Source organism: Sphingomonas sp. PP-CE-3A-406, assembly GCF_003688625.1.
In the GTDB taxonomy this organism is placed as follows: Bacteria; Pseudomonadota; Alphaproteobacteria; order Sphingomonadales; family Sphingomonadaceae; genus Sphingomonas.
Genome location: NZ_RCWY01000004.1, coordinates 56,596 through 152,148, shown reverse-complemented (window position 1 = coordinate 152,148; position 95,553 = coordinate 56,596). Strand labels below are relative to the sequence as shown.

Annotated in this window: 99 protein-coding genes, 3 pseudogenes and 1 riboswitch (1 of these 103 only partly in view); of the genes and pseudogenes, 61 read left to right on the top strand and 41 right to left on the bottom strand. The window is 63.1% G+C overall.

Going from position 1 to position 95,553, the window contains the following annotated elements:
- From C8J44_RS18050 to arsH (C8J44_RS18000), 11 genes are all read left to right on the top strand, one after another.
- On the top strand, nt 1-497 hold a 497-nt coding region (locus tag C8J44_RS18050; RefSeq protein WP_147453231.1), incomplete at its 5' end, for an SRPBCC family protein.
- Nucleotides 494-874, top strand: coding sequence for a hypothetical protein (locus C8J44_RS18045; protein WP_121905643.1), 381 nt, complete (start codon nt 494-496; stop codon nt 872-874). The genes C8J44_RS18050 and C8J44_RS18045, both read left to right, overlap by 4 nt.
- 31 nt (nt 875-905) lie before the next feature.
- On the top strand, nt 906-1,589 hold the full coding sequence (locus tag C8J44_RS18040; RefSeq protein WP_121905642.1) for a ZIP family metal transporter: 684 nt from the start codon (nt 906-908) through the stop codon (nt 1,587-1,589).
- Nucleotides 1,586-2,023, top strand: a complete 438-nt coding sequence (locus C8J44_RS18035; RefSeq protein WP_259466945.1) for a DUF305 domain-containing protein — start codon at nt 1,586-1,588, stop codon at nt 2,021-2,023. The genes C8J44_RS18040 and C8J44_RS18035 overlap by 4 nt, the downstream gene beginning before the upstream one ends.
- Nucleotides 2,023-2,940 carry a cation diffusion facilitator family transporter gene (locus C8J44_RS18030; protein WP_121905640.1) on the top strand — a complete coding sequence of 306 codons (918 nt, stop codon included), beginning with the start codon at nt 2,023-2,025 and terminating at the stop codon, nt 2,938-2,940. The genes C8J44_RS18035 and C8J44_RS18030 overlap by 1 nt, the downstream gene beginning before the upstream one ends.
- Before the next feature lie 32 nt (nt 2,941-2,972).
- Nucleotides 2,973-3,323 carry a DUF3147 family protein gene (locus tag C8J44_RS18025; RefSeq protein WP_121905639.1) on the top strand — a complete coding sequence of 117 codons (351 nt, stop codon included), beginning with the start codon at nt 2,973-2,975 and terminating at the stop codon, nt 3,321-3,323.
- A 193-nt stretch (nt 3,324-3,516) separates the two neighbouring features.
- Nucleotides 3,517-3,849 carry a helix-turn-helix transcriptional regulator gene (locus tag C8J44_RS18020; protein ID WP_121905638.1) on the top strand — a complete coding sequence of 111 codons (333 nt, stop codon included), beginning with the start codon at nt 3,517-3,519 and terminating at the stop codon, nt 3,847-3,849.
- 11 nt (nt 3,850-3,860) lie between these two features.
- Nucleotides 3,861-4,289, top strand: coding sequence for an arsenate reductase (glutaredoxin) (gene arsC, locus C8J44_RS18015; protein ID WP_121905637.1), 429 nt, complete (start codon nt 3,861-3,863; stop codon nt 4,287-4,289).
- Complete coding sequence (locus C8J44_RS18010) at nt 4,289-5,575, top strand: arsenic transporter (RefSeq protein WP_121905636.1); 1,287 nt, start codon at nt 4,289-4,291, stop codon at nt 5,573-5,575. The genes arsC (C8J44_RS18015) and C8J44_RS18010 overlap by 1 nt, the downstream gene beginning before the upstream one ends.
- Nucleotides 5,572-5,895 (top strand): YnfA family protein, encoded by a 324-nt coding sequence (locus C8J44_RS18005; RefSeq protein WP_121905635.1) that lies wholly within the window; start codon nt 5,572-5,574, stop codon nt 5,893-5,895. Before C8J44_RS18010 ends, C8J44_RS18005 begins: the two co-directional genes overlap by 4 nt.
- Nucleotides 5,895-6,641, top strand: a complete 747-nt coding sequence (gene arsH / locus C8J44_RS18000) for an arsenical resistance protein ArsH (protein WP_121905634.1) — start codon at nt 5,895-5,897, stop codon at nt 6,639-6,641. The genes C8J44_RS18005 and arsH (C8J44_RS18000) overlap by 1 nt, the downstream gene beginning before the upstream one ends.
- Nucleotides 6,642-6,824: 183 nt before the next feature.
- On the opposite strand, the gene C8J44_RS17995 is transcribed toward arsH (C8J44_RS18000), so the two are convergent.
- On the bottom strand, nt 6,825-7,364 hold the full coding sequence (locus tag C8J44_RS17995) for an Abi family protein (protein ID WP_259466947.1): 540 nt from the start codon (nt 7,362-7,364) through the stop codon (nt 6,825-6,827).
- 521 nt (nt 7,365-7,885) lie between these two features.
- Here C8J44_RS17995 and C8J44_RS17990 point away from each other — a divergent pair.
- Nucleotides 7,886-8,194: a hypothetical protein gene (locus C8J44_RS17990; RefSeq protein ID WP_121905632.1), complete on the top strand. Its 309-nt coding sequence runs from the start codon at nt 7,886-7,888 to the stop codon at nt 8,192-8,194.
- 294 nt (nt 8,195-8,488) lie between these two features.
- Here the strand turns inward: C8J44_RS17990 and C8J44_RS18885 are convergent, their stop codons facing one another.
- The 3 genes from C8J44_RS18885 to C8J44_RS17975 are packed head-to-tail and all read right to left on the bottom strand — an operon-like array spanning nt 8,489 to nt 9,401.
- On the bottom strand, nt 8,489-8,737 hold the full coding sequence (locus C8J44_RS18885; protein ID WP_310886175.1) for a GDCCVxC domain-containing (seleno)protein: 249 nt from the start codon (nt 8,735-8,737) through the stop codon (nt 8,489-8,491).
- Nucleotides 8,734-9,018, bottom strand: a complete 285-nt coding sequence (locus C8J44_RS17980; protein ID WP_121905631.1) for a cation transporter — start codon at nt 9,016-9,018, stop codon at nt 8,734-8,736. The genes C8J44_RS18885 and C8J44_RS17980 overlap by 4 nt, the downstream gene beginning before the upstream one ends.
- Nucleotides 9,019-9,026: 8 nt before the next feature.
- A complete protein-coding gene (locus C8J44_RS17975) occupies nt 9,027-9,401 on the bottom strand; it encodes a mercuric transporter MerT family protein (protein ID WP_121905630.1) in 375 nt (124 codons plus the stop codon).
- Between the two features lie 69 nt (nt 9,402-9,470).
- Here C8J44_RS17975 and C8J44_RS17970 point away from each other — a divergent pair, with 69 nt between their 5' ends.
- Nucleotides 9,471-9,896 carry a MerR family DNA-binding protein gene (locus C8J44_RS17970; RefSeq protein WP_259466944.1) on the top strand — a complete coding sequence of 142 codons (426 nt, stop codon included), beginning with the start codon at nt 9,471-9,473 and terminating at the stop codon, nt 9,894-9,896.
- A gap of 228 nt (nt 9,897-10,124) precedes the next feature.
- Here C8J44_RS17970 and C8J44_RS18350 read toward each other — a convergent pair whose 3' ends face one another.
- Both C8J44_RS18350 and C8J44_RS17965 read right to left on the bottom strand, forming a co-directional pair.
- Complete coding sequence (locus C8J44_RS18350) at nt 10,125-10,319, bottom strand: hypothetical protein (protein ID WP_147453230.1); 195 nt, start codon at nt 10,317-10,319, stop codon at nt 10,125-10,127.
- A 715-nt stretch (nt 10,320-11,034) separates the two neighbouring features.
- Nucleotides 11,035-11,283 (bottom strand): hypothetical protein, encoded by a 249-nt coding sequence (locus tag C8J44_RS17965; RefSeq protein ID WP_121905628.1) that lies wholly within the window; start codon nt 11,281-11,283, stop codon nt 11,035-11,037.
- A 277-nt stretch (nt 11,284-11,560) separates the two neighbouring features.
- On the opposite strand from C8J44_RS17965, the gene C8J44_RS17960 reads away from it, so the two are divergent.
- The gene (locus C8J44_RS17960; protein ID WP_121905627.1) at nt 11,561-12,679 is read left to right on the top strand and encodes a tyrosine-type recombinase/integrase; all 1,119 of its coding nucleotides are present in this window, start codon (nt 11,561-11,563) and stop codon (nt 12,677-12,679) included.
- Between the two features lie 21 nt (nt 12,680-12,700).
- Here C8J44_RS17960 and C8J44_RS17955 read toward each other — a convergent pair whose 3' ends face one another.
- Nucleotides 12,701-13,474, bottom strand: coding sequence for a hypothetical protein (locus C8J44_RS17955; protein ID WP_147453229.1), 774 nt, complete (start codon nt 13,472-13,474; stop codon nt 12,701-12,703).
- A gap of 220 nt (nt 13,475-13,694) precedes the next feature.
- On the opposite strand from C8J44_RS17955, the gene C8J44_RS17950 reads away from it, so the two are divergent.
- The 7 genes from C8J44_RS17950 to C8J44_RS17920 all read left to right on the top strand — a co-directional run bounded on the left by C8J44_RS17950 (nt 13,695) and on the right by C8J44_RS17920 (nt 28,276).
- Nucleotides 13,695-14,795 carry a hypothetical protein gene (locus C8J44_RS17950; protein WP_121905625.1) on the top strand — a complete coding sequence of 367 codons (1,101 nt, stop codon included), beginning with the start codon at nt 13,695-13,697 and terminating at the stop codon, nt 14,793-14,795.
- Between the two features lie 241 nt (nt 14,796-15,036).
- A complete protein-coding gene (locus C8J44_RS17945) occupies nt 15,037-15,297 on the top strand; it encodes a hypothetical protein (protein ID WP_121905624.1) in 261 nt (86 codons plus the stop codon).
- 21 nt (nt 15,298-15,318) lie between these two features.
- The gene (locus C8J44_RS17940; protein WP_147453228.1) at nt 15,319-16,422 is read left to right on the top strand and encodes a hypothetical protein; all 1,104 of its coding nucleotides are present in this window, start codon (nt 15,319-15,321) and stop codon (nt 16,420-16,422) included.
- Between the two features lie 381 nt (nt 16,423-16,803).
- The gene (locus tag C8J44_RS17935; RefSeq protein WP_121905622.1) at nt 16,804-19,611 is read left to right on the top strand and encodes a hypothetical protein; all 2,808 of its coding nucleotides are present in this window, start codon (nt 16,804-16,806) and stop codon (nt 19,609-19,611) included.
- Nucleotides 19,608-20,696, top strand: a complete 1,089-nt coding sequence (locus tag C8J44_RS17930; RefSeq protein ID WP_121905621.1) for a hypothetical protein — start codon at nt 19,608-19,610, stop codon at nt 20,694-20,696. The genes C8J44_RS17935 and C8J44_RS17930 overlap by 4 nt, the downstream gene beginning before the upstream one ends.
- 1 nt (nt 20,697) lies before the next feature.
- The gene (locus C8J44_RS17925) at nt 20,698-26,244 is read left to right on the top strand and encodes a DEAD/DEAH box helicase (protein WP_121905657.1); all 5,547 of its coding nucleotides are present in this window, start codon (nt 20,698-20,700) and stop codon (nt 26,242-26,244) included.
- A 40-nt stretch (nt 26,245-26,284) separates the two neighbouring features.
- Nucleotides 26,285-28,276: a DNA/RNA helicase domain-containing protein gene (locus tag C8J44_RS17920; RefSeq protein ID WP_121905656.1), complete on the top strand. Its 1,992-nt coding sequence runs from the start codon at nt 26,285-26,287 to the stop codon at nt 28,274-28,276.
- Here the strand turns inward: C8J44_RS17920 and C8J44_RS17915 are convergent.
- Genes C8J44_RS17915 through C8J44_RS17900 form a run of 4 tightly spaced genes read right to left on the bottom strand, consistent with a single transcriptional unit; the run spans nt 28,273 to nt 33,581 of the window.
- The gene (locus tag C8J44_RS17915) at nt 28,273-30,291 is read right to left on the bottom strand and encodes a Druantia anti-phage system protein DruA (protein WP_121905620.1); all 2,019 of its coding nucleotides are present in this window, start codon (nt 30,289-30,291) and stop codon (nt 28,273-28,275) included. The two genes, C8J44_RS17920 and C8J44_RS17915, sit on opposite strands and share 4 nt — an antisense overlap.
- Entirely contained in the window at nt 30,278-31,921 is a 1,644-nt protein-coding gene (locus tag C8J44_RS17910) for an ATP-binding protein (protein WP_121905619.1), read from the bottom strand. Before C8J44_RS17910 ends, C8J44_RS17915 begins: the two co-directional genes overlap by 14 nt.
- Nucleotides 31,922-31,965: 44 nt before the next feature.
- On the bottom strand, nt 31,966-33,201 hold the full coding sequence (locus tag C8J44_RS17905) for a type II toxin-antitoxin system HipA family toxin (protein WP_259466943.1): 1,236 nt from the start codon (nt 33,199-33,201) through the stop codon (nt 31,966-31,968).
- Nucleotides 33,202-33,248: 47 nt separating this feature from the next.
- Nucleotides 33,249-33,581, bottom strand: coding sequence for a helix-turn-helix domain-containing protein (locus C8J44_RS17900; RefSeq protein ID WP_121905617.1), 333 nt, complete (start codon nt 33,579-33,581; stop codon nt 33,249-33,251).
- A 286-nt stretch (nt 33,582-33,867) separates the two neighbouring features.
- On the opposite strand from C8J44_RS17900, the gene C8J44_RS17895 reads away from it, so the two are divergent.
- From C8J44_RS17895 to C8J44_RS17885, 3 genes are all read left to right on the top strand, one after another.
- Complete coding sequence (locus C8J44_RS17895; RefSeq protein ID WP_121905616.1) at nt 33,868-34,074, top strand: hypothetical protein; 207 nt, start codon at nt 33,868-33,870, stop codon at nt 34,072-34,074.
- Nucleotides 34,075-34,170: 96 nt separating this feature from the next.
- A complete protein-coding gene (locus C8J44_RS17890; RefSeq protein WP_121905615.1) occupies nt 34,171-34,458 on the top strand; it encodes a hypothetical protein in 288 nt (95 codons plus the stop codon).
- Nucleotides 34,459-34,464: 6 nt separating this feature from the next.
- Nucleotides 34,465-34,755, top strand: a complete 291-nt coding sequence (locus C8J44_RS17885) for a DUF1488 family protein (RefSeq protein WP_121905614.1) — start codon at nt 34,465-34,467, stop codon at nt 34,753-34,755.
- Between the two features lie 98 nt (nt 34,756-34,853).
- On the opposite strand, the gene C8J44_RS17880 is transcribed toward C8J44_RS17885, so the two are convergent.
- Genes C8J44_RS17880 through C8J44_RS17865 form a run of 4 tightly spaced genes read right to left on the bottom strand, consistent with a single transcriptional unit; the run spans nt 34,854 to nt 40,868 of the window.
- On the bottom strand, nt 34,854-35,141 hold the full coding sequence (locus C8J44_RS17880; RefSeq protein WP_037533385.1) for a hypothetical protein: 288 nt from the start codon (nt 35,139-35,141) through the stop codon (nt 34,854-34,856).
- Nucleotides 35,142-35,144: 3 nt separating this feature from the next.
- The gene (locus C8J44_RS17875; RefSeq protein ID WP_121905613.1) at nt 35,145-38,411 is read right to left on the bottom strand and encodes an error-prone DNA polymerase; all 3,267 of its coding nucleotides are present in this window, start codon (nt 38,409-38,411) and stop codon (nt 35,145-35,147) included.
- Nucleotides 38,408-40,192 carry a DNA polymerase Y family protein gene (locus tag C8J44_RS17870; RefSeq protein ID WP_259466942.1) on the bottom strand — a complete coding sequence of 595 codons (1,785 nt, stop codon included), beginning with the start codon at nt 40,190-40,192 and terminating at the stop codon, nt 38,408-38,410. The genes C8J44_RS17875 and C8J44_RS17870 overlap by 4 nt, the downstream gene beginning before the upstream one ends.
- Complete coding sequence (locus tag C8J44_RS17865) at nt 40,107-40,868, bottom strand: ImuA family protein (RefSeq protein WP_259466941.1); 762 nt, start codon at nt 40,866-40,868, stop codon at nt 40,107-40,109. The genes C8J44_RS17870 and C8J44_RS17865 overlap by 86 nt, the downstream gene beginning before the upstream one ends.
- A gap of 304 nt (nt 40,869-41,172) precedes the next feature.
- Between C8J44_RS17865 and C8J44_RS17860 the strand changes: the two genes are divergently transcribed.
- Nucleotides 41,173-41,616, top strand: a complete 444-nt coding sequence (locus C8J44_RS17860; RefSeq protein WP_037533379.1) for a hypothetical protein — start codon at nt 41,173-41,175, stop codon at nt 41,614-41,616.
- On the opposite strand, the gene C8J44_RS18570 is transcribed toward C8J44_RS17860, so the two are convergent.
- Nucleotides 41,613-41,771: a hypothetical protein gene (locus C8J44_RS18570; RefSeq protein WP_183128846.1), complete on the bottom strand. Its 159-nt coding sequence runs from the start codon at nt 41,769-41,771 to the stop codon at nt 41,613-41,615. The genes C8J44_RS17860 and C8J44_RS18570 overlap by 4 nt on opposite strands.
- Nucleotides 41,772-41,829: 58 nt before the next feature.
- On the opposite strand from C8J44_RS18570, the gene C8J44_RS17855 reads away from it, so the two are divergent.
- Nucleotides 41,830-42,099, top strand: coding sequence for an HU family DNA-binding protein (locus C8J44_RS17855; protein WP_121905611.1), 270 nt, complete (start codon nt 41,830-41,832; stop codon nt 42,097-42,099).
- Nucleotides 42,100-42,150: 51 nt separating this feature from the next.
- Nucleotides 42,151-42,774 carry an SOS response-associated peptidase gene (locus C8J44_RS17850; protein ID WP_121905610.1) on the top strand — a complete coding sequence of 208 codons (624 nt, stop codon included), beginning with the start codon at nt 42,151-42,153 and terminating at the stop codon, nt 42,772-42,774.
- Nucleotides 42,775-42,816: 42 nt separating this feature from the next.
- Here C8J44_RS17850 and C8J44_RS17845 read toward each other — a convergent pair whose 3' ends face one another.
- From C8J44_RS17845 to C8J44_RS17835, 3 genes are all read right to left on the bottom strand, one after another.
- Nucleotides 42,817-43,686, bottom strand: coding sequence for a toprim domain-containing protein (locus C8J44_RS17845; RefSeq protein WP_121905654.1), 870 nt, complete (start codon nt 43,684-43,686; stop codon nt 42,817-42,819).
- Nucleotides 43,687-43,937: 251 nt separating this feature from the next.
- The gene (locus C8J44_RS17840) at nt 43,938-44,261 is read right to left on the bottom strand and encodes a single-stranded DNA-binding protein (protein WP_121905609.1); all 324 of its coding nucleotides are present in this window, start codon (nt 44,259-44,261) and stop codon (nt 43,938-43,940) included.
- 63 nt (nt 44,262-44,324) lie between these two features.
- A complete protein-coding gene (locus tag C8J44_RS17835; protein ID WP_259466940.1) occupies nt 44,325-44,927 on the bottom strand; it encodes a hypothetical protein in 603 nt (200 codons plus the stop codon).
- A 492-nt stretch (nt 44,928-45,419) separates the two neighbouring features.
- On the opposite strand from C8J44_RS17835, the gene C8J44_RS17830 reads away from it, so the two are divergent.
- The 19 genes from C8J44_RS17830 (at nt 45,420) to C8J44_RS17745 (ending at nt 65,610) form a co-directional block, all read left to right on the top strand.
- Entirely contained in the window at nt 45,420-46,076 is a 657-nt protein-coding gene (locus tag C8J44_RS17830) for a muramidase (protein WP_259466939.1), read from the top strand.
- Nucleotides 46,073-46,426, top strand: coding sequence for a hypothetical protein (locus tag C8J44_RS17825; RefSeq protein WP_121905607.1), 354 nt, complete (start codon nt 46,073-46,075; stop codon nt 46,424-46,426). Before C8J44_RS17830 ends, C8J44_RS17825 begins: the two co-directional genes overlap by 4 nt.
- Complete coding sequence (locus C8J44_RS17820; protein ID WP_121905606.1) at nt 46,423-47,022, top strand: lytic transglycosylase domain-containing protein; 600 nt, start codon at nt 46,423-46,425, stop codon at nt 47,020-47,022. The genes C8J44_RS17825 and C8J44_RS17820 overlap by 4 nt, the downstream gene beginning before the upstream one ends.
- Nucleotides 47,019-48,347 (top strand): LPD7 domain-containing protein, encoded by a 1,329-nt coding sequence (locus C8J44_RS17815; protein WP_121905605.1) that lies wholly within the window; start codon nt 47,019-47,021, stop codon nt 48,345-48,347. The genes C8J44_RS17820 and C8J44_RS17815 overlap by 4 nt, the downstream gene beginning before the upstream one ends.
- A 10-nt stretch (nt 48,348-48,357) precedes the next feature.
- Complete coding sequence (locus C8J44_RS17810; RefSeq protein WP_229839537.1) at nt 48,358-48,693, top strand: TrbC/VirB2 family protein; 336 nt, start codon at nt 48,358-48,360, stop codon at nt 48,691-48,693.
- Nucleotides 48,686-49,027 carry a type IV secretion system protein VirB3 gene (locus C8J44_RS17805; protein ID WP_121905603.1) on the top strand — a complete coding sequence of 114 codons (342 nt, stop codon included), beginning with the start codon at nt 48,686-48,688 and terminating at the stop codon, nt 49,025-49,027. Before C8J44_RS17810 ends, C8J44_RS17805 begins: the two co-directional genes overlap by 8 nt.
- Nucleotides 49,020-51,386 carry a VirB4 family type IV secretion/conjugal transfer ATPase gene (locus C8J44_RS17800; RefSeq protein ID WP_121905602.1) on the top strand — a complete coding sequence of 789 codons (2,367 nt, stop codon included), beginning with the start codon at nt 49,020-49,022 and terminating at the stop codon, nt 51,384-51,386. The genes C8J44_RS17805 and C8J44_RS17800 overlap by 8 nt, the downstream gene beginning before the upstream one ends.
- Before the next feature lies 1 nt (nt 51,387).
- The gene (locus C8J44_RS17795; RefSeq protein ID WP_121905601.1) at nt 51,388-52,113 is read left to right on the top strand and encodes a type IV secretion system protein; all 726 of its coding nucleotides are present in this window, start codon (nt 51,388-51,390) and stop codon (nt 52,111-52,113) included.
- A 2-nt stretch (nt 52,114-52,115) separates the two neighbouring features.
- Nucleotides 52,116-52,388, top strand: a complete 273-nt coding sequence (locus C8J44_RS17790; RefSeq protein WP_121905600.1) for a hypothetical protein — start codon at nt 52,116-52,118, stop codon at nt 52,386-52,388.
- A 69-nt stretch (nt 52,389-52,457) separates the two neighbouring features.
- Entirely contained in the window at nt 52,458-53,498 is a 1,041-nt protein-coding gene (locus tag C8J44_RS17785) for a type IV secretion system protein (protein ID WP_121905652.1), read from the top strand.
- Nucleotides 53,499-53,916: 418 nt separating this feature from the next.
- Nucleotides 53,917-54,594, top strand: a complete 678-nt coding sequence (locus tag C8J44_RS17780) for a virB8 family protein (protein WP_121905599.1) — start codon at nt 53,917-53,919, stop codon at nt 54,592-54,594.
- 1 nt (nt 54,595) lies between these two features.
- The gene (locus tag C8J44_RS17775; protein ID WP_121905598.1) at nt 54,596-55,603 is read left to right on the top strand and encodes a TrbG/VirB9 family P-type conjugative transfer protein; all 1,008 of its coding nucleotides are present in this window, start codon (nt 54,596-54,598) and stop codon (nt 55,601-55,603) included.
- A gap of 1 nt (nt 55,604) precedes the next feature.
- The gene (gene virB10 / locus C8J44_RS17770; RefSeq protein ID WP_121905597.1) at nt 55,605-56,915 is read left to right on the top strand and encodes a type IV secretion system protein VirB10; all 1,311 of its coding nucleotides are present in this window, start codon (nt 55,605-55,607) and stop codon (nt 56,913-56,915) included.
- 4 nt (nt 56,916-56,919) lie between these two features.
- Nucleotides 56,920-57,942 (top strand): P-type DNA transfer ATPase VirB11, encoded by a 1,023-nt coding sequence (virB11, locus tag C8J44_RS17765; RefSeq protein WP_121905596.1) that lies wholly within the window; start codon nt 56,920-56,922, stop codon nt 57,940-57,942.
- A 166-nt stretch (nt 57,943-58,108) separates the two neighbouring features.
- Complete coding sequence (locus tag C8J44_RS17760) at nt 58,109-59,872, top strand: type IV secretory system conjugative DNA transfer family protein (protein WP_259466938.1); 1,764 nt, start codon at nt 58,109-58,111, stop codon at nt 59,870-59,872.
- 1,400 nt (nt 59,873-61,272) lie between these two features.
- Nucleotides 61,273-61,710 (top strand): DUF202 domain-containing protein, encoded by a 438-nt coding sequence (locus C8J44_RS17755; RefSeq protein WP_056019268.1) that lies wholly within the window; start codon nt 61,273-61,275, stop codon nt 61,708-61,710.
- Between the two features lie 37 nt (nt 61,711-61,747).
- Nucleotides 61,748-63,523, top strand: coding sequence for an SLC13 family permease (locus C8J44_RS17750; RefSeq protein ID WP_056019265.1), 1,776 nt, complete (start codon nt 61,748-61,750; stop codon nt 63,521-63,523).
- Between the two features lie 25 nt (nt 63,524-63,548).
- Nucleotides 63,549-63,830: a hypothetical protein gene (locus C8J44_RS18345; protein WP_132833781.1), complete on the top strand. Its 282-nt coding sequence runs from the start codon at nt 63,549-63,551 to the stop codon at nt 63,828-63,830.
- 1 nt (nt 63,831) lies between these two features.
- Nucleotides 63,832-65,610 (top strand): chloride channel protein, encoded by a 1,779-nt coding sequence (locus C8J44_RS17745; protein ID WP_082445489.1) that lies wholly within the window; start codon nt 63,832-63,834, stop codon nt 65,608-65,610.
- A gap of 28 nt (nt 65,611-65,638) precedes the next feature.
- On the opposite strand, the gene C8J44_RS17740 is transcribed toward C8J44_RS17745, so the two are convergent.
- From C8J44_RS17740 to C8J44_RS17730, 3 genes are all read right to left on the bottom strand, one after another.
- Complete coding sequence (locus tag C8J44_RS17740; RefSeq protein ID WP_056019259.1) at nt 65,639-65,860, bottom strand: hypothetical protein; 222 nt, start codon at nt 65,858-65,860, stop codon at nt 65,639-65,641.
- 299 nt (nt 65,861-66,159) lie between these two features.
- Entirely contained in the window at nt 66,160-67,578 is a 1,419-nt protein-coding gene (locus tag C8J44_RS17735) for a YncE family protein (RefSeq protein WP_056056390.1), read from the bottom strand.
- On the bottom strand, nt 67,575-68,072 hold the full coding sequence (locus C8J44_RS17730; RefSeq protein ID WP_259466937.1) for a DUF305 domain-containing protein: 498 nt from the start codon (nt 68,070-68,072) through the stop codon (nt 67,575-67,577). The genes C8J44_RS17735 and C8J44_RS17730 overlap by 4 nt, the downstream gene beginning before the upstream one ends.
- Before the next feature lie 144 nt (nt 68,073-68,216).
- Between C8J44_RS17730 and C8J44_RS17725 the strand changes: the two genes are divergently transcribed.
- From C8J44_RS17725 to arsH (C8J44_RS17675), 11 genes are all read left to right on the top strand, one after another.
- Nucleotides 68,217-69,386, top strand: a complete 1,170-nt coding sequence (locus C8J44_RS17725; protein WP_121905594.1) for a YncE family protein — start codon at nt 68,217-68,219, stop codon at nt 69,384-69,386.
- A gap of 46 nt (nt 69,387-69,432) precedes the next feature.
- The gene (locus C8J44_RS17720) at nt 69,433-70,416 is read left to right on the top strand and encodes a malate dehydrogenase (protein ID WP_056056386.1); all 984 of its coding nucleotides are present in this window, start codon (nt 69,433-69,435) and stop codon (nt 70,414-70,416) included.
- An 88-nt stretch (nt 70,417-70,504) separates the two neighbouring features.
- Complete coding sequence (locus C8J44_RS17715) at nt 70,505-71,377, top strand: LysR family transcriptional regulator (RefSeq protein WP_056056384.1); 873 nt, start codon at nt 70,505-70,507, stop codon at nt 71,375-71,377.
- Nucleotides 71,374-72,525, top strand: a complete 1,152-nt coding sequence (locus C8J44_RS17710) for a TDT family transporter (RefSeq protein WP_121905593.1) — start codon at nt 71,374-71,376, stop codon at nt 72,523-72,525. The genes C8J44_RS17715 and C8J44_RS17710 overlap by 4 nt, the downstream gene beginning before the upstream one ends.
- A gap of 106 nt (nt 72,526-72,631) precedes the next feature.
- Entirely contained in the window at nt 72,632-73,876 is a 1,245-nt protein-coding gene (locus tag C8J44_RS17705; RefSeq protein ID WP_197983136.1) for a molybdopterin-dependent oxidoreductase, read from the top strand.
- Nucleotides 73,877-73,889: 13 nt separating this feature from the next.
- Nucleotides 73,890-74,366, top strand: coding sequence for a hypothetical protein (locus tag C8J44_RS17700; protein WP_031439129.1), 477 nt, complete (start codon nt 73,890-73,892; stop codon nt 74,364-74,366).
- A 331-nt stretch (nt 74,367-74,697) separates the two neighbouring features.
- Entirely contained in the window at nt 74,698-75,030 is a 333-nt protein-coding gene (locus tag C8J44_RS17695; RefSeq protein WP_056056382.1) for a helix-turn-helix transcriptional regulator, read from the top strand.
- Between the two features lie 10 nt (nt 75,031-75,040).
- Nucleotides 75,041-75,469 carry an arsenate reductase (glutaredoxin) gene (arsC, locus tag C8J44_RS17690; RefSeq protein WP_056056381.1) on the top strand — a complete coding sequence of 143 codons (429 nt, stop codon included), beginning with the start codon at nt 75,041-75,043 and terminating at the stop codon, nt 75,467-75,469.
- The gene (locus C8J44_RS17685) at nt 75,469-76,755 is read left to right on the top strand and encodes an arsenic transporter (RefSeq protein WP_056056380.1); all 1,287 of its coding nucleotides are present in this window, start codon (nt 75,469-75,471) and stop codon (nt 76,753-76,755) included. Before arsC (C8J44_RS17690) ends, C8J44_RS17685 begins: the two co-directional genes overlap by 1 nt.
- Nucleotides 76,752-77,075 (top strand): YnfA family protein, encoded by a 324-nt coding sequence (locus C8J44_RS17680; protein WP_056056378.1) that lies wholly within the window; start codon nt 76,752-76,754, stop codon nt 77,073-77,075. The genes C8J44_RS17685 and C8J44_RS17680 overlap by 4 nt, the downstream gene beginning before the upstream one ends.
- Nucleotides 77,075-77,830, top strand: a complete 756-nt coding sequence (arsH, locus tag C8J44_RS17675) for an arsenical resistance protein ArsH (RefSeq protein ID WP_056056376.1) — start codon at nt 77,075-77,077, stop codon at nt 77,828-77,830. The genes C8J44_RS17680 and arsH (C8J44_RS17675) overlap by 1 nt, the downstream gene beginning before the upstream one ends.
- Before the next feature lie 100 nt (nt 77,831-77,930).
- Here the strand turns inward: arsH (C8J44_RS17675) and C8J44_RS18565 are convergent, their stop codons facing one another.
- The 12 genes and pseudogenes from C8J44_RS18565 to C8J44_RS17620 all read right to left on the bottom strand — a co-directional run bounded on the left by C8J44_RS18565 (nt 77,931) and on the right by C8J44_RS17620 (nt 86,927).
- Nucleotides 77,931-78,083, bottom strand: coding sequence for a hypothetical protein (locus tag C8J44_RS18565; protein ID WP_156364448.1), 153 nt, complete (start codon nt 78,081-78,083; stop codon nt 77,931-77,933).
- Between the two features lie 69 nt (nt 78,084-78,152).
- On the bottom strand, nt 78,153-78,419 hold the full coding sequence (locus C8J44_RS17670) for a PepSY domain-containing protein (protein WP_056056375.1): 267 nt from the start codon (nt 78,417-78,419) through the stop codon (nt 78,153-78,155).
- Between the two features lie 72 nt (nt 78,420-78,491).
- Nucleotides 78,492-78,878, bottom strand: coding sequence for a fluoride efflux transporter CrcB (gene crcB / locus C8J44_RS17665; protein ID WP_056056373.1), 387 nt, complete (start codon nt 78,876-78,878; stop codon nt 78,492-78,494).
- A gap of 3 nt (nt 78,879-78,881) precedes the next feature.
- Nucleotides 78,882-79,283, bottom strand: a complete 402-nt coding sequence (locus C8J44_RS17660) for an undecaprenyl-diphosphate phosphatase (RefSeq protein WP_056056372.1) — start codon at nt 79,281-79,283, stop codon at nt 78,882-78,884.
- The gene (eno, locus tag C8J44_RS17655; RefSeq protein WP_121883984.1) at nt 79,280-80,581 is read right to left on the bottom strand and encodes a phosphopyruvate hydratase; all 1,302 of its coding nucleotides are present in this window, start codon (nt 80,579-80,581) and stop codon (nt 79,280-79,282) included. The genes C8J44_RS17660 and eno overlap by 4 nt, the downstream gene beginning before the upstream one ends.
- A 14-nt stretch (nt 80,582-80,595) precedes the next feature.
- The gene (locus C8J44_RS17650; protein ID WP_056056401.1) at nt 80,596-81,219 is read right to left on the bottom strand and encodes a 2,3-bisphosphoglycerate-dependent phosphoglycerate mutase; all 624 of its coding nucleotides are present in this window, start codon (nt 81,217-81,219) and stop codon (nt 80,596-80,598) included.
- Nucleotides 81,220-81,228: 9 nt separating this feature from the next.
- On the bottom strand, nt 81,229-82,044 hold the full coding sequence (locus tag C8J44_RS17645; RefSeq protein ID WP_121905592.1) for a universal stress protein: 816 nt from the start codon (nt 82,042-82,044) through the stop codon (nt 81,229-81,231).
- A 160-nt stretch (nt 82,045-82,204) separates the two neighbouring features.
- Complete coding sequence (locus C8J44_RS17640) at nt 82,205-82,783, bottom strand: histidine phosphatase family protein (RefSeq protein WP_056056368.1); 579 nt, start codon at nt 82,781-82,783, stop codon at nt 82,205-82,207.
- On the bottom strand, nt 82,780-84,636 hold the full coding sequence (locus tag C8J44_RS17635; RefSeq protein WP_107963383.1) for an alkaline phosphatase family protein: 1,857 nt from the start codon (nt 84,634-84,636) through the stop codon (nt 82,780-82,782). The genes C8J44_RS17640 and C8J44_RS17635 overlap by 4 nt, the downstream gene beginning before the upstream one ends.
- Before the next feature lie 22 nt (nt 84,637-84,658).
- A pseudogene (locus C8J44_RS17630) lies at nt 84,659-85,096 on the bottom strand (EamA family transporter); the annotation flags it as partial.
- An 8-nt stretch (nt 85,097-85,104) separates the two neighbouring features.
- Nucleotides 85,105-85,488: a DUF190 domain-containing protein gene (locus C8J44_RS17625; protein ID WP_236698802.1), complete on the bottom strand. Its 384-nt coding sequence runs from the start codon at nt 85,486-85,488 to the stop codon at nt 85,105-85,107.
- Nucleotides 85,489-85,526: 38 nt separating this feature from the next.
- Complete coding sequence (locus C8J44_RS17620; RefSeq protein ID WP_056056360.1) at nt 85,527-86,927, bottom strand: voltage-gated chloride channel family protein; 1,401 nt, start codon at nt 86,925-86,927, stop codon at nt 85,527-85,529.
- Between the two features lie 23 nt (nt 86,928-86,950).
- Nucleotides 86,951-87,028: riboswitch (Fluoride riboswitch) on the bottom strand.
- A 161-nt stretch (nt 87,029-87,189) separates the two neighbouring features.
- Between C8J44_RS17620 and C8J44_RS17615 the strand changes: the two are divergent.
- The 3 genes and pseudogenes from C8J44_RS17615 to C8J44_RS17605 all read left to right on the top strand — a co-directional run.
- Nucleotides 87,190-87,522, top strand: a pseudogene (locus tag C8J44_RS17615) (chloride channel protein); the annotation flags it as partial.
- Nucleotides 87,523-87,626: 104 nt separating this feature from the next.
- Entirely contained in the window at nt 87,627-87,989 is a 363-nt protein-coding gene (locus C8J44_RS17610; RefSeq protein WP_082471096.1) for a DUF190 domain-containing protein, read from the top strand.
- Nucleotides 87,990-87,992: 3 nt separating this feature from the next.
- Entirely contained in the window at nt 87,993-88,265 is a 273-nt protein-coding gene (locus C8J44_RS17605; protein ID WP_201780755.1) for a CrcB family protein, read from the top strand.
- A 125-nt stretch (nt 88,266-88,390) separates the two neighbouring features.
- Here C8J44_RS17605 and C8J44_RS18855 read toward each other — a convergent pair whose 3' ends face one another.
- The 4 genes from C8J44_RS18855 to C8J44_RS17590 are packed head-to-tail and all read right to left on the bottom strand — an operon-like array spanning nt 88,391 to nt 91,245.
- Entirely contained in the window at nt 88,391-88,516 is a 126-nt protein-coding gene (locus C8J44_RS18855) for a hypothetical protein (protein ID WP_258191424.1), read from the bottom strand.
- Between the two features lie 52 nt (nt 88,517-88,568).
- Nucleotides 88,569-89,081, bottom strand: a complete 513-nt coding sequence (locus C8J44_RS17600) for an MgtC/SapB family protein (RefSeq protein WP_107963382.1) — start codon at nt 89,079-89,081, stop codon at nt 88,569-88,571.
- Complete coding sequence (locus C8J44_RS17595; protein ID WP_121905591.1) at nt 89,078-90,148, bottom strand: sulfite oxidase; 1,071 nt, start codon at nt 90,146-90,148, stop codon at nt 89,078-89,080. The genes C8J44_RS17600 and C8J44_RS17595 overlap by 4 nt, the downstream gene beginning before the upstream one ends.
- Before the next feature lie 59 nt (nt 90,149-90,207).
- Nucleotides 90,208-91,245, bottom strand: coding sequence for a YeiH family protein (locus tag C8J44_RS17590; protein WP_051583497.1), 1,038 nt, complete (start codon nt 91,243-91,245; stop codon nt 90,208-90,210).
- 164 nt (nt 91,246-91,409) lie between these two features.
- Between C8J44_RS17590 and C8J44_RS17585 the strand changes: the two are divergent.
- Nucleotides 91,410-92,287: pseudogene (locus C8J44_RS17585) on the top strand (LysR substrate-binding domain-containing protein).
- Nucleotides 92,288-92,719: 432 nt separating this feature from the next.
- Here the strand turns inward: C8J44_RS17585 and C8J44_RS17580 are convergent.
- The 3 genes in view from C8J44_RS17580 to C8J44_RS17570 are tightly spaced (each overlapping or abutting the next) and all read right to left on the bottom strand, a layout consistent with a single transcriptional unit that may run on beyond the window.
- A complete protein-coding gene (locus C8J44_RS17580; protein ID WP_121905590.1) occupies nt 92,720-93,598 on the bottom strand; it encodes a hypothetical protein in 879 nt (292 codons plus the stop codon).
- Nucleotides 93,595-95,028: a relaxase/mobilization nuclease domain-containing protein gene (locus tag C8J44_RS17575; protein WP_259466936.1), complete on the bottom strand. Its 1,434-nt coding sequence runs from the start codon at nt 95,026-95,028 to the stop codon at nt 93,595-93,597. The genes C8J44_RS17580 and C8J44_RS17575 overlap by 4 nt, the downstream gene beginning before the upstream one ends.
- Nucleotides 95,025-95,553: the 3' portion of a hypothetical protein gene (locus C8J44_RS17570; protein WP_310886174.1), read on the bottom strand. It continues 125 nt past the right edge of the window; 529 of the gene's 654 nt are visible here — the last part of the coding sequence; the start codon falls outside the window, past its right edge; it ends in the stop codon at nt 95,025-95,027. Before C8J44_RS17570 ends, C8J44_RS17575 begins: the two co-directional genes overlap by 4 nt.

The following is a 95,553-nucleotide window of genomic DNA, read 5'->3' as shown; positions in this document are numbered from 1 at the left end:
GCGCCGCGATCGAGAATGTCGTGATTCTGACGGCATCTCCGCTGCGCGTGTGGTCGGTCCTCACGGACTTCGCCGCGCATTCGCAATGGAAGCCGTTCACCCAACTCGCGGGTGAAGCGGTCGAGGGTGGCGAGGCAACGTACAGCTTCCTCATCGGAGGGCTTGGGAAGCCTGTAACGACGGCGGCCGACATCACCCGTGTCGAAAAGCCGGTCGCGTTCGCCTGGACCGCGGGGGTGGCGAAGCTTCTGCAGTTCGAAGAAATTTATGAGCTGGAGCGCGATCCTGTCGGCACCCGCTTGCGACATAGCTTGTGCTTTCACGGCTTCCTTAGCGGGATGTGGACAGCGCTGCTGCGCCGGAAACTACAGGCCGGACTCGTGCAGTCCGATCTGTGTCTGGACCGCCAATTGCGGCGGTTGGCAGTGCAACCCGGTGTGAAGCCGCGTCCTGCGTCGCCACGTCATGGCGGTCGGAAAACCCGGGGGCACAGATGATACCCTTTCGAACCGGATTTGGCCGTGCCGGTGTCTGTCTCGCGCTGGCGCTCGCCGCCTGTTCCGAGCAACCCCAGAAGGGGCCGCCAACCGAGCAGGAAATTCACGCCGGCGACAGCGGCGTGGCGAGTGGGGCGCCTGGCCGCCATCTCTACCGATGCGACGACGATCAGACGCTCATCGTTGATTACAAGGATCAGGGCCTCACGGTCGAGTTCCGGCGCGACGCGCGCGCGGCGCCGACCGTCCTGACCGCGCCGATGCAGGGCCTCCAATATGTCGGCGACGTGGAAAGCGCCACCTTCGCCGGCAATCAGATCAAGATCGAGGCACCGGGCAAGCGCCCGATCCTCTGCACGAAGGAAAACGCGTCATGATGGCAACGCTCTATGGCTGGGAGCGCTGACGATGGCAGCGCTCAAGTTCTCCCTGATCCCTATGGTGGCGATCATTATCGGCGCGCTCATTGCGGGTTGGCGCACGCCTGGCGAGAAGCTGGTAGCGGCGATGCAGCATCTCGCGGCTGGCGTGGTGTTCGCCGCGGCAGCGACCGAGATCCTGCCGCTGGTGATGCACGGCGGATCGCCAACCGCGACGCTAATCGGCGGCGCGATCGGTGTCGCGGTGATGCTCGGCCTCAAGGCGGCGGAAAGCCGATTTGAAGGCCCCGTGGCGCTGCTCGCCGCGATCGGGCTTGATCTGGCGATCGATGGCCTGGTCCTCGGCCTCGCTTTCATTGCCGGCGAGAAGGCGGGCACCCTGCTGGCGGTCGCATTGACGCTCGAAGTGCTGTTCCTGGCCCTGACGCTGACCAACGACCTGACGTCCCGGTATCGCAAGATTAAGGCGATCAGCCTGACTTGCGCACTGGCACTGCTGATGCCGGTCGGCGCGCTCGTCGCGCAACCGGTGGCGCTCCTGTCACCGGCGTGGATCACCGGTTTCCTGAGCTTCGGCCTCATGGCGCTGCTCTACCTCGTCACCGAAGAGCTGCTGGTCGAGGCGCACGAGAAGCCGGACTCACCACTCATCAGCGCCATGTTTTTCGTCGGCTTCCTCGCGCTGCTGCTGATCGAAGAGATCGCGATGTGACCGGCCTTATCGTGGGCGTCGTCCATAGGCGCTGCAACAAACCCCGTCAGGAGAAGAGAATGTCGATCGTCACGGCGCGGTGCGCGCTTCTGGCCGCCATGGTTGCCCTGTCCGCATGTTCCGGCGGCAAACCAGCAGGGCAGTTCGCATCGAACGAAGCGGGTGCGACCGATGCCATCCACGGATCGAACGCTGCCCACGGACAGGCCGGGATGGCGATGCAGTCGACCGGCGATCCCGATGCCGACTTCCTGCGCGGGATGATCCCGCATTATCAAGGTACGGTGAAAATGGCGCGCGCCGAGATAGCCAACGGAACTGATCCGAAGATCCGTGCGATGGCGCAGGAGGTGATCCGGACGCAGCAAGCCGAAATCCAGACAATGCAGACATGGCTCGCCGAGCGGCAGGCCGCGAAGAAGGAAGCCCGATAATGGCCCACGACCACGGCGAAGCCGGACATAGCCACGACCATACGGCCGGTGCCAACGCGAAGATGCTCAGATGGGCGCTAGCGCTTACCGCGACCTATTTGGTTGCGGAAGTGGTCGGCGCCTTTGTGTTCAACAGTCTCGCGCTGCTGTCCGACGCGGCGCACATGATGACCGATGTCGCCGGTCTCGTTATCGCGTTGATGGCGATCCATCTTGGCAAGAAGGCTGCCGACGACAAGCGGACGTTCGGTTACAAGCGATTGGAGATCCTCGCCGCGACCTTCAACGCGATGCTGCTGTTCGTCGTCGCCATGTATATCCTCTACGAAGCGATCCAGCGCTTCCGCGAGCCGCAAGCGATCCAGTCGACCGGCATGTTGATCGTCGCGGTCATCGGCCTGATCGTAAACTTCGCCTCGATGCGGCTGCTGACCGCTGGCAAGGACGAGAGTTTCAACGTCAAGGGGGCGTATTTGGAGGTCTGGGCCGACATGATCGGCTCGGTCGGCGTGATCCTGGGCGCGCTTGCGATCCGGTTTACGGGCTGGACCTGGGTCGATCCTATCATCGCCGTCGGCATCGGGCTTTGGGTGCTGCCGCGAACCTGGGTGCTACTCAAGGGCACGATCAACGTGTTGTTGGAAGGCGTGCCTGGCGGGCTGAAGCTGCCGGAAATCCGGTCTGCGATCGCCGCCATTCCGGGTGTTGCTGGCGTTCACGACCTGCACGTCTGGTCGATGGCTACCGACGAGATCAACTGCACCGCGCACGTGACGCTCGGCGAGGGTGTTGATCCCGATGGCGTCAGGGTTGCGGTCACGACGACGCTCGATGAAAGGTTCGGGATCGAACATTCGACGATCCAGACCGAAGCGCCTTCGCAAGCGTGCGAGGACGATCAACACCTTCACCGCTAGTCAGCGAGACGATTAGAAGTCACAACCGGCGGATGCTCTATGTCGTCATCAAGGCACTGATCTCCGGTGCGATCATCGCGGCCGTGTCGGAAATCGCCAAGCGAAGTCCCGGCATCGGCGCGTTGGTTGCATCGTTGCCGCTCGTCTCGGTGCTGGGCATGATATGGTTGTGGCGCGACACGCAAGATCGGGCTTTGATGGCCTCACACGCCGGCGCGACGTTCTGGTTCGTGTTACCGTCGCTGCCGATGTTTCTGCTGATCCCGGCGTTGCTTGATCGCCATGTGCCGTTTTGGCTGTCGCTTAGCGCAGGATGCCTGCTGACAATGCTGCTTTATCTTGGGCTAGTTTTTATCGCGCCGCGCCTCGGTGTGCGCCTCTAACGTCATTGTCGCCGCATGCCGGTTTGCGGGACGATCCGCCCCGCATCTTTGTTACTTCATGGTCGGCACGGCGTGTGATCGACACCGTCGACGCGATCCTGGACGACGGACGTACATCCAAACGCAGCTGCTTGTTGAGCATAAGGCCAAGAACAAAAATGGATTTAATTCAGATATCTGTTAATCTGGATATATGGAAAATGACTCGGCAATTTCAGCACTAGGTGCGCTCGCACAAGGAACGCGGCTCGACGTGTTTCGCCTGTTGGTGCGGCACGAACCGGATGGCCTAGCGGCGGGCGAAATCGCCCGCCAGCTCGACGTGCCGCAAAACACCATGTCAGCACACCTCGGTATTCTGGCCCGCGGCGGACTGGTGCGATCCGAACGACATAGCCGCTCGATCATCTATCGTGCCGATCTGGACGGCCTGCGCGCGCTGACGCTGTTCCTCGTCAAGGATTGCTGCGCCGGGAATGCGGAGCTGTGCGCCCCGCTGATCGCCGAACTCACCCCCTGCTGCTGAAAGGACGCGCCATGGCCGTCGATATTGTCATCTATCACAACCCCGAATGCGGCACGTCGCGCAACACGCTCGGCCTGATCCGCAATGCCGGCATTGAGCCGCATGTCGTAGAGTACCTTAAAACCCCGCCCTCGCGCGCGCTGCTGGTCGAGCTGATCGACCGCGCCAGCATGAGGCCTCGCGATCTGCTGCGCGAGAAGGGGACACCCTATGCGGAGTTGGGCCTAAGCGACACGTCACTGTCCAACGATGCGTTGGTGGACGCGATGATGGCGCATCCGGACCTCATCAACCGACCGCTGGTCGTTTCGCCGCTCGGCGTGAAGCTCTGCCGGCCGTCCGAAGCCGTGCTTGATCTGCTGCCGGACGATCAGCTCGGCGCGTTCGCGAAGGAAGACGGACAACAGGTGGTCGATGCCTCGGGTCAGCGCGTCGCCTGATGCTTCTTGCCGGCCTGATCTTCGTTACCACGATTGCGCTCGTCATCTGGCAACCCAAAGGCCTCGGGATCGGGTGGAGCGCGATGGGCGGAGCCGTCGTGGCGCTGCTCGCGGGCGTCGTCACGTTGTCCGACGTCCCCGTCGTTTGGGGCATCGTCTGGAACGCGACAGCCGCGTTCGTCGCTATCATCGTCATAAGCCTGCTGCTCGATGAAGCCGGTTTCTTCGAATGGGCGGCGCTGCACGTCGCCCGCTGGGGCAGGGGACATGGTCGCCGGCTGTTCGTCCTGATCGTGCTGCTCGGCGCGGCGGTGTCCGCGCTGTTCGCCAACGATGGCGCGGCGCTGATCCTGACGCCGATCGTCATCGCCATGCTGCGGGCACTAGGTTTCAAGGACAAGGCGACGCTCGCGTTCGTCATGGCGGCCGGGTTCATTGCCGACACGGCCAGCCTGCCGCTGGTCGTGTCGAATCTCGTCAACATCGTGTCGGCCGACTTCTTCAAAATCGGGTTCGGCACATATGCGTCCGTGATGGTGCCGGTCGATCTGGTGTCGATCGTCGCCACGCTCGGCGCGCTGCTGCTGTTCTTCCGGCGCGACTTACCGGAAGACTATGACGTGGGCGCGCTGCGTGCGCCCCGCGAAGCGATCCGCGACGTCGCGACTTTCCGCGCCGGATGGATCGTGTTGGCGTTGTTGCTCGCAGGGTTCTTCCTGCTCGAACCCCTCGGCGTGCCGGTCAGCGCCGTCGCCGCTGCCGGCGCGATCCTCCTGCTGGTGATCGCGGGGCGGGGCCATGTGATCCAGACCGGCAAGGTGCTGCGCGGCGCGCCGTGGCAGGTCGTGATCTTCTCTCTCGGCATGTACCTGGTCGTCTACGGCTTGCGGAACGCGGGCCTGACCGACCATCTGGCCGCGCTGCTCGATCGCACCGCTCAGGGAGGCGTGTGGGGCGCCGCGTTCGGAACCGGCGTGATCGCGGCCGTCCTGTCGTCGGTGATGAACAACATGCCGACCGTGCTGGTGGGCGCACTGTCGATCGACGCGGCTCATACCACGGGCGCGGTGAAGGAAGCGATGATCTATGCCAACGTCATCGGCTGCGATCTCGGTCCCAAGCTCACGCCGATCGGCTCGCTCGCGACGCTGTTATGGCTTCACGTCCTCGGCCAGAAAGGCGTGCGGATCGGGTGGGGCTATTACTTCCGGGTCGGCGTGACGCTCACCGTGCCGGTGCTGCTGGTCACGCTTGCCGCCTTGGCATTGAGGATCACGATCGGATGACAGCCCTGATCTACATCGGCGCGGCGCTTGCCGAGATCGGCGGGTGCTTTGCCTTCTGGGCATGGCTTCGCATGGGAAAGTCGCCCTTGTGGCTTGCTCCCGGCGTCATCTCACTGATCCTGTTCGCATGGCTCCTGACCCGCGTGGACAGCGATGCCGCAGGACGGGCGTATGCCGCTTACGGCGGCATTTACATCTGCGCATCGCTTGCCTGGCTCTGGACTGTCGAGGGCGTGCGGCCCGATCGCTGGGATGTCGGCGGAGCGGCGCTCTGTCTGATCGGCACCTGCATCATCCTCTTGGGACCACGAACTGCCTGATGCCTGTACGAACACTCTCCGACCCCGACCATCTGCCCGCGCTTGATCGGCGCTACGCGATCGATCGGCCTGCTCTTGGCTTCGGCGCTGGTGATCCACCGCCACGGATTCTTCTTCTCTACGGTTCCTTGCGCGAGCGGTCATTCTCGCGGCTGTGTGTCGAGGAAGCGTCTCGACTGCTGCAATTCTTCGGATGCGAAACGCGCATTTACGATCCCTCGGCGTTGCCGTTGCCCGATCAGGTCACCGGCGACGACCATCCGGCCGTCCACGAGCTGCGTGAACTGTCGCTGTGGTCGGAAGGTCAGGTGTGGTGCAGCCCCGAACGGCACGGCCAGATTACCGGCATCATGAAGCTGCAAATCGATCATCTGCCGCTGTCGATGGGCGGGATGCGCCCGACGCAGGGGCGCACGCTGGCGGTCATGCAGGTGTCGGCGGGATCGCAGTCGTTCAACAGCGTCAACACGCTGCGGGTGCTGGGCCGCTGGATGCGGATGGTCACGATCCCGAACCAGTCGAGCGTCGCCAAGGCGTTCAACGAGTTCGACGATGCCGGGCGTATGAAGCCGTCCAGCTACTATGACCGGATTGTCGACGTAATGGAGGAACTGGTGCGGTTCACGGTGCTGCTGCGCCCTCATGCGGTCCAGCTCGTCGATCGCTACTCGGAACGGAAGGAAGCTGGCGTGCCGATCGACACGGCGACGGATCTGTCGAGCATTGCGACCGCCCGCCAAGGATAGCCTGACAGATTTTAGCGCTAGTCGACGTGAATGCTGACGACGCTCGGCGAGCAGCCACTTGGTGGTCCCTGCGCTGGCGGGCCTCCGGGGGAGGGCTGCGGCGGTTGACGGGCTCAGTGCCGCGCATGGGCGCGGGGCCATAGGTGTGCCACGTGGCACACCTCACGGGAGGATCGTAACCCGTCAGGGCTGAGACGCCGGCACGGTGGCTCGGTTGGCAGAAATGTGCCGATAAAGCCGGCTCCGGCAGAGTCGTGCCGCAAACCCCTTGGATCGGGCCCAGATCGCTTCTGCGTCCCAGCCGGCCAAGAAATCGCCTTGGATTGGACTTCCGAACGGCATCGCCGGAAAGGCTTGCCAGTGTGCTTTCATGCGGGACGGCCAGGATGTCCCGGGATTGATCCGCACGACGAAGTAGCTGGCTACGGCCGCGGCACCACAGACACGCGTGCGCCGCTCCAGATCGCTACCAATATGTACGAGCTGCGGTGCCTCGAACGGCTTGGGCACCAACGGCTGATTGATGATGCCTGCGTTCCACAGACGGGCATGATGCGCGCTGATGTTGCGCACGAACGCCAGCGTCTTGATCCAGCTCACCAGCGTGTTGGGAAGAAGGCCGTAGCGTTTAGCGATGGCGGCACGATCGTTGGCATGCGCCATCTTGAGCAACCAGGACAAGGTGCCAAAATCCCATGCCTCGACTGCCGTCCAGATCGGCACGACCAAGCCGCGCGGCTTGAGAAGCGCGAACTGATCGGCGAAACTAAAGACAGGGCGTCGTACAGGGCGCAAGCATCCGGCCCAGATACGGAGAAGGCCGCCCCTTGATGCCAGCGGCAACAGAGGGGACGGCCATGTTGCGTCCGATATAGGCGGCGGTGCATGAGGGTTCAAATAAGATTCGAAAGCCGGTCAGGGAGGCAGTTATGCAGCTTCCCCCGGGAATGTCCGCACTCCTTCAACTCAACGTTGCCGGAACCGCCTTGAACATCGCGCCCCGAAGATGCGCTGCTGATCGGCCATTTGGTCGCATTGATGAACGTGCGGCGTATCGCCAGAGAGGCGTGACCGAGGAGAGTGTGTGCCACGTGGCACACCTGCAACGTCTGCTGGGTGCCATTCGGCGGCGATTGTGGGAAAGTGCTTTGATACCGACGTCGATCAAGCGACCTGCTGTAGCGAGAAAGGCCACAGGCGTTATCTTGAGATGATGATTTAACCTAACCGCGGGAGGGTATGATATGGCGACCGATGCGATCATTAAGCTCGGCAATCGCAAGGTAACAAGGCGCAAGACCCGCTTCGGAAGCGTGACGGTGACTGCACCCGCGCCTTCCAAGGCGGTGGTCCAGCACAACGTGAAGGTCAGCACGCAAGCGCTCGAGCGGGTAACGGGACGTTTGGCAAAAGCCGGTGTCCGACTTTACGCCAAGAAGGACGTGCCGCTCTATTCGCTCGACAGCGACAATCCCGACGTGATGATCCGCAAGCTCAACGGTAAGGTCGAGCGAGGCAGCTTCGTCAATGGTGCCTTCAAGGCGGTGGGTTGACACCGGCGATCAAAGCGATCCACCAAGTTCGCGAGACCTAAAAGAAGCACAAAGGCCCTCGCGATCAGTCTCGCCGGACCCTTGGGCCGTAAGGCAGGTATCGAGCTTGTTCTTCTCCGCTGCCCCTATATAATAAATTGAACCTGCGGTCGCTTATCGGGCGTGTCCGTTTCCCGAGAGGGTACTAACAGGCCGGGGCTGCCCGAAACGGGCGGCCCTTGGTTTATCTGCTCTCAAGGAGTGCCACTCAGCGGCTGCTAATTCCCGGCGCTTGATGATTGCATTTCCGCAACTCTAGCCGCAGCAACTCGCCGCGCCCCCGGTCAGCCGCGCTTCCTGAATGGGCGGGCATGGGACGTCGGCGAACGAGCAGTAGACGCAGCAATCACCAGCGTTCGGCCGGAGCACCGCGGCACAACCCTTGCAATCGTAGAAAAATTGGCACGCATTGGTCGGCATCGTCTCGGTTTCGACGTGTCCGCACTTCGGACAGGTAATCGTCGATCTTGGTTCGATCGCCGTCGCGTAAGCCCCCCGGCTCATCGGGTCGCAATCCGTGCGGGATAGCCGACCTTGGTCGCGGCCGCCGCGATCCCTGCAGGCGTCGCGCGCGCCGGGTCGTAATTCACTGTCGCGACCTTGGTCGAGAAGTCCACGGTAACGTGGCTGACGCCGGGTACGCGTCCCATCGCCGCCTTCACCGCGATCGGGCAGGTCGGGCATGTGAGATTGCTGACCGCAAACATGGCGCTGCGTTCAGGGGCGGCGACGGCCGCTGAGGGCAGGCAGAACGCAGCGAGCGTGAGCACGAGATGTCGATTCATTGAGATTCCTAGTAGAAGAAGGGTGCCCACCAACGGGTGGTAAGCGCGAGAATGACCAGCACGGCACCAAGCCAGAGCACTGTCCGGGTGAGCGTCCGGCGACGGGTGCTGGCGCAGGCCCCTTCGGCGCATCTGGTTGGCGGCGCATGAAAGGAGTGCCACAGACCGACTGCGATCAGCCCCAACGTCACGACCGCGAACAGCGGGGTGTAGGGCTCGAGCACAGCAAGATTGCCGATCCACGCACCGCTGACGCCGATCAGGACGAGAATGAGAGGAAGCAGGCAGCAGGACGACGCAAGCAGCGCGCCTGCGATGCCGCCTGCGGCGAGCCAGCCGGCACGGCGATCACCGGGGCTGCCGGGTACTGAAGGTCGATCCATTCTAGGTTCCGATTCTCGTATGAAGAGATTATAGGGTCTGTAGTAACTACAGGTTCAAGAGGTATTTCGATGGCGGTTGCAGGACGGTCCAGGAAGCGCGGGGACGTTGCCCGGCGGTTCAGATGCAACATCGAGACGGTGCGTCATTACGAGAAAATCGGCCTGCTCAACGCGCCGGATCGAACAGAGTCTGGGCACCGCCTCTATTCGGCCGACGACGAGGCGCAACTCGCGTTTATACTACGCGGTCGTCAACTCGGCTTCTCGATTGACGAACTGCGAGGGCTTCTCAGTCTAGGCGGATCTGGATCCGAGGCCTGCGGCGAAGCCAATGCGCTCACTCAGCGTCACCTAGCCGACGTGCGCGCCAAGCTGCGCGACCTGGCGCGATTGGAGAAGACGTTGGTCGCGATCTCTGCGCGGTGTGAGCACGGCGGGGGCGGTTTGGGCTGCCCTATCCTTGAGGCGTTACAGGCCGGACCGGAGGGTCAATGACCTGTTCTGATAATGCCAAGCCGTGCCTTACGCCCGCCCGGCCAGGGCAGCCCGCATCAGCCTAGCGATCGTCACCAGCGAAGGCGGCAACCAATCCGAGATCCGGGGCGCCGGCACGGAGCGGCGTAAAGCGCAGGCCCCGACTGCTAATTGATTATTCCGACCGCGCGTTCGTTTGGCATTATCGCCAGGCCGGCAAGCGTGTGACTTATTCTCGACGAGGCGTCTCTACAGGTTCGGAGATGCATTCTTGCGGGGTCTGCCGCCCTTCATCACCTGGGACGCGATCGGTTTGGTAAGATCGACGCCCTTTTCAATTATAAGGCGGCCGTTGAGCGCACCAACGCCGCGAACCATCTGAAAACGACCCGTTTTCGGGTCACGAACCGAAGTGCTGGTTGAGGTAAGCTGCGCCTTTGCCATAGCTCGAATATCCCTTCTCGCTCCCGCGGAAGATAGGTGTGCCACGTGGCACACCTCCTCTACCCCAATTTCAATTTATCGGCACCGGCGCGGCAGACACGCTTTTTTCCTTACAGCATCTAGATACGCCATACCTGCGGCGGCTTAGTGGACCTGTCCGCTTCCCCAGTGGTACTCGCAGATCTGAGCTATCGTCTGGGCTGTAGCGATCCCTCAACAATCTTTGCGCGACGTCGCACATCCGCGCGGGCGGCAACGTTGTGCTGACGGAGCCGCCGTCGTGATCGGTCGTCAAAAGCACGAATCGGGAAGCTCATACGCGAGATGCAACTCAAGGATGGTCAGGCGAAAGGCCGCGAGTTCGTGCTTTCGACGACCATTCGTGACTGACCAGCATCGCGAATAAGGCTATATCGCGCCGCCAGAACGAGCACGTATGTCAGCGCCCCTCTATCCTTTACGCACGCGATCTTGGCTTCTTGATCGAGCAGTGCGCGACACGACGGACTTATTTAGCGGCGCGATCAGCCGGCCTTGAACGTAACCGCCAAAAGGCGCCAAATGGCAGTCACGGGCAGAAGCAGCGGTCTGACAGCGATCGCAGGCGAGTTGGATAGAAATGGGCGTTAAGTAAATGCAACTCAGTCGCCCGTTGTAGACGCCTAGAAGGTTTAACCAAAGCTGACTTCATTCTTGCGTCCGATAACGCAAGATTTCAGCCGCGACCGTCCTGCCGGTAAAGCTGAAGTATAAGGGTTGGCATCAATCGTGGTGGAACGCCCTCTTCAAGCATCATTGCGAACATCTCATCATCATCTGATGTCGGTGCAAGCCCCTCGATGACGAGGTTCGCGCGCGCTTCGGCCAGATCGTCGCGCCAAAGTGCGATTTGATCCGGCGTGCCGCGTTCAAACTTCATGGAGCGGATCTGCCTTTGCATCTCTGTTAGCTCGACATTGCCCATTGTGGATCCGCCTACGCTTGAGGGTGTCCTTGAACCTATACGACGGATGCAGTTCGAAAAAGGAACGCGTCGGCGTTTGCGGCGCACCGTGTCGCAAAACTCATTCTCCGGGTTAGGCTCTCCACGTCACCTACCACGCCGTTGTAATTAGCAATAACGCTGATTCCCGCTAATTACATGCTGGCGCAGGTTCCGGTGATCGGTTAGCCCGTTTTCCAGATTCCGAGCGGTCTCACACGCCGGCCGGTTAGATGAACGAGCGGCGCAGGAGGTCGGCTTGGCCGATGATGACATCAATGATGCGGCTCGCGTCGACCGCGCGGACTTAGACGCAATCGTGGCTGACGCGCTGGTCGTCGTTGATCAGGTCCAGTCGCTTGAACCCTATCTCCCGCAACTCGCCCCCCAAGATCGCGAGCGCGTCGAAGACTATGTCAGCCGGGCGTCTGCCGACGCGACTCTGCGCGCCTACAAGTCGGACTGGCGACTGTTTTGCGCGTGGTGCCAGGAGAGCGGCTATCGCCCGCTTCCCGCGACGCCGGCGACGGTCGCCGCGTTCCTGACATTGCTCGCCGAGAGCGGGTTCAGTCCCCAGGAACCTCGCCGAACGAAGCGCGGCACGGTGCTACCGCGCAAGGAACCGGTGGCGCTCGGCCGCGCAACGATCGGCCGGCGGCTCGCTGCAATCGTGTTCGCACACCGGGCCGCTGACGTCGAACCGCCGACTTCGCAGCCCGACGCATCCCGCCTCGAGCGCGCTATGCGCGGCATCCGCAAGGACAAGCGTGGCGAAATGCCCGGCAAGAAACGACCCGCCGACGGCGACGTGCTGCGCGATATGGTGCGCGCGATCGTCGGGGAGGATCTGCGCAGCTACCGCGACCGTGCACTTCTCGCGATCGGGATGGCGGGCGCGTTCCGGCGTTCCGAGCTCGTGGCGATCACGGTCGGGCGCGTCAGCGAGGACAGCCGCGGGCTGCTGATCCGCATCGCGACCTCGAAAACCGACCAGGAGGGCAAGGGCCACACCGTCGCTATCCCCGACGGCCGCAGGCTCGAGCCGGTGAGGCATTACCGCGCCTGGCTGGGGCAGGCAGGCATCACAAGCGGGCCGGTGTTCCGCAAACTGACTCCACAGGGCCGGCTAACCGACAAGCCGATGAGCGCCCAAGGCGTGGCTTTGGTGGTAAAGGCGGCTGCGGTCACCGCGGGCTACGCGCCTGAGCTGTTTTCAGGCCACTCGCTCCGCGCTGGCTTCTTAACCGAAGCCGGTCGCCAGAATGCCAATTTGTTCAAGATGAAGGAGCACAGCCGACATTCCTCGCTGGAGATGGTGGCGGAATATGTGCGGGATCATGAACGGTTTCGGGAGCATGCCGGCGAAGGATTTTTATAGACCGACGGCCAACTTTGCCGGTCAGTCGCCTGCAAGCGACGGAGCTTGGGGGACGGTCTCACCCGCGCCACCTGTAGGTGGATCCCCAATCGATGGTTTAGCGGGAAATTCTGCGAGCGCGTGCCCAACGTAGATCGTAAAGCAGACTACCAGCAGAATCACTCCACAGGCGACCTCATAACCAGTTAGCGCCTGCAACCTCCAGTCGGTCGCAGTATAGCCGCCGCCGCCGCTTGTCGTGATTGTTGTAGCACTATATGAAATAACGTCGGTGACTTTTTTTACGGCGTAGCCGCATTGCCACCCAGAACTTGGCACAAGGGCGTAGATAATGGCAAAGTCTATCACGAGCTCCAGGTAACTCCGAAGCGCAAGTGCGACCCGACCTCTCCAACTTAGCAGACTTCGACTCCGCCTAGCTGGATCCAATTTGTGGGTCGCATCTCTTAGAAAAGCAACGAACACCTCTGTGCAGCGTGAGAATGGATACCATGCGAGGAGGAGGAAACGCCCGTTCCAATCTGTCGACTGTAAATCGGACAGGCCCAACGGCCACAACAGAATAACCAGCATCAGCGTCATCGCAAATGTTAGGTAGACGCCGTTCATGAGACGGATGAAGACGGTTGCCCAGTCATCATCCAACTGTCGCTTGACCAACTCAGCGAGGCCCCACGTTGGCGACAGCAGTCCAAGGGCAAACGCCCCCAACCCGCGGACTGGACCACGCAAAGCCGCGCGTCGACGAGCGACCGACGCGCGGCTTTTGACGGCCATCAAGACCAGATTCTTCATAGTCATTTCGCCAGTGGTCGCCCTCAATGCCCGCCCTGATGTCGACATCAACCACACAACCGGTCAAGCGTGGCTCCAGGCGGAACGTAGAACGCTTTTTAAAGGTGAGCTTATGGCCATTCTACCGAAAAAGTTCACTGTAGGAACGGTACCATCGACGTGGCCGAATAATAAGCTCCCGCCACGCTTTCCGACTCTTCCGCGGGTCTACGAGGCTGACATGGCAGAAGTGCTGCTGATGATTGGCCGGCTGACCATACCTGTTCTGGCATCCGGTGCATCGCTAGCGGAGTTCTGGGCATACGCTCGATACATATTCGCTTGGCAGGGTGACGAGCGGCTAACCTTGACCCCGGAATTCTCAGAGCTTGACGCACATCAGAAAACGATACTGAGCGACGACGTGGGAATGGGATTGCCGCTACATTGGTTGAGCCGTCGCATGAGCCTCATCGGCATCTGCGACGGTCGTTATTTCATAGAGCGCTATTTGGCGACGTATGGCGGAACCTACACCGGCAAAGCGGCCAAACGCGGGCCGGGCAAAGCACCTGATTTCGTGTGCGTCAGCCGCAATGGTAGATTCCATGTTGTGGAGTGCAAGGGGACGCAGACATCGACCGCGTATCGAGACGAACAACTCGGATTGCCACTGAGTAAAGGCTCCCGCGGCGGAAACGCGCAAAAACGAACGGTCTCTTTTCCCGCCAATATCGCAGGAGAACGGCTGGCCTGTGGGACCTTTATATCTAGCGACTTAGAGCAGCGGTCTTCGCTAAAAATCATTGATCCCGAGGAACCGCCACTGCTTGAAGTTGGTGAGGAAAACGGCCCGATGGCCTTCGATCCAATCGCGCGTGGAACGCTTGCTCAGATGCTCCGAGCCTCGGGCTTCCCACAAGCGGCGAACTTGGCAGCTTTCCCTGAGGGCCGACCAAGGGGGATTGAAGGTGAACGCTATGTCTTTGCACCGATCGAGGAACGCGCAGAGCGCTTCCGAGAGGCGCGCGTAGAGCTAGCCGAGCGGCCAAGGGCAGAGGACCTAACGAGTGATCGCGGTCCGCTGATCGGACGACGGTCCGTCATTGAGTTGCCGGCTCCCCTGATTCTGAACGACAAGATTGTACGTCGAATTGAACTGCAGCAAGGGGTGAACCCTGAGTTAATAGAAGACGATTCGGCCTATCTTTTGGAAGAGAGTATTTTAGAACGGAAGCAGGACCCCGGCGTTTTGGGTGTTGCCGAATTTGAAAGCGATAAGAACGAGGTGGTTATGAGTATCGGAAAGTTGTTTCGAAGCGAGTTAAGGCTTCTTTATTAGACAGGGTCACGCCTGTTGTCCCATCGAGACGCAGGCGGGTATCATCACCGCGATCGGCACTGACCGTTCTCAGCGTTTGACTGGATGCGACGACGAGAAGCGTCTGCATCGCCGCCTAAGCCCCGCCGCGAACCGATCGAGGGCCTTGAGCTCGGCGTTTGGCGGGACCGGAGCCGCTAGGTCGAAAAGGGATTCAATTGATGCGCGATGGTGCTATGAGAGGACTGCATAGGAGTAAACCATGGCCACCGCGCTTGCCGACGCATCTGAGTTCAACAATGCGTCTGGCCTTGAATTCACTGATATCTCCAGCGAGCAGTGGCGTGAGTATCAATTCTTGAACGGTCAGGCGATCAGAATTAATTCCCCCCTAAAGCTTAATGTCAGCGCAAGCGGCGGCCACCGAATATTCGACGCAGAGGGTATTTCGCATTACGTTCCCGCGGGGTGGATCCATCTGAAATGGACAGTCAAGGACGGCGCTCCGAATTTCGTAAAGTGACGCCTTAAAGGCCTCAAACGCGTGCTACTTTTGCTCTCCTCGAATAGCGCACGTCGGTATGGCGACGATATCGTTCGCGCGCTTGCCCATCCACGCGGAAGCGATTTTCAGTTCCGCTATGACCTCAAATATTTTGATCCCGCGCTGCTGGCCCGAGCCAAATCAGATAGCCTTGCCAGCCAAAAAGCGATCATCGCTTTCCTAAACGGGGACAAATCAGCTCGGACGGTATCTCTGGTACTATGCCGCGCCGTTACGGTACGCCGCAGCGCACTTGTCGGCTCATCCTGCATCCTTACTCTCACCGCTGGGGACTATCTTCAGCCGCTGACCGACCATGATCTGCGGGGCAAGCTTGACGCTCGAGAGCAGGCGTTGATCCCCGCCTGGAGCACGGATCCCAACTATCCGCTCGGCAAATATGTGATCGAAGTCGATGCTGCGATCGATAGCCAACAGGCCGCCAAACTCAGCCAAGAGATGGGGGCGTTTGAGGCGGCGGCGACCGCTCTCAGTGCGTTCGAACGGTTTGGCAAAGGCACGAAGATCGCGTTTTTTGCAGTGCGCGACTTGGTGACCGCCGACGACTGGCGGCCGCTACGTTGGAACCGAGGGCGGCGCGGTGCTACCTACGCCGACCGCCGCTACGCGCTCCAGTCGGGCTATCGCTACGATATCGAAATCTACACTTACTCGCCAACCGGTGGTCAAACCGATAAGGGCGTGACAAAGCTGGTCATCGGATGCGACGAAAAGGCCGTGCGCTTTACGACGGCAAAGGAGCTGGCGCTAGACTCGCGCTATGACCTTAACCGCTTCACTTTCACCACCGACGAGCAGCTTGATGCGGTCGCAGCGGGCCTACGGCTAGCTTTGTCGATCCCCGACGATGCTCATCCCGAGACGCGCGAAACGCGCTGCGACATCGTGCTGGAAGCGCGCTTCAACGGCTGGTGGCCACGCCTGCTTTTGCGCATTCTCCTGATCGCCAGCGGTACGGCGGCACCGGCGATAATCGGCGTCCTTTATAAGGATAAGATGAACTGGGGGATTGGCGCTATCATGTTTGCCGGAGCCCTTGTCGCAGGTTGGGGCGCGGTTTTTCCGTCTCTCAGGAAAAGCTGAAGTGTGAAACGATTGATCGTCGCTTGAACGTCGATGCCTGCTCTGCGTTAGCGCGAGCTGAAATTCAGCCTTGGATAACCCTGCGACGCGACACGCAGGCTGTTTCACAACGCCTACCTGCCAATCGTGCCATTATGTAAACTGAGGCCGCCGAGTTCTTGAGGTCTCATCCTCGAACTAGGAGGTCACAGCGCTTTTCCGGCTTTCAAGTAGCGCGAACCGTTTGTTCATGTAAGCTGCCCATCCATTGGTAACGGCGGCCTGATAAGGGCGCGTTGCTACGGGGGAGTGGGAATGAGAAATCTGAGCGGGGTAGCAGCACTCAAGTGAACATGGGTGCCGCTCTTTGTGATAGCTAATTTAAACGCCCTTCAAGCACGCTTGGAGGTCCATTTCGCGACGCTCGCAAGCGCGCGAAAGGACCGATCGCTCGCTGTTTTTGCGTTCGAGCATGGCCTCGATTCCGATGAGTTATCTAAGCTCCCCGGGTTTTTGAAGGCTGCTCTGGGCACCGGGGGCTACCAGCTATCGAAGCATTGGCTGGTATGGATCGTATACGCGACCGAGCAGGGGTACGATTACGACGGCGACGAATATTGGCACACGTTTGAGCGACGCATGCCAATGTGGGATCGTGGATGGCGTCCCAGTTTGCGCGCGTGGTTTGGCAAGTTTCACAAGACGTACTGCGGATTGCTTCCGATGGGTCGGTGGGCAAATTTTTTCTCGATCATAGCGTGGCCGATCACCCATGCGCTGTTGCCGAAGGACCTTCAGGGCCAATTGGCCCGGGCTCTTTACGGCTTGCGGTACCAGTTGGTCTCGCGCCTCGATCAGTCACCGTTGGAAGTCGGACGCTACGTGGCCCGTATGACCCGTGGCGGAAGCTCGCGCTTCGACAACTTCCTTGAGCAGGAGGAACTGGTCGGTCGGATCGTGCTCGGGCTTCTGGATCAGCGAACGGCGGAGGCCGACGGCGCGATCCTGCCGCAGGCTTTGGCCAGGATCGTCCGGGATCTCGAGAAGGCGCGGAACGCCCGTCAGTGGTTGCACGACACGCGCAAGGCAGTGGAAGTCGCGAGGATGCGCGGCGCGGCGCGCCCGGCGCATGCCGACGCGTCCGTGGTGCGTCGCGCCGACGCGACACCGCAACTGCGGCGGCCCACCATTCGGCCAGCGCTGTCGCTGCGCCGGACCGGTGCGGACGAATGGACGCCTGTCGTCGAGCTTCCAAGTTTCCACGCCGTGGCGGACCTATCGCCTGAACTCGGCGAGTTCCTGAAACGCACCCGATGCTCGGTGGCGGGATCGCCAGGCGTCCGCCCTCCCGGCTGGTTGCTGAACGGTTCGCAGATGCGGGTGCTAGATACCTGGCCACCTGCGGACGCCCCGGTGCTGTCTTTCGCCACCGCCAATGCGGCCATGGATCATCTCCTTTCCAGTGAAGGCCGGATCTCGTCGGGGCCGTACTGGCTGTTCCGGACAGGATCGGACGGACGCGCCGTGGAGGTCCTAGGCCGGTTGGTTCGGCCTGGGCAGTCCTACGTCCTCGTGGCACGAGCCGATCTTCCGTCTCTTTCGACCGCGAGCCCAACGCGGATCCTTTGCAAGGGGGCCGCCGCGATCCGTATCGAGATCCCAGCGGCTCTAACCGTGGCGCACGCGGAGGAACTCAAGAAGGCGGGACTTTCGGTCGCACAGACGATCCGCGTCTGGCCCGTGGGCCTCGCAGCGAGAGGGTGGGACGGCGAGGGTGCCACCGAGTGGCTTGAGACAGAGTGTCCCTGCTTCGCGATCCAGCACGACCATCCGGTTGCCGAATACGAGCTCCGGCTCGGAGCAGGACCGGCGCTGAAGGTGGCGGCCCAAGCCATCGGGATTCCCACTTTCGTCCGGCTACAGCCAATGCCCGCCGGCAATCACGTTCTATCGATCAGCGTGGCCAAGGATGCGGCTGCGGACGCGGCGGGCACGCCAGTGGAGGGGGTGATCTCACTGGCTGTGCGTCCACCCGCACCGTGGGTCAGCGGCTCCATAGGGCATTCGGGCCTCATCGCGACCTCGGAGCCGGCGGAGCCTACGTTGGACGAGTTCTGGGAAGGTCTCGCGCAGGTAAGTGTCTTGGGACCTGCGGGGCGGCAGGTAACGGTATGCGTCGAGCTTCTCGACGGCTCGGGCGGGCGGATTGCAGTGGAGCAGGTCGGGCAGTTGACCCTTCCCCTGGGGCAAGGCGCGTGGCGGACGGCATTCGAGACCTTCGAGCGCAGGGAGAAGGAACCGTGGGGCTACCTCGGGGCAAGTTCGGGCAGAATACTGGTCGACGGCGAGGAACTGGGGACCGTTCTCATCCCGCTGCACCGCGACGTCTCCCCGGTGCGGTGGATATGGCGCGCGACCAACAAGACCACCCTCCTTCGCCTCATAGACGACCACGACGGTGACGCTCCGGTACGGGTGTCGTTCCACTCGTTCGCGAAGCCATTGGAGGAGGAGCACCTCGACGCCGAGGCGATCGGTACCGGGGTCGAGCCCTTGGCGCCAGGCGGCCTGTTTGTCGCGCGCTTCGGCGACCACCGTGTCTCCCTTGTCGTTGGAATGAGGAAGGTAGACGGTTTCGGGGGGCTGTTGGTTGAACCACATTTCGCGAGAGTGCCCCGCTCCAAGGAGCTTGCGCTCGCCATAGTACACGCGATCTTCTCTTGGTCCGACGCGCGAGTGGCCGGCGCCCTGGCAACGGAACGTCGAGCCCGGGTCGTGGCGCGCCTCAAAGAGCATTTCTTCGAGGTGATGTGCGGTCCGAACTGGGCGAACGCCGAGCGGGGCCTGAGAATGGGCCTGCCGGTGGAAGCAGCCGTAGAGGCACTGCTCCAGTGCTTTGAGAAGAAGCGAGTGTTCGCATTGGTGTTGGCGCGCGACGCAGGCAAGTTCGCACGCCTTGCGGACCACGTGCGCCAGCGAGAGTTCGCCTCGCTAGCGCATCGCTACTCCGTAGCCCCGGGTGTAGCGTCGAAGCCCGCGCTCGATCTGTTGGCAGTTTTGGACGGTGAATCGCGGCCGGCGGAAGCCGAGCTCATCGCCATAATAGACCACCTTTGGGATCATCAGGCGCTAACTGCGGGAGCACGCATCATCCAGTTGCTCGGGCGAGCAGATGTCGGTCACCAGGGGACTACGGGGGGCAGCACGTGATCGAGGTGATCGAGCCGGGAACAGTCGTCGCAACGACTGTCTCCCTTTTCGGGATGGACCGGGAGGAGACTGGCGTGCTTGCGCCATCTTATCTCGCGGCGGTCCTCCGGAGGTTGGCGGGCTTCCTCTGTCCTTGCTCGCCTCGCACGCTTGTCCGCACCATGATCGACAGCCATCGCGGACTGGTTGTCGACGAGGACTCGTTCGAGGAACTGGTGGAACGGTCGATCGAGGCATTGGTGGCAATCGGCGACTTGCTCGAGTTAAGCGACGTAGCGCTAGTCGGCGAGCAGGTGCGGAGCACCTGGCTGGTCGCTGCGCCCCCGGCGTTCGTTGCCAGGCCGAGTGGAAGCGCCTTTATTCTCGGCCTATCGGCCGACGAGCAAACGCCTCTACCAACGGAGATGCGCACGCGCGTCGTCAACCGTTTTGGTGTCCGATATATCGAACCGTTGCCGGGCGAGGACCTGGCGACGGCGCTTCGCGAACTCGGTTTGCGGGAACTGTCGAACGCCGCCTGGATGAAGTGTCCAAAGACGCTCCCGGCTACCGACCTGCTAGCTTCATACAATGCCAAGCTCTCCGCCTGCCTGCCCTCCGGCGGGATCCCCGACCTGCTTGTGCTTGACGGGTCACGCGATACACGAAGCTACAGAAGGCGCTGGGGTCTACCGGGATTGCTGACCGGCAATTTTGTCGTTCGACGCTCGCAAACCTTCGGATCGGACCTCTGGGGCTACGCGCAGCTTCGCGACGGTATTCCGCTCACGCTCCTGGACCTTCCGCTGCATGGGGATCGATTTCGCGGTTGCGACGCGGCCTGGCGGCTGCAGATGGCGATCGACGCCGTGGCGCTCCGTTCTCAGGGATACCGATTGCGGAGCGACGAGCATGGCGCGACAATCGATTTGTTCTCCCCCATCCCGAAGTGGGCGCGACGGCGCCTAGCCGTGGTCGGGAGCGAGGTCGATCCCGATGGCTGCCTGATGTCGTTTCGCGTGGCCGCCGGCGAACTCGCGACGGAAGAGAAGTTTCTGAAAGATATGCTGTACCTGAACCGGACGGCGAATGAGGAGGGTCACTAGCATGTCCGCAACGATCCAGGAGACGATCGACCGCCTTCACTCCTCGTTGAAAGAGTACATCGAGGCGACGTACCACATTGGCGATCCGGCGCTAATCGATCAGCGTCGAGAGCTTCTCAACCGCACGGGCGTCACGCATCAGGAGCCGTTCCTCGAAACGACACCGAGATACCAGGTCGGCTCGCGGTTCGCGGAAGTCGAAAACCTGCCGCCCGCCGCTCGCACGATTTTCGAGAAGCTATCGAGTGTGCGGCAGGATCGTGCGCGGCTCCTGTTCGATCCGCCCTACCGCCATCAGGGCGACGCAGTGCGCCATGCGCTGATCGAGGGTAAGAACCTCGTGATCATGACGGGCACCGGCTCCGGTAAGACGGAGTCGTTCCTGCTTCCCATCCTTGGCAAGTTCGCTCGCGAGGCATCCGAGCGTCCGGCATCCTTCGGACAGCCGGCGATGAGGGCGCTCCTTCTCTATCCGATGAACGCGCTGGTGAACGATCAGCTGGGCCGCCTCCGAGCGATCTTCGGCGATCCAGACCTCGTCGATCAGTTCACGACCTGGGCGGGTCGACCGCCACGCTTCGCCCGCTACACCAGCCGGACTCCATATGCTGGCGTCCGCTCAGGCAAGAAGGACGGCCGTAAGCTGTCCTCGTTCGAGGAGTTCTACGTCGAGATCGAGCGACAGGCGGCGGGACCGGCATCCGAGGCGCAGGCGGCGGCGGCGCGACTGCGCGGACAGCTCCACGAACGCGGGAAGTGGCCAGCCAAGCCGGACCTCGACAAGTGGTTCGGAACCAAGGGCTCGCGCTGGTACAATCCGAAGACGGCCGAGTTCCTGCGTGCCACGACGCTTCCCGAGGATTCCGAACTCATCACGCGCCACGAGGTCCAGGCATCCTGCCCTGACCTGATGGTCACCAACTACTCGATGCTCGAGTACATGATGATGCGTCCGATCGAGCGGCCGATCTTCGACAGCACCCGCGCCTGGCTGGCGGCCAATCCCACGGAGAAGTTCACCGTGGTCCTGGACGAGGCTCATCTCTACCGGGGCGCCGCGGGCGCCGAGGTGGGATTGCTGCTGCGGCGGCTTCGTGACCGTTTGGACATTCCCGCCGAGCGCTTCCAGGTTATCTGCGCGACGGCAAGTTTCGACAGCAAGGAGTATGCGACCGAGTTCGGGGCTCAACTATCCGGGGTGCCGGCCGATACGTTCGTCGCCATTACCGGCGATCTCGACCATCGCTCCCATGCGACGGCAGGAACCAAGGCGGACGCCGAGGTTCTCGCCGCGCTTGACATGGGCTTGTTCTACTCCCCGGTCGAGGCTAACCGCGCGGCAGCCGTGGCCCCGTTCCTCGCCCACCGCGGCGTCTCCGCCGCTGCGGGCGTGGAGCGGGATCTATTCGAGGCGTTGAAGGAGTTCGCACCGCTCGGCCAGCTCGTCAATACGACGATGGGTTCGGCACAGCCGGTCGCAGAGCTCGGGGCCGAGCTCTTCCCCGATTCACCTGACACCGCGGACGCGGCCGTCACGGCCCTGCTCGCGATCGGCAGTGTCGCCCGTGAACAGCCGGATGCCTCGGGTCCGTTGCCGTGCCGGGTCCACAACTTCTACCGCGGCCTGCCCGGCCTCTGGGTTTGCATGGATCCGGAGTGCACCGACATGGTCGAGGAGGAGCGGAATGGATTCTGCGGTCGGATGTACAGTCAACCCCACGAGGTGTGCGGCTGTGGATCTCGCGTCCTCGAATTATTCACGTGCCGCAGTTGTGGGTCCGCATACGCCAGGGCCTATTCAGACGATTTGGACTCGCCCGATGCGCTCTGGTCGGAGTCCGGACGCAGGCTTCGCATGCCGGGGGGCGACACCCTGCCGCTCCTGGACCTCGACCTTCTGCTGGAGACGCCCAGGCGGATCGACGCTGCCGAACTCGCGGAATACGATCTCGACACGGGGCGTCTTTCGGCTGGTCTACGGACGCGCACCGTATACATCCGCAAGGACCGCATTACGCCGCCGGTCGATGACGAAGGGGAGACCGACACGAATTCGGAACGCCGGGGTCAGTTCGTACCCTGCGGCGTCTGCGGGCAGACCGCCAGCGGCCGAACGACCGTCCAGAACCACCAGACGAAGGGCGATCAGCCTTTCCAGGCCATCGTGTCCCGGCAACTTTCGGTGCAGCCGCCCGGCAAGCAGGCGGCCAGCCGCTTCGCCCCGCTTCGCGGGCGCAAGGTGTTGGTCTTCTCAGATTCTCGGCAGGTGGCCGCCCGGCTCGCCCCAAACCTCCAGATGTACTCTGTCCGCGACGCACTCCGCTCCCTCATCATCTGGGGATACGATCGGCTGTCCAAGCCGCAGATGGTGCAGCAGATGCTGAGCTTGGAGGAGCTGTACCTTGCCGTCCTGCTGGCATCCCAGGCTCTGGGCGTGCGGCTCCGGCCTGAGAGGAGGTCCGGTGAAAACTTCTCCGCCGCCGAAGAGATGGTGGCGAAGGCCGTCGCCGAGAACGCGCAGACTGACGAAACGCGCCTGACAATGCTTTGGATGGAGGTCCGGGGGGAAACCCCGCCGGCAGCCCTGCTCGACGACATCGTGAAGACCGTTCAGGACAGGTATCTCGGGCTGGAAGCACTTGCGCTTGCGTCCCTTCGTGAGCGCGCGAACAAGACCAAAGAACTCCACGCACTGCCGCCTATCCCGGGCGTCGCAGAGAACGACGAGGACAAGGTCGCGCTCGCGCGTGCCTGGCTGCGCTGCTGGCGCCCGGTCGGGTTCTGGCTCAACTCGATGCCCACCGGCTGGTACAAGCGGCCACGGGGCAAGGGCACCAGCGTCAACTCGCGGAAGGGCACCTTCAAGGCGATGGACGTCGTGCTGAAGGACGCCGCGTCGCGCAAGGCGTTCAAGGCTTGGACGCCGCTGCTGCTCAACATCTTCACGACCGACATGGACGGCGGCTTCCGGCGACTTGCCGGACAGAACCTGTCACTCGAGTTGAGTGGCGAATGGCGGCGATGTTCTAACTGCAAGTCAGTCCATCGCCCCGTCTGCACAATCCCGCACTGTCTCGATTGCGGTAGCGACGAAGTCTTCGTCCTCGACCCCGCGACGGACAGCGTATTCTCGGCACGCAAGGGTTACTATCGCTCGCCGGTGCTCGGTGCCCTAAAAGATCCTCCAGAAATTCCGATGGCGCTGATCGCCGCCGAGCACACCGCGCAGCTCAACGCGCCGCAGAGTGACGACGTGTTCTCCAAGGCCGAAGAGAACGAGTTGCTGTTTCAGGATGTCGAGTTGGATTGGGGAACTTCGGCCGGCCAATCGACGGCGATCGACGTGCTGTCGAGCACGACTACGATGGAGGTCGGCATCGACATCGGAGCGCTGTCCGGCGTCGCCTTGAGGAACATGCCGCCGGGACGGGCCAACTACCAGCAGCGGGCCGGCCGCGCCGGCCGTCGTGGCAACGCGGTGGCGACCGTCGTTGCCTTCGGGAGCGCCGACAGTCACGACGAGCACTATTTCAGCGAACCCAAGGAGATGATCTCCGGCAAGGTCATTGATCCGAAGCTGACACTCGACAATCCGGACATCGTCAAGCGGCACATTCGAGCCTACCTGCTGCAATCGTATCACCAGGTTAAGTTACCGGTATTCGATCCCAGCGCGAGCCCGGACCTGTTCTCTGTCCTGGGGTCCGTTGAGGATTTCAAAGCCGCCGGGACGACGCTCAACGCGGCCGACTTCAAGCAATGGCTTGCCGAGAACGAGGACGGGCTCAAGTCCCGGGTCGCAGATTGGATCCCGCACGAGGTGACGGGTGAGAATCGAAGGGCGCTGCTCGATGGCATGGTCGAGGACTGCGTGACAGAGGTCGAGAAGGCGATCACGAACGACGCGGTTGGCGGCGCTAAGGTCGAGAAGGCGGACGACGACGGATCGGAGGAAGCGGACGGGACCGAGTTCCAGGAGGAGGTCGGCGAGGAGGCTCCTCCCCAGAAGGCAGTGACCGGCACGTTGCTAGACCGCCTGCTCTACAAGGGCGTGCTGCCCCGCTACGCATTCCCCACCGACGTAGCGACGTTCAGCGTCTTCGATCTGGAGCGGTCCACGCATTACAAGCCGGTCGAGCGCTTTGCGCCTTCGCAGGGGCTGCCGGTTGCCCTGTCACAATATGCGCCGGGCAAGCAGGTGTGGATCTCGGGGAAGTGCTACACTTCCGGTGCAATCTACGCGGCCATGAAGGAAGATCGTTCTGACGCTTGGCAGAACCGGCGGCTCTATCGCGAGTGCAGCGAATGCGGTTTTGCCGAGACCGTCAAGATCGACACGGGGCTGGAGCGCGACACGATTACGGATTGCCGTGCATGCGGCTCTGAGGAGTCGTTCGGTCCGGCACGCTACTGGCTGCGGCCACCAGGCTTTGCCCACCGCATTGACCAGGAAGAGGTCACTTCGCCAGACGACATGCCCGAGACGAGCTACGCCACGCGCGCGAAGCTTGTGATGCCGACCCCTGCGGACGACGCCAAGTGGATTCCTGTCAACGACCGCATCCGCGTGATTCCCAACCGCGAGCACCTGCTGGTCTCGAATACGGGCCCGAAGCATGAGGGGTACAATTATTGCACTATCTGCGGACGCATCGAATCCTCTGCCGAAGGTACGGCGTCAATGTTCGCGCCGCACTTGAAGCCATTCCCCGACAAGGATCCGACTTGTCCTGGGAACCGCACATCCAGGCACATCGTCCTGGGGACCGATTTCATCACCGACATCGCGCTCTTCTCGCTGCGGGTGGAGGCACCGCTCAAGCTCAAGCCGGGCTACTATCCGACGGACGTCGCGTTACGGACCGTCAGCGAGGCCATGGCGAAGGCTGCCTGCAGTATCCTTGAGGTCGAGCCCGGCGAGATGATGGCGGAGTATCGGCCCGCGCTTACGCCCGCCGGCATGGCGGGGCTTGAGGCCGAGATCTTCCTCTACGACACCCTGCCTGGCGGTGCGGGCTTCGCCCGCCAGCTCGCCGGGCGTGGACTGGAGCTCTTCCAGCGGGCGCTGACCGTGATGAAGACATGCAAGGAGAACTGCGATTCCTCATGCTACCGCTGCCTCCGCAGCTTCAAAAACAAGTTCGAACATGGGCAGCTTGATCGTCACGTCGGTTCGGAACTCGTGGAGTTCCTCCTGACCGACAACATGCAGCCCTTCAGTCCGCAACGTGTCGCGGCCTCGACGAGGGTCCTGCTGCTCGATCTGCAGAGGAACGCAGACAGCGGCGTGACCTACGCTAGGGACGCGACGGTGATTGTACCCGGCATGGGCGACGTCACGGTGCCCATACTGGCGACGCGTGCGAACGGCGCGAAGAGCATTATCGCGATCGCCGGACCCCTTACGGCCGATCATCCGGCGGATCCCTTGATTGGGGAGTTGAGGGAGAAGTGGGACGGTGGCCAGGTCATCCCGGTCAACGAGTTGCTCGTCAGGGGCAATCTCCCTGCGGCAACGAGGGCAGTTGAGGATGAGGTGCTAGCATGAGCGATCGCGGCGCCTCGGCGGACCATTGGGCGACCCGGCGGTGATAATCGTTTCCGGAGTGACGGAGGGCGACGAGTACGCGGCGGCAAGGCGGCTCGAGAGGCGGCTGCTGGATCTGTGGCCCGACCTCGCCCGCAGCAAGACAGACCACGTCCGGATCTTCGTTGGGCTGAAGATGCACGGGCAGAAGATCGAGGATCTCGATCTGGTCGTGATCGGTACGTTTGCCGAGGCTCGCTCGTTCGATGTCGAATGGAAGTTCTATCCCCGCGACGCCGAGCCGTTCACACCGAGGTCGGCCAAAGTCCGCAACTTCGCCCTGGTGATCGAGGTCAAATCCCACACCGCCACTGGCGTTCGGTTCGAGAACTCCGTCGCGTCAGTCCGGTACGTTCGCAACGGCGAGGTATCTTGGGAGTGCGTCACGGAAAAGAACAGGGCGCAGATGTTCGAGTTCAAGAAATGGCTCGACCGATTCGGATTAGATTACGTGCACGTCCAGAACTTGGTGCTGTTCACGGGTCTCAAGGAGCGTGATCTCCCACCACGCCCGCACGTCTGCATCGCGAGTGACACGAGCTTCGAGCGGATCCTGAATGTACTCGGGCAGGTCACCAGTCCGCGCGAGAACGATCGGCGGGTCACGTTGTCCTACGGTAGCGATGAGGCGTTCGATCGGATGTTGGCGCCGAACTCACCGCTGTTCATGACCTTGGAGCCGACGCCCTTGGATCGGCGTCGCATGGATCTTATTGCAAAGTCGGCGCTCCCGGACGCTTGGCTTGGTGATCTGGGCGAGCGTCAGATCCTGCTGAAGGGCCGCGGGGGTGTCGGCAAGACCGTCATACTGCTGCAGATGGCCTACCGTGCCTTCGATCAGTCCAACCGGCGGTCCATCGTCCTTACCTTCAATAAGGCGCTGGTAGCTGACATGCGTCGGACGATGTCGCTGCTGGGCGTGCCTCGCGGAGTGCAGGCCGGCGGCGTCGCCATTGAAACGGTGCACAGCTTCATCGGCAGGGTGATGCTGAAGCTGGGGGTCATTGGCGGATACGACGGCTTCCTTGAGGACTACCAACGTCACAAGGCAACTCTGCTGGATTATCTCCGGAGTGGCGCGGTCACTGCCGATGACTTGGCCGGGATGATGAGGGCGGACGCTACCGATTTTGACTGGGACCTCGTGTTCGTCGACGAAGGTCAGGACTGGCCTGGCGACGAGATCGCGATCCTCAATGCGATTTATGGGCCGAAACGCCTCATCGTATCGGACGGCGTCGATCAGTACGTCCGCGAGTCCGTGGCCGACTGGGCGTCTAATCTCGAGAAAGGCCAGTCGACCATGCGCCGCCTCAAGAAGTGCTTACGCATGAAGGCGAACGTGGCGTCCTTCGTTGCCGACGTCGCGCTCGAGCTTGGTCTGGATGACTGGGATCTGGTCCCGAACGCCGATGCCGCGGGTGGACGCGTGATCATTTACGAGGGCGATCTCGCCTCGCAGCCGGCGCGCATCGCGGAACTGGTCGGCGAGGCGCGCGATCTGGGCAACTATCCCGTGGACCTACTTGCGTGCGTTCCGCCGCAGTCGGTTAAGCGGACTTTGGGCGTCTCCGGCAGCGTGGCAGCGGAGGCCTATTTGGTAGCGGGAGGCAAGGTCTGGGATGGCACCGCGCGCGACGTGCGCGAGCACTATCCGACCGACCGCGACGAGTTGCGCTTCGTCCAGTACGATTCGTGTCGTGGGCTCGAGGGATGGACCACCGTTAACTACGACCTGGATCTGCTTTGGGACTACAAGGTCCGCCAATGGCTGTCGGAGGACCACGTCCACGATCCACTTATGGAGAGCAGGGACGAGGCGGCTGAGCGGCACGCGGCACGCTGGACGATGATCCCGCTGACGCGTGCTATAGATACGCTCGTGATCAACGTCGGCCCGGCGGACGGTCCCCTGCGGTCGGTGTTGCAACGCGTTGCCGACCGCCGCCCGGACTTCGTGGAGTGGATCGATCTGGGCGCCTCAGACCTCTAGTCGAGATCGGACAGCAGGTCGTCTTGTGACCCGGCGATCAGTGACCTGCGGACGCTTTTCGGGCCAAGTGTTGACATGGCGGCCAACGTCTCGTCGCGCCGTGCCCGCCCATCCAGCCAGCGGCGTCGCCATGCACCGGCGATCGTCGCTGCCGTTGCGGGCTCCGCTTGCTCAGATGCCATGCCCATAAGCGACATCCTCGCGTCCGCGCCGAGTTCGCAGGCGTAAAATAGCCGCGGCGTCGCATGGTGAAGGACGGTGTCGCTCGCTATGCCTATCGCGTCCAGCCCTTCCCTGATCTGACGCAGTCGTGGGCTTGTGCCCTCGCCGAACCGGTTGTTTACGCGCCTTGAGGTGTGGAGAGTCTGCGCCATCTGCCTAAGCGCGTGGGCGGTGTCCGCCCCGAGATGCAGCGTACCGAAGCCGCCGGTCTTGCTGCGGCCGATCGAATCCCAGCGCAGATCATTATCTAAGTCGTGGTGGTCGGCGGACCGGAGGTTCAGTCGATTGTACTGGCTTGAGCCGACACCGTAGAGGCTCGTAGTGGTCAGCACCCGGAGATCCGCGGGCTTCGAAATAGCGCGGCCTGCCATCTGTGACGCAATCACGCTGACCTGACTACCGTAACGCGCCGAATAGTGGTCGCGCACTTCTTTCGAGGCCAGCAGCAATGCGACCAGCTTGCCGCACACAAGTTCGTTGTATGGTGCCACTGCGCCGCAGATGCTCACGTCGGCGACGCGGCTGGACAGGCCTGCCTTCCGGAACTCAGTCAGCACAATGTCGATTGCACGCTGCCCGGTGCGCGCCGCGAGGAGCTGATCGAGTGCTGCGGTTGGATCACCACTAAGGTCTGCCGCACGGAACACCTGCTTTGCGAACAGCAGTTGCGCCAGCAGCTCAGCGCGCTTGCGCACGAACAGCAGGTCCTCCGATGCCGTTAGCCAGTCGGTATCGTCGCCGGCCATCTTCAGGGAGCCGCGCATCGGCTTTACCCGGCCGCCTACCTCGATATGGGTCTGATAGTGCGCCCGCAGCTCAAGGTCGCGCGCAAAGGCTGCACCAGATGCCTTCTGCTCGAGCCTTAGCACCGTGTTGTCGACCGGTGTCTCGATCTCCTCTGGGCTCACGAGATCGTCCCATCGCACCGACTGAATAGAGCTCTCCAGCCGTTTGGTGATCGCACGCGCAAACGTCGTTGGTTGCCAGGTGCCGTCGAACAGGTGCGTCTCGGCCGCCTCGCGTAGCCACCCTATCCAGTTGTCGCGGACCGAGACCCTCATCACCGGACTCGCGAGCATGGCGATCCCCATGACCGGTCGGTTCGGCCGGGCGGCATTTCTAATTAGCACGAGGAGCTGGCGACCCGGGATCGGCCGATACTCGTGTGCCCACGTGTGCCGAAAATAGCGCCAGATGTCGTTGAGCGGCAAGCCGGTGTCTTGGCATCGCTTGCCCGGCTGGCAGATCTCGACGACCGGATCAACGAGCTCTGCGAGTGCAATGTCGCGTTCGGCGTCGGGACGGATATTGACCATCGCTAGCTCGTTGGCCAGCGCACCGCCATCGTCGATCAGGTCGAGAACCGAGCTCTTGACGCCAGGCGTCCTCAGGGTGCGGCGTTCCATCCGAGTGATGAAGTTCCGAACGGAAGGCTCCGCCAGTTGCCGGCGACGGGCGACCTGCAGGACCGATCGAATTCGCAGCTTGACGTCCTCCATCGATCGCTGGGTGCTGGTCTCGATGCCCGGAGGCTTGAAGTGCAATCCCTCTGTTTCGAACGATACATCCCAACCCTGCTCAAGCAGGTCGGCAACCAGCAGGCAAACGGCCCTCAGCTTCGCGCTGCTGCCATCGTCGATGAAACTGCGTGCAAGTGCACGCAGACTTTCGGCGAAACCTTCAGGTGTAGGGCCGGCAAAGCTCAGAAGACCGTGGAGTTGATCGCGCTCGGACGGTGCAAGAAACGGTGCGAACTTCCGCAGACCGGACTGGTTATCGTCACTTTTCGCCATATCCCTCCCCTGCCCACGTTGATTGCGCATGCTGCAATGCCAAGATCCCGTCGGTCACGCCAGCGGCCATTGCGCCGACATGCTGGTCTGACGGAAGGTCCTGGGTTTCCTCGAGAGACGATACGCGTACCATCTCCCGCGCCCACCCTCTGAGAAGACGTTGATACTCGGCCACCACCCGCGACTCGCTATCCGACATCCGCCGGTCGATCCTTCTTAGCAATGCGGAGAGCGCAAATGAGGGGTCCGTCGCTTCGGAGGCTGTGCGAAGGAGTGCGGCTAATTCATCCTTTTCCCCCGATCGTTCGAACTCGGTATTGGAAGTGACGTCTGAGACGTCCGTGGCAAACGGAACGCCCGGGGCAGTGGGTGAACCGCAGGCCTCGATGCCTGCAAACGCGGCAGTTCCTTGTCGCTCCGCCTTGGCCACGCGGACCTTTGATCTGAGGTGTTCGATTGCCTTTGAAAGTCCAGCAGTCCTCAGGCGATCCCACATTTCTGGTGACAATGAAACTTGTTGCTTGGCAGTCGTAACTCCGAAAGCTTCGTCCAAGGATGCCGAGAACTCGACCTCAATGCGAATATAGCGATCATTGTTTATGAACGTAGTCCACGGTGTGCGCGATTGCACGTCTACTACGCGACCATTCCGACTAAATACCAACCCGTGATACTGTTTAATTATTGGAAAGCGCTTGTTGGCATTCATTCCAATGGCATCGCGCGTCTTGTCGGAGGCGCCAAAGGTAGGTGGTAACCAGGCGTAACGTAGCGTGACATCACCAGAACGACCATCCTCGCATTCAACGCTCAATGTCAGTGGATCAAGCGCTTGGGCCCGATCGTCGTCCAGCGAATGAAGTTCTGCGGTGGGATCAAGGAAGAGCGGATCGATCGGGCGCACTTGCTCGCCTTCGACGTGGATTGCGGTTGCTGCGAGCAGCTTATGATACGTCACGCCGAAGTGGCGGACCAGATTGCGCCGCAACCCGGTCGCAGTCGCCCAGTCGAGCCTATCGAGCTTATCGATTACGACGACCGTGCCGGACTTCCAGCCCTGCGGGTGGTCTCGCTTAATCGCATCAACGACGAACCCAGGGAGCGCAGCAGGCTGAGCCGCCGGGATCGCGATAACCGAACTGCTGTTTTTATAATCTCCGCGATCGAGCAGATCGAGATCAAGGCTAACCGAATGGACCCTTCCCTCTCGAAGCTTCGAATAAATCGTAAAGCGGCGGCCTATGCTGACGGTTGCGCAGGGTAGGCCATAGCCGAAGCGTCCGAGACCGTGCCGATCATTCTCGCGATGTGTGCCGCCCCACATCATCGCGAACCGGAGCATATCCGGGCTCATCCCGTGGCCGTCATCTATGACCGCGAGCTGCTCTGGTTTCGCAGAGGAACCGCCGTCTGCGTACCCGAGGACAAGGTCGATGCGCTCCGCATACGCCTGGATCGAATTATCGACCAGTTCTGCCAAGGCTTCGATGTTGCTCTTATAGCCGATGTGTCTGATGCCGCGCACGAAGGCTTCTGCAACGACAAGCCCAAGCTCCCCTGAATGCAGCGTGCTTCGGTCGACATATTTTCGTGTACGCGATAGAGTCGAAACAGGGCTTTCATTCTTCATTGCATGGTTCTCCCTTTATCAGCTCTCACAAAATTAAAGGCGTCTCACTTGAGCACGGCTCGTGCCGCAGCCCGTTCCCCGTGCTCAAAGGCCTCCGCAAAACTCTCGAGGTCGGCGGCGGTCATGCCGAGTGCACGTCCCTCTTCCCGCCAACCCGCGACAGCCTGCTCGACCTGCGCGAGCATTTCCTGCGCGCGCAGCAGGGTAATGCGAAAGTACGGCAGCACCGACATTAGGGCATCGATGGTTGCCTCGGGTCCAACCTCTTCCGAGACCCAGGTCTTCAACTCGCGCAGTCGCTCGGGGAACGGGTTGATGTCGAAGGCTGGCGCCAGCCGCCACAGGCCACGATCGACGTGCAGGAAGCCGTGGTTCATCAGATGATCGTCGACATTCGTAATCAGGATCGAGAAAGCGATCCTCCGCCATAGCTCCTCAATGTCGGCCGTGGGAGCGCTGCCATTCACACGGAGCGCATCGACGATCTCGGTATAGGCGTGCTCCTGCGCGTCGCCGGGTTCCGCACCGATCATCGTCGCCGCCGATACGTACATGAGCCGCCCACCCCCGACGGGCCGGTCGAACCGTCGGATCAGCGCGATCGCGTCTCCATCGCTCTCGATCAGCCGGGCATCGGCGGAGTCAATCCCAGCGCGACGGGCGAGCCGCATCGCCAGCACCTCCCCTCGCGTGACCGAGCGCTCGTCGGCGACGCTCGGAAACTTGCCGATCGACAGGTGCCCCTCGTCATCGACGACGGTGCATTTGGGGCGCAGTCCGCCGAGCGACGTGCCGCGACCGCGTAGATAGGCAAGGTCCGCTGCGGTTTCGGTGTTCGTTTCAACCGCCCGACTGGCGGCCAGGAGGTGGCCCAATTCGATCAACGGCGGCGTAGTGCGGCGACCATCCTCGGTCGCCCGCTGGGCAACCCCCTGTTCGTCGACAAGACGTAGTGCGCCCACCCGGCTGACGTCATCGACCGCCAACAGATAATCGAGGCCATTCAGTGCCCGAGGATCGACCTCCTCGCCGCGGCGGCGGGCGTCCTGCCGCCGCTTGGCATGGTCGCGCTGGATGACGCGCTTTCCCCATCCGTCCGGTTCGGTATCGGCGATGGCGGCGTGGAAGACAGAGCCAGTGCCCACCTTGCGGTGAAACTGCGGGCCGGCGACTAGCGGTAGCGCGGGCTCAAGGGCGAAGCGGTCGGGCTCGGCCAGCCAGCCGGCATCATATTCGAAGCCTGCGCTCTCGCGGCTCCCCTGCTGATTGTAGTGCAGCAACCCGACGCCGCGGGCTTCGTCGCCGATCTGGATGCCGATCGTGCGCCTCACAGCGAAACCGGCGGCTTTGGTCTGCGGACCCGCTGGGGCATGCGCTCCACGTCGAGCAACAGACCCTGCTCGTCGTTCCTGGCGTCGAGGATCTCTCCGAGGCTTTCGCCGAAACCCAGAACGAAGAAGGTCATGGCGTACGTGCCCAGCGCGACGGTGGGATCGCCTTTCTCCAGTTTCAGATACGTGCTCTTGGCTACACCGATCCGTTCGGCCATCATAACCACCGTGAGGCTGCGCTTTTTGCGCGCCAGAGCGATATCGGCACCGAGCTTCGTCAAGCTGCGCCGCACGCGGGGCGGAAGGGTATCAGCGATGGTGGATCGCATTTAGCGTCTCATATAAGCGCCCATCGGGCTAATACGGTGCGTTATAAACGACCTTAAGTTAACAGTCGAGATGGCGATTTCGAGATGCGATGCCCGGATCCTACAGGGCGGATGTGGGTGTCTGCTCGAGCGACATCGGCAGACACGGCAATCTCACACAGAGCGTTGGCCGTAGCGGCTTGCTCTTCGGGTGGCTGGCACCGCGGGGCGGGGCACGTGCAAGTCGCATGGCACGGGGCTATGTCGTTGGTCTACCGATCAGACCGAGCAACCTTCACGAGGCAGAATGAAAGCCCTAGACGCCCTGAAGGCTGCACCCCCTGAGGTGCGCGCAGCAGCGCTTGCCGTTCTCGATCAGGTGTCGGCGCCACTGACCGAGCGACAGCTCGCCAGCGCCTTTCGCGCACAAGGCATCGGGCTGCTCGATGCCAAACGCATGGCACGAGCCCTGCGAAAGCTCGATATCATCGCAGTCGCCCCTCGCGGCCCTTGAAGCTCGAGCATTGTGGGCTTCGGACTGGCACGGACGCGCCCTGTCGGGCTACATTCGAAATTGCGCCAAGAACCAGGCGCGGGAAAGTAGACGATCATGACCGAAGCGACCTGGGGTGAAAGCGCAAAGACCCCCGAGATCAACTGGCGGATGAGCGCGTCGCTCGAAAACGTCCCGCGCGGCGATAGCGACGTCGCTGAAGTCACCAACCTCGCGCGAGCAGTTCGCGATTGGCGCGGATTGGACCCCGAGCATCAAGCCGCGGCCGTCCTGACGGTAGAGCATCCTGTCCAGATCGAGGGCGCCTCCAGCACGACCTTTACCGGTGAGGGTATCGCAGCACTGGCGGAGCACCTGCCGGCTTCCAGCCCAACCGAGGAGTAAGCCGGCATGGCCAATCCCAGCGTCCGTTTCGAGATGGGGGACTATTACTGGGTTGCCGAACGCGAGAGCGTCGGCTTCACGGGTACCACCAACTTAGGAGTCGTCGAATTCCTCATCACCAGCGAGGCTCTGACGCAGCTCCTCGATCCCGATCGCGATACGCTCGATTCCGAAACTGCCCTCGAGGTCTTCATCGAGTTCGAGAGCGACATTCACCGCATAGCACAGCGCGAATTCGTCAAGCGGCTCGGCGGGGAGCCCCCGATCCTGCTGACCGCAGCCGACGTAGAGGGCTGAAGCCGTGGCGGAAGGAAGCGCCAGCTGGATCGATCCATGGCATCCGACGGGCACCATCCCCGAGGTGCCTCAGCCAAGGATGCGGGCGGCACGCTTTCTCACTGATCCAGCACTTCCTCATATCGGCCTGCGCGGCGCAGCTGACGGACAATGCCGTTGAACGCGGCGGTCACACCCTGCGCCCTGCCAATCTCATTTTCCTGACGCGCCGCATCCCAGTAGAGCTCAAGCGGCCAACGCTCCGGGCAATGCGGTAGCAGGCACCGAAGCGCCAATCGAACCTCCACGCCGTCCACGCGCGTGTCCGAGCAGCGGGCGACGCCGCTCCGCAGGATATGGACCGATAGCGCAATGACGACGCGCTGGTGGCGAGCAAGCTTTGCCATCGCTCAACGAAAGTCATGCGATTTGAAGCGAACTGCGTCCTCGGGGTCCATGCCCTCGGCGTGCGGCGGCCAGTAGCAGTTGCGCGGCTCCGGCTTCCAACCCGCGTCACCCCGGTCAGGCGATCCGGCATGCTTGGCCCCATCGCCGCGGCCGGTTCGATGGGGGAACGACATCTCGCCCACGCGGTGCAGCAGGTCACCATGGTCGATGATCCGGTCGCAGATGACGTGGATCACCTCGCCCTCTTTCTGCACCCTGCCCTTCATGCCTATCATAGACGCGGACATGATCGTGCGGCGTTGCCGCTCGAACCGATCCGGCCACAGGATGCCGTTCGCGATCCCGGTTTCGTCCTCGATCGTGATGAACAACACGCCCTTGGCCGAGCCGGGCTTCTGGCGGACCAGGATGATCCCGGCGACCTCGACGTGCCGGCCATCCCGGATGTTCGCGAGTTCCGCGCATTTGGTCACGCCACGCCTGGCCAGCTCACCCCGAACGAACGTCAGCGGATGCGCCCGCAGCGACAGCTGCAGCGAGCGGTAATCCTCGATCACCTCGCGACCGTCCGTCAGCGGTCGGAGGTCTACTAACGGTTCGATCCCTTCGGCGCTGATCGTTTCCGCCGCGCGATCCGCAGCCGCGAACAGCGGCAGCGGCGCCTCGCCAAGGCCCCTCACCTTCCACAGGCCCTGCCGCCGATCCGCGCCGAAGGCGTGAAACGCATCGGCATCCGCCAGCTTTTCGATCGCGGCACGCTGGACGCCGGATCGACGCCACACGTCCTCGATGGAATCGAACAGCGTCGTGCTGCGTGCGCCTACGATCGCGGCACCGTCGGCGTTCGACAGCCCGCGCACTTGGCGAAGCCCGAGCCGCACCGCGAGGTAGCGGCCGCCTGTCGGCTCCAACGTGCAGTCCCAGCGGCTCGCGTTGATGCACGGGGGCCGGACCTGGACATCGTGCGCCTGGGCGTCGCGCACGATCTGCGCGGGCGCATAAAATCCCATCGGCTGGGCGTTCATGAGCGACGCGCAGAAGGCGTCGGGATGGTGATGCTTCATCCAGCTCGAGGCGTAGGAAATCTTGGCGAAGCTCGCCGCGTGGCTCTCCGGAAAGCCATAGGAGCCGAAGCCTTCCAGCTGGCGGAAGGTGCGTTCTGCGAAGTCGCGCGGATAACCGCGCGCGACCATGCCCTCGACGAGCTTCTCCGAGAAGTGCGATACGCCGCCGGTGACCTTGAACGTCGCCATGGCGCGGCGCAGCTGATCAGCCTCGGCAGGCGTGAAGCCCGCACCCACGATCGCGACCTTCATCGCCTGTTCCTGGAATAGTGGAACGCCGAGCGTCTTCTCCAGCACCGCGCGGAGCTCCGGCCGGGGATATTCGGGCTTCTCCAGCCCCTCGCGCCGACGAAGATAGGGATGAACCATGTCGCCTTGGATCGGCCCGGGTCGGACGATCGCGACCTGGATCACGAGATCGTAGAACCGGCGTGGCTTCATCCGCGGCAGCATCGACATCTGCGCGCGGCTCTCGATCTGGAAGGTGCCGAGCGTGTCGGCCTTCTGGATCATCGCGTACACCGCCGGATCGTCGTCCTGGAGGTCGGCCAGGCCGACGCGGATGCCCTTGTCGTGCTCGAGCATGTTGAAGGCGCGATTCATGCACCCGAGCATGCCGAGGCCGAGCACGTCGACCTTCATGAACTTCAGCGCATCGATGTCGTCCTTGTCCCACTCGATGATCTGGCGATCTTCCATCGCTGCCGGCTCGATCGGCACGAGATCGTCGAGCCGGTCATGCGTCAGGACGAACCCGCCCGGGTGCTGGCTCATGTGGCGGGGCACGCCGATCAACTTGCGGGCCAGTTCCAGGGTCAAGCGGAGCCGCCGATCGCCGATATCGAGGTTGAGTTCCTCGACCTGCTTCTCACCCACGCCTTCGGCGGACCAGCCCCACACCAGCCCCGCCAGCGAGGACGTCAGGTCTTCGGGCAACCCCAACGCCTTGCCGACATCGCGCACCGCACCGCGCGCGCGGTAGCGCTGGACGACCGCGGTCAACGCGGATCGATCACGCCCGTAGGTTTCATAGATCCACTGGATGATCTCTTCGCGGCGCTCATGCTCGAAGTCGACGTCGATGTCGGGTGGTTCGCGCCGCTCGCCCGACACGAAGCGTTCGAAGAGAAGCTCGTGCTTGATCGGATCGATCGAGGTGACGCCTAGCACGAAGCACACGCACGAGTTCGCGGCCGAGCCACGCCCTTGGCACAGGATGCCGCGGCGGCGTGCTTCGCGCACGATCGCATAGACGGTGAGGAAATAGGGCGCGTAACCGAGCTCGCCGATCAACCGCATCTCGTGGCCGATCTGGTCGGTATAGGCAGCCGGCACGTTGCCATCGAACATCCGCTCGACCGCCTCGGTCGCCAGCTTCTGCAGCGCGTCCTGCGCACTCAGGCCATCGATCAGCCGCTCGTGGGGATATTGATAGGCCAGCTCACCAAGATCGAAGGTACAGGCCCGGGCAATATCGACGCTGGCGCGCAGCGCATCGGGATAATCACGAAAGCGCCGGACCATTTCCTCCGGTGATTTGAGCGCGCGATCGGCGTTGATCTCACGGCGGTAGCCGAGCTCATCAACGGTGCACTTCTCGCGCACGGCCGTAACCACGTCCTGCAGAAGGCGGGCTTCGGGCGCATGGTAGAGGACGTCGCCGGTTGCGACCGCGCGGACGCCGGCGCCGCCAGCCTGCCTAGCCAGCGCATCGATACGGACGGCGTCGTCCGGCCGCCGGCGCTGGAACAGCGCCATGTACCCGCGTCGGCCGTAAACCGTCTTCAGGTCGGCAAGTGCCGCAAGGTTCGCCTGATCCGCCTCGTCCGGTAGCAGGATAGCGATGATTCCCTCCGACCATGGCTCAAGGTCGTGCCAGTGCAGCAGGCAGCCCCCCTTCCCCGCCCGCTTCTTCCCGACGGTCAGGAGCCGCGTGATCCGTGACCAGGCGGGGCGATCGGTCGGATAAAGGATCAGGCGGCGCCCGCAGGAGAGATCGACACGCGTACCCGCGATCGAGCGGACGTCGGTCGCCTTTTGCGCCTCCCAGGCGCGCACGACGCCCGCCACCGTACCGATGTCGCTGATCCCAATCGCGGAATACCCGAGCACTGCCGCCGCCGCGAACAGCTCGTCGGGGCTCGACGCGCCGCGCAGCAGCGAGAAATGGGTGAGCACCTGAAGCTCGACATAGGGCGCGCTCATGCGAACACGCCGTGGATCCACCAGCTGAGATCGCCGGTATCATCATGTGTGCCGTCGCCGCGCCGGAATACCCAGAAACGGCCGCCTGCCTCATCCTCGACGCGGTAATAGTCCCGAACCGCCCAGGTCTCGGCGTCGCGGCGCCACCATTCGCCGTGGATCCGCTCGGGGCCATCGCCGGCGACGACCTTGTGCGCTTCGCCACGCCACTCGAAGCGCCGCGGCGGTTGGTCGGGCAGCAGCGCAATGACGCCCCATAAGGGCTCTGGCCTGGCGAAGAGCCGAACCGGCCGCCGCCATGTCGGCCACCCTGCCGGCATCTCGACCGGGTCGGCGCGCGCGACCGCTCGCTCGGGTACATGGCTCGGGATCGGCGCGATCCGATAGACCGCATTCGGGCCGATGCGGCCGGCGACGACATCGACGAGGCGCGCGGGATCGCGCACCAGAACCTCGCCAGCTAGCACTGCGCCGAGATCCACTGCATCGAGCGGCTCGGTATGCGGTGCCACCAGCAGGAACTGCTCAAGCCCCAGTCCGGGATCGATGCGCTCGATCCTGAGTTTCATGAGGCGCAAGAGATGGGAGACATCACGTGTCGGCCGCGATGTCCCGACCGCAACCACCTGTTCGGTTCCATCGACACACAGCCCCGTCAGTCGGAGCGATCGCGCACCGAGCCCCCTCGCCTGCAGCACCACGGCCAAATCGCCGAGCAAATCCTCCATCACCTGTGCGATCGCCTCGGCCGTGCCGATCGGCTCGAGCAGGCGGCGCTCGACGGCTGGAACGGTGACATCTTCGCGCGGCGTGATCGGCTCCGCCACGCCACCGAGCGCCTGATCGAGCCGGGTGATGGCGGGCAGGCCCAGCCGCCGCGCAAGCGGGCCGCGCGCGACCGGCAAAAGGTCTGCGATAGTCTCGAAACCGAACCGCTTGGCCGCACTGAGCGCCGTGCCGGTCAGTCGCAAGGCGGCGATCGGAAGCGGCGATATCGCTTGGACCGTACCACCGGCCGGCACGATCGTCAGATCTTCCCGGCCGTACCGGGCGAGCGCGTGTGCGGCACCAGGCGTGTCGGCGACCGCGATGCGCGCCGTGAATCCGGCGCGCTGGCAGAAGGCGCGCAGGCGTCGGCAAAAGCGCTCTTCTCCCCCGTAGAGGTGATCGCAGCCGGCGAGGTCAAGCCATAGGCCATCGGTCGGCGTCGCGGCCGCAATGGGCGACCAACGCCGAACGGCAAGCAGCGCCAAGCGATCGAGCAGGACCGCGTCCGCCTCTGGCTGGGCGGGCCGGAAGTCGAGATCGGACACCAGAGCGCGGGCATGGGTAGCGGCCATTCCGACATGGATACCGAGCGAGGCCGCCGCAGCGCACGCCGCCACGACTTCCTCACGCCGCCCGACCTTGCCGACAAGCGCCAGCGGAGCATGAGCGGTTGCGGGCCGTGTCACGATCATGGCCGGTCGGGTGACCGACTGGCTCTTGTACGGATGGCTCGCGGCTTCCGATCGCCGCCCGAGTTCGCGCATGGGCGGCTTCGCATGCGCCGGAAGCGCCGCAATCTTGCCGGCAACCTCGACCTTGGTCGGGGATTGCGCCCGCGCCCAGCGCGCACCCGGCCGCCATCCGCCACCCCTGGGGACAGAGCATTCACCCGGATCGTCGTCGATCGGGAGGTGGAGCGCTAAGCGCTCAGGCCGCGGCGTGGCGTGCCGGTCCAGCCGTCTCAGCCGCTCGATGGCCAAGTGCGGCAGGAACAGCGAGACAACCCGTCTCATCGCACCCCTCCACGATCAATGAGAAGGACCCGCCGGTGCGTTGACGCGCCAGCTCGACCGACCAACGGGCGCGTCCCACCCCGGCAACCTTGAGCCGCTGCGACGGGGCGCTGGCAACCCGCCAGCGCGTCCAGGCAGCGGAGGGCTCGCCGAGCGGGTCTTGCGATCGGCCCCGCCAACGGCGCAGGAGCAGTACGGGAATGTCGGCTTCCGCCGAGACAAGCTGCAGGCGGCGCGTGGCGACCATCGAAACCTTTGCCGCCTCGGCCACCACCGCTGCCGGCGTACCATCCCGGATCGCGTCCTCGACAACCGCCAGAAGCGCGGCGTTGTCCTTGGGCTGGGCGTAGATCACGTTCGCCGAGCACAATCCTGCTTGCGCCAAGCCGGGGGCGTAGAGATCGTTCCGGCAGCTTGCCCAAAGCACCGGGGCACGCGTGTTCCGCGCTTCTCGCGCGGCGATACCGGCAAGGAACAACGTGGCAGCCGCATCGTCGACCAGCGAACAGGTCCGTGCCGCAACCTCGTGCAACGCTCCAGCCCGGAGCCCTCCCCCGTTCAGACGATTGTCCAGGTCACCAACCCCGAACGGCAGGACCCGGTAATCGGCGAGCGGCATCGCGATGCTTCGTAAGTGCGCGATGCTTTGACGAAGCGAATCGAGGACGGCTGACATGGTGGCTAGACTCTACGTGTTCGCTTTATGTTCCGTTACCGCCGACGCTTGGTCAACGGATTTATGTCTGCCAGATCGAGTCTTTGCGCTTGACCGCAGCCAAGGGCCGGACGGTACGGAGTCGTAACGAACACGCGCTCTACGGCGCGATTTCGAGTGAGTTGCCAGTATCGCCGCGCACGATCACGGGCAGCCGCCACGAAAACTGACGGTACGCACCGCGTGGAACGGTTACACAACAGACCAAAAACAAACCGAGAAGATTTCGCTTTCGTTCTGCCATCGGCTGACTCATAGAATCGAGATGCCGATCCGCCCTGAAAACCGCTGGCTTTACCCGATCGACTGGCGCCAGCTGTCGGACGTGATCCGGTTCGATCGGGCCGGCGCGCGCTGCGAGCACTGCTCGAGGCCGCATATGCGTCGGGTCGCACATCTTGGCGATGGTCGCTGGTGGGATGCCGATGCCGTGTGTTGGCGCTCCGGCCGTGGCAAGCGGATCGCGCTCAAAGGCGGCTTCATTCTGGCGTCGGTACGAACGACGTATGTCGTGCTGGCTTGTGCGCATCTCGATCACGATCCAGGCAACAGCATGCCCGGCAATCTCGCGGCGCTCTGCCAGCGTTGCCATATGATCCACGATGCGGCCGAGCATCGATGGCAGCGCTGGTGGAACGTCTTTCGCCTGCGCGCAATCCGCGACCTGTATGAAGATCCGCGCGTCACGCGAGAGCGCAGCGCGCATTAGAAACCCGGCCGAAGGCTTTGCGATGGCTCGGGCGCCAGCTCGGCGATCGCCCCCTGCCCGCACCCGGGCTGATACACCTCGACCACGTCATGATTAGCCAGTTTGCGGACCATTAGGCGGGCGCCCGCGACATGCACATCGTCGAGGAGCATCATTGTATCGGCGCTCGGCACGGCTAAGGTCCGGCCAGATCCACTAGGGAGAGTAAGTAGCATGAACATCGGTGAACTGGCGAAGGGCGTCGCTGGGACGACAGGCACGAGCGAGGCAGAGGCCAAGGCCGCAATCGCCGCCGTGTTCGACCAGATCGCAAGCGCGGCCGCAAAGGGCGAAGAGGTCTCGATCGCGGGCTTCGGCAAATTCGCCGTCAAGGATCGTCCTGAGCGCCAGGGCCGCAATCCGTCGACCGGCGAGGCGATGACGATCGCTGCATCGAAGAAGGTCTCGTTCACGCCCGCCAAGGGCCTGAAGGACAAGCTCTAAGACCAGAGTGCCGGCGGGCGAAGCTTGCCGGCACCACGATAGGGTGCTCGGATGTGCAATCGATACAGGCTGACGGCGAAACAGGCGGAGATAGCCGCGACGTTCGGCATCCGCCCGCCTTACGAGCCCGACGAGACGTACCCGGCTCCCGACATCTTTCCGACGGGCAAGAAGACGCCCTTCTTCGGCCAAGTGGTCATCGAGGACGGCACCGACCGGAAGATCGAACGGATGGAGTGGGGTGTACCGACCCAGGTGCCGAGCAAGCGCGACCCAAGCGTAAAGCTCACCAAATACGTGACCAACGTGCGCAATCTCAACTCGAGCTTCTGGCGGTCGATGCTGACAACGCCGGCGCGCCGTTGCCTGGTGCCGGTAACGGCGTTCTCCGAGTTCGGGATCGCGCCTGGCGAGGACGGAAAGAAGCCGCTGCACTGGTTCGACGTGCCTAGCCGCCCGATTTTTGCCTTTGCCGGAATCTGGCGACCGACCGAGCGCGGGAATGCTTACGGATTCCTGACCACCGAGCCGAATGCGATCGTCGCGCCGATCCATCCAAAGGCGATGCCGGTGGTCCTTCACGACGACGACTATGATCGCTGGCTATCGGCACCATGGGACGATCTGAAGGGGCTCGTCGCCCCCTACCCTTCCCAGTTGATGCGGCTCGGCTGACACGCTCATAATCCCCACGATCCAGCATCCGCTGCTGCGCTTTCATGCACTTCGCCGGTGCGCGCGCCAGGCATCATTCCAGTCGTCGTGATGCTCGGGCACGCGGCTGATGAGTTCGCGCCCGTTCGCTGTCAGGTGATCGCGTGCCTTTTCGAGCAGGCGGTCGGCCGCACGGCCCCGGTCACCGTAAACGATCACACGGCGGACCTTCTCCGGGATCGCGACGAAGGCTAGCCGTTCGACACCGCCCAGCGCCCATGTCGGCGTCCCGAACCATTCGGTCGCCGACCGGGCGTCCTCGATCCCTTCGGCAAGGCCCAGCTCGTCGGTCGCAGGCGCAAGACGGATCGCTGCTGTGCCGAGCAGTCCGAGCGCAACCTTCGGCTTTGGGATGGGCTTGCGCAGCACATCGACAGGATCGAGGAAGGTCCGCTGGACGGCAACCAGTCCGAGGTCGTTTTCGACTGCGGCGATCATCGCGGGCATGACGCGTCTGTCGGCACCGGAGCCGAATATGGTCGCCGGGTTGAAGCGCAAAGCCTTGGGATAGGGCGTGGAGAGGCCGCGGGCGACGAGATAGGCTTCGGCGAGCGTGCCCGCGACCGGCACGCTGGCATTCCAGAGACGCAGGGCGAGCGGGCCCATGTCGCGCTTCGGCTTGCCCTCCGGCATTGCCACCGCAGAACGGTCGTGGAGCTTTTGGCGCTGAAGCGCCTTCAGCACCTCGAGCGCTGTACAGCCGGCAAAACAGTGGAAGAGGATCGCCGAATCGCCGAGGCGGACGGACAGGCTGGGTGAGCCATCGTCATGTGCCGGGCAGCGGCATTCGCCGCGAGTCCCGCGCCACACCCCGCCGAGCTGTTCGACGATGTTCTTGGCTCGGACTTCGGCATCGAGCGGTAGTCTCGTCATCGGCCACGTCCTGTGAAGTTGGTCGGTTTCGGTCACTTTAGCCTCCGGAAAATATCACCGAACGCACAGGCGGCATCCTCCACTCTGGATGGTCGGCATGAGAAGGTGGGCTGCGCGCGGCGCGACGATCTCTTTCGTCCGGGTGGCAACCAAGCGAGGATCGTCACCCGACCGGGTTGGAACGGCCACGCTGGCTCGACCGCAACGCGGCGGAGGTGGAGCCGTGCCGCCAACCCGCTTCCGACCCCCAATCAGCTATGCTCGGCTTCGGCCTTGGTCAGGATCGAGAAGGTGTCGGCGATCAGCTCGGTGCGGTAGGAAACTTCGTTGCTGTCGCCATGATTGCTCTCGCGGACCCGGCCGGTGACATGCACCAGATCACCCTTCCCGGCTGCTTCGACCTGAGGTCCGACATTGGAGAAGCACACGACGCTGTTCCACAGCGTGTCGGTCTTCCAGTCGTCGCCGTCGCGGCGGTTATAATTGGCGGCGACGCTCACATAGGTGACCTTCTCGCGCGCCGTGATTTTGCCGATGCGACCGATGATCCGGAACTCGGCAATATTCTGTGGCATGATTTCCTCCTTCGTTGATGTTCGGATCGGATCCGGCGGGCCTGTGCGAGCCTAGTCGCGCTCCTATTGGCGGTGCGCAAAGTGGTAGCGCGCCAAATTCTCGGGCGTCGCGTATGTGTCGTAGGCCTTCGTCCAGTCGCGCCGGATGGCCTGCTGCGCCGTTCGCAGTGGCACGCGGCGCTCGCAAACCAATCGCCACAAGACATAGGCCAAGGCATTCTTGTCGGCCGCGTTCGCCTGGCCGCGCCGGGGCTGGAGCCATAGATCGCGCAGGTCGAGCGGCGCGCCGCCAAGCGAGATCGGGATCAGATGGTCGAGTTCGTAATCGGCGAAGGACTCGCCTGGATGCTGCGCGTCCATCAATCGCCGTTTGACGGGCGCGGTAACCGCGAAGGCGGGGCGGACCGATCGTGCATAGCCGGGTCGGCAGATCGTCGTGCCGATGTTCGCCTGAGTGATAGAGGGATCGACGGCCCCTGGCGTATCGCGGGGCGGCAGGATGCCGGTTCGGTCCACCCGCAAGAAGGGATTGCGGAGCGCCGTCGATAGGCCGGCAACGGCATCGCAGAAGTCATGGGTCGCGGCGACGCTGCAGGCCGAAACCTCACCGCGCCTCCTAGCCCGCGTGTCGTCGAACGGCCGATACCAGAAGCCGATGGCGATCAAGAGCGCCAACCCGCCCGATATAGCTTGCAGCCTCAAGAGCGAATGGCCCGTATATCCACCGTCGTCCCAGTCAACTCGAAACCACTCGACAACTAAATCAGCTAGGTGCTGGCCTAGCTGACAATTGCCTAAAGCGGTTTGCAACACATCTCCTATGCTCATGGTGCAATATCGTGCCTCTAGTCGCAATGGATTACGCCGTATCACTCCATAATCGCGAATGGATCGCTCCAGATGTGTTGTTGTTTGCCTTATGCTTCAGGTTTAGCCTTTTGATGTCGATGTCCTCTAGTCGCTGACATCTGCTTGGGTTCAATTCAGCAATGGTGCATTGGTGTGCTTCCGGCGAGTATCGTAGCGAAGGCAATTCAACTCTGTGCCGCCGGGCTAGCCGGGGCCGGAACGCCATCTCCCGCGTCGCTCGCAATCTCCGTTCGTTCGGGTGCGGTCCTCGTTCGGCAGCCGGGCAACGCAGCTGACGCAGAGGCGACGGTGCGTGATCTGATCGCGTTGGGCGCGGACTTCGAGGCGGGGCCGCTTGGGATCCGCGGCCGTGATTTTGCGACTCACGGTATCACGCCGGCAACGGTTTTTGATGCCTGCGCGCTCTCGCATCTCGACGACGACCGGTCTTCTATCGGCTCCGTGGGCGCGCCCTCGGTGTCGAACGTCGCAGCCCTCGTTCGTCGCGCCTTTGGCTCGCGGATCACCGATACGATCCGCCCAATGAACGCCAGCTACGGCGCGCGGTATAGCTGGCACAAGTTCGGCCAAGCGGTCGATTTCGTTCCCGCAGGCGGCGTTCACGCGATCGACCGCGAGCAGATCCGGGCGCTCATGGCACAGAGCGGTATCCGTATCATCGAGCTGCTTGGGCCGGGGGATCGCGGTCACGCGAACCACTGGCATGTGGCGTTCGCGCGACCCGGACAGGTCATCGACCGGACCCGACCGATCGAAGGCGACGAGGACTGGATCATCACCGTCGCACAAGGCGACGCGCCGTCCCCGCCGACGCCCGCCGGAGTTGAGGCGGCCCCCGCACCGACTGCGCCGGCCTCGGCCCTCGCCCTTGCCGCCAATGCACCGGCGCAGTGGGACGTGTTCGCAACCGAAGAGTGGCGCGCATTTCATGGAGGTGGCTCATGATCCGATACCTGATGACCAAGCTGGGCGGCACTACTGGCGCCATCGCGCTTTGCGTGGCCGGCGTCGTGGCGGTCGCGGGCCCACAACCCGCCTACGCGTCGGACTGGGGGTGTCAGGTGGTCCTCTGCCTCGCGACACCCGGTTCGCCGACGAAATATGTCGAGTGCGTCCCGCCGATCACGAAACTCTGGAACGCCCTCGCTATCGGCGGCTCGTTCCCGACCTGCACCGGGGTCGGCGTCAAAATGAAAAAGGCCAAGCACGGCTACGACCTGACCGTGACGCAGGCCGATGGCGGAACGTCGCGGTACGCGCTCGACACCCGCTACCAGACGGTGACGCAGCAATGATCCACGCCATCGCCGCGATCACCATGCTTGCGCAGCAATGCGCGCCTGAGATCGCGACCGAGGCGGTTGTTCCCCTCGTCGTGACCGAAAGCGGCGGCGACGATCTGGCGATCAATATCAACAAGGGGCCGCGTGTCCGCGCCGCGTCGATCGCCGACGGTGCCGCGCTGGTGCGGCGGTACATGGCGGCCGGCTATACGGTCGATGTCGGGTTGGCGCAGGTGAACTCCGCCAATTTCGCGCGATTGGGTGTCACCGTCGAGCAGGCCTTCGATCCTTGTACGAACCTGCGGCTCGCATCCTCGATCCTTCGGGCGGGATATGGCCTCGCGATCCAGCATTATACGGGGCTGGACGCGATCTCGGCGACCTATTCGCTCTACAACACCGGCACGCTGACACGCGGTTTCCGCAATGGTTATGTCGGTCGCGTTTGGTCGGCCGCGAGCGGCATGGGGACGATCCAGACACCCCCGCCCATCCCAGGCTCGGCGTCGGCGCCGACCGCCACGCCCGCCTCGGCAAAGCAAGGGATCGCCGAAGCTAGCTGGGTGGTGGGGCAGATCGATTCCAGCGCGGTTCAGGTCTTCAAATGAGCGCGGATAACAGCGTTGCACGGGGCGGCCTCGACGCGGAGACGCAAGCCGGACAGGCGGCTTTCCAGATTCCGCCTGAGCTGGCGACACGGTATCAGGTACGGATCATCGAGCCGTCCGACGGCAGCGAGCGCCGCGTCGGCATGTTCCTGCCGACAGATCGTGAGAACCCGTCGATCGAGATTGCCGGCGATCGCATCATTGCTCGAAACGAGGATCCCGAGACCGTCTCGGCCCTGGTCACGATCGCCAAGCACAATGGCTGGGCAGGAATCGACGTCGAAGGTTCGCCTGAGTTTCGTCAGGCCGTGTGGACGGCAGCGTCGCGCGAAGGCCTGACCGTGCGCGGCTATGAGCCGAGCTTCGACGAACAGGCGCGAATGGAAGAGCTGCGTCGCGCCGATGCTGCACGACGCGACCGTGAGGTGGCGGAGAAGCCGGCGCCGACTGTCGAACCCGTCGCTCCGACGGCGGCTGTCGGGGCGACGGAGGCGACAGTAGTCGCGCCGTCGGCCGACGCGGAGAGGAACGGCGCGCCTCAGCCGTTGCCAAGCGGAAGCAGCACCGAATTGTCCGACGCAGACAAGCGCCTCCTGTTGACGGTGAGCGTCCACACGCAGGATCGCAAGGCGCTCTACGCGGCCGTCAGCGAGGACATGGACCCCTTGCGGAGGGAGGTTCAGGCCGAACGTATCGATCTGAACAGGGATGCGCTGAACGGGGCGCTGGAGCGGGCCTTGGAAAGCCCGACGCTGGTCAGCGCCTTCTCAAGGTCCGGTTATGAACCCGACGGTCTGCGCCAGATGGCGCGCGACGGCGCGTGGGACGGCGAGGTCGCCGATGCGATCTACATCGTCCGCTCTGGGCTCAACCGGCACGAAGTCGCCCGCGAAGCCGGTGCGAACGTGCCGCTCGGCGGCGCGCTCGCCGCCACGCCCGAAGACCGCCTAGCCGGCGAAGCGACGGCTGCGCCCGAGCGACAGACCGAACAGGAACCCCATATCGTTCGGGAGGAGCGCCTTCATCAGGCCGCGCCTGAGCGACGTCACGAAAATGACGAACTGGCCGAACTGTTCCTTCATGGCGGGGCGGAGAGTATCGCCGCCGAGCCGCGCCTCGCCAACGCGCTACTGGCGCAGGCGGCGATGGATCAGCACCTTGGTGTGGCGTTCGATGGCGACGCGGAACGGATGACGTCCGCGAGCTTGGAGAGCCGCCACATGATCTCGGACGTGCTGCGGCGCGGCCTGGATGTTTCGGTCCGCGAGCCGACGCCTGTGCGGCAGGTCGAGCCGATCCGCCCCACCCACGATCTCGAGAGGTAAACCCCAAGCCATGGAGACCCGTATGAAGTTCACTCAAGGCATGGGCCGGATGTTGTCCGACGCCCGCGCGCGGCAGGTCATCGGCTTTGTCGGTGCGCTCGCCCTCATTTCGATCGCCCAGCCGGCCTTTGCCGATGGAACCGCGATCGAAGGTGGTCTCAACACTATCAAGGCATGGATGACTACCGTTGCGTCCGTGGTCGGCGTCATCGCCGTCATGGCGGTCGGCTATGCCAAGCTGACCGGTCGGATGGACTGGGGAAAAGCGGTCACGGTGCTGATTGGCATCGGTATCATTTTTTCGGCCACGACGATCGTCGGCTGGATGAGCAGCTCGGGTGGCTGACGCGGATAGGCTCGCCGAGGATAAGGTGTTCCTCGCCCTGACCAGACCATCGGTGTTCATGGGATTGCCGCTCGAGGCGATCCTGCCGATCATCATGGTCTGCATGGTGATCTGGGGGGTTTTCCATAATCCGTTTTACCCCCTGGCCTTGTTCGGAGCGCTCTACTTCCCGGCACGCATGATCTGTCACTACGACTTCAACGCGTTCCGGCTGTGGGGCCTGTGGTTCCAGACCGGCTTCCTATCCAAGAACCGCAAGTTCTGGGGCGGCGGGAGCTACTCACCCGTCCGCCTCGCCAAAGGCGTGAAGCGGAAGCATTTCGGCAATGACTGATACCAGGCTGAGGCATAAGAAGATCGCGGTTCGCGAGACGGATGACATCAAGTTCATTCCTTACACGCGGCACGTCGACGACACGCTGGTTGCCCTCGAAGACGGCTCGCTCATGCGCATGTACCGCGTCGATGGGCGGCCGTTCGAGACCAGCGACATCGGCGACCTCAACACCTGGCATAACAAGCTCAACATCGCGTGGCGCTCGATCGGTGACGATCGCGTCGCGCTGTGGACCCATCTCGTGCGGACAGCGACCGACCCTGTTCTCGGTGGCGACTTCCACTCCGACTTCGCGCGAACCTTGCAGGAGAAATACGCCGACACGCTGAAGGAGAAAGTCCTCTACCACAACGAGTTCTACGTCACGATCATCGTCCGGCCGTCGAGCATGGCCGGCGAGCAAGTGACGCGGCTTTTCTCCAGGCGAAAAGCCAACGCCGAGATTGACCATCGCGCGCTCACTATCATGGCGGACAAGTGCCGCGACTTCGAAACGCTGCTCGCCGATGTCGCGCCAGAGCCGCTCTCGCTGTATGAGCACAACGGCGTCCTTTTTTCACGACCGATGGAGGTGCTGCACTTCATCCTGACCGGCGACCGCATCCGCGTGCCGCTGCTCGACGGCAGGCTGGGCCAAGCCCTGTATGCCTCACGCGTGGTGTTCGGTCGCGAGGCGGCCGAGATCCGGCTGCCGCACACGTCGCATTTCCTCGGCATGTTCGGTGTGCGCGAGTATGTCGCCAGCACGCGGACCGGTCAGTTCAACAGCCTGCTCACGCTCGACTTCCCGTTCGTGCTGACCCAGAGTTTCGCGCCGTTGGTGAAGTCGGTCGCGAGCGAGCGGTTCACGAAAAAATACAAGCAAATGGTCTCCTCGGACGATGCCGGCGTCAGCCAGGCGGAGGAACTGCTCGACGGCGTCGACGATCTCATGGCGAACCGCTTCGCCATGGGCGAGCATCACCTCTCGATCGCGGTCATCGACGAGAACCCGAAGCGGCTGCTGGAACGCTTGTCGATAGCCCGATCGGCAGCGGCCGATACGGGCATGGTGATGGCGCGCGAGGACGTCGCGCTGGAAGCCGCCTTCTGGGCGCAGCTTCCCGGCAATTTCAGGATGCGCGCGCGCCCCGCGGTCATCAACACACGCAATTTTGCAGGCCTGAGCCCGTTCTACACCTTCCCGGCCGGCCGCAAGTCGGGGAACCACTGGGGCGAGGCGGTAACGCTGCTCAAGACGCGCGCGGGCTCGTCCTTCTGGTTCAATTTTCACCGTGCCGACATCGGCCACACGCTCATCATCGGGCCAACCGGTGGCGGCAAGACGGTGCTGCAGAACTTCCTGCAAGCGCAGCTCGAAAAGACCGGCGCGAAACAGGTGTTTTTCGACAAGGACCGCGGTGCCGAGATCTTCGTGCGCGCTTGTGGCGGCACCTATTTGGCGCTGCGCGACGGCGAGCCCACCGGCTTCGCGCCGTTGAAGGGCCTCACCCCGTCTCCGCACGACATCGCGTTTCTGCGGCAGTTTATCCGTGTTCTGGTACGCCGGGAAAACCGCCCTCTCAGCGTCGCCGAAGAGCGACTGATCGACGAGGGTATCGAGGCGGTGATGCGGCTGCCGGCGCCGTCGCGCTCGTTCAGCGCGTTGCGCGAAATGCTGGGCTACGCCGATGCGGAGGGCATTGGTGCGCGGCTGGAGCGCTGGTGTCTGGGCGGCCCGCTCGGCTGGGCTTTCGATGGTCCGCAGGACGAGGTGTCGATGTCGGCGCGGTTCATCGGCTTCGACATGACGGACTTCCTGGAGAACCCGGAGATCCGCACTCCCACGATGTTGTACCTCTTCCACCGCGTCGACGAGCTGCTGGACGGGCAGCGTGTCGTGGTCGACGTAGACGAGTTCTGGAAGGCGCTTCAGGACGAAGCCTTTCGGGCGTTCGCGCAGGACGGTCTCAAGACCTTCCGTAAGCGCAACGCCTTCATGGTATTTGGCACGCAGTCCCCGGCCGATGCGCTGCGCTCGCCGATCGCGCACTCGATCATCGAGCAGACCGCGACCAAGATCTTGCTTCCAAACTCGGACGCCAAGCGATCGGATTATTGCGACGGGCTCGGCCTGACGGACGCGGAGTACCGGCTGATCCGTGAGGATCTGACGCCGGAGAGCCGGACCTTTCTGGTCAAGCAAGGGCATACCTCGATCGTTGCAAAGCTCGATCTCGGCGGGATGCCCAATGAGCTGAAAGTGCTTTCTGGCCGCGAGGAAACCCTCGTCGCCATGGAGGAGGCCATTGCCCTGGCGGGCAACGATCCTGCGGCGTGGCTGCCGCATTTCTATGCCAACCAAAGGAGAAGCTGACATGTCGCTCAAGCGCATCATCATGGTTGCAGCCGCGCCGGTCGCGATCGTCGCGTTTACGTCGCCGGCCGCTGCACAGGGCATCCCTGTGTTCGACACCTCGACCTATGTGCAGGCGCTCGCCCAGGTTCAGAACACGGTCAAAATGATTCAGCAGGGCGAGCAGCAGATCCAGACGGCGACGACGACGCTCAGCTCGCTTCAAAAGCTGACCAACGTTAACGCGCTCGCCCCGCAATTGCTCAACGCGCAAGTGCGCAACATCCTGCCCAACACGACAATCGACGCCTCGACGTTGCTCGGTGGCGACCTGTCGAAGATCGGTCCGCTCGGTTCGCTCGCATCGAGCATCCAATCTCGGTACGCGCTGCCGGCAACGTCGTCCTCCGACGCGGATCTGGCCTACAACCAGGCGCTCAAGGATGCGACCAGCTCATCGGCTGCCACGGCCGCGCTGGGCGAGAATACGCTCAGCATCGCCCAGACCCGGATGCAGGGCCTCGACCAGCTCCGCGAGCAACTGTCGTATGCCAAAGATCCCAAGGACGTGATGGATCTGCAAGCCCGGATCTCGGTCGAACAGGCACAGCTTCAAAACGATATGCTCAAGATGCAGGCGATCCAGATGGCGCAGGCCGGTCAGGCGAACATGCAGATCAGCGCAGCGCAAGTGGCGGCCGGTCGCGATGAAGCAGCATTCTTCAGTGCCAACACGATCAGGAAGTGATCATGCGCAAGATACTATCCCTCTGCTCGTTGCTCGTCGTCTGCGGATGCCAACAGAACGTCGTGGTGCCTACCGCCAAGGAGCTGATCGCCAGTCCTCAACTCCTCTCGCAGTGGCAGGCGAAGTGCGATGCGGGGGAATACAGCCATCTCCCTGCGGATCAGAAGGCCAAGATGTGCGCGACGACCGGTGACGCGACCATCTCGGTCGCCCAGACCAAGGCCGGCAACGAAGAGGCGGACTTCTTCAAACAGAGCACGATCCGCAAGAAGTAGATTTAATCGCTGCGCCTTGATCGCCGAAGATCGGAACCTCATCCAATGGCTGCCGGCCCACCCAACATCATGACGCTGTTCACGACGATGTATTCGTATGTGGAAACCGCCATAGCGACCTCGGTTGCGAGCTTCGGAGCGGGGCTCGTCAGTTTCGTTGCAGCGCCTTTGGCCCTGGCAGCGATCATCTACTTCCTGCTGCTCGGCTTTGCCGTGCTACGAGGGGCTATCCAGGCTCCACTTCGCGAGCTGGTATTCCAGGCTGGTAAGGTCGGGTTCGCCCTCGCCGCTGCCAGCGCGGTTGGCTATTCGGCGTTCGTGGTGAACGTGGTCACCAACTTGCCAAGCGAGATCATCGCGGCTGGATCGGGCACGCCCGTCACCAACCCGGGCACCACCTTCGATACCTATGTCGCCGATACCGGCAAGCTCTCGGAAAAGTTGGTCAACGCGAACCTGAAAGTTCAATCGCAAGAGCAGAAGGGCATCACAGACTTTCGCACACCCGTGATCCAGCTCAGCGCCACCCTGATCACCTATCTGTGTGTCGCCGTCCTCTACATCTTCGCGTTTATGTCGGCGTCGATCGGCTTTTGCATCGTCATTTTTGCCAAGCTGTCCGTTGCGATCTGCGTCGCGCTCGCGCCGCTCGCGCTGGCGTGTCTGCTTTTCAACTCCTCCCGCTGGCTGTTCGACGGGTGGCTGAAGCAGACCGTCAATTTCATCCTGCTGATGGTCGTCATGGCAATCATGACCAAGTTCATCACCGGCCTCCAGGAAGCCGCCATGGACGGCATCATGGGATCGATCCCCGAAGACGGCTCGTCCTTCGTCATGGCGCAGAACGGCTACATCGTTCTGAAAGCTGCCGTGATGCTCGTCGCGACGATCGCCTGCGCGGCGATCTACATCGTCGGCACGATCTTCTTCTTTCAATCGCCGGCCATCGCTGCGGGTATCTCGGGGGGTGCGTCATCTGGCGGCCATGGCTTCCTGCAGACCGGGGCGAACATGTTGACCAACCGGCTCATGTTCCGGCGCGCGACGCAGGCGAACCGTCCCCCCGCAGGAGGAAGCGGCACGGGCGGCTCGGCATCTCGGTCCAATTAGGCCGGCTGCCAGTCCAGAACCATGAAACACGGAACACCGCAGGCGCGGGACCTTACGAACGGAGACGGTATGAAAAGGCTGACCATCGTGGCGATCGGCACGCTTGTGCTTGGCGGCTGCACCGGGACCCATATCAAGCCCGTCTCGGTGTGCGACGGCAAACACCGGCGTCCCGCCAACCTCTACGGGTCGATCCTGCCAAGCTTGCCGGTGCCACTGCCGGCGTCACAGCAGGGCGCAGGGCAGTCGATGGTGGTTCCTCCATCACGCGAGCCCGCACCGCCCCCTACGCCCGGTGCCGGAGGTCCGCCTGCCGCCCCAATCGGACCTGGGGCCATGAATATCCCGCGATCGGCGCCACGCACGTCCGCGCAGGACGTCGCGCCGACCTACTCCTCCTGCTGAAGGGATCGACGCCATGGGCGCGGTGAAGGCCGAAGATAAAGAGAAATACTACGAGACATCGAGGACGTGGGAATATGACCGTATGCGTGCGGCGATCCAGTCCAAGCGGCTCGCCTGGGGCGTTGCGGCGGCTGCGTGCACGCTCGCTGTGGCGTCAGTTGCGGCAGTCGCGATGCTCAGCCCGCTGAAGACCGTCGAGCCCTATGTCATCAGGGTCGACAAGAGCTCGGGCGAGACGCAGGTCGTGACCGCGCTCAAGGGGCCGCAGCCGCGCACCTATGAGGATGCGGTCAACCGCTACTTCATCTCGCAATATGTGCGGTTGCGCGAAGGCTGGCTCAACGATGCCGCGCGCGAGAACGCCTATACGGTCATGCTTACCAGCGATTCCGCCGAGAGCGCTCGTTACCTCAACAGCGTTCAGGCCAACAACAAGAACGCTCCGTCCAACATCTATGGCGACAAGGGCTTCGTCTCGATCTCGATAAGAACGATCAGTTTCCTCAGTCCTACCGTGGCGCAGGTCCGCTTCACGAAGATCATCACCTTCGGGCAGAACACGCCGATCGCGCAGAATTGGAACGCGATCATGACCTTCAGATACACGACGGCGCCGGAGCATGAGAAGGATCGGAATATCAATCCGCTCGGCTTCCAGGTCGTGAATTATCGTTCTGACCCGGAGGCGTGACATGAGCGATCAGCCAAATACGTCGGACAATGGCGACCGTGTTGCCGTCCCCTTCATGCCCGCGCTCCGCAAAGAGCTGGGTCTGCGCCTGTCACCGCCGACGACGGCGTTGGTGCTGACGGAGGATGGCGCCAGGAACCGCTTCTGGCGCGGGGTCGGGGCGGTGTGGCTCCGCCTCGTCGCGTTCTCGGTTCTGGGTGCCGCGGCAGTCACGCTCGCGCCACAGCCTGCGTTCGCGTCGGAGACCCCCGTCCCTGGGGCCAAGGACGCTCGCGTTCGCAACGTCAACTACGATCCAGATCAGGTGGTGACGATCGTCGGCAGTTTCCGGCACGCGATCGAGATCCAGTTCGGGCCCGGCGAAACGGTCACGCAGGCCGCCTTGGGCGATACCGTCTCCTGGCAGATCGCGCCCGTTGGAAACATCGTCTTTCTCAAACCCCGCGAGAGGGCTGGAGGAACCAACCTGATCGTCGTCACCAACGCGGGCGGCGTGTCGCGCACCTATCATTTCAACCTCGCACTAGGGACGGGCGCCACGATGTACGGCGTACGATTCCGCTATCCGCGCGAGGAACGGGCGATGGCGGCGTTGCAGGTGCAGCTTGCCCAGGTCCAGGCCGCCAAGGCGATCGAGACGACCATCACCATCGCCGCGCTCGACCATGCCGTGATCGAGGGCACCCGGAATATGAGTTATACCGTGCAGGGCGACGTCGCGCTGCAACCCACCGAGGTCTCCGACAACGGCGAGTTCACCGTGCTGCGCTATCCGGGCCACGCCGACATTCCCTCGATCTTCGCGGTCGACGTCGACGGGACCGAGACGATCGTCCCCTACGATGTTCGCGAGGATTTCGTCGTGATCCATGCGGTCTACCGTCAGTTGCGCCTCCGGCGCGGGGCGACGGTGCTGTGCATCTACAACGAGGCGCCGCTGCGCAACGATCGCGGCGATCGAACGGGCACCATCTCCAATGTCGTCGAACGCGAAGTGAAGGGGCAGTAACATGGTCGGGACCGTGATTGACCGCGGGGACGATGTCGCTGCCGACACCGTTGCTCCAAGCGAGGTCGATAACCCGGTCGCGCGTAGCGGCGGGTGGGGCAACCTCGCCTTCATCGGTGCGGGGATCGGATTGCTCGGCGCCCTAAGCGGCATCGTGATAGGCTATGGTGCGTTTCACCAATCGGCCAGTACCGCGGCTGCCGCGCAGCCCGCGAAGGCCAGTGACCGTGCCGTGGACGACGTGATGGGATCGCCAAACGCCCAGCGAGCGGCGCTCGCGGGTCAACTCGGCCAGCCCGGCGCGGCGCAGACCGACATCTTCGGGCGGCCGATCGCCGCAGCGGCGGGGACGCAGGTCGCCGATGCCAACGGCAATCCGGTGCCGACAACGGGCGGGACAGCCTCCGCCACGGCGAACGGACAGCAATCTCCGGAGCAGCGACGTGCAGAGCAGGCGCGCGCCATGGCCGATGCGGCCCGGCGATCGCCGATCATGGCCTTTGGCAACACCGGGCTGGCCTCGACCGCTCTTCCCGCCTCCGCGCCCGGTGCGGACGCTCAACAGAGTACGGACCTCGAGGACCGGACGCGCGGCGCTGGACAATCCACCGTCGCGCGGCGGGGTCTCGGTGCCAGTGGTTTCGGAGCGCCGGGCGAAGACAATCCGGCCGAAGCGGGCAAGGGTTCGACCGACTTCAACGATCAGCTCGGCCATGCCGCGATCCAGACGGTCCGGGCAACGATGGTCGCGGACCGTAACCTTCTGCTGAGTGCGGGCACGGTCATCCCCTGCACGCTCCAAACGGCGATCAACTCGACGCAGGCCGGGTTCGTGTCCTGCGTCATCAACCACGATGTCTATTCCGAGAACGGTCGCATCGTCCTGCTCGACAAGGGGACCAAGGTCCTCGGGCAATATTCCGGCGGCATCACGCAGGGGCAAGCGCGCCTGTTCGTACTGTGGACGCGCGCCCTGACGCCGCGCGGCGTAGCGATCGACCTCGGGTCGCCGGCAGCGGATAGCCTTGGTCGGGCCGGGTTGCCAGGCGGCGTCGATACCCAGTTCTGGGCACGTTTCGGCGTTGGGCTCGTCATCTCGGTGCTGGAGGATGCCTCGCAAATCGCCGGTCGGGCGGTCGCCAATGAGGGGAGCAACACCACGCAAGTTCCCGGACAAACCGGGCAGACCGTCCTTCAGCAAACTATGAACATCAAACCGATCTTGAAGAAGAACCAGGGCGACACCGCGGCGATCTTCGTCGCCAAGGACTTCGATTTCCGCTCAGTCTATGATGTGGGATTGAGGCGTTAAGGCCGTGGCATCCAGTCCGACGTCGCTGATCTACGAGCATAATGCCGAGCCGATCCGACGGCACCTTCTGCGCGACGATGTGACCGAGCTGGTCATCAACGAGCCAGGGATGATCGGCCTCGAGACGCGTGGTGGCTGGGAATGGCATGAGGAGCCCGCACTCGACAATGCGGCCCTCATGACGCTGGCGAAGCTGATCGCGGGGCTGACCAAGCAGGACATCAACTCCGAATATCCGATATGCTCCTCGGTCCTGCCGGGCGGCGAGCGCGCACAGGTCGTCGTTCCCCCGGCGGTCGAGCAAGGCTTCATCTCGATCACGATCCGCAAAGCGTCCGGCGTGACGATGAACATCGACGATTTCGAGCGTGCCGGCCTGTTCAGCGAGGTGCGCGCGCACGGCCTGTACGAGGAGGTTGACCCCGATCTGCTGCGACTGCGCGAGGCGGGCGATTGGCGCGCCTTCTTCAAGCTGGCGGTCGAAGCCCGCAAGAACATCCTCATTTCCGGCGCGACGGGCTCCGGCAAGACGAGCTTCTCTAAGGGTCTCATCAAGCTGATCCCGGACTATGAGCGGATCCTGACGATCGAGGACACGCGCGAGCTCGTCGTACCCCAGCGCAACCACGTCCACATGATGTACGCCAAGGATGGGAAGAGCCTCCAGAAGGCGGGCGCCAAGGAGTTGCTGGAATCGGCGCTGCGGATGCGGCCCGATCGCATCCTTCTGCAGGAACTGCGGGACGGCACCGCCTTCTTCTACCTGCGCAACGTCAACAGCGGTCATCCCGGTTCGATCACCACGGTCCACGCCAATACGGCCGAGGGCGCGCTCGAGCAGCTGACGCTGCTGGTGAAGGAATCGGAAGGCGGCAACGATCTCGACCGCCACGACATCCGGGCGCTGCTGCGCTCGCTGGTCGATATCGTCGTGCAGATGCACCGCCTGCCACCCGGCGAGGGCCAGCCGGCGCGCTATCGCATGACCGAAGTATGGTTCGATCCGGCGAGCAAGCCGACCGACTGAAGGGGGTGCCGGCATGAACGGAAAATGGGTGCGAAGCGACGAAGGGTCGCAGCCGGGCGCGATCGCGTTCCTTGGCATCATCGGCCTGGCGCTGAGCGCCACGATCGGCGCCCTCGCCGTCCTGTGGCGTGCCCACCTCCTCAACGCGCATACGCCCTGGATTAAGGTGCCGGCCGCGCTGTGGGCGTTGAAGGGCTATCCGATCGTCTATCAGCCGTTCCTGATCGGCTTCGGGATCGGCCTCGTTCTGACGGTCATCACCATCCTCTCCACGCTGTTCAAACGGCAGAAGCTCCACGGCGAGGCGCGCTTCGCGCGAGTCGGCGAGGTTCGCAACGGCAAGATGCTCGCCTCGGCCGGCATCGTGCTGGGCAAGTTCGGCGGGAAGGTGATGCGCTTTGGCGGACCCGAGCATGTGATGCTGGAAGCCCCGACGCGCGCCGGCAAGGGGGTGGGCGTCATCATCCCGAACTTGCTCGACTGGCTCGATTCTCTCGTGGTGCTCGACATCAAGCAGGAGAATTACGACAACACCGCGGGGTATCGGCTGAAGGTGCTCGGGCAGCAGGTGCTGCTCTTCAACCCGCTCGATCCCACGGGTCGCACCGTGCGGTGGAACCCGCTGAGCTACATCAACCGGCATGATCCGGTGGAGGTCATCAACGAGCTTCAGAAGATCGCGGCAATGCTCTATCCCGATCCGCTCACGGGCGAGAAGTTCTGGGCCGAGGGCGCGCGAACCGCTTTTCTCGGCATCACCGCATATATCGCGGCAACCGTCGACGATGGGGAGGACGCCCTCCCCTTCACGCTCGGCGAGGTGTACCGCCAGTTCGCGGCCAGCGATGCCCAGCGGCGTTTCCCGAAGATCATCGCCGATCGTAAGAAGGCCGGGAAGCCCCTGTCGGAAGGGTGCGTATCGGCGATCAAGGATTATACCGGCTCGTCGGCGAACACATTTTCCGGATTGCGCCAGTCGGTTACGTCCAAGATCAACGGCTGGCTGAACCCATATGTCGATGCGGCGACCTCAGAGAGCGATTTCGATCTCAGTGACTTTCGGGACAAGCGGATCTCGCTCTATCTCGGCGTGTCGCCGGACGACCTAGAGCGGGTTGCGCCCATCTACGGCCTGCTCTTCCAGCAACTCATCGACCGCAACGTCCGCGAGCTGCCGAAGGGCGACAAGCATCAGATCAAGGTGCTGCTCGCCCTGGACGAGTTCGCGAGCCTCGGCAAATGCACCGTGCTCGCGAACGCCTTCAGCTATGTCGCCGGCTACGGGCTGCGGATGCTGCCGGCGTTCCAGTCGCTCGAACAGATCCAGGGCGTTTATGGGGACAAGGTGGCGGCCGACATCGAGCGAAACTGCGCGGTGCGGCTTGTTCTTCGTCCGGCCGGTTTGGCCGAGGCGAAGAAGATTTCGGACCAGCTCGGCAGCTACACGTTCAAGGCGCGGTCGCGCTCGATAGGAACGTGGGGCGGCGGCGGCGGCTCCACCTCGGACTCCGATCAGCGCCGGCCGCTGATGCTCCCTCAGGAAGTTGAGTTGCTGCCGGAGGACGATCTGATCGTTTTCCGGCGAGGCATGTACGCGACCTATGGAAAGAAGGTCCGTTACTATGCCGAGAAGAAGCTCTCGGCGCGGACCAAAATACCCGCCCCGGAGATGCCCCAGATCCGCGTCGACCCCGCCGTCGCTGCTAACAGCCTTCGGGTGATCGAGGCCACGCAGGCTCCCGCCGACGACGCCTCGTCGATGCGAAGCGCCGCGACACCCTCAGAACCTGCTGCTACCAACGGCGCTCGTGCAATGGGTCGGCGGGGATTGAATCAGGCCGCGATCAGCGCGGCTTTGGCCGTTCCGCCAAACGAGCGTGTCGCCAAACTCTTCGAAGGCGTCCTCATGGTGCGACGCAAAGCTGCGTAATTAATGAGAATGCCTTTTCGGCGATTCGCTAGCGGGAATCGTTTTTGGGAACGAGCGATTTGTCCCCAATGGCGTCAAATGGGACGAAGCAGTCGTTCGGGCAATCGGCCGGGAATGTCGGGTTTCGGATGAATCGGCCATTCGCGGGGCTTCCGAGATTTGCTCGGCATCGCGCCAGCCTGCACGGTAGCGACTCCGCGGGGCTTCGATCTCACGCCAAAATAACAGCCGCGGCTCCCCTAACGAAAAACCCCGCCTCCGAGGTTGTCGCGCACTTTCTCCATCCGACAGGGTATCTCGCGCAATAGTGCGAACCTAGAGCACGTGCGCCACCGCCCCACGCCGCAATTCTCCAGAATTTGCGGTGCTCTGCGTCGCCTATCATGTGTTTTCCGACACTGGCGGGGCTAGTCGGCGCTTAAAAACGGCAGGGCCGTTCACGCCCACACCCGGACGCTCGGGTTAGTAATTCGGAGTCCCGGTAGTAGTCATTCGTTCAGTGGGATTATGGGGAACTTTCCAGACATGAGTTGCAATCGGGGCGCTCGGGATTGGTAAAGCTGTCTAGTTACGGCCAATGGGCAAGCGCGGTAAAATGGATCGCAAAAGCGATTACGCTGATATAATCTGGCATCGGAGGTAAATGCAGAAATGGAAAGTAGCCGTCAGCTGGAGAGCATCGCCCTCGCAATTGCTCCAATGCTAGCGGCTTCTGTATCCGAAGTATGGATCGTGGCAGAAGTTCATGACGACTGGATACAGAGGCGCTACGATGTCGTGTGCAACGGTAAGCTTGTTGAGGGGGTGGAAGGTGAGAGAACCATGAACCGATCCGTCAATGATGCTCTATCCGCCCTAAGGCGTGACATGCTTAAAGAGAGTCAGGAAGATTGGCATCATTGCACCTATGTTTTGAGGTCTGACGGAATCTTCAAAATGGAGTTCGATCGTAGCAGACCGCCGAGCGTGTGAATGTAACGATAGATACTCCTGTAAAAGGAGGCAGCGCCACAGAATGTCGGCCATCGCCAGCACCTTCCCGAAAGCCGCCGTTCCGCTTTCCTGCCCAACCCGGACATTCCCGAAATTCGATCCAGACCGTGCGAAAACTCACCGCCGCCCCCGATACAGACGTGATGCTCGAAACATAACGTCGCCAGATATGGCTGCGACGCAAGATAGCCAATCACCTGGCAACCGACACGCAGCTATATTAGTACGCTACATTCGGGGTTGGAGTTTTCGCACGGTCTGGATCGTTTTCGAGAAAGGTTTCGTGCCGCAACCAGCCGGTTTTGACACCTGTGAAGGCGGGGGATCTGCTAACCTCGATAACTTATTCGGCATGATCCTTTTTAACATTCGATGTGCTGAAAGCGTGTGGGTATCGTTGATCATCCATGGCCAACGAACGACTGTCATTGACCCGTGATTTCAACGGCCCATTCGTTCACGGTGCGGACCGGTTGGAGCATAGCGCCAAGCAGCAAGCAGATAGCGCCGATCGGCGCACGGAGCTTGCTGCCGATCGAACAGTCATGGCAGCGGAGCGCACCTACGCAGCCTGGGTCCGTACCGGGCTTGCCGCTCTAGCCGCAGGAATTGGCGCCCGCGCATTGCTTGAGAACATCGTGCCCGGCTGGCTTGCCGGTGCGACCGCAACCGTCCTGATCCTGTTCAGCGGCTTCTGCTTCGTTGCAGCGGTCTGGCGTGAAATGATTCCTATCGCCCCACCGCGGCCCGACACTCAGCGACTGCCGGCTTGGTTGCTGATCTCTGTGAACGGCTTCCTAGCGATTGCCGTCTTGGCGGCACTCGTCGGGATTTGGCTGCAATAACCGGCGTGACTATCGCCATTTTACGGATTCTGCTTGCATGACCACGCCGCAACTTATGTCGATTGGCCTGCTGATTGGCATGATGGGCCTCTTTCTTTGGGGCCGATTTCGCTATGATGTCACGGCCATCATCGCCCTGCTTGCCGGGCTGTCGCTGGGATTGGTGAAGCCCAAAGCGGCATTTACTGGCTTTTCCGATGACATCGTTATCATCGTTGGATCGGCGCTGGTGATCTCATCGGCAATGCAGCGTTCCGGCCTAATCGAGAGCGCGCTCGGGATACTGGCGCGGCGCGTGACACGCGTCCGGTCGCAACTCGTGGTGCTGACTACGGCAGTCGGGGTATCGTCCGGGCTCGTAAAGAACGTCGGTGCCTTGGCTATGCTGATGCCGGCAGCCGTGCAGACGGCGAAGAAATCGGACACTAGCCCCTCGGTGTTCCTGATGCCGATGTCGTTCGCTTCGCTCCTTGGCGGGTTGATGACCCTCGTTGGTACGTCGCCGAATATTATTGTCAGCAGAGTACGAGAGCAGATGACCGGTGAGCCGTTCGGCATGTTCGATTATCTGCCAACGGGGCTGGGCCTGCTTGTGGTCGGCCTCATTTTCCTGCGTTTCGGCTACCGCCTCCTGCCCAGGGAACGCCGCGCAGCGCCGACCATGGGCGAAGCTCTAAACATCACGGACTATGTCACTGAGGCGACCATCCAAGACGGATCGCCCGCTGTCGGCGAAACGGTTGAGTCCTTCATCGACCGTCATGATAATGAGGTGACGATCGCCAATGTTGTCCGTGACGATGTGCGCACGAGCATTACGGCCGAGTTCCTTCTGGCTGCCGGCGACACGCTGATCTTGGGCGGTGACCCGGATACGCTTGAGCGTGTCATTGCGGGTGACCACCTAGCACTTGCCGGACAGCATCGTGACCTACCGGAAGGCAGCGAAGATGATGAGGTTGGCGTCATTGAGGCGGTCATCACCACCGGCTCCGTGTTGGTCCGCCAGTCCGCTGGACGACTGCGGCTTCAGCAACGCTATGGCGTCAATCTCATCGCGGTATCGCGCGCCGGCAAACGGCTGACCAAGCAGCTCAGCGAGACCGTCTTGCGCGCCGGCGATGTCATTGTTCTTCAAGGACCCCTCACACTCTTGCCGGAACGCATGCGTGACCTCGGTACGCTGCCGCTGGCAGAGCGTGCCCTGCGTCTGGGAAGTTCGAAGCGTCGCTTCCTACCACTTATCATCCTCGCGGTGGCGATGACCGTAACCGCGACCGGCTATGTGCCTGTGGCCGTCGCCTTCTTCGCCGCTGCCGGTCTAATGATGGCGACCGGAGCGCTACCGCTGCGAGATGCCTATGATGGCGTCGAATGGCCAATTCTCATCATGCTGGGCGCGCTCATTCCGGTCAGTGAAACCCTGCGCACCACCGGCGCGTCGGATGTACTCGCGACCTCGCTTGCCCATCTGGCGGCCTCCTTGCCGCCATGGGGCGCGGTCGCCCTGATCCTCGTAGCGGCGATGGCTGTGACGCCGTTTCTCAACAATGCCGCGACGGTCTTGGTGATGGCGCCAATCGCGGCGGTGTTCGCGCATGACCTCGGATATCGCCCCGAAGCCTTCCTCATCGGGACCGCTATCGGGGCAGGATGCGATTTCCTGACGCCGATTGGGCATCAGTGTAACACCTTGGTTTTTGGTCCTGGGGGCTACCGCTTCAGCGATTACGCCCGGCTGGGCGCACCACTATCGGTTCTGGTGGTCTTGGTTGGTACGCCTCTAGTGATGTGGACTTGGCCACTGCACTGATCGCCGGGTACTGTTGATGGGCAGCATGGCCAAGCCGCAGGCGTTCGAAGATACTGAATGGCGTCCGTGGCGAGGAAGCGTACCGGGCGGCTCGGAAGGTTGTGGCACCGCAGATGTAGCAGGCGTAGGCGGCTTCATGCGTTTTTTCCACTCGCGGGCAGCCATGCCCGTTCTCATCGTCCTACTGCTTGCAACAATCACGGCAGCTGGACTGGCGACGTCTTGGACGCTGTCGATTGTGATGTGGCTTTCGAGCGCCGTTCTCGCCGCAGCCCTGTTTGCAACCTTGATGCAGGACGCCGACTGACATGGCTTCAGCGCCACTGATCGATAGCGCAGCTAGTCCACCTGGATCTGGTCGGGTGGCGCCATCGTGGCTCCGTAAAGCTTTTCGATCCAGCGAAGCTGCACTCATCGTGCTGGCCATCATGATCGGCAGTGCAGCCGGATTGCTCAGTGTCGTCCAGGGTACGCTCGCACAGGCGATGCAGCATCTGCTTTATGCCTTGTCGCCGGATGAAAGGCTGAGTGCGGCCACGACGATCCCTTACCTTGCTCTACTTGCCCTGCCGGCTGGTGGAGCCGTCCTCGCACTCTTCTCTTGGGTTACTCATGCTCGCCGGCGCCGGATGGTCGACGCTGTAGAGGCGAACGCCCTTCATGGTGGTCGCATGTCATGGTCCGACAGCCTCGTTATCTCCGGGCAAACGATCCTTTCCAACGGCTTCGGTGCGTCTGTGGGGCTTGAGGCGGCGTATGCGCAGTTGGGAGGGCTCGTCGCCTCGCTCAGCGGCAACTGGTTTGCGTTACGCAGGTCCGATCTGCGCATCTTGGTCGGCGCCGGAACGGGCGCCGCCATCGCAGGTGCATTCGGGGCTCCATTAGCTGGGGCCTTCTATGCCTTTGAGATCGTAATCGGGGCCTATACGATATCAGCGCTGGCACCTGTCGCTGCGGCGTGCCTGGCGAGTGTCCTTGTGGCGCAGGCGTTTGGTGCTCAACCGTATCTGGTTGCGGCTAATGCAGGCGAACAGATCGAGACGTTCCACTACCTTCTCTACGCCGGTCTTGGGGCCTGTGCCGCTGGCGCTGGTATACTGCTGATGCGGGCTGTTGCGGAGATGGAAGCAGCTACACGCAAACTGCCGATACCCTCGATTTGCCGGCCGATATTGGGCGGTCTTCTGCTCATCCCTCTGGCGATGCTCACGCCGCAAATTCTCTCTGCTGGTCACGGCGCCCTCCACCTCAATCTTGAAGCCGAGGTATCGCTGCGCTTCCTCGCCGCCATCTTCGTCGTCAAGTGCGCGGCCTCCATCATCTCACTTGGCTTTGGCTTCCGCGGTGGCCTGTTCTTCGCATCCTTGTTCTTGGGCAGCCTGCTGGGTCACCTGTTTGCTGGTTCACTCGAATGGATTGTCGGATCGCCTGTGATCGACCCGCACAATGCGGCCCTGGTGGGGATGGCCGCATTAGCGGTCGCCGTAGTTGGCGGGCCGATGACGATGGCGATGCTAGTCCTTGAGGCGACCCACGACTTCTCCCTTGCCGGCGCGGCCATTGCAGCATCGCTGGTCTCGTCCACCATCGTCCGCGAGCTGTTCGGCTATTCCTTTTCTACGTGGCGCCTGCATCTCCGGGGCGAAACCATCAAAAGCGCCCGCGATGTCGGCTGGGTCAGAACGCTTACAGCGGGCAAGATGATGCGACGTGTCGAAAGGGCTACGCCGTGCAACACGACGATCGCCGAGTTTCGTCGGGCGTTTCCGCTTGGTTCCACAAGTCGGGTCCTACTAGTCGATGACCACGAAAATTATGGCGGTATCGTACAGACTGCCAGTGCATTTGCCGAAGAGGTCGATCAGAAGGCACCGATCGGGTCGCTGGCGATCCACACGGGTCTCGCCCTTACGCCGGATTCAGACATCAGAAGCGTCATGACTACGTTCGATACCGAAGGTGCGGACGAACTGGCGGTAGTTGGAAGCGACGGGGCAGTTCTCGGCATCCTCTCCGAGAGCTATGCGCGACGCCGCTACGCAGAGGAATTGGACAAGGCGCAACGTGAGTTGTTTGGAGAAAGCTGACCAGCCGGCACGCAGCAAACGCTTCGTCCTACCGGTCTCGCTTAAGCCGGGCTTCGATTTTGACCCAGAACATGCCGCATCGCAGACCCATTCCGGCGAGTTGGGCGCCATGTACTGACATCAGCTCCGCACCGCGGCGAAACTGTTCAACCGGCACGGATATGGCGACGAACAGCCCGGCGTAGAGCAGCTGCGACATGATCGAGTGGATCACGACGGCGACCCCCAGCACTATCAGGCGGGCAGGCACGGAAGGCCGATGCGGCGCCGGATCGGGGCCTGTAATGAGCTAGGCGTAAAGGCATCCTGCTGCGACGAAATGGAAGTGCACCAGGTAGTGGAGCGCACCTGCCCTCTCTAAAGCAGCCAGTCCGCTTTCCTTCCCATTGTCGGCATTCAGCGGCCCGATATGTAGAAAACCCAGTCGTAATCACCATTGTGCGACAAACAAGTGCTTTCCGACACTCTCGAGACGTCGTGTCGACCTAGCCCAGCGTCATGCCGAATATACCGGACACGGACAGCGGGGCGCAGGTTTCACCGGAATCCTCATTTTTGCACCTGAACGACAGCGCCCGGCATCATCGGGTCGCCCGGAGCAATGACGAGGTAACGGCGCATGTCGCCTTTCGCGTCGCTGACGATCTGGCGGAGCGGTCCGAGCGTGTTTACTATCGCGCCGCCCGCCGGATTGGTCATGAACTTCGCCAGAGGCTGGATCACGCCGCTGCCGTCAGCGTGGGAGGATAATCCAAGGACATAGGGCATCTTTGGGCTGAGGCCCGCAACCGCCGCCTGCAAAATCTGGACCTGGCCTTGATCGAATAGCGTGACCTGGCTGCGCCCAGTCCCGGATAGAGTCAGCTGGATCTTCATGCCGGCCTGCGCGAGCGGCACCAGGTTTGCACGGCCATCGCCTACCGGCACCGCGCCGGGAACATATGCCACGCCTTGCGGCCCCTGACCGATTGGAATCGTCGCGATGACGGTGTTGCTTGCTGTGTCGATCGCCGCGACCGCATCGGCGTTCTCCAGCCCGACATACATCCGCGTGCCGTCGCCCGACGGCCATAGGCCGTGCGGGAGCGCGCCGACCGGGATGCTCGCCACCTGCACGAAGTCAGTGGTGCGGAACACCTTCACGACATTCTCGGTGCCGACCGTCACAAAGGCGAACTGGCCATTCTTATTGCGGGCGATATTGACGTGGTTGGTGATCGCGCCGGTATCGAACGTCTTGAGCACTGCGAAGGGTGGCTTGGCGTCGAACACCATGACCTTGCCGACGTCCTTGAGCGTCAACCAGACCTGCTTACCGTCGGGCGTCGCGGCGATGTCAGGGCAGAACGGGCTCGCCTGCTTGACGCGACCGACGATCTTCTTCGAGGCGGTGTCGATCACAACTGTCTCGGGCGAGAAGCTCGAACAGACGTAACCGTATTTCCCGTTTGGCGAAAAGATCGTCATGCCGGGGCCATTAGGAACGGGGATGCGCGTGGTCGGCGCGAAGGTCTTACCGTCGAGCACCTGGATATAATCCTCGCCGCGCACCGCGACCCAGACTTCGCGACCGTCGGGGCGGAAGAACGCTTCGTGCGGCGATCGGCCCACATAGGTCGTGTGCTTCACGGCATTGGTCGCAGTGTCGATGAACGTCACCGAGTTCGAGCCGATCGATATTACCGCCAGCGTCTTGCGATCGGGCGAGAAGCCCATGCCGTGCACGAGCAGCTGCCCCTTGTAGAGCGGGCTGAGATTGGCCGGGGTCTGGTCGCCGAGCTTGATGACGCCGAGCAGCGTGTTGGTCGACGGATCGATCACCGACACGGTGTTGGAGAACTGGTCCGAAGTGTAGAACCGATCGTGCGCGCTAACAGGGATGTCGGGGGTCGCGTTCGGTACCTGCTGTGCAAATGCCGGGGCCGAAAAAGACAGGGCAGCACAGGCGGTTAAGGTAAAACGCTTCATGGACGGTCTCCGTGATGGGGGTGACCGGTCGCGGTCGGTTCAGTGTGAAGCGGCAACGCGCCGGCTTCGGATAAGATACCCTGCATCACCGCGATTTCTTGACGCTGTTCGACGATGATTCCCTGGGCGAGCCGGCGCAGGCGTTCATCCTTGCCGAACCGCAGTTCGACTTCGGCCATGTCGATCGCGCCCTGATGATGCGGGATCATCATCTTTGCGAAGTCGCGATCGGGATCGCTCGAATAACCGGTCATCATCGCGCCGTGCATCCGCGCCATCGCCGCATCCATTGCGGACGCGAAACCGTCCGTTTGCGCTAAAGCACCCGTCGATACGGACACGGCTATCGCCGTTAGCAAGGCCGTGCGAGATTTCATCGTCATGCCTTTAGTGTTCCCATTTATGACACGCGAGCGATGAATGCCGAGCGTGACAGCGTAAGTAATTGCGGCGCAGCCGCCGGTCCAACGCATAAGCATGGTCGTTCCGATCATCTAACAAGAACGGTAGGCGATCTATGATCGCGTTTTCGTATTGAAACCATCGCGACTATGCGTTGGACGCGAGGGACATATCGGTCGATCTAGCGGCATCGGACTGGCACGATCACCCGCCGGATCCGCGATAAGGATCAAACGATGAAAGCCACGATCGTTCTGGTTGCCGCGATGTTGGCCTCCGTAGCGCCAGTCCCGGTGATCGCTCAGGCCTATTGGGCTGCACCTGCGGCGGACGACTTTCCCTACGATATCAAGGCGGTTCAGGCACCGTGGTCGAAGGCTGATATCGACCTCAGCCATCATGACCGGATCTATGTGTCTGACCCTACATCGACGAAGATCGTTGTCATCGATCCTGCAGCGGGCAACGAACTGGGACGCATCGACCTCGCCAAAAGCGCGATAGCTGAGCCCAGCTTTTCCAGCCCCAGAGTCCAGCACCTGGCTGCAACGCGTGACGGGCGGACCCTGGCGGTATCGGCATCAGCGCAGCACAGTGTGACGCTCGTAGATCTGGCCACGAACACGGAACGAGGCCGGACCGTGTTCCAGACGTCGCCTACCGCCGTCGCGTTTACGCCCAATGGGCACGAACTCTGGGTTTCGCTCGGCGATGAACATGCCATCGCGGTCGTGGATCCTAAGACCGCGCGGGAGATCACCCGCGTACCAGCAAGTGGCGGAGCGGGCGCGACCATCCTGTCGCCAAACGGACGCTATGCCTTTGTATCGCTTACTGAAAGGCCGTCCATCCTGGTTGTCGACGTCGAGGATCGGCGCGTCGTCGGACACGTTGCCAGCAACGGTGCAGGTGCGGGAGCAATCGCGGTCTCGCCAGATGGCAAACAGATCTGGGCAACACGCCGCGAGAGCGGCACGACCACGGTCTTTGCTGCCAAACCGCCGTTTGCGGTACACGAAGTGATAAACACTGGTCCAGCGACGGGCGCGGTCAACTTCGCCCAGCGCGCAGACGATTCCTTTGCCTATGTCAGCGTTGGCGGCGATCAACCTGCAATCAAGGTCTATAGAACCGACAGCCTGGAGGCTGTGGCAACCGTCCCGCTACAAGCGGCTCCGAGTGCGGTTTGGCCGTCGGGCGATGGTACGAGGATCTATGCCAGCCTGGCCGGAACCAACAAGGTCGCTGGGATCGACACGCTGACGTACACCACCGTGTCGACGATCCCGATCAGTACGGATGCGCAAAGCCTGATCTACGTTCCTGGTGCCGTAAGATCAGGAAAAGGTCTCGCCAATCTGGTGCCATCCGGGCGCGATGCGGCGCTTGCCCTGGCGGCGCGTTAATCGGTCTCACACCGTCTGTAATCTTCCAACGAAAGCCCTTTCCAAAATGACCAAGCCCCCCGTCAGGATCGCGATCAGCGGTGCCGCAGGACAAATTTGCTATTCGCTGCTCTTCCGGGTCGCGCAGGGTGACGTGTTCGGACCGGACCAGCCCGTTATCCTTCAACTGCTCGACGTGCCGCAGGCGCTGGACGCAGTACGCGGCGTGGTCATGGAACTGGAGGATTGCGCGTTTCCGCTGCTGGCAGATGTGATCATTACTGATGATCCGATGGTGGCTTTCAAGGACATCGATGCGGCCATGCTGGTCGGGTCTCGTCCCCGCTCGAAGGGCATGGAGCGCCGTGATTTGCTCGCTGCCAACGCAGCGATCTTCAAGACGCAGGGCGCAGCGCTGGACGCAGTGGCCAAACGCGACGCCAAGATCCTGGTCGTCGGCAATCCCGCCAACACAAATGCCTGGATCCTTGCGCAAAGCGCGCCGGGTTTCCCTGCCGAAAACATCACGTCGATGATCCGCCTCGATCACAATCGCGCGCAGGGACAGCTTGCGGCCAAAGCGGGTGTCGGTGTCGATGCGATTACAAAGCTCGTCGTCTGGGGAAACCATTCGCCGACGATGTTTGCCGACTGGGGGAATGCCGAACTCGATGGCCAAAAGCTTGCCGACCGTATCGGAAACGAGGCCTGGTACCGCGAGACCCTGATCCCCACCGTTGCGCAGCGCGGCACCGCGATCATCGAAGCACGGGGTGCGTCCTCGGCCGCATCGGCCGCAAATGCGGCGATCGACCATCTGCGCGATTGGGTGCACGGCGCAGGCGACAATTGGGTGTCGATGGGCGTGGTGTCAGACGGCTCCTACGGTATCCCGCAAGGGCTGGTGTGCGGCGTGCCGGTGCTCTGCAAAAGCGGTGGCTATGTGCGTATCGAAGGACTGATCCTCGATCCATTCCAGCGAACGATGCTCGATCGCACGATTGCCGAACTGGTCGATGAACGTGAGGCGGTTATCGACATTCTGAAATGACCAATCTGTAATTATGATTGAAACGACCATAATATTTGGTTGGTGCGATTGATCTCCTTTCCCTATCATTGGGGCAAGGAGATCGGGCATGACCCTGGAACAACTCAGGATTTTCGTCGGTGTCGCAGAGCGCGAGCACATGACGCGCGCTGCCGAAGCGCTCAATGTGACGCAGTCGGCCGCAAGCGCTGCCATCGCCGCGCTAGAAGCGCGGCACGGCGTGCCGCTGTTCCACCGGGTCGGCCGTGGGATCGAACTGTCCGAAGCGGGCCGTATGTTTCTGGTCGACGCACGCGCAGTGCTTGGCCGTGCTGCCAGTGCAGAACTTGCATTGGCCGAATATGCCGGACTGGAGCGCGGCACACTGCGGCTGGTCGCGAGCCAGACGATCGCGGGCTATTGGCTACCCCGCCAGCTGGCGGCGTTTCATGCGCGCTACCCGTCCATCACGATAGAACTGGCGATCGACAACACGGAAGGGGCCGCGGCGCGCGTGCTCGACGGTGCAGTCGAGCTTGGCTTCGTCGAGGGTGTGATCGACGAGCCCGCGCTCGCGCATTGGACCGTCGCGAACGACCGCATGGTGCTGGTGAGTGACCGCGCTGCCGACACGATCGACGAGGACTGGATCCGGACCGCGCGCTGGATCGTCCGCGAGCAGGGATCGGGCACGCGCTCGTCGTTCGAGGAGGTGTTGCGCCAGCGCGGCGTCGATCCGTCGGACCTTACCATAGCGCTGACCCTGCCATCGAACGAGGCGGTCCGCAGCGCGGTCGAGGCCGGCGCGGGCGTCGCGGTGCTGTCGCAGCATGTCGTCGCACCTGCAATCGCGGCCGGCACGTTGCACGATCTGCCGCTCGGTCTGCCGCGGCGTCCATTCTACGCGCTGCGGCACAAGGAGCGCTATCGTACCCGGGCGGCCGACGCGCTGACCGATCTCATCAAGGAGACTGGGAAGTGACTGCCGATCTGAAACCCGTTCTCGATGGTCTGAAGCCGCTCAGCCGGCTTGATTCTCCGCGCGAGATGATCCGCCAGTTCACCCCCAACTGGTTCGCCGCTACGATGGGCACGGGCATCCTCGCGCTGGCCTTGCCGCAGGTGCCGGGCGTCGGCGCATCGCTGCACCCGGTCGGCGAGGCGTTGTGGTATTTCAACATCGCGCTCTTCACGCTGTTCGCCGGGCTCTACACCGCACGCTGGACGATGTTCGGGCACGAGGCGCGTCGGATCTTCGGGCACAATACCGTGTCGATGTTCATCGGCACGATCCCGATGGGCCTCGCGACGATCATCAACGGGTTCCTGGCGTTCGGCCTGCCGCGGTTCGGCGCCGGCGTTATCCCGATCGCCGAGACATTGTGGTGGATCGACGTCGCGATGTCGCTCGCCTGCGGTGTAGCGATCCCCTACCTCATGTTTACCCGGCACGAACATTCGCTCGACGGCATGACCGCGGTGTGGTTCCTGCCAGTGGTCGCGGCCGAGGTCGCAGGCGCGAGCGGAGGCCTGCTCGCACCGCATCTGGCGGACGCCCATCATCAGTTCGTTGTGCTGGCGACCTCCTATGTCCTCTGGGCGTATTCGGTGCCGGTCGCGTTCGGCATCCTCGCGATCCTCATCCTGCGGATGGCGCTGCACAAGCTGCCGCACGAGAGCATGGCCGCATCGAGTTGGCTCGCACTAGGCCCGATCGGCACCGGTGCGCTCGGGATGCTGGTGCTCGGCAGCGACGCGCCCGCGATCCTCGCCGCCAACGGCCTCGGCCAGATCGGCGCGGTAGCGCAGGGGATCGGCACGATCGCCGGGCTGTTGCTCTGGGGCTTCGGCCTGTGGTGGCTGGCGCTCGCGACGCTGATCACGATCCGCTACTGGCGCGCGGGCATTCCGTTCAACCTCGGGTGGTGGGGCTACACCTTCCCGCTCGGCGTCTACACGGTCGCCACCTTCAAGCTCGGCACGACGCTCCAGCTCGGCTTTTTCGGGATCGTCGGCACCGTCCTTACCATCGCGCTCGCAGCGATGTGGCTGCTGGTCGGCGCCAAGACGGTCACAGGCGGCTGGCGCGGAAACCTGTTCGTGTCGCCCTGCATCGCCCAAGCCAATTGATGGGCCGAACTGATCGTCCTGCCGGATCGAACCGGCGCATCCGATCGACCCGTACCGGGCAGACCGTCGGACGGATCGCGCATAAGAGCATGACATCGAAGGGAGAATGCTGGTGGACAGCCTGGATATGAAACTGGCGCAGGCGACGAACCGCCGTCGCTTTCTCGCAGAGGCTGCGATCGGCAGCGGCGCGTTGATCGCCGCACCCGCGCTGGCGCAGAGCATTGTCGATCTGCACCTGCCTGGCGGTCCGTCGGAACGACCGATGACCAGTGCGTTCCCTGGCAAGGGCAACATGATCCTCCAGCGTATCCACCCGCCTTTGCTGGAAACGCCGATGAGCGTGTTCAATGGTGACGTCTTCACGCCAAACGACCAGTTCTTCGTCCGCTGGCACTGGGCTGACATCCCCACCGCGATCGATGTCGAGGCGTTCCGGATCAAGGTGCACGGCGCGGTCACGCGGCCGCTGTCAATCTCGCTCGCGCAACTGCTGAAGTTGCCACGCGTCGAGCTGGCGGCGATCAACCAATGCTCGGGCAATTCGCGTGCGCTGTTCCAGCCGCCCGTTGCCGGTGCGCAGTGGCGTCACGGGGCCATGGGCAACGCCAAATGGCTCGGCGTGCGCCTGCGCGACGTGCTCGACATCGCCGGCGTGAAGCCGGGCGCGGTTGCAGTGCGGTTCGGTGCGCTCGACCAGCCGGTGGTCGCGGGTGGACCGGATTTCGCCAAGTCGCTGTCGATCGACCACGCACGCGACGGCGAAGTGATGCTCGCCTTCGGGATGAACGGCGAACAGATGCCGCTCCTCAACGGCTTCCCGGTCCGGCTGATCGTACCCGGCTGGTATTCGACCTATTGGGTCAAGATGCTGAACGACATCGAGGTGCTCGCCGCGCCCGACGACGGTTACTGGATGGCCAAGGCGTACAAAATCCCTGACACTCCAGGCGCGAACGTGCGGCCGGGCCAGAAGGATTTCCCGGCCGTTCCGATCAACAAGATGATCCCGCGCAGTTGGGTCACGAGCCTCGACGAAGGGCAGGCGATCGCGTTCGACCGGTCGATCCCGCTGGGCGGCATTGCGATGGGGGGCGATTGCGGCGTCGCCAAGGTCGATGTGTCGACCGACAACGGCAAGACCTGGTACAAGACGACGCTCGGCCCCGATCACGGCAAATACAGTTTCCGCCGCTGGGACGCGCAGGTGCCGCTCACGCATGCGGGCCCGACCAGGCTGATGTCGCGCTGCTGGAACACCGCCGGCATCGCGCAGCCGATGACGCCGATCTGGAACCCGGGCGGGTTCATGCGCGGCAACATTGAAACCACCAACATCGTCGTCGGCTGAGGAGCGCTCCCCCATGAAAACGCCTTCCATCGGCACGCTGTCGTTTGGGTTCGTCGGCGCGACCGTCGTTCTGCTACTTGCGATCGGTGCCCCGAACAGCCGCATAGCCCCGCCGCCTGCCGCCCCGGCCGCACCACCGCCGCCAAGCGTTTCGGCGCGCGGCTTCTCGCTGGCGTCCACCTCGGTCGATCTCCCGACCGACGAAGGGCAATATCCGGCTGGTCCGCATGCGGACGTCATCAACGCCAACTGCACCTCGTGTCATTCGGCGAGCATGGCGCTGAACCAGCCGCCACTCTCTTCCGACCAGTGGACCGCGGAGGTCACCAAGATGCGCGAGGTCTACAAGGCTCCCGTTGCACAGGCTGACGTGCCGGCGATCGTCGCTTATCTGACCGCCATGAGCGCAAAGCAGCCGGGTGCCGCGAAGGGCAAGGCGCAAGACCCCGATCCGAAGGCTGCGCCCGACGTATCGGGGGGATCAGGCTAAGCCCATCAACTCACGACACGCGGTTCTGCGCGCGAAGTGCTGTGCGGCGTGGCCTCCGGGGGAGGGCGTCGACGCCAATCGAAACACTGCTCGCGCCCTGCGCGTTCGCAGGTGTGCCATGTGGCACACCTTACGCGAGAATCGTCACCGGCAGGGCCGAGACGCCGGCACGATGGCTCGGTCGGCACGCCCAGCGGGCCGATAGAGCCGTGCCCGCGGGGTCCCGCCCCACTCGTTGGGGACTTCGGAAAAGAGCGTAGGGTGCCGACTGCCTGCCTACTTGGTGCTATCAACGTCTGGACCGAAACCATATAGCTGCTATCCTGGATATATGGAAAACAACACGGCAATTTCAGCGCTCGGCGCGCTCGCACAAGGAACACGCCTCGACGTGTTCCGCCTGTTGGTGCGGCACGAACCGCATGGCTTGGCTGCCGGCGAAATCGCCCGTCAGCTCGACGTACCGCAAAACACGATGTCCGCACACCTCGGCATCCTCGCCCGTGGCGGGCTGGTGCGATCCGAACGTCATAGCCGCTCGATCATCTATCGTGCCGATCTCGACGGCCTGCGCGCGCTAACGCTCTTTCTCGTCAAGGATTGCTGCGCCGGCAACGCGGAGCTGTGCGCCCCGCTGATCGCCGAACTCACCCCATGCTGCTGAAAGGACGCCCGTGGCCGTCGATATCGTGATCTATCACAACCCCGTGTGCGGCACGTCGCGCAACACGCTAGGCCTGATCCGCAATGCCGGCATCGAACCGCACGTGGTCGAATATCTGAAAACCCCGCCCTCGCGCGCGCTGCTGGTCGAGCTGATCGACCGCGCCGGCATAACGCCCCGCGAGCTGCTACGCGAAAAGGGTACGCCCTATGCGGAGCTCGGCCTGGGCGACACATCGCTGTCCGACGACGCGCTGGTGGATACGATGATGACGCACCCGATCCTCATCAACCGGCCGATAGTCGTCTCACCGCTCGGCGTGAAGCTCTGCCGGCCGTCCGAAGCCGTGCTTGATCTGCTGCCGGGCGATCAGCGCGGCGCGTTCGCGAAGGAAGACGGACAACAGGTGGTAAACGCCTCGGGCCAGCGCATCGCCTGATGCTTCTTGCCGTCCTGATCTTCGTCGTCACGATCGTGCTCGTCATCTGGCAACCCAAGGGGCTCGGAATCGGGTGGAGCGCGATCGCCGGGGCCGTCTTGGCGCTGCTCGCGGGCGTCGTCACGCTGTCCGACGTCCCGGTCGTTTGGGGCATCGTCTGGAACGCGACGGCTGCATTCGTCGCGATCATTGTCATAAGCCTGTTGCTCGATGAAGCTGGATCCTTCGAATGGGCGGCGCTCCACGTTGCGCGCTGGGGCAGGGGACATGGGCGCCGACTCTTCGTCCTGATCGTGCTGCTCGGCGCGGCGGTGTCGGCGTTGTTCGCCAATGATGGTGCGGCGCTGATCCTCACGCCGATCGTCATCGCCATGCTGCGCGCGCTGGGGTTCAAGGACAAGGCGACGCTGGCGTTCGTCATGGCGGCCGGGTTCATCGCCGACACGGCCAGCCTGCCGCTGGTGGTCTCGAACCTCGTCAACATCGTGTCAGCCGACTTCTTCAAGATCGGGTTCGGCACATATGCGTCCGTGATGGTCCCGGTCGATCTGGTGTCGATCGCCGCCACGCTGGGCGTGCTGCTGCTGTTCTTCCGGCGCGACCTCCCAGAAGACTATGACGTGGGGGCGCTCCGCGCGCCGCGCGATGTCATCCGAGACCCCGCGACCTTCCGTGCCGGCTGGATCGTCCTCGCGCTGCTGCTCGCTGGCTTCTTCCTGCTCGAACCGATCGGCGTGCCGGTCAGCGCCGTTGCCGCTGCCGGCGCGATCCTGCTGCTGGTAATTGCGGGACGGGGCCATGTGATCCAGACCGGCAAGGTGCTGCGCGGCGCACCGTGGCAGGTCGTGATCTTCTCTCTCGGCATGTACCTGGTCGTCTACGGGCTGCGAAACGCGGGCCTGACCGACCATCTCGCCGCGCTGCTCGATCGCACCGCTCAGGGCGGCGTGTGGGGGGCGGCGTTCGGGACAGGCGTGATCGCGGCCATCCTGTCGTCCGTGATGAACAACATGCCGACCGTACTGGTGGGCGCGCTGTCGATCGACGCGACCCATGCCACTGGCGCCGTGCAAGAAGCAATGATCTACGCCAATGTCATCGGCTGCGATCTTGGCCCCAAGCTGACGCCGATCGGCTCGCTCGCAACGCTGTTATGGCTCCACGTCCTCGGCCAGAAAGGTGTTCGGATCGGATGGGGCTATTATTTCCGTGTCGGTATCACGCTGACTGTGCCGGTATTGCTGGTCACGCTTGCCGCCTTGGCATTGAGGATCACGATCGGATGACAGCCCTGATCTACATCGGCGCGGCGCTTGCTGAAATTGGCGGATGCTTTGCCTTCTGGGCCTGGCTTCGCATGGCGAAGTCACCCTTGTGGCTTGCTCCGGGCGTCGTCTCATTGATCCTGTTCGCATGGCTCCTCACCCGCGTGGACAGCGATGCCGCGGGACGAGCGTATGCCGCTTACGGCGGCATTTACATCTGTGCATCGCTTGCTTGGCTCTGGACCGTCGAAGGCGTGCGGCCCGATCGCTGGGATGTGAGCGGCGCGGCGCTCTGTCTGATCGGCACCTGTATCATCCTCTTGGGACCACGAACCGCCTGATGCCTGTTCGAACGCTCTCCGACCCCGACCATCTGCCCGCGCTCGATCGAAGCTATGCGATCGAACGACCTGCTCATGGCCTCGGCGCGGGTGCTCCGCCGCCACGAATCCTTCTGCTCTACGGTTCCTTGCGCGAGCGGTCATTCTCGCGGCTGTGTGTCGAGGAAGCGGCGCGACTACTGCAATTCTTCGGATGCGAAACGCGCATTTACGATCCCTCGGCGCTGCCGTTGCCCGATCAGGTCGTCGGCGACGACCATCCGGCCGTCCACGAGCTGCGTGAACTGTCGTTGTGGTCGGAAGGTCAGGTGTGGTGCAGCCCTGAACGGCACGGCCAGATCACCGGCATCATGAAGCTCCAAATCGATCATCTGCCGCTCTCGATGGGCGGGATGCGACCGACGCAGGGACGCACGCTGGCAGTCATGCAGGTATCGGCGGGTTCGCAGTCGTTCAACAGCGTCAACACGCTGCGCGTGCTCGGCCGCTGGATGCGAATGGTGACGATACCGAACCAGTCGAGCGTCGCCAAGGCGTTCGCCGAATTCGGCGAGGACGATCGCATGAAGCCGTCGAGCTATTATGACCGCATCGTAGACGTAATGGAGGAACTGGTGCGGTTCACGGTGCTGCTGCGCCCGCACGCGGCACAACTCGTCGACCGCTATTCCGAGCGCAAGGAAGTTCGCGTAGGGATCGACCTGACGACAGACTTGTCGACTATCGCGACCACGGCACCCCCTCGAGGTGTTTGACCTCGCCCCGACGCGATGGAAGATCAGAGCGGCTACTGTGCAATACCAGCCAATGGCCTGCTGGGCTGTTAGTCGTCGACCGTCGAAACCGACTACGTGATCAGTCTTCGCGACGTTCGATGTTGTCCCCTAGCCCCGGCGCTTCTGGAGACGATCGGTCGTCTTTACGCTTCTCCGAGGCGACCATTTCGCCAACTTCGACCATCTCCGCGGTTTCCTGCGTGGTCGGCTCATCCTTGTCCGTCTCGGCCATATGCGTCTCCTTTAAAGCATCAACGCCAAAGGCTCGCTATTAGATGCGAGGAGACGCGCAGGCGTCGGATCAGTCGTCGTCGCGGTCCTGCTTTTCGCGGGAAACGACCTTGAAGTTGCGGTTTAGCTTGATGTCATAGCGGCCGCCACGGCAGCGTGCGTCGTCGACCTCGAAGCCACCATCGTCGCGCTCGATCGAGCGTGGCGCAGTGCAGCCGATCCGCTTCAAGGCGGTAAGCGTCGAGGCCCGCTGGCGCGGGGTCACCCGATCGTCGTCAGCGAGGGCGGGGGAAGCGATGACGAGTGCCAGCGCGCCGGCAGCGAGATATTTGAGCATGGAAAAGACGTCCGATTAAAGGTCCATGGAAACTCTGAATCCAATGCGGCCCGCGCGCCGATCGTTCCGAAATCATCCCCACCGTCGGGTGATAACGAGAGCAATCGCCAGAACGACGACCGAGAGAACAAGACTTGCCAGCACATAGCCGATCGCGGCGCCGGTCTCGCCGCGCTCCCATAATGTCACGGCATCGAGCGAGAAGGTCGACCAGGTCGTAAATCCGCCGATAAGTCCCGTCGTCACGAACAGGCGCAACTCCGCATTTTCGATGCTCTTGGCGGCAAACAGGCCGATCATCATGCCCATCAGCGCCGAGCCGACCACGTTGATGGCCAAGGTTCCCCAAGGGAAGGTTGGCCCCATAAGACGTAGTGCCACGATGCCGACGCCGTGACGCAGCATGCCGCCCACGCCCGAGCCCAGGAACACGACCAGAAAGCCAAGCCAGATCGGCATCGTTCACCCCGTCACTATCATCTGAACTGCCGTCACCGAGAGGAGAGCGGCGACCAACAATTGGAAACGGTGCACCGAAAGGCGCTTGATGAAATCATGCGCCAACGCGCCGACCACGACCGAGGGAAGGAAGGCGACCAGCACGTTTCTCGAGAAGCGGCGGGCGTCGGCATCGGACGACAAGCCGGAGACGACCGACCAGAGCCGCGCGCGGTACAACCAGCAGATCGCGAGGATCGCCCCGACCTGAATGACGACATCGCTGATCCCGGCTTGCCGCCCTTCGTAGCCGATCAGTCGTTCGGTCAAAATGAGATGGCCGGTAGAGGAAACCGGGATGAACTCGGTCGATCCCTCGACGATGCCGAGGACGATCGGAGCGATCAGCGAGGGTAGATCCGTCACGTCCGGGGCTTCGGTCGCGACACGAAGGGATTGGTGAAACGTGCTTTGGCGCCGAGCTCGGCTTCGATCTCGATCAGTCGGTTGTATTTGGCCAAACGCTCACCCCGGCAGGGTGCGCCGGATTTGATTTGCCCGGCGCCGACCGCAACCGCGAGATCGGCGATAAAGGCGTCCGTGGTCTCGCCCGACCGGTGCGACACCATCGTTCCCCATCCCGCAGCGTGGCAGATGCGAACCGCCTCGATCGTCTCCGTGACGGTGCCGATCTGATTGGGTTTGATGAGGGCTGCGTTGGCAGCTTTTCGAGCGATGCCTTCCCGGATGATCCGGGGATTGGTGACCAGGAGATCGTCGCCGACGATCTGGATCCGGCTACCCTGGCTTACGGTCTGGTCGATGAACCCTTGCCAGTCCTCCTCACCGAACCCGTCCTCGATCGAAACGATCGGATACGCATCGATCCAGCGCCCGTAGAGCGCGAGCAAGCCTGCGCGGTCGAGCAGGCCCGTTCCCGACCGCGCAAGATCGTATTGCTCCCCATCCGATAAGGACGATGCGGCTGGATCGAGCGCGATGGCGATGTCTGTACCAGGTCGATAACCCGCGGCTTCGATCGCATCGACGATCAACTCGCAGGCGGCCTCGTTGCTTTTGAGGTTCGGGGCAAATCCGCCTTCGTCGCCGACTGCCGTCTTGAGGCCGCGACCATGGAGGAGGTCGCGCAATGCGGCATAGGTTTCCGCACCATAGCGCATCGCTTCGGCGAAGCTGGAGGCTCCCACCGGAACGATCATGAATTCCTGAAAGTCGAGGCTGCTATCGGCATGCTTGCCACCATTCAGGACGTTCATGCACGGCATCGGAAGGAGGTAGTCGGTCGTACCGGCGAGCGTCTCGTAAAGCGGCTGCCCGAGCACCGATGATGCGGCGCGCGCGACCGCCATCGAAACACCCAGAATCGCATTGCCGCCAAGCCGCGCCTTGTTCGGCGTGGCATCGCGTTCGATCATCACCCGGTCGATGTCCGGCTGCGCGCAGACATCCATTCCGATGATCGCGCTGCCGATCTCGCCTTCGACGTTCTGCAGGGCTTGCCGAACACCCTTTCCGGCGAAACGATCGGGGTTGTTGTCGCGGAGCTCGACGGCCTCATGTGCGCCTGTCGACGCACCCGACGGCACCGATGCCGATGCTGTGATGCCGTTGTCCAAGGTCACGGTGACGGACAAAGTCGGATAGCCTCGGGAGTCGAGGATCTCGAGGGCACGGAGGCTGGTGATGTGGCTGCTGGCCGGCATGGTCGGAGTCCTTGTCACTGAAGGATAGCGCGACCGATGATCGCGGTCGTGTAACTGAAATCGTAGAGGATCGCCCCTCCGGTCGGGATATCGAGGGTCTCGACCCGGGCGGCATCAAGGCCGTCGAGCGCCATAACCAGCGCCCGCAACGCGTTGCCGTGGGAGACGACGAGTGTCGTGCCGCCACTCATCACGGCAGGCAGCATCGTCCGAACGTAATAGGCGAGCACGCGCGCGACGGTGTCGCGCAGGCTCTCGCCGTGTGGCGGGGCAGCCGCATAGGAGCGTCGCCATTGGCGGACCTGATCTTTACCGTAGCGATCCGACGCCTCGGTCTTGTTGAGACCAGTGAGCGCACCGTAATCGCGCTCGTTGAGCGACCGGTCTACCGTGATAGGGACATCTGGTGCCCCCATCACGGCAGTGACGATAGCCGTCGTGTCCGCGCAACGCCGAAGGGTAGAGCGGAAAATCCGTGCAGGCCGAATGCCTTGCGCGATCAGGCGGTGTGCGATCGCCTCGGCCTGACGGTGCCCCAGAGGCGTTAGCGCCGGATCCGCAGAACCAGTAAATCGGTTGGCTGCGTTGGCTTCGCTTTCGCCGTGTCGAACGAGGACCAGACGCGCGTGCGGGAGCATCGTCACCCCTCAGTGCGCCATCAGCAGGGGTATATCGGCAGCGGCGAGGATGTGGCGCGTCGTGCCGCCCATGAACCACTCGATGATCTGGTTGTGCCGATAGGCGCCGGTCACGAGAAGCTCGGCGCCGATCGCTTTCGCTTCGGCGACGAGCTGGGCACCCAGATTCTCGCTGGAGCGCGGCACCACATGCAATTCGTGACGAACACAGATTTCGTCGAGCAAGGCTTCCAAGCCCAGCGCCGGATCGGTTTCTTCACCGATGCGGATTGCCGTGACACGCTTGGCGACACGAAGCCACGGGGCTGCCTCCTCAATGGCGTGGCACGCCGTGTCACTGTCGCTGAGCCCGACGGCCATGTGCTCGAAGCCGGTTCGCGCGCCGGCTCTCCACCCAGCCGGGACGATGAGGACGGGCTTGTCGGTCGAAAAAATTGCGGCGTGCAGGGCGTCGCCGCCGTCCATCGTCTGCTCGCGCGCGATGACGATCAGCGCATCGACATTTGCCGCCTCCTGTTTGACCGTCGCTTCTTCGGTGCCGACGATCGAGCGCCAGGCGACCTCGGGTGTGTCATCGCTGGTAGCTGCGGTCCAGGCAACGAAGGCGGCCCGCGCCGCATCCGCGCGCTCTTGGGCTGTCCCCTCGTCGCGCGCGCGTAGGCGTTGAAAGTCGATCTCCTCGCTCGCAACCGCGATCTGCTCGGGATCGACGACAACATTGAGGGCCTCGATCGATGACTCGCCAAGAGATCTGGCGGCGAGAACCGCCGCATCGAGGCAGGCGGCAGCGCTGTCGGCACCGACAATCACGGCAAGCAGTTTCATGGCATCGTCTCCCGGGCGGGGGTGAGGGCGTGTGTGAAGTTTCCGGAATGCTGGGCACCGGATCGTTTGAACCCTTGCGACGGCGCAGGATGGCTCTTCCCCGCCCATCCCATCCAGGCACCCTCATTTGGATACGCGAAGTACCGCGTCACAAGGCGCATCATGACTGGTTCCACGACCGAATGACCGGCTCGTCGCCATCATGTTCGTACCCGAGGACGCTGATGCTGGCCGTATCGAGCAGGAAATAGGCAGCGGCCCCGACGGGTAAGCCGAGCCAGCGCGCTGTCAGCACGCGGAGAATATGAGCGCTCGAGAAGATCAGGACATCGGCGTTGCGCCCACGCAGCGATGCGATGACGCGATCGGCTCGGGCTGCGACCGCCTCCGGAGTCTCTCCTTGCGGGCAGCCGTCGCGGAACAGGTTCCAGTCCGGGCGGTCGGCGAGGATCTCCTTCCTGGTTCGTCCCTCGTAGGCGGCGTAATCCCATTCCGCGAGATCGTCGGCAGGCACCAGGCGGGTCGCGAAACCGGTCAATTCCCCGGTCCGGCGCGCCCGTATCGAAGGGCTCGACCAGACGGCGGTAAAGTCCAAGCTTGGCAGACGTTCGGCTATTCGTTTCGCCGCGGCTTCTCCTGCCTCGGTCAGCGAGATGTCAGTCCGTCCCGTATGCTGCCGCGAAACGCTCCAAGCGGTTTCACCGTGACGGACGAGCCAAATCTGTGGGAGCCGGTTCATCGCCGCATCGCCTTTTCACCCGATGGGACGGATGCTGTTCCTATACCGAGCGTCCGATCGGGGAAGCCGCCGGCATCGAGATAGCGGATGCCGCCCAGCTGCTGATATTGCAGGACGGTCGCGAGGCCGTTGGCAGCAGGCTGCGAGCGCTCTTCGCGACCCTCGTAGCGCGGCACCGTTCCACCCGGCATCGCCTCGCGCAGTACCCGGCCGGTCAGATGGCCGCGCGGGGTGGGGAGGAGATTCAGCAATGCCATCATGGTGCGGCCCACGTCGACATTGCTGACCGGTGCTGGATCGACAAAGCCGCGCTTGAAGTCCGGGCCGGTCGCTGCGGTAAAGTTCAATGTGTCACCGCGGCCGAAGCTGCCGTGCATGCCCTGCCCCTGCTGGAGGGTCGTATCGGAGACTTCGATCTGGCAGTTTGTCGCAATCGCACACCCGGTGTTGGCGGATCGGAAGTTGACGACGATCGACGGCACCGGCGGGAGTGCCTCGCCCTTCAAATTGATCGCGGAAAGCGGCAGTGTTCCGGCGATTGCTCCCAGGCGGTCATCGACGAAGATACCGCTGACATAGTCCTGATCCAGCAGTGCGGAAACGACCCGTGCCGCTAGGGCAGGATCGCGGGTCGGTAGATAGAGGAGGTCGGACCCGCCATTTGCCGCCACCACTACGTCAGGTCTCGTCGCATCGGCACCGAGCACCGCGTTGCCGCGGCTCGGATGCTTGCCGTCCGCGACCCGCGTGTTGCCCGCTTCTGGATCGAATACGGGCATGTTCAAGGCGGACGCCAGATCAAGCGCAAGGAAGCCGGGCGGTAGGAAACCTTCGGGAACATCGACATAGCGCCCGCGTGCTGCGGAGCTGGTCCGGCTTTCTTTGGAGATCGTAGAGAAGCCGTGATCCGACGTGACGATGATGTCGGTCGTCTTCGCAAGACCCAAGCGATCGAGTGCTGCGCGCAGCTTCGCTAGATCATAGTCGGCATTGCGGATCGCGGCGAAGGTCGTGGGACCGTTGATGCCCGGCGTCAGCTGATTGAGGCTGTCGCCCTGATTGTGCTGCGTGCCATCGGGATCGCGCGACCAGAACACCATGGCGAACGGCCGGTGCTGCTTTCGGAAGACCGGCAAAGCGACCCGGGTCGCGACGTCGATGAGATAGTCCTGCTGCACGCGGTTGGCACTCGTCGTTCCGGGGATTCGGGCATCCCCGGACCGTCCGTTACTGCCGCGGTCCGGTGCTTGCAGCGCAAGCCCTGCCTGCGTGAGGCGAGCGGCAACGTCGGCAGACAGCGGAATCCCGCCGGGACGCCCGGTTGAATCGTCGATGATGAGTGTGGTGGCTCCGTCGCGTGCACGATGGTCCTGGATCAATGCGGGACCGAGCTTGCCGATCGCGGCCGTGCCGTACCCTGCTTGCCGCGCCGCTTCGAGAACGGTGGTCTCGTTGAGGTAATTGCCCCCGAAATGCTCGTCGACCTCGCCCAGAACAGCATCGTTCTCGAGGAAGGGCGTCACGCTGCCGGCAGCTGCAGCAATCGGCGCACGAGTCCATATCGTGTTGCTGAAGTCTCCGGTGTCGCCGAGCTGGTGACCGGTTGCGAGCGCCGACGCATTGGCGGTGGTGAACGTCGGGAAGACCGAGTGGCTGTTGGAAAAATAGGTGCCGGTGTCCCGCAATTGCGCGAGCGTCGGCGCGCTCTGGGATGTGACGATCTTGCCTCGCAGGCCGTCGATCACGACAAGAATGACATTGTGGGGCGCCGGGTGGCGCTTTGGCGTGCGCGCCTGAACCGTGGGCGAGACCGTGAGGACCAGGGTCGCAGAGAGTGTCGCAAGGAGGCGCATCGTTGGGTTCCGGTTTCGAGGTTCGGGCAAGGGCGACGAGCACGGCTCCCGCACCGATCAGGACGATCCCAAGCCAGCCGCGGGTGGAAAGATGCTCACCGAGAAACGCCACGCCGAGCACCGCGACGAAGACGACGCTCAGCTTATCGATCGGTGCGACGCGGGCGGCATCGCCGATCTTCAAGGCGCGGAAGTAGCAAATCCAGGAGGCACCCGTCGCAAGGCCCGAAAGGGCAAGGAACAGCCAGCTTCGCGGACTGATCGCATCGAGTGGCTGAAATTTGCCCGTGACCGCAAGAAGGATGGTCAGCACGGCAACTATCACCAGCGTCCGAAAGAGCGTGGCCAAATCGGAGTCGATCCCTTCGACGCCGATCTTCGCGAAAATCGCGGTCATCGCGGCGAAGCCGGCGGAGCCCAATGCCCAGACGAGCCAGGACGCTGAAGCGGTGCTTCTCATCCTCGCGCTCACTCCGGCTCTGCCGCGAGGATCGCGGGCGCGGCATCTTCGTGACGGATACCGGCAGAGCCAATGCTCCAGTGTTCGAGATGCTTGTAGACGATAACCTTGCCACCAAGGATCTCGCCATGTGCTTCGCAGAAGCGTTCCAGTTCGTGGCGCTGCCCGATCAACTCGACACACATGGTCAGGTGCGGATCGGCGATTTCGGAACCATTTTCGCGCACCGGGCCGTGATTGCTGTAGCCGTAGTGCGTGTTGTGAGCGACCGCGTTCATGATGCCGTCGCGCTTCGCTTGCGCGACAAGCTCACGGTAGAGCGGCTTGCGCGACCAGAAGCTACGCGATCCGGTCGCGATCTTGTCGGATGGCTTTAGATAGATGCGGATCATACCGATCTCGCTCGGCGTCACCTTATGCTGTTGAGACATCAGTCATGCTCCTTGGTGATGACGGGGGTCGGGGATGGACGGGGGCCGCGCCGTGACGCACGAGCATCGCGCAGGGTCGCAGCCCCGGTATGCGCGCGAGACGCGCGCTTTGGCACCGCGATCCGCTGCGACAGGTAGATGCCGTTATGGCCCGAGCAGATGTAGGCGATGAAACAAGCGACTGCGATTGGGACGGCGTGGGCCGCTCCGAACAGCTCGATCCCCATGATCGTGCAGGCGAGCGGCGTATTGGCCGCGCCAGCGAACACCGCAATGAAGCCTAGTCCCGCGAACAGATCGAGCGGTGCGCCAAGCAGCCAACCGAGCGCATTACCGAGCGCTGCGCCGATGAAAAATAGTGGGGTCACCTCGCCGCCCTTGAAGCCGGCGCTAAGCGTCACGACCGTGAACAGCATCTTGAGCGCCCAGCTCCACCGATCGGCAGGGCCGGTGAAAAAGCCGGCGATCGTGGGATCACCGGGAATGGCCGACCATACGCCTAGGCCGAGATAAGCGCGTGTACCAACGATCCAGACCAGCGCGATGACCAGCACCCCGCCCAGCGCCGCACGCGCAGGGCCGTAAGGGATATGGCGCTTCAAAACTCCGCCGAAGGCGTGGTTGGCTTCTGCAAACACAAGTCCGGCGAGACCAAACGCTACGCCGGCTATTGCCGCCTTGAAGAGCAACACCGGCTCGACGAACAAGGCACCGCTCGCGGAGGCCACATAGGTGATGTGGTAAGGCGTATGATGGATGCCCCAGGCGTGACATGCCCAGTCGCCGACCAGCGCGGCTAGCAGACAGGGGATGATGCCGCCGTATTCGATACGTCCGACGGCCAGCACCTCGAGTGCGAACACCGCCCCGGCGAGCGGGGTCCCGAAGACCGCACCGAAGCCGGCTGCGACACCTGCCATAAGCAGAATGCGGACGCTGGCAGGATCGAGCCGGAAGAGGCCGGCAACGGCGCTGGCGAGACTGCCGCCGAGCTGGACCGCAGTGCCCTCACGCCCTGCGGAACCGCCAAAGAGATGAGTGGCGATCGTGCCGATGAAGACCAACGGTGCCATGCGCAGCGGAACGCCGCCTCCGGGCTCGTGTATCTGCTCGACGATGAGATTATTGCCCGCTTCGACCGAACGGCCGGTCAGGTGATAGAGCAACGCGACCGCCGCTCCGCCTAAGGGCAGGAGGTAAAGCAGCCAGGGATAGTCGAACCGCGCCTGTGTCGCGGCGTCGAGGCTCCAGAGGAAAGCCGCGCAGAGTGTTCCCACCAGCGCCGCCATCGGCACGAGGATCAGCGTCCAGCGCAACACCGACAGGGCATGGTCATGGCGATCGCGAAAAAAAGCGGCCAAATTTAATTCGTTATAGAGATTGCGAAACGTCGCGCGCACAATTCCTCCTTGCTGCCTTGCGGCGCCCGGTAGGAATCATCGGCCCTTGCGAGGGCGGTTCGGCCAACATAGCCAGGCGGAAATCCATCGCCTTCGGCCGCTATATGTCGCCGCGGTGCGGCAACGTCAATCCGATGTAGAAATGAAACTGTATGGTTGCCGGATGACAGGCCCGAAACGGCAGGATAACTGACGGACCGATACTGTTGCTCGCAGCCATCCGATTGCTGTGGCCGGCGGAGCAGGCGAAGAGCCGCCGCCCAAGGGCGGCGAGGTCACGCCGCTGTTCTTCATCGGCGCGGTGCTGGGTCATGCGCTCGCCGGCCCGATCGGTGTCCCCGTCGACCTCCTTGCCGCGCTCGGTTTCGTGGCGGTGTTCGCGGGCGCGGCCAATACGCCGCTCGCCTGCACGATCATGGGCGTCGAGCTGTTCGGCGCCGAGACCGCAGTGCCGGTCGCGGTCGCCTGTTTCGTCGCTTACGCCTGCTCCGGGCATAACGGCATCTACCTGTCGCAACGGGTGGCGGTGCCGAAGCGGGCGGGCAGCACCCTGCCGCCGGACCTGACGCTGCGCGATGCGCGCGCGCTCCGTCCCGTGTCCGACCTTTCAGACCTGTTCGCTCCTTACCTCACGGAAGGCTTATCCATGTCCGACGCCCACCACGTGTCGCAGACCGAGATCGGCTGGTCCGCATCTACATGAAGCTAGCCGATAAGGCGGTAAAGCCGGGCACGCGCTCACGCTGGGCTGCCAAGCCGCTCGACCGAACGCTCGTCGCGCAGGCCAAGGCGGACGGAATCATGAACGCTGTCGCCCACTATACCCACTACGGCTACAGCAACCACGGCCCGGTGCATGAGAACGGCGCCGAGATCGCCGATCCACACCTCACCATGTGTGTCGAACTGATCGGCCAGCGCGAGCAGCTCGAAGGCTTCTGCCGGGCGCATGGCGACCTGCTTGCGAACAAGGTCATCGTCTACAAGCACCTGGAGCATTGGACGGTCAGCCCGGCGGGCTTGCGCCAGGAAGATGCGGATACGGCCGAGCTGGTTGGCTGAGGCATGGGGCCATACCTGATTGTGTTCGCCGGGGCTGGTTCCGACGGCATGCTGCGGTATGGGCTGAACGGCCTCAGCCTGCGCCTGTTCGGCCCCGACCTGTCGATCGGAACGCCCATCATCAACGTGCTCGGCTCATTCCTTATGAGTCTGCTGGGGGGCTGGTTCTTGTTGCGAAGCGGATCGAGCCCGGGATGGCGATTGTTCCTCACCACCGGCGGGCTGGACGGCGTCACGACCTTCTCGACCTTCTCGCTGGAAGCGGCCTTGCATTAGGAGAGAGCCGAAGTCGGGCAAGCTGCCCTTTATGTTGTCGGATCGGTTGGGCTGGGCGTGCTCGCGCTGTTCGGCGGCCTCGCTCTCGTTCGCTCCTTCAGCCCGGCTTAGCGGCGCCAACCGGCTCAGAAGCGATCATCTTCCTTGACGTTGTCAACCTTCGCCTTGTGTTTGGCGCGGACCGACTCCTCCAGCTCCAGAATCTCGGCCGATTCTTGCGTGGTGGGCTTCTTCTTGTCGATATCGCTCATGAAGTCCTCCGTCTGCAAAACTACTGGTACACCGTTTCGCGCCAAGGATTATTCAGGGTTTCTGCTCGGCGTCCCGCCGGTCCGCTTCGGCCGGGGTCTGCCGGGCGCGTTCGCGGATACGGCGTTCGAGCGGTGCGCCGACGAACAGCACGAGCATCGCCAGCAGCAGACCGCCCACAAGCAGTGGCCACACCGCCAATCCCGCTGCCGCTCCGAGCGTCGCTGACACCCAGATGCACGCCGCCGTTGCCAGCCCATGCACCTCCTGCCCGCTGCCGACGCGCAGGACCGCGCCCGCGCCGATGAAGCCGACGCCGGATAGGATGCCCTGCATCACCCGACCTGCTGCATCGGCGTTCACGTTCGGCAAGCCGCTGTGGACGATCGCCTGGACGGCGATGCAACTCGCGAGCCCGACCAGCCCTAGCGTCCGCAGACCCATGATCTGTCGGTTCTCGCGTGACCGTTCCCAGCCGAGCGTCATGCCGGCCGCCGTCGCCACGATCATCCTGCCGATCGCGTCGACCCAGAAGGCGAGATCGACCGACAAAGGCGGCGGATTCACTCGACCAGCACGTGGACGTGGTGCCAGGCCGTGCAGAGGTATCCGGCGAAGTTCCACATCGTATCGGGTAGTTCGGGCTGACCCTGGCCCGCATCGTCGAACGCGCGCACCACAAGGTGCTGGCGCCCCTTGGGCAGTTCCGCATCGAGCGACCAGCGCTGCCAGCTCCACTGCCCGTCCGGATCGTCGGAGAAATCGGCCTGCCGCCAGTCTCGACCGCCGTTCAGCGACACCTCTACCCGCGACACGTCGCGCTCATAGGCGACGGCATAGCCCTCGATCCGGACCTTGCCCGCGGGCAGACTCTCGCCCGAACCAGGCGAGCAGATCGCGGCGTTGAGCGGCATGGCGTTGATCGTCAGCCCTTGCGTCCAGTCCGCCGTCTCGCTGGTCACGTCGGCCGGAAAAAGCTTGTAATCGTGCGCCTGGATCGGCGCCTCGGAGGGCGTGTCCTTGACCTCGATCCGGGTCAGCCACTTGGCGCTACGCACGCCAGCATAGCCTGGCACGACCAGACGCAACGGCGCACCGTGCTCGGGTGCCAGCGGTTCGCCGTTCATCGCCCAGGCGAGCAGCACGTCGGGCGCCCGCGCCTTGGTCATAGCGATCGAGACGCCGAACGGTGCCACCTCGCCTTCCACATCCACCTCGTCAGCGCCGGTGAAGCAGACGAACAGGTTGGACGCGTCCGATGCTCCAACTGCATCCAACAGGTCTGCGAGCCGCACGCCCGTCCACTCGGCATTGCCGATCGCGCCTATGTCCCACGGATCGCCTGAAGTCTTGCCCACCTGTTGGAGATCGGTCCGGCGGTTGCCGGCGCACTGAAGCACAGCCGTGACAGTCCGGACCGGAAAGCGCGCCTTCAACTCCGCAATCGAGATGGAGCACTCGCCCACACTGATCCCGCTCACCTCAATCCGGTGATCGGCCGGCAGGTCCGGCACGGGCCCATGGCTGCGCACATAGAACAGGTTCTGTGGCGTCAAGAACCGCTCGATCAAGGCGCCGGGCACCGGCTCGGCGTTGTAGGGCTCGGGGTTCCGCTCTATCATCAGCTCGCTCATGCTATTGTAACGCCTGACAATCGGTTTGGCCTCACTCTCATCCTCACTATCTTGCCCGATCATGCGATGTGCAGCGCGGCCAGCAGCGTCAGGCTGATCGCGGCCAAGCCGAGCAACGACAACACGACGGCCATGGTCACGCGGCCCCCGGCCTTGGCGACGGTGCGGACGTCCACGCCGAGCCCGAGCGCCGCCATGGAAACGACGGTCAGCAGCGTGGCGCTCCGGCCGATCGGCGCGATGGCGACGGTCGGCACCAGACCCAGCGAGCGGCAGGCGACCAGTGCGAGGAAGCCGATGATGAACCAGGGCACGAGGTGGGCGAGGTCCATCCGCTTGGCCGTAGGCGCACCGGCGACGAACTCGCCTTCGGGAACCGACTGCGGCGCGAGACGAGGCGCCACCAGCGACAGAACAAGGCACACCGGCCCGAGCATCAGCACGCGCACCAGCTTGACGAGCGTACCCATCTGCACGGCGGTGGCGCCCAACGGCGAGGCGGCTGCGATCACCTGCGGCACGGCATAGACAGTGAGCCCGGCGAGCGCCCCGAAGGCGAGCCCGCCCATGCCGAGCGCAATCCCGAGCAGTGGCAGGCCAAGCACTACCACCACACCCAGTACCGCCGTGAACGCGATCGAGGCAGCTACGTCGTCGCTGTCGGCGCCGATTACCGGTGCCACGGCCGCGATGGCGGAGTTGCCGCAGATTGAATTGCCGCAAGCCACCAGCAGCGCCATCCGCGTCGGCAAGCCGAGCAATCGGCCGATCCCAAAGCTGAGCAGGATTGCGCTCACGACCACGCCGGCGATACCGGCGAGGAGCGGCAGCCCGGCCGCCAAGATGGTCGCGGCACTGACCGAAGCACCGAGCAGGACGACCGCCACCTCCAGTAAGTATTTGGCGCTGAATGCGATGCCTTCGTGCCACCTTTCATCCGGGGTCCACAGGCTGCGCACGGCGGTGCCGATCAGGATGGCGAGCACCAGCGCCTCCAGCCACGCCTTGCCGGCCAGTGCGCGCTCGCCCGCCTCCAGCGCGTAGGCCGAGCCGGTGACGGCGAGGCAGAGGCCGACGCCGGGCAGCAGCGCGGGCAATCTGCTAGTCTGGACGGTAGGGAATATACGATCGGGATAGGCAAAACTGGCCACGGCGGTGTTCCTTCCGTCGCACGATCTAAACCCTGCCTACCGATCGCTCCAACTTAGCCTTGTTGTCATTCCGATCGTCAATCGTGATCGGTTTCTATATTAGGTGCGGTGTGACACTGGAGCAACTGCGCATCTTCGTCGGCGTGGCCGAGCGCAAGCATATGACCGTCGCGGCGCGGCCTTAAACGTCACGCAGTCAGAGGCTTCCGCAGCCATCGCCTCGCTTGAGGAGCGACACGCAACCAAGCTCTTCCACCGCGTCGGGCGCGGCATCGCTCTGACAGAGGCCGGACGGCTGTTCCTGACCGAGGCTCGCGGAGTTCTTGCGCGGGCCGACGCGGCCGAGACGGTGCTGGAGGAGCTTGGCGGACTGAAGCGGGGCACGCTGCGCCTCGTCGCCAGCCAGACCATCGCCGTCTGCTGGTTGCCGCCCATCCTTGCGGCTTTCCATGAGCGCTATCCGGCGATTAGTATCGAACTGTCGATCGGCAACACCGGGCAGGCCGCGGCACGCGTCTATGACGGCAAGGCCGATCTGGGTATTGTCGAGGGCGAGATCGACAACCCGGCGTTGGCGCATTGGCCGATCGGCGAAGACCGGCTGTTGCTCGTCGGAGCACAGCCTTTCGGCGACGCCGACATCGACGTGACATGGCTGCGACGAGCACGCTGGGGGCAACGGGAGCCTGGATCAGGCACGCGATCGACGTTGAATAGCGAGTTGCGCAGCTTGGGAGTCGATCCGGCTGCCCTCGACGTGGCGCTGACGATGCCGTCTAATGAAAGCGACCGAACGGCCGTGGAGGCTGGGGCGGACGTTGCTGTCCTGTCGGCGCTAGTGGTCGACCCGGCCATCAAGGCAGGTCTGTTGCACGTCGCACCGATCACATTCGCTCCTCGCCCCTTCTTCGGGCTGCGGCATAAGGAACGCTATCGCACGAAAGCCGCGGATGCGCTGTTGGACGTGATCGGGTTGCAGCGGCGGTAGGTACGCATCGGCATTCTCAAAACGCCATCCTTTGTGGGACCGCCCGCGATCGCCATCTCCTTGCTGAAACCTGTCTGACCGCACTCCACCAGATTTGCGCCATAGTAGGACGGGACATCGCCCACGAGCGGCCGGATCTGGCAGTAGCTGTTGTTCAGCAGACCGTGCCGGGACGACGCCTTTGTCCCTGAAGGCATCGATTACGGCGGAAAACCCTGTCGCCATCCTGGATGCACGACAAACGGGTGTTTTCCGACATGGCAGGTCAATCGCCTCTCACTCAACAGGGGGATGGCTGGGAGGGGTCGCGAAGCCGAACATCGTGTTCGCGTAGGGTGAGTGGCAGGTTTTGAGAGAAGCCGCCATTTACCCCTTTGCTGAGGAACGGCGTGAGTTGGTCGGAACCCGCCGATCCGCTTTAACGTACTTCGTCTAACGATCCTTGGTGAGCTCGACCGCAGTCGCACGGTCGTTGCTGGAAGCCCTGCGACTGTCACCGATGTCCGGTCGATCGCCTGCCTCGATGCGGCTGGCTAGATCGCTGTGAAGCGAGACCAGCTCGGGTAGAGAATGCTCCCCAGCCGCAGGCCCCAGCCTGCGCTCTGCATCGTCGAAGATATCTATGGCGCCCGCCAGTTCGGGTTCGCCGTAAAGCGCTGCGCTTTCCCCTGCACGCCATAGCTCGGCGAGTTCGTGGGACCTTATCAGGCAAGCCGAGGCTGTACGATCGACCGCCACGGTGGTGCCCGGTGGTGCCGGCGGCGCAGCCCCCCTCCCCTTGATCTCGGCTCGCGTTAGTGCCGCCAGGCGGTAGCGCAGGACCCGGGTCTCCGGGGTATCCGTTGGTGAGGGCTGATACTGCCGGTTCAGGAGAACAATAAGCTCGGCTGTGCTGGCGGCCGACGCGGCGTTGCGCCAGTCCGTCAAGGACCGCTCGTCCGATAACAGATCCGCGGGTTGAGTCAGGATAAAGCGCTCGAGGAGCGGATCGCTGGCTACTGCGACAGGCAGGGGTGCTCGGTTACCGTTAGCGGCGGCATGGGCGAAGCCGATCGCCGCCGCAATCGTACCGAGTTGCGTCTTCATGATTTCACGATCGCCGATCGATCGCCCTAGGATCATCTCGAGGATCGGCGTTAGATCCGTCACGGCGGCCTGGCCCGCATCGATCGTGTCGAGCCTATGGACGATCTCTTTGTGTGTCGCCTCGATGCGCTGGGTGCTCGCGGTCAGCGCATCGAGCTGCTCCTGCACGAACGTCAACGCATCCAGAACGCCTGCAAGAGCAACGCTTACCTTGTCCGTGCTCATCGTTCTGGCCCACCCTTATCCGGCGAACGCACTCGGTCCCGAGTGGCGCGGTCGCGATCCAATATCTCGCGAAGGACCTCCTCCGGCTTGCTTGGCGTCGGTGCCGTGGCCTGCCGTTCGGCCTCGTCCATAAGCGAGCGAAGGCGCTCGGATACCCCCGAAGGTCGGCGTTCATGCGGCGTGTCTTCGGTCCGCTCGGGTCTCTCCCGAAGTGCTTGCTTGGCCTCCAGCTTTCCACGCAAGACGCGAGAACGTTCCAGTGCTGCGGCGATCGGATCGGGCCCGGGATCCGCAACAGCGGGGCGCGTCCGAGCATCGACAATCGCGCCGCGCGTGCGGGACGGTGAACCGGCACGCATCGCCCGAGCGGAGTTGGGCTCGGGCGGCGGCAATGCCGCGACGAACCGCCCGAGGCTCTGTGCCACCACCTGATCGGCGAGGGAGGGCGAAGCCGACAGCTCCGCGACGGATCGCATATAGGTCGCGCGAACGATGGCCTGCCGACTTGCAATAATGGCCTCGACCGGGTCGGATATACCCTGGTCGCGGAGGCGCATGGCGCGCTCCGCCCGGCTCCTATCGAGCCGCGGAACCTGCCCCTTGTCGCGCATCTTTTGTACCGCAATGTGCTCATGCGCGGGGTCAATACCGCGCGCCCTGGTCGGCGTGGCGTTGGCCTCGATGCCGCGTTCGCGGAGCTTCTCGGCGAAGCGTTGCCGCCATCGAAACAGATCATCCCGGTCCGGATGAAAGCGGCGCCCGTCAAAATCGCGACGCGCGATCGTGATGTGAACGTGCGGATGGTCGCGATCGACGTGAAGGCCGGCAACCCACGACCGGTTCGCAAACTCCTCGCGTGCGAAGTCCAGGGCCGCCGCTTTCAAACGCTCCGGATCGGTCCCCGTCGGCATCGAGAGGATCATCGAAATGGACGTCGCACCCTTGCGTCTGGCGTCCCCGTCCATCTCGAAGCTATGCCAATCCGTCGCGAGAATCTGCATGTCCCGTCCGTCACGCAGCATGACGCCCTCGCTCGTTTCAAGACCGAGTTCCTCGTCGGAACCGTGACCCAGCCGGCTGATGTAGGCGAAGTTGGCCATGACGTGTCCGCCGCCATGCTGTCGCCCCGTGATCCGCACCATGACCTCGGGGACGCGACGCGATGTGCGATCCGCAGCCATGGTCGCCTGGCCGCTCATTCGGGCCTGCGTTCCGCCCCCGAAAGCGTGCTTAGCCTGCGCACTGGCACGCGACGTCCCCGACGAGGATGCGGCTTTCGGGAACATCGACGCAACGGCAAGACCGAGCATCGTGCCCCCCGTTCTCGGGCCCTTTGCGTTGCCGCCTCCAGTCCCGAGGCGGTACTTCTTCGGCGGCGCGAAGACGCCCGCCATGGAGTCCATCGTTCCAGAAGAGAAGCGGAAGCTCACGCTCCTGACGCTCGGTAGGTTTCGGTCCAGTACCCGACCTCTGCCCCGATCGAAGCAGATAGGCCCAGCCGGGTCGTAAACAGCAGCGTCTTCAGTTCCTCACATTTCTCGATGAGGGGACCGGCGACGCGGGCGATGTCGAGCGAGCTTTCGGGCTGGTTGGCGGCGTTCATCGCATGGACCGCCTGGTTGATGTTCCGGCCGATCAGAAGCACCTGCTTGCGCAACGCGACGATCTCAGCCTGGGTGGCTGGCGCCAGCCTCAGCACGCCCGCCTTGTCCCAAAGCTGCCAGCGAAGCGTGCGTTTGATCCATTCGTTTCGCGTCATCTTCATCGGCGCCGCTACGGTGTCGATGCCTTCGACCTCGCTCCGGTCGAGGCGGACGGTGACGCGAATGAGATCGTCGGGATCCCCCCTACCCTGAATCGGCATCACCGGAATGTCATCGTTCTCCGGAGCCAGCACTGCGTTGGCCAATACGTTTGCCATCCAGCGACTTCGGGTCTGCCCATTCGCCGCGGCA

What these genes read in the sequence shown, in the direction of transcription:
- C8J44_RS18045 (WP_121905643.1), top strand. Translation starts at nt 494, where the DNA reads ATGATACCCTTTCGAACCGGATTTGGCCGTGCCGGTGTCTGTCTCGCG.
- C8J44_RS18040 (WP_121905642.1), top strand. Translation starts at nt 906, where the DNA reads ATGGCAGCGCTCAAGTTCTCCCTGATCCCTATGGTGGCGATCATTATC.
- C8J44_RS18030 (WP_121905640.1), top strand. Translation starts at nt 2,023, where the DNA reads ATGGCCCACGACCACGGCGAAGCCGGACATAGCCACGACCATACGGCC.
- C8J44_RS18025 (WP_121905639.1), top strand. Translation starts at nt 2,973, where the DNA reads ATGCTCTATGTCGTCATCAAGGCACTGATCTCCGGTGCGATCATCGCG.
- C8J44_RS18020 (WP_121905638.1), top strand. Translation starts at nt 3,517, where the DNA reads ATGGAAAATGACTCGGCAATTTCAGCACTAGGTGCGCTCGCACAAGGA.
- arsC (WP_121905637.1), top strand. Translation starts at nt 3,861, where the DNA reads ATGGCCGTCGATATTGTCATCTATCACAACCCCGAATGCGGCACGTCG.
- C8J44_RS18010 (WP_121905636.1), top strand. Translation starts at nt 4,289, where the DNA reads ATGCTTCTTGCCGGCCTGATCTTCGTTACCACGATTGCGCTCGTCATC.
- C8J44_RS18005 (WP_121905635.1), top strand. Translation starts at nt 5,572, where the DNA reads ATGACAGCCCTGATCTACATCGGCGCGGCGCTTGCCGAGATCGGCGGG.
- arsH (WP_121905634.1), top strand. Translation starts at nt 5,895, where the DNA reads ATGCCTGTACGAACACTCTCCGACCCCGACCATCTGCCCGCGCTTGAT.
- C8J44_RS17990 (WP_121905632.1), top strand. Translation starts at nt 7,886, where the DNA reads ATGGCGACCGATGCGATCATTAAGCTCGGCAATCGCAAGGTAACAAGG.
- C8J44_RS18885 (WP_310886175.1), bottom strand. Translation starts at nt 8,737, where the DNA reads ATGAGCCGGGGGGCTTACGCGACGGCGATCGAACCAAGATCGACGATT.
- C8J44_RS17980 (WP_121905631.1), bottom strand. Translation starts at nt 9,018, where the DNA reads ATGAATCGACATCTCGTGCTCACGCTCGCTGCGTTCTGCCTGCCCTCA.
- C8J44_RS17975 (WP_121905630.1), bottom strand. Translation starts at nt 9,401, where the DNA reads ATGGATCGACCTTCAGTACCCGGCAGCCCCGGTGATCGCCGTGCCGGC.
- C8J44_RS17970 (WP_259466944.1), top strand. Translation starts at nt 9,471, where the DNA reads ATGGCGGTTGCAGGACGGTCCAGGAAGCGCGGGGACGTTGCCCGGCGG.
- C8J44_RS18350 (WP_147453230.1), bottom strand. Translation starts at nt 10,319, where the DNA reads ATGGCAAAGGCGCAGCTTACCTCAACCAGCACTTCGGTTCGTGACCCG.
- C8J44_RS17965 (WP_121905628.1), bottom strand. Translation starts at nt 11,283, where the DNA reads ATGGGCAATGTCGAGCTAACAGAGATGCAAAGGCAGATCCGCTCCATG.
- C8J44_RS17955 (WP_147453229.1), bottom strand. Translation starts at nt 13,474, where the DNA reads ATGAAGAATCTGGTCTTGATGGCCGTCAAAAGCCGCGCGTCGGTCGCT.
- C8J44_RS17950 (WP_121905625.1), top strand. Translation starts at nt 13,695, where the DNA reads ATGGCAGAAGTGCTGCTGATGATTGGCCGGCTGACCATACCTGTTCTG.
- C8J44_RS17945 (WP_121905624.1), top strand. Translation starts at nt 15,037, where the DNA reads ATGGCCACCGCGCTTGCCGACGCATCTGAGTTCAACAATGCGTCTGGC.
- C8J44_RS17925 (WP_121905657.1), top strand. Translation starts at nt 20,698, where the DNA reads ATGTCCGCAACGATCCAGGAGACGATCGACCGCCTTCACTCCTCGTTG.
- C8J44_RS17915 (WP_121905620.1), bottom strand. Translation starts at nt 30,291, where the DNA reads ATGGCGAAAAGTGACGATAACCAGTCCGGTCTGCGGAAGTTCGCACCG.
- C8J44_RS17910 (WP_121905619.1), bottom strand. Translation starts at nt 31,921, where the DNA reads ATGAAGAATGAAAGCCCTGTTTCGACTCTATCGCGTACACGAAAATAT.
- C8J44_RS17900 (WP_121905617.1), bottom strand. Translation starts at nt 33,581, where the DNA reads ATGCGATCCACCATCGCTGATACCCTTCCGCCCCGCGTGCGGCGCAGC.
- C8J44_RS17895 (WP_121905616.1), top strand. Translation starts at nt 33,868, where the DNA reads ATGAAAGCCCTAGACGCCCTGAAGGCTGCACCCCCTGAGGTGCGCGCA.
- C8J44_RS17890 (WP_121905615.1), top strand. Translation starts at nt 34,171, where the DNA reads ATGACCGAAGCGACCTGGGGTGAAAGCGCAAAGACCCCCGAGATCAAC.
- C8J44_RS17885 (WP_121905614.1), top strand. Translation starts at nt 34,465, where the DNA reads ATGGCCAATCCCAGCGTCCGTTTCGAGATGGGGGACTATTACTGGGTT.
- C8J44_RS17880 (WP_037533385.1), bottom strand. Translation starts at nt 35,141, where the DNA reads ATGGCAAAGCTTGCTCGCCACCAGCGCGTCGTCATTGCGCTATCGGTC.
- C8J44_RS17875 (WP_121905613.1), bottom strand. Translation starts at nt 38,411, where the DNA reads ATGAGCGCGCCCTATGTCGAGCTTCAGGTGCTCACCCATTTCTCGCTG.
- C8J44_RS17870 (WP_259466942.1), bottom strand. Translation starts at nt 40,192, where the DNA reads ATGAGACGGGTTGTCTCGCTGTTCCTGCCGCACTTGGCCATCGAGCGG.
- C8J44_RS17865 (WP_259466941.1), bottom strand. Translation starts at nt 40,868, where the DNA reads ATGTCAGCCGTCCTCGATTCGCTTCGTCAAAGCATCGCGCACTTACGA.
- C8J44_RS17860 (WP_037533379.1), top strand. Translation starts at nt 41,173, where the DNA reads ATGCCGATCCGCCCTGAAAACCGCTGGCTTTACCCGATCGACTGGCGC.
- C8J44_RS18570 (WP_183128846.1), bottom strand. Translation starts at nt 41,771, where the DNA reads ATGATGCTCCTCGACGATGTGCATGTCGCGGGCGCCCGCCTAATGGTC.
- C8J44_RS17855 (WP_121905611.1), top strand. Translation starts at nt 41,830, where the DNA reads ATGAACATCGGTGAACTGGCGAAGGGCGTCGCTGGGACGACAGGCACG.
- C8J44_RS17850 (WP_121905610.1), top strand. Translation starts at nt 42,151, where the DNA reads ATGTGCAATCGATACAGGCTGACGGCGAAACAGGCGGAGATAGCCGCG.
- C8J44_RS17845 (WP_121905654.1), bottom strand. Translation starts at nt 43,686, where the DNA reads ATGACGAGACTACCGCTCGATGCCGAAGTCCGAGCCAAGAACATCGTC.
- C8J44_RS17840 (WP_121905609.1), bottom strand. Translation starts at nt 44,261, where the DNA reads ATGCCACAGAATATTGCCGAGTTCCGGATCATCGGTCGCATCGGCAAA.
- C8J44_RS17825 (WP_121905607.1), top strand. Translation starts at nt 46,073, where the DNA reads ATGATCCGATACCTGATGACCAAGCTGGGCGGCACTACTGGCGCCATC.
- C8J44_RS17820 (WP_121905606.1), top strand. Translation starts at nt 46,423, where the DNA reads ATGATCCACGCCATCGCCGCGATCACCATGCTTGCGCAGCAATGCGCG.
- C8J44_RS17815 (WP_121905605.1), top strand. Translation starts at nt 47,019, where the DNA reads ATGAGCGCGGATAACAGCGTTGCACGGGGCGGCCTCGACGCGGAGACG.
- C8J44_RS17810 (WP_229839537.1), top strand. Translation starts at nt 48,358, where the DNA reads ATGGAGACCCGTATGAAGTTCACTCAAGGCATGGGCCGGATGTTGTCC.
- C8J44_RS17800 (WP_121905602.1), top strand. Translation starts at nt 49,020, where the DNA reads ATGACTGATACCAGGCTGAGGCATAAGAAGATCGCGGTTCGCGAGACG.
- C8J44_RS17795 (WP_121905601.1), top strand. Translation starts at nt 51,388, where the DNA reads ATGTCGCTCAAGCGCATCATCATGGTTGCAGCCGCGCCGGTCGCGATC.
- C8J44_RS17790 (WP_121905600.1), top strand. Translation starts at nt 52,116, where the DNA reads ATGCGCAAGATACTATCCCTCTGCTCGTTGCTCGTCGTCTGCGGATGC.
- C8J44_RS17785 (WP_121905652.1), top strand. Translation starts at nt 52,458, where the DNA reads ATGACGCTGTTCACGACGATGTATTCGTATGTGGAAACCGCCATAGCG.
- C8J44_RS17780 (WP_121905599.1), top strand. Translation starts at nt 53,917, where the DNA reads ATGGGCGCGGTGAAGGCCGAAGATAAAGAGAAATACTACGAGACATCG.
- C8J44_RS17775 (WP_121905598.1), top strand. Translation starts at nt 54,596, where the DNA reads ATGAGCGATCAGCCAAATACGTCGGACAATGGCGACCGTGTTGCCGTC.
- virB10 (WP_121905597.1), top strand. Translation starts at nt 55,605, where the DNA reads ATGGTCGGGACCGTGATTGACCGCGGGGACGATGTCGCTGCCGACACC.
- C8J44_RS17755 (WP_056019268.1), top strand. Translation starts at nt 61,273, where the DNA reads ATGGCCAACGAACGACTGTCATTGACCCGTGATTTCAACGGCCCATTC.
- C8J44_RS17750 (WP_056019265.1), top strand. Translation starts at nt 61,748, where the DNA reads ATGACCACGCCGCAACTTATGTCGATTGGCCTGCTGATTGGCATGATG.
- C8J44_RS18345 (WP_132833781.1), top strand. Translation starts at nt 63,549, where the DNA reads ATGGCCAAGCCGCAGGCGTTCGAAGATACTGAATGGCGTCCGTGGCGA.
- C8J44_RS17745 (WP_082445489.1), top strand. Translation starts at nt 63,832, where the DNA reads ATGGCTTCAGCGCCACTGATCGATAGCGCAGCTAGTCCACCTGGATCT.
- C8J44_RS17735 (WP_056056390.1), bottom strand. Translation starts at nt 67,578, where the DNA reads ATGAAGCGTTTTACCTTAACCGCCTGTGCTGCCCTGTCTTTTTCGGCC.
- C8J44_RS17730 (WP_259466937.1), bottom strand. Translation starts at nt 68,072, where the DNA reads ATGATCGGAACGACCATGCTTATGCGTTGGACCGGCGGCTGCGCCGCA.
- C8J44_RS17725 (WP_121905594.1), top strand. Translation starts at nt 68,217, where the DNA reads ATGAAAGCCACGATCGTTCTGGTTGCCGCGATGTTGGCCTCCGTAGCG.
- C8J44_RS17720 (WP_056056386.1), top strand. Translation starts at nt 69,433, where the DNA reads ATGACCAAGCCCCCCGTCAGGATCGCGATCAGCGGTGCCGCAGGACAA.
- C8J44_RS17715 (WP_056056384.1), top strand. Translation starts at nt 70,505, where the DNA reads ATGACCCTGGAACAACTCAGGATTTTCGTCGGTGTCGCAGAGCGCGAG.
- C8J44_RS17705 (WP_197983136.1), top strand. Translation starts at nt 72,632, where the DNA reads ATGCTGGTGGACAGCCTGGATATGAAACTGGCGCAGGCGACGAACCGC.
- C8J44_RS17700 (WP_031439129.1), top strand. Translation starts at nt 73,890, where the DNA reads ATGAAAACGCCTTCCATCGGCACGCTGTCGTTTGGGTTCGTCGGCGCG.
- C8J44_RS17695 (WP_056056382.1), top strand. Translation starts at nt 74,698, where the DNA reads ATGGAAAACAACACGGCAATTTCAGCGCTCGGCGCGCTCGCACAAGGA.
- C8J44_RS17685 (WP_056056380.1), top strand. Translation starts at nt 75,469, where the DNA reads ATGCTTCTTGCCGTCCTGATCTTCGTCGTCACGATCGTGCTCGTCATC.
- C8J44_RS17680 (WP_056056378.1), top strand. Translation starts at nt 76,752, where the DNA reads ATGACAGCCCTGATCTACATCGGCGCGGCGCTTGCTGAAATTGGCGGA.
- arsH (WP_056056376.1), top strand. Translation starts at nt 77,075, where the DNA reads ATGCCTGTTCGAACGCTCTCCGACCCCGACCATCTGCCCGCGCTCGAT.
- C8J44_RS18565 (WP_156364448.1), bottom strand. Translation starts at nt 78,083, where the DNA reads ATGGCCGAGACGGACAAGGATGAGCCGACCACGCAGGAAACCGCGGAG.
- C8J44_RS17670 (WP_056056375.1), bottom strand. Translation starts at nt 78,419, where the DNA reads ATGCTCAAATATCTCGCTGCCGGCGCGCTGGCACTCGTCATCGCTTCC.
- crcB (WP_056056373.1), bottom strand. Translation starts at nt 78,878, where the DNA reads ATGCCGATCTGGCTTGGCTTTCTGGTCGTGTTCCTGGGCTCGGGCGTG.
- eno (WP_121883984.1), bottom strand. Translation starts at nt 80,581, where the DNA reads ATGCCGGCCAGCAGCCACATCACCAGCCTCCGTGCCCTCGAGATCCTC.
- C8J44_RS17650 (WP_056056401.1), bottom strand. Translation starts at nt 81,219, where the DNA reads ATGCTCCCGCACGCGCGTCTGGTCCTCGTTCGACACGGCGAAAGCGAA.
- C8J44_RS17645 (WP_121905592.1), bottom strand. Translation starts at nt 82,044, where the DNA reads ATGAAACTGCTTGCCGTGATTGTCGGTGCCGACAGCGCTGCCGCCTGC.
- C8J44_RS17640 (WP_056056368.1), bottom strand. Translation starts at nt 82,783, where the DNA reads ATGAACCGGCTCCCACAGATTTGGCTCGTCCGTCACGGTGAAACCGCT.
- C8J44_RS17635 (WP_107963383.1), bottom strand. Translation starts at nt 84,636, where the DNA reads ATGCGCCTCCTTGCGACACTCTCTGCGACCCTGGTCCTCACGGTCTCG.
- C8J44_RS17625 (WP_236698802.1), bottom strand. Translation starts at nt 85,488, where the DNA reads ATGATCCGCATCTATCTAAAGCCATCCGACAAGATCGCGACCGGATCG.
- C8J44_RS17610 (WP_082471096.1), top strand. Translation starts at nt 87,627, where the DNA reads ATGAAGCTAGCCGATAAGGCGGTAAAGCCGGGCACGCGCTCACGCTGG.
- C8J44_RS17605 (WP_201780755.1), top strand. Translation starts at nt 87,993, where the DNA reads ATGGGGCCATACCTGATTGTGTTCGCCGGGGCTGGTTCCGACGGCATG.
- C8J44_RS18855 (WP_258191424.1), bottom strand. Translation starts at nt 88,516, where the DNA reads ATGAGCGATATCGACAAGAAGAAGCCCACCACGCAAGAATCGGCCGAG.
- C8J44_RS17595 (WP_121905591.1), bottom strand. Translation starts at nt 90,148, where the DNA reads ATGAGCGAGCTGATGATAGAGCGGAACCCCGAGCCCTACAACGCCGAG.
- C8J44_RS17580 (WP_121905590.1), bottom strand. Translation starts at nt 93,598, where the DNA reads ATGAGCACGGACAAGGTAAGCGTTGCTCTTGCAGGCGTTCTGGATGCG.